This is a genomic window from Acinetobacter sp. TY2 (genome assembly GCF_046269225.1).
Lineage (GTDB): Bacteria > Pseudomonadota > Gammaproteobacteria > Pseudomonadales > Moraxellaceae > Acinetobacter.
The window spans coordinates 115,344-212,532 of record NZ_JBJZOR010000002.1 but is presented as its reverse complement, the minus strand read 5'-3'; the positions used below and the strand labels follow the sequence as shown (position 1 = coordinate 212,532).

Genomic DNA, 97,189 nt, shown 5'->3' with positions numbered 1-97,189 from the left:
TTCTTGCTCATGGTAAACTCCTGATGAGTGTGTTTAGTTTACCAAGTTAAAACCTCCTGTTTTTTCAGCACACATCATACGGTGTAGCTGGTATGGCTGTAGGTGTAATTTATAATGGTAAAAATTATGAAAATTATTATGGTGTCCGATCTAAAGATACAAATGGAAGCGTAAATAGTCAGACAATTTTTGAGTTAGGTTCTTTAAGTAAGACTTTTACAGCTATTTCAGGTACATATGCTAAGAACCAAGGTAAAATATCGTTCGATGACCAGCCTGGTAAATACGTACCTGCTCTAAAAAATTCAGAAATTAATAAGGTGAATTTATTAGAATTATTAACCTTTACAAGTGGTAATTTACCATTACAATTTCCCGATAATATCAAAACTGATAAGCAAATATTAGAGTATTTCAAAAAATGGAAAGTTAAGAATCCTCCTGGCACTTATCGTGAATACTCAAACCCAAGTATAGGTCTATTTGGGTACTTAACTGCAAAATCGATGGATGTACCTTTCTCTTCATTATTAGAGGAAATTATTTTTCCTCAACTTAATTTGAAACATACATACGTTAATGTTCCAGAAGCGCAAAAAACGAACTATGCTTTTGGCTATGATGAAAATAATAAGCCAGTTCGAGTTAATCCTGGTCCATTGTCGGACGAGGCATATGGCGTTAAATCAACACTCCCAGATATGCTTAAGTTTGTAAATTCAAATCTTAATATAGATACAAATAGTCCTGCTATGAAAAAAGCTATACTAGATACACATAAAGGATATTTTAAAGTTGCTGATAGCGGAATGACACAAGCACTAGGATGGGAAATGTTTTCTTATCCTACTACTTCCGAAATTCTGCAGGCTAGTAATTCCAAACAAATCTTAATGGGCTCAAATCCTGTTGTAAAAGTGTTATCGCAACCAAAATCTAAAGTTTTTCATAAAACAGGATCTACTAATGGCTTTGGTGCGTATGTTTTATTTATTCCAGAAGAAGGCTTTGGATTGGTTATGTTAATGAATAAAAAGATACCAAATGTAGATCGTATTAAGGCAGCATATAATGTTTTTGAAACATTGAAAAATAATTAACTTTCTCTTAAATTAACATAATACGTCTTATGCGAAATGCTTGAGGTTTACCCTTAAGCATCAATATCTTATATAAAACCATGATAGGGTTCAGCGCACTATCATGGTTTCTTTAATTTAAAACTTATATCTGTGAGCAGATGTATATATTGGTTCCCTATGAAAATAGATGTTCACCATCAATGGCTATGAATTATAAGATCAGGATCGTGATTGGCTTTGCACAAATATTGGCATGGAGTCTATATTCTATTTACCAATAGTAATTACTTCATTCGTTTTAAGCCATTATTTTATTCGTTTTAAATTCTCATCAATAATAACTTCACCATCTTCCTTTACAAAAGGTTTTAACCCTAGTGTAGAAAGTAGGTCTAAAACTATTTCCGATGGACGACAAAGTTTTACTCCCAGTTCGGTTACAACAAATGGACGATTAATTAAGATTGGATATTCAAGCATGAAATTTACTAACTGATCATCACTCCAATCGGATTGCCCCAATTTTAAATTTTCATACGGCTCTACATTTTTACGTATAGCATCCCTGACTGATAAATTTGATTTTTCAATTAAATCAATTAATTCAGCCTTGCTTGGTGGATCTGTAAGGTATTCGATGACTTCAGGTTCTTGCCCTGTATTACGAATTAAAGCCAAGGTATTTCTAGAGGTTTCACAAGCAGGGTTGTGGTAAATTTTAATTTTTTGTGACATGAGAGTGATTCAACAGAAAAGAATATTGCGTGGTATTTTAAAACCATACTCATTATATTTCACTCAAATTTTAAATATCAAAAGTATTGAAAATATATTGAATTTATCTCCGACTTTTTATTGGCAGATTCAACGAGTACACAATTTAAACCACCATTTATTGATTAGCCAAAAGCGGACAGGAGTCCGCTTTTGGCTTTTTACACTTGGGAAAGTTAGATTAGAAGAAGCCCATAGCCTTTGTTGAATAGCTGACCAATAAATTTTTAGTTTGTTGATAGTGATCAAGCATCATTTTGTGATTTTCACGACCAATTCCTGATTTTTTATAACCACCAAATGCTGCATGTGCAGGATAAATATGATAACAGTTTGTCCATACACGACCAGCTTCAATCGCACGACCTGCACGGTATGAAGTATGTGCAGAACGTGACCATACACCTGCACCTAAGCCATACATTGTGTCATTGGCAATTTTGATTGCATCGTCATAATCTTTAAATGTAGTGACTGCCAATACAGGGCCGAAAATCTCCTCTTGGAAAATTTTCATGCTGTTATTTCCTTGGAAAATGGTTGGTTCAATATAAAAACCATTGCCAACTTCTTGACGATCATGACCACCTGTTAAGATTTGAGCACCTTCTTCACGACCTGTAGCAATACAACCTAAAATTTTATTTTGCTGTTCTAATGAAGCTTGAGCACCAATCATGGTATCGGTATCTAGTGGATGACCAGTCTTGATGCGTTTTACACGAGCTACAGCCATTTCAAGGAATTTATCAGCAATACTTTCTTGTACTAAAGCACGAGATGGGCACGTGCAGACTTCACCTTGATTGAGTGCAAACATAGCAAAACCTTCAAGGGCTTTATCTAAATAGTCATCATCTTGATCCATAACATCTTCAAAGAAAATATTAGGAGATTTGCCACCTAGCTCAAGTGTCACAGGAATGATGTTTTCAGTTGCATATTGCATGATCTTTTGACCAACAGCCGTAGAACCCGTAAATGCAATTTTGGCAATACGTGGATTGGTTGCAAGAGGACGACCGACTTCAACACCGTAGCCATTGACAATATTGAGTACGCCGGGCGGTAAAATATCTTGAATGAGTTCAGCTAAGACTAAAATGCTTGAAGGCGTTTGTTCAGCAGGTTTTAAAACAATACAGTTACCTGCAGCAAGTGCAGGAGCAAGTTTCCATGCCGCCATTAAAATAGGGAAGTTCCATGGAATGATTTGTCCCACAACACCTAAAGGCTCATGGAAATGATAGGCAATAGTATCTTCATCAATTTCAGAAATACTTCCTTCTTGTGCACGTAAACAGCCAGCAAAATAACGGAAGTGATCAATACATAGCGGAATATCTGCTGCTAAGGTTTCACGAATAGGTTTGCCATTTTCCCAAGTTTCAGCAACGGCAAGAAGCTCTAAATTTGCTTCTAAACGATCTGCAATTTTAAGCAATATATTTGATCGAGTCGTTGGAGATGATTTACCCCAAGCTGCTTTGGCTTTGTGTGCTGCATCAAGAGCAAGTTCAATATCTTCAGCAGAAGAGCGTGGAACTTTCGTAAAAGCTTTACCATCTACAGGAGAAATATTATCAAAATATTCACCTTTAATTGGTGCAACCCATTTTCCATCAATAAAGTTTTCATATTGAGCTTTAAACTGAACTTTTGATTCGGGTTGGTTAGGATCGATGTAGCGCATAAGAATTTCCCTTTACTTATTTTAACTGTTTGGTGATGCGACACAGTGGTGAACTATTGTCGTTGTGCATTGAGCATATAAAGCCGAAGGTAGGAGAAAGGTTGGCTGAAAAAGCAGACTGAAATGGTCTATATTCTAATTTTTGTTAGTGTTTTTTTATTGATGTATATAATAGGTATTTTTCTATATTAAATGGGCTGTAAATAATCACTATATACAATTAGATTTGAAGCAGATACAAATACTAACGCTTTGGTCTTAGGTCTGTTGACTGAGTATAAGGAGAATGTGTTAGTGTTAAACTGAAAGCGATGAATCATGCCATATAGAACAGTGCCACATGTGACAAAAAGAAAAAAGACGGTGGATAAACATCAGCAGAATACATAGGAATGTAGCAAATGTTGAGTCAACAATCGTTATTACAGAAACGGGATCAGATTGAATTACTACGTCAACGTAGTAGTTTATCATTAAAGCATGCCGATCAACTTGGGCAAAGTATTGCCAGTTCTTGGCAACGTTCGCATTCAGCAGCGATCCCTAAAGATCGTGATGCTGCACCACTGATTCATTTGAAACAAGACAGGAAAAGCTTACTGGAAAGAGCACTTGAATTGTGTGGTGATGAACTTCAACACATTGCAGAGCAATCATCAATGGTCGCTGCGGTGGGTGATGTGGGCAGTACGATTGTATGGACAGCAGCGAGTGGGCAAATGCGTCGTGCTGCAGAAAAAGTTCATTTTGTTGAAGGCGGACAATGGCGTGAAGAGTTGGTGGGAACTAATGCACTTGCATTATCGCTAAAAACGCAACAATCGAGTTGTGTATTTTCAAATGAACATTATATGAGTTCAATCCATGATTGGGTCTGTTATGCTGCACCCATTATCGACCCATTCTCCAAGCAGGTTTTGGGCGTGATTGATTTATCCACCACGTGGGATCATCACAATAGTTTAGGTGTGCTTGCCGCAGAGCGTTGTGCTGCGATTATTCAATCGGCATTGCAGGGTGATCAGCAACAACAATTGTTTATACGTGCTTTTTCAGTGCCACAAGTGATGTTTAATGGCAAAATTATTGTTATGACGCCACGACAAATTGAAATTTTGACCATTTTGGCACTTTGCCCGCAAGGCATGAATTTAGAAAGTTTGCATCAGGCTTTATATGGTGAGCGTAAAGTCAGTATGGGTACACTCAAAGCTGAAATGTCACAATTGCGTGAAATTTTAGGTGGCTTATTGGGTTCACGACCTTATCGCTTATTGGCTCATGTAGAAGCAGATTTTCTACAAATGGAAAATGCACTCGATTCAGGCTATACCGAATCTGCAATGAAGTTATGTCAGGGCGTATTTTTGTCCAAAACAGAAAGTCCATTTTTAACGGCTTGGCGAGATTGCTTAGAATCTAGACTCAGTGACGCAATTTTTAAAGCCAGTGAGCCTGATCACTTACTGAAACATTTAGCGCATTCGCCGGAAGCGATTGATGCTGTTGAGCGTTTAATTGAGCTTACACCTGTCGGACATCCTGCACATAAGCTTTTATTAAAATATAAAGATGAGCGTTAAGATGTCATCCTTACTTTTTCTAAACTGCTTTGAGTTCAAGACAGTTTAGAAAAAGGGTGCTTATAACGATTGATCATGAATGACTATTTATAAGAATGCGTAGATTCCATCAAAAGCGTATAAGTAAAATCATGTATTGGTTTCTAACCAATGAAATAATTTCTCGTACACTTCTGCACGTACAGGTGGGGAAGAAAGTACTAAGTCATGTAAACCATTTTGTATTGTAATAACGGTAACGGGACCTTGTATCTTATTTGCATATTTCAAAATATCTTTGACGTCTAAAATTACATCTGAAGTTTGTGCATCAATATTGAACTTTTTCGGGTTCTTGGTTTGGTGTGAGCGCATCACTAATGTTGGTACAGATACTTTTACGCCTTGATGAATTTCTTTTTGCGCTTCAAAGATGGCATGTACAAAACTGATATAGACCAATGGATAGTTGGGCTTTTTCCATTCTAAATTGAAATCCCATTCACCTTCGAAATCTTTATGTATGCTGATGCCATAATATTTACTGAGTTCACTAGGAAAGCGTAAGTTTGGAAATCTTTTACCTAAAGCACTTAAACGAGGTAATGCCAATTTTTTCTTCCATAATGGCATATTGAAGTCATAAAAAGGGCTGTTACACCATAAAGCTTTAATTAAAGGATGATTTGGATGATGTGCTACATAAAGTGTTGAGGTTAAGCCACCTGTAGAATGTCCTGCAAGTAAGACATGATCGTGACCTTCATTACCAATAATCTCTAATGCCTCGGTCATTTCGGCATAATATTCTTGAATATTGCGAAGATTATAAAATTTTTGATGAGGTAAGTGTGAGCGTCCATATTTACGTAAATCGAGTGCGTAAAAGTCGTAACCCTGTTGATTGAATTTTTCAGCCATTTCGGTTTGAAAAAAATAATCGAGAAAACCATGAATATAAAGTACAGCTTTCTGCGTACTTTTTTCTGCTTTTTTACGGACTAAGGTTGCAACAACTTTACCTTCAAAATCGTCAGGGTAATGTAGGGTAAGTTGCTCATAGCCTGCGCCAAGAATATCGCTTTGATAGGTTTTGTTGTGCATCTTTTATACTCATCATTATTACAATGGTTGTGTGGATGATTCATTTGAGAATAAGGCATCCATGCGCTTATAACAGCTTATCGTGCGAGAGAGATGCTGTCTTTGTAATCTATCTCTTTGACTTTAACCTGATTATTATAAAGTTCAAGGACTATTTTCTAGAGTGATAGCATTTATTCGATATCGATTGTTGATAGATCATAAATAAAAAAAGCCTGTATCGAAGAGTAAATACAGGCTTTTAATATTTTAGAGTGCTTTTTATAAATATTGATGCACCAATTGTATTGTTTGATCAAATAGATATTGACCAAGTTCACGATCTTTGGCTTTACGAGATTTCAAAGCAGGTGTTTGTAGACTTGCATAATCGCCATTGCGCTGAGACCATTCTGTAGTAAATGCCATTTTTTTAATCAGCTCGGCAGGTTTCGATGTCGGAATTAAAAATAATTTCAAAGCATTGTATTGGTATTTTGGTAATTCTCGATAAATTTCAGAATCCACACCGCCTGGGTGTAGTGCATTGCTGGTCACTGAACTACCTTGTAATTGTTGTGCGAGGGTATTGCTAAATAGTAAGTTGGCAAGTTTACTATTGGCATAGCTTCGTACGCCATTGTATTTTTTGATCTGATCAGCCTTGAATTGACCGACATCAATCTGCCCAAGTAAATGCATCATAGACGCAAGATGAATAATTCGCCCTTGTTCTGCTTTTTTAATTAAAGGCAGAAGCTTCATGGTTAATAGAAAGGGACCGATATAGTTCACACCAATCTGTTTTTCAAAACCATCTGCTGTGCTTTCAAGCTGTGGGGTCATCATACCTGCATTGTTGACAAGGACATCAATTTTTTCGAATTGACTGATTAATGTATCTGCTGTTTGTGCAATTTGAGCTAAGTCATTTAAGTCGAGTGTAACAGTGTCAACTTTTCCCGTACCAATTGCATCCAATTGTTTTTTTGCTTGACTCGCTTTGTCTGGATTTCGACAAGCCAAGATAACGTGATGCCCATCTTTTACAAAAGTCTCGGCTGTTGCGAGTCCAATGCCTGTATTTGCACCTGTAATCAGAATTGTTTTCATAAGCTGTTCTTAAAATTGTGGGTGAGTGGATAGATCATAATTATACTTAAAATTTAAAACAATCGTTTTCACGTGAACTGAATTTTTAGGGTGTTGAAAACAAATAATTTAAAAAATAAGTGACTAGGAACGTGATAAGCGTCATAAAAAATTAAGCATTGATATATTGGACTTAATAATAAATTATTTTAATTTAAATATTATTTGATTGGTTTAATTTAGTCATGTTTGTTGATTTTATATGTGACTTTTTTATTAATTTTAAAAGCGTAATATCGAAACATCAAAACGTTCTGATTTTTTATCGAGCCACCCAGATATTGCAGATCGTAAAAAAACTTTACAAGCCAATATGGCATCTGCTCAACAACAGTATTTACTTGCGACTCAACATCAAAAAACTGCTCATCAACATGTAGATGAAAATGTAACGACTACCGTTATGACATTTAATGAAAATGACATGACGGATGCTACTAGATATAGTGATGAAAGCTTTGTGGCATTAGTAAAATAAGTACGATCTGAAACCGTCTTGTTTGATGAGGTTTAAGCTTGAGTGATTAAAAAAGGAATAGTTAGAAACTATTCCTTTTTTTTATTATTTAAATAATATTTAAATTTTTTTAGCAGAGTGTCATTGAATTACATTGCTGCTTCAAAAATGGCAATCACTTGAGCATCAGTGGCTTTACGTGGGTTAGTCAACATACACGCATCTTTTTGTGCATTAGAAGTCATCACTGCATGATCTTCTGCTTTTACACCAAGTTCAGCTAACCCTGCTGGAATACCAATTGATGCTGATAATTCACGAATAGCATCAATTGCAGCAAAAGCAGCTTCAGTAACAGTTAAACCATGCGTATTTACACCCATGAGCTGTGCAATTTTGGCATAGCGGTCAGGGCAAGCAATAAGGTTAAATTCGCAAACATGCGGGAGCAAAATGGCATTACAAACACCGTGAGGTAGGTTATAAAAACCGCCTAACTGGTGTGCCATCGCATGAACATAACCTAATGATGCATTATTAAATGCCATACCTGCCAAATACTGTGCATAAGCCATCGCATCACGTGCTTCTAAGTTTTCACCATTAGCAACAGCAGGGCTGAGCCATTCGCTGATCATGGTAATAGCTTTCTCAGCACACGCATCGGTAATTGGATTTGCCGCAGTCGATACATACGCTTCAACTGCATGTGTTAATGCATCCATACCTGTCGCAGCTGTAAGTGCAGCAGGTTTTGCAATCATGAGTTTAGGGTCATCAATTGCAACAAGTGGTGTACAGCGCCAGTCGACAATCGCCATTTTGACATGCGTATCAGTATTGGTAATAATACAAAAACGAGTCATTTCCGAAGCTGTACCTGCGGTGGTATTGATTGCCACAAGTGGAGTCATAGGAACTTTACTTTGATCAATCCCTTCATAGTCACGAATATGACCACCACCAGCAGTAACAAGTCCAATGCCTTTTGCACAGTCGTGTGATGAACCACCACCAAGCGAAACAATGAAATCACAACCATTATCGTTATATGCGGTCACGCCATTATGCACGTTAATGTCTGTTGGGTTTGGTTCTGCACCTGCGAAAATATGACTCGCCACACCTGCTTCTGTGAGATAACCCGCGATTAAATCGGCTACGCCAAATTTATATAAACCTGCATCGGTAACAATCAGTGCTTTTTTCGCACCTAAATTTTGTGCTTTAGCACCAACTTCTTTGGCACAACCTGGACCAAAAAGTGAAACACATGGGATGTAAAAGCCGTTTGTTTGATCTGCAATATTTTTAAAAGCCATGGTGCGATTCCTTCTACCATTGTTATTTCGTCCAACGGGTGATTTTCACCCTTAAACCGAGTATCAGGATTTAGACGGTAAATATGCACCTACTTAATACCTACCAATATTTTTATATTGATTTTGAGCTTTTTCACGATTTGAAATATAAATGATCAGCAGTTTTCGAGTCAGCACCGTATACTGTGCTGACTGTAAGTATGTTGGTTGGATTTATAAAATTTAAATTTATAATTTAATTAAATTTTTTTATACATACTATCTTACAGCAGATTATTTGAGAACGATTGATACTTTGAGCAGGAACATGCATGCAACCCAGCATTTATGAAAACATCTATCATCCACATCAGAAAACAGCACGTGCATTGTTGCAAGTGTCTGATGTGCTGAATCAGATTTATCTTGATCAATGGCGTTATCTCGAACATGTCACTGCACAAAATATGCTGGAAAAAGACACCAATTTACATACTTTATCGTTTGCAAATGGCTTGTTGAAATTGCATTTTTCGACTGAAGATGTCTTATTACGCATTGAATATGCTTATCCTGAACATAATTACGATAAATTGACACAATTTTTATTGATTGAAATGCCTTTTTTTACAGGTAATCAAGCAACACAACATCCAACAACGGTGCGTTCTCGAGTACAAGTTTTACGTCAAACTTTAATCGAGCAAGTTTTTGAGTGGATACATGGTGAAGATCGAATTGAGCAGTTTATTTATAATATTTCTGAGCAAGATGCGACTGCTATTGATGAACTGCTAATGGGTGAAAACTACTATCATGAGCCGCATTTGACTCGTTTTGCACGTTCAGGGCTTCAGATTCCGCTTGAAGTTGAGTTGAATCTAAAACACCTTTGTTTAGTTAATTCAATACAGGGCGAATTTTTCATTCAGGTCAATGCTTTAGTACAACACTATGATCGAATGTGCTATGCCGCAAACCGTTTTATGCCTCATGCATTGTATCGGATTATGGAAACGACATTTAGTGAACAGTTCCATTTGACGAGCTTACTTGAACAGCAAAATGAATTGAAAATTTTAATTCCGCATGCGATTGAGCATCCAAATTTACTTGGTTTTGCCCGATTAATGCATCGTGGCTATTGGCAACAGCAAGATTTATTTGCAAGAAAATCATTTTTACTTGATCAATCTCAATATTGGGATGATTTATTGATACGACATTTCCCTGTGTTTAATTATTCACGAACAGTCAATTTATTGTTCAAACAAGATGCATTGGTGAATGATTGGCTAAGTCAACAGATTAATCATCCAAGCGTACGTATTGGTATGACTGCACTTAGTTTGGTGGATTGTTCATCTATTCATCCTCAAGTCATGTTGTTAACTTTACGCTATTTTAAAGGGATTGCAGCACGCTTATTTTTACGTGAATGCCATGATTATGCGATCCGTCATGATTGGTTTAATCCTGCCAATAATTCAGTGAGTGTTATGGTTAAGCATGAAGATGGAGAAACAACCTATATTGCTCCGCCAGTACAAGTGCCCATTACTCACTCAATGCTCTACATTGAAGAGTATTTGAAACTCTTATCTTATAAATCAATAGATAAACCGCAGGTGCTGAAGCAGGTTTATGTGCGCTTGAGTCGGGTCATGCAAGCCTATATGCGTTTTTTACAGCAGATTACCACACAAATTCCGCATGATTTAATTGCATATATTGATCCTGAAAGTCAGCAAAGACCTGAATTTTTTTATTTATTAAAAGAACACAAATTAAAGGTAGAAGATTTTAGAGCATTATTTCGACATCCAACTGTTCCTTTAGTCGGTAGCATCAGTGTATTTTCGAGTGATGTATCGGACTATTTGCTAGAACATTTTCAGCAACGCCGTGAAATGAGTAAGAATGTCACATGGCAAGGCTTATTTACTCAGGCATGTCGATGGCATATGCATTTAAGACGACAGAAAACCTATGATCAACTACGTATGCGTATACAAGTTGAATCATGGGAGCCGATTAGCCCAATGACCACTATGTATTTTAATGGTTGGCGTTATAGTGAGTTAAATAGCATTGATGATTTAGTTGAAGAGTCGATCTATTTTAAGCATTGTTTAGCGATTAGTTATACTGAACGTATTGTCGATCATGAATATGTGGCTTTTCATATGCAGCATTTACAAGAAACGCATTTGAACTTGACGCTCGGTTGTCATTATCAATATGGTCGATTGGTCTATGATCAAGTGCGTTTGCAAAATAATCTTATCCCTGATGCGACTATTATTGTTTCAGCACAATCCTTTGTCGATGAGTTTAATGACTATTTACGCCTTGAAAGCTATAATCCTGAAGCATTGAGCCTTGATCGGTTTAAATAAGCGATTTCTGTCTATATAGAGCTATATAGAGATAGGTAAATCATCAGCTATTGAATATTCACCTTAACATTTCACTTAAAAGTCGTTAGGCTATAGGCGTTCAATTCCGTATAGGCACCATAGGTTGTTATGAAACAAGAAACTGCACTGAAACTCATGAAAGCAGGCGAGAGTGTCTTTTTGACAGGTTCCGCAGGTGCAGGAAAAACCTATACGCTAAATCAGTACATTAACTATTTGAAAGCACGCAAAGTTCCTGTTGCTATTACGGCATCGACAGGAATTGCTGCCACGCATATGAATGGCATGACCATTCATACATGGGCAGGCATTGGCATTAAAGATGTCTTGTCTGAAGAAGATTTAAAGCGCATGAAAGAGCGCAAATATTTAAAAGAGCATTTAGAAAATGCCCAAGTGTTAATTATTGACGAAATTTCAATGTTGCATGCCAAACAATTGAATTTGGTGAATCAAGTTTTAAAATATTTTAAAGAAAGTGATGAGGCATTTGGCGGTATTCAAGTCATTGCTGCAGGTGATTTTTTTCAGTTACCGCCTGTGGGACGTAATGATGAAAAAAACCGTGATAAATTCTGTTTTATGTCCAATGCTTGGGTCGAAGCCAAATTTCGTGTGTGCTATTTGACTGAGCAACATCGTCAGGATGATTCAGCGTTAAATGATATTTTAAATGCCATTCGTGCCCAAGAAATTCGTCCTGAACATATTCGTGCATTACAACAAACCAAACAACAAGACATTGGTGAGACCTTTACCCGTTTATATACTCATAATATGGATGTCGATAATATTAATTATCAACATTTAAATGAAATTAAAGGGGATGGTCACCAATTTGTTGCAGTGACGGGTGGCAATGACAAACTGATTGAAACCTTAAAATCTTCTGTACGTGCGCCTGAAGAATTGACTTTGAAACTGCATGCTAAAGTGATGTTTGTTAAGAATAACTTCGACATGGGCTATATCAATGGCAGCATGGGTGAAGTGATTGGTTTTGAAGAAGATGGCAATATTGGTGGCATGTTGCCTAAAGTTAAACTGACTGATGGCACAGTACTTGTCGTTGAGCCTGAAACATGGTCTGTCGACAACGAGGCTGGTAAAACCATTGCAAGTTTAGAGCAAGTGCCACTGCGTTTGGCTTGGGCAATTACCATTCATAAATCTCAAGGTATGACACTAGAGGCTGCGGAAATTAATCTCAGCCATACTTTTGAAAAAGGGCAAGGCTATGTTGCACTTTCCCGATTAAAATCGATTAATGGCTTACGTTTATTGGGTTTTAATGATCAGGCATTAGAGTTGGATAGTTTGGCAATTAAAGCGGATCGCCGTTTTCAAGAATTATCGACAGAGGCCGAAGTTCATTATGCCGATATTGATTTAACACAACAACATCATGCCTTTATTCGTCACTGTGGTGGGACACTCAATACCACTGAAATTGAGCGCAATGAGAAAAAAATAGCTAAATCGGGTGCTAAAGCCAATTATGCCAATGCCACACTTGATGAAACACGTGAACTTTTTGTTAATGGTTATGAAATTCAGGATATTGCGGTAGAGCGTAGCTTAACACCTGCAACGATTATTAATCATTTGGCAAAATTGCAACGAGAACAAGGTTTAGATATTTCCGTTGCCAATCCAGGTGAAGAAGTTGTTGAGCAAGTGCGTAAGATTTATAAAAAATTACTCAAACGTCAAGATGCTCAAAATTTCAGTGAAGATGGTAATATTAAATTGCGTCCCATTGTTGAAATGACGAGCCCGAAGATGGGATATGATCAAGTACGTTTAGCGCTTTTATTTATTGAATAAGCGTTATTGAATAGTTTTTACGTTGTATCGCGCAACTTTTTTGATTTTTCTGAAGTGTAAAATGTAGGTAAAGCTATGCCACAAATGTTCATTGATTATTCTGATAATATCAAGAATTTAGACAAAAAAAAGCTGATGCTTGGTTTAAATCATGCTTTATTTGATACAGGTTTGGTTGCTGAATCCAAAGATATTAAAACCCGCATTCATGCTGTTACTGACTATATGGTCGGTTTTGGTGAAGAAAATGATGATGATCAACAAGCCTTTTTTTTTATACGATTACAAGGTTTAAGCGGTCGTACAGAAACGCAGAAAAACTTAATGACGGATAGCTTATCTAAATATTTACAGTCATTTCAAGATTATACTGCTGTAGGTTTGGAGATGCAGTTATGCGTTGAATTTGCTGAAATGCCAAGAGATATTTATCGTAAAGTTTTAATTCAAAAATAATTGTTGTGTAAGGTCGTTCAATGAACGACCTTTTTGAAGTTGGTTACATTAAAATTTTAAAACTTCAATATTGGCATAATTTGAAATTTTATCTACATTTAGACTATAAATTTCGTCCAGAAATGCCACATTAAAATGACCAACCGTTTGGTTCTTTTCAAAAGCCAATTTCCCTGCAATCGCAAAATGAATATGTGCTGAAATCGTGGCAATTGTTGGTGTTGTAACAGCGCAATATGCTGCAATGAGAGCACCTAGAGCACAACCTGTTGCCGTAATTTTAGGTTGAAGAAAACTGCCACCATTGACTTGAATCACGGCATTGAGTTCTTTTGATAAAATAAAATCTGACTCACCTGAAATTGCGACACATTCACAATTTTGAAGTAAGGGGAGAGCTTGCTTATAAACTTCATGACTTGCAACAGTACTATCTACGCCTTTAGATTGAACCTGATTACCCGCCAAAGCTGAAATTTCAGAAGCATTGCCACGTATAACCGTTGGTTTTAAGCTGACTAAAGTGTCTGCCATATCGCTACGCCATTTTAAAATTGCACCGTAGCCGACAGGATCAAGCACCCATGGAATAGATTTTTTAGAGACGGTTTCTGCTGAAATTTTCATGGCTTGCATTTGATCGGGTGTTGGTGTACCTAAATTAATACTGAGAGCCGAAGTAATGTTAGCAAAGCTTTCAGCTTCAAAAGGATTATCAATCATTGCAGGTGATGCACCTGCTGCAAGTAAAACATTCGCTGCATAATTCGCCGCAACACTATTGGTAATACACTGAACAAGCGGTTGTTGTTTTTGTAAATTTTGCCAAGCTTCAATGACCATTTGAATAATCCATGTCGTACTTGGATGTTGTAAAATTTGTTCAGTGGTTGCAGTCATGTGTTGTTTAGAATCCTAAGTCAAAGATAAAACTGAAAAAAAGAGTAAGTATTTTATCTTAGTTTTATCCAATTTTTTTAGGTTATTGCGTAAAATAATGATCTTGATGTTTGCAATGACGACAGGTCATGGTGATATAACTTTCAGCGTCATATTCAATATTTAATTCATTAGAACCACAATACATACAGCGTTTAACAGAATAAAAATTTAGTCGTGGTTCAATCCGTTTCCACATTTTCCAAACGGGTTGATAAAAAATATGTTCATCAAACTTTAGAAAACGAGTCAATAGAATATGACTCATTTTGCTAAGTGGAATGGTCATTGGGCGGGGTAAAGTTGGTGTTTCCCATTTTTCATTGACAGAGCGGTCACGGTATTGTTCCAATGTTTTTCTTAGAATATTGGTATTAATAAATTTATCATTACGTGCTTGCAGTGCTTTTTGTTTATATAAATACTCAAGTGCTGTTTGAATCATATAGAAAATTTGACCAGGTGCAAGCGTATCCATTAAGCGGTAGCAAAAAGTTTGAAACCGAGTATTCCCTGCAATTAAAATGCCCCATGTTTTGCAGTAATATTGCATGAATTGTACAATTTCTTGATATAAAACAGCATATAAAGTATTTTTGACTTCTTCCGCCGATTTAAACGGAACACCTAATGATAAATTTTCGTAGAACCAATATCTTAACTGTTGTGTAATACTAAATAGACTCGGTTCGGAATAACCATCTAAACGAATATTGATGTAATACTGTTGACAATCATCACTCAATTCTTTTGCAACAAGGACATTGTCTTTAATAAGTTGATTGAGCAATTGAGTTTGAAAATAAGCATTGGGCGTAATTGTTTGATATTTGAATTGATTGAGATCAATAAACTCAGCATAGCTCGATCCTTCACGAACATGTTCATCAAGTAAACTGAGTAAAAATAGCTTATGCATAAAATTCAGTTGATCTAAACTTTTTTCAATTACATCGGTTTTTTTTTGAAGTTTACGTTGTTCTTGTAATTTGGTTTGTGCCATTAATTTTTTACGTTGCGTCATACAGCGTTGACAATGACAATTTCGAGCATTATTTTGATAGTTTTGATGCTCACAATGACTACATTGGTGATAATAAAGCTCTTGATCAAACTCTTCAGCTTCAATAAAAAACATTGATGCCTGACATAATGGACAGAATGTACTTTCATCAAGTTTTTTTTGTAAAATTTGAAGCGCCATGCAGAGTGTAAGTCCAAGATGATTGTGAAAACATTATACACTTTGAAGGATAAATAGGGATGTTCAATCTTTTATGTTTGTATTTGAATTATTTTTAGAAAATATTATGCAATTAAAATTGAATGTCTTTTTACAATATTTTAAATATGTTTATATGATTTAAGAATAATGTTTGATAGGTAATGTACAGACACAACGTTTAAGGTTGTGTTACTTTTAATAAAGTATACTGTTAACCGTAAGAATCGGCAGTGGGAAATGATTAAAAAGGAATACTGTGCTGTCCATAATATTCCTAATGTATTTCTTTCTGAGTTTTTAAAAGCCGATCATCAAGTGGGGTTTAAAACAAATAAATACACAACGAGTGTGATTAAGGCTAAAAATGAAACTATAAGGTAGCTATTAACTGTATTGAAACTTTTGATAAATTTAAGAATGTCCATGAACTTAATTTTATAGATTGTAAGTAAACGTTAATTTTACCTGAAAACTTTTATTCTGAGTAGGGATTTGGTCTAGGTTGTTTAAAAAACCCAGAGATAGTCTCTGGGTTTTTAGTTTTAGTTGGTCTTTAATCTGACTGAGTTGGCGATATTGATTATATAGTCAACATGCTATTGAGTGTTTCAGAAACATTTTTAGATTTTACCAATGGTTTTAATGCCTCAAGTTGTGCTTGTACTTCACTACGCTGTGGTTCTGCTAGCGTATACCAACGTGATAAAACCTGTAATAGCCGAGAACCAATAATTGGGTTTTTCTCATCTAAATACTTCGCTAAATCAATAAAGTGCTGAACACCAAAACTCCATGTGTTGACAGGATTAGCATTTAAACCGCCTGAAACTGAACGAATACGGTTGGGTACAGCTAAATCATAATCAGGATGTGAGGTTAGGTATGCAATTGTATCGGCATCTGCTTTAGGATGTGCTGCTTGAATCATAAACCACTGATCCATTGACAATGCTTCATCTTTAAAACGTAAATAAAAGTCAATAAGTGCTGACTCTGCTTGTGGTGCATCATTCCACACTAAAACTTTGAGTGCACCCAAACGTAAAGACATATTCTTTGTTGTTCGATATTGTGCTTCTGCTAAAGTAAAGACTTCATCATCCCCCTGACGTGCCATCATACTTAATGCAATATTTTTAACTGCACGCACACCCATTGCTTGACTGAAATCTTCAGGTTCATCTAAAACTTGGTATACATTTTTCCAAAAACCTTTAAAGATTGTTGCAACAGCATTTAAAAGTGCTTCACGTTTTTCTTTAATTACCAATGGATTGTAATTTTGATCAATACGGCTTGCCAAATAACCTTCTGTTGGCACATCAAATAAGCGTGACACCAATAATGGGTCTGTGCTGATTAATTTGCCAAGGAAGTCCGGCGCACTGATCGCATCAAGATAAACTTGTGCATTGTGATCTTTAAGTAGAATATTTTCCAATAAGGTCTGTGATGCTTGCCATTGGTTAAAACCATTGGTTTCGTAACGTAATAAGAATGCAAGCTGTTCATCTGAATAATTAAATTCTAAATTTACAGGTGCTGAGAAGTTACGTAACAATGACACCACAGGTTGAGTAGCTACATTTGTGAACGTAATACTTGCTGTATCCGTATCAAATAGATACATACCATCTTTGACGTTATCTTCAAACAAGGCATCAGAGCTAAGTACAAGTTGTTCACCTGTTGTTGCATCAAAAAGTGCTAAAGCCACAGGAATTGGTACGGCTTTTAAATTTGGATATTTCGGATGTGCTTTTAGGCTTTGTTTAAAGCTTAATGTATAGGTTTGTGCGGTTGCATCATATTGATCTTGCACTTCTAACTTTGGTGTACCAGGTTGATTGTACCATGTTAAAAATGTAGATAAATCAACACCTGAACCTGCAGTCAATGTTGCAATCCAATCTTCAACTGTTACAGCTTGACCATCATGGCGTTTGAAGTATTCATCTGTTCCTGCACGGAATTTTTCTTTACCGAGTAATGTTGCCATCATACGGTTAATTTCAGCACCTTTTTCATAAACCGTTGCCGTATAGAAATTATTGATTTCAACAAAATGATCAGGACGTGGCGGATGTGAAAGTGGACCTGAATCTTCAGGGAATTGATGGGCTTTAAGTACAGCAACATCATCGATACGTTGAACCGCAGCCGATTGTAAATCTTCCGAGAAGGATTGATCACGGAAAACCGTTAAGCCTTCTTTTAAGCAGAGTTGGAACCAATCACGGCAGGTAATACGGTTTCCTGTCCAGTTATGGAAATATTCATGGGCGATGACAGATTGCACACGCATAATTGATGCATCGGTGGTAAATTCTTCATCTGCAAGTACGCATGAGGTATTAAAGATATTTAAACCTTTATTTTCCATTGCACCCATATTGAATGCGCTGGTTGCTACAATCATATAGTTGTCTAAATCGTATGGGCGACCATAATGCTCTTCATCCCAACGCATAGAATGTTTCAGTGCTTCCATCGCAATGTGACATTTTGGAATGTCTTTTTCTTCGGCATAAATTTCAAGTGCAACGTCACGACCTTCTGAAGTCGTATAGCGATCTTTCAGTACTGCCAAATCGCCAATCACACAGGCAAATAAATAGGCTGGTTTTTTAGTTGGATCTTTCCAAATGGTATAATGACGGTTTTCACCAGTTTCACCTGCTTCAATCAAGTTGCCATTCGCAAGTAAAACAGGGAATTTTTTGTCTGCTTCAACACGTGTGGTAAAAACCGATAAAACATCAGGACGGTCAGGGTAAAAAGTAATTTTACGGAAACCTTCAGGCTCATTTTGCGTGACAAATAAATCGCCAGCAGCTTGATATAAACCTTCAAGCTGAGTATTTGATTCAGGATGAATAATGACTGTAATTTCAACAAGCGCATCAGCAGGGGCATTTTGAATGATCAATTGCTCAGTATTGAGTTGATATTCATTTTCAGACAGTAATTGACCATTAACAGCAATAGATTTGAGTTCAAGATCACGACCCAATAGCACCAAGTCACCTTCAGCCTGACGCTGCATTACCAATTTACTGTCGACTTGTGTATGGTCTGCATAGACTTGGATATTTAGGTCAATAGAATCAACCATAAAAGCAGGTTTTTGATAATCTTTTAAATAAATGGTTTGATCTGCTTCAACCAATGGGTTTGCTGCAATATTCATATAATGCCTTCATCCTTATCTATATTTGTCGTCATCAATGTGGTGTGTGAAGTATCGTTAAATTTGATGATACTCCAGCATTGGGTGACTGTCTTGAATATTTGAGTTGCCTTATGTATGGGTGTGGTGGACTGATTTTTCAATCTATTTTCAGCTTTTAAAGGCATCTTTATTGCCTTTGAGTGATAAATAGACGTTGAGATGTATTAAATAATTGGTTGAAATTGCAAAATGAGATCAATTTAGATAACATACCTACCGATCGGTATCTTTTATAGGTTTATAATGAACAGTTTTCTTTTTGCTTATTCATTGCTTGGCTTGGCGATTATTTCAGAAGTGACAGGCTCTACGTTTTTGGTGAAATCGGAGGGATTTACCAAATTATGGCCATCCCTTGCCGTTATCGTATTATTTAGCATCGCATTTTACTTGCTATCACAAGTCATTAAAGTAATTCCGTTGGGTATTGCTTATGCAATTTGGGCAGGTGTGGGGATTGTCCTCACTGCAATGATTGGATTTTTTGTCTTTCAGCAGCGTTTAGATGCAGCAGCTATGATTGGCATCGGTCTAATTGTATCGGGTGTGGTGGTGATTAATTTATTTTCACATTCTGCTGGACATTAAGTTAATAATTTATCAAAAGTGAAACATAGAGATTGGAGCCGAGTATTTAATGGAATCTGTCATACAAAATGCATATCAGCGCAAGAAACAACCAAATTTGGTTCGGCAACGTATTTTGGATGGCGCAATGCAGCTTGCAGCAGAAAAAGGTGTAGCAAGTGTTTCAATTCAAGCCGTTGCGGCATTTGCAGGCGTGACCAAAGGGGGCGTGTTTCATCATTTTGCCAATAAGCAAATTTTAATTGAAACCATGTTACATGAGGTTTTACACAAATTTGATCAGGAAATTGACCGATTTATTGAACAAGATACGGTGCAATATGGCTGTTTTACACGTGCGTATATTGAAGTGACCTTAACCCATCAATCTTTTGGGGTAAGTTCATTATGGGCAACCTTATCAATGACTTTAGTTTCTGATCAGACTTTTAGTCTGCTTTGGAATAGGTGGTTAGCGGATCGTTTAAAGCAACATCAACACACTGATGCTGATTTGAATTTACGTATATTGCGTTATGCCGCAGATGGTGCATGGTTTATTGAACGCTTTGATCCCGGAAATGTGCAAGATTTGATGGTGCTTAAACAAGAATTAATTCAACGCTCTTATCCTACTATTACTTAAGATGAATACTTAGTGATTGTTATTCTCATAAAAACGCCTATTTCAATATTGAAATAGGCGAGGAAAATTTAATTTTTAAGCCTTAAATATCGATAAAATAACTGCTATTGCGGCTAACTTTGTAGCGTCATCAAACTTGCATTACCACCTGCAGCAGCGGTATTGATGCTGACGGCTCTTTCAATCACTAAACGGTCTAGGGGTATAGATTGCCCAATCTGTACATGGGTAATACCAATAATCGCTCCTTGACGTTGTGCAATGCTTTGTTGTAATCGCATCAATTTTTGTTCCGAACCTTGATACAGTACAGCATCAAAATGATCTGTTTCAATATTTTGAATGATTTGAATACTTTTACGTAATGTTTCAGGCATACTCGAAAAATATTTTAAAATCACAACATCATCATGTAAGACAGCTGGTGTACTTCCAATTGCATAAACACTCGTAAGTTGCTGAATCAACGATTGTTCTTGCTCAGCCATACACAAAATGGCTTTACGTGGCACAATCGTATAATGATTACTTTCACCTGTTGGTCCTGGCAGGGTATATAAACCAATCAAATTTTCTTCGATACTTAAGTTCAGATCAATTCTAAATTGTTGCTTTGCCCATGTTTTAAACGCTACAAATTGTGCTAATTCTGTTTTGGTTGTGAGTGATTCTATTGTACCAAAGAGTTGATTTTGTTTATAAGATTGGTGTTGCATGAGTTTATGCATATAAATTGGCCCACCTGCTTTCGGCCCTGTACCTGATAAACCTTCGCCACCAAAGGGTTGCACGCCAACCACTGCACCAACAATATTACGGTTAATGTAGAGATTACCCACTTCGGCATGTTGTATAACCGTATCAATGGTTTCATCAATACGAGTATGTAAGCCCATGGTCAGACCATAACCTTTATCATTGATATGTTGAAGTAACTTTTCAAGCTCACCATATTTATAGGTGATGACATGCAACACAGGACCAAATACTTCACGTTTAAGCTCATTTAAATTAGGTAGTTCAATGAGCGTTGGCGATACAAATGTACCTTGTGTCTTGTATGAATGATCATACTTATCTTGTGATGTTTTAAATTGTAATTGATGAACGGGATAACCTTGTTGACGCATTTGTTCAATATGATTTTCAATATTTTGCTGTGCATCAAGATCAATAACAGGACCGACATCGATATCTAATTGTTGAGGATTACCACAGTTAAGTTGTTGCATTGCACCTTTGAGCATTTTGATGAGGGTAGGCGCGTTGTCTTGTTGCACACATAAAACACGTAGGGCAGAACAGCGTTGACCTGCACTGTCGAATGCTGAATTGACTGCATCAAGCACCACTTGTTCAGTCAATGCTGATGAGTCAACAATCATCGCATTTTGTCCACCTGTTTCAGCAATTAACGGAATAGGGCAACCTTGTGGACTTAAACGTTTAGCTAAAGTTCGTTGTAAAATTTTGGCAACTTCGGTTGAGCCTGTAAACATTACCGCATGAATACGATCATCTTGGCTTAGTTGTGAGCCGACAATTTCACCACGTCCTGGTAAAAGTTGTACGACAGATTTTGGAATGCCAGCTTGCCATAAAATTTTCACGGCTTCGGCTGCAATAAGAGGTGTTTGTTCGGCAGGTTTAGCAATCACACAATTTCCGGTTGCAAGTGCCGCAGCAATTTGCCCACTAAAAATTGCAAGTGGAAAATTCCATGGACTAATACACAATACCGTTCCTAAGGCATCTATTTTGCCTTGTATATCTTGTGATTGCGTTGCATAGTAACGTAGGAAGTCAACTGCTTCACGTACTTCAGCAATACCATTTGACCATGTTTTACCACTTTCACGGCACAGTAAAACCATCAGTTCTTGCATCCGACCTTCCATCAGATCGGCTGCTTTGAATAGACATTCCGCCCGTTGTTGTGAAGGGGTATTTTGCCAAAGTGCATTGCTTTGCGTGGCATTATTCAGTGCAAGATTGACCTGATCGCTTTCAGCTTCATAGACAAAACCGACAATATCTAGATGATGCGCAGGATTGATAATGGGCTGAGGCTGTAAATTGGATTGTTGAAGATCAAAATTTTCTAATAATGGGGAGCTTGACCATTGTTGATTCGAAAATTGCTCAGCATATTGATTTAACTGCTGTAATTCAGCATCGTTGTTTAAATCTAAACCAATTGAATTTTGACGAATGGGTTGTAATACATCATGAGGTAAAGGAATGGCAGGGTGCTTCGTTCCAACAATACCGACTTGTTGCGCCGTGTGCTGAATTTCATGAATTGGGTCTTCAATTAGTGATTCAATTTGCACAGTTTGATCGGCAATACGGTTGACGAAAGAGGTATTTGCACCATTTTCGAGTAAACGACGAACCAAATAAGCGAGTAAGGTTTCATGATTACCAACAGGTGCATAAATACGACAAGGAACTCCTAATTTTTGATCAGTAATTGAGCCAACCACTTGATCATATAAGGGTTCTCCCATGCCATGTAAGCATTGGAACTCATATTGTCCTGCATAATATTTTTCAGGTTGTGCAAGTTGATAAATGGTCGCTAAGGTCTGGGCATTGTGCGTAGCAAATTGTGGGTAAATCAAATCAGGCGCAGCTAATAGTTTTTTGGCACAAGCAATATAAGACAAATCTGTATGCACTTTTCGGGTAAAAACAGGATAGTCTGACATACCATCAATTTGAGCTTTCTTAATTTCGCTGTCCCAATAGGCACCTTTGACAAGACGAATCATCAAGCGTTTTTGGCTACGTTTTGCAAGGTCAATAATATAATCAACCACATAGAAACAACGTTTTTGGTATGCTTGTATGACAAAACCAATGCCTTTCCAGTTTTTCAAAGCGGGCTCAAAACATAAACGCTCAAGAAGCTCTAAAGAAAGTTCAAGGCGTTCCGATTCTTCTGCATCAATATTCAGCCCAATATCATAACTTTTTGCTAATAAAGCTAAATTGAGAATTTTAGGATAAAGCTCATCATGCACACGGGCGATTTGGCTACGCTGATAACGTGGATGCAATGCGGATAATTTGATAGAAATTCCTGGGCCACTATAAACATCTTTATCGGCAGAGGCTTTACCAATAGCATGAATGGCTTGGGTATAATCAGCCAAATAACGATCTGCATCATATTCGGTCAGTGCGGCTTCACCGAGCATATCGTATGAATAGCGGAAGCCTTTTTCTTCAAGCGGTTTCGCGTGATCAAGTGCTTCTTCAATGGTTTCACCAGTGACAAATTGCTCGCCCATCATCCGCATTGCTGCATCAACCGCTTTACGAATAATGCCACGCCCACTGCGTGCTAAAAGGGAAGTGAGCATGCCTGATAAACTTTGATGTTTTGGTGTTTCCATCAGTTTACCAGTGAGCATTAAGCCCCATGCAGCAGCATTGACAAACATCAAGTTACTTTGCCCCAAATGATCTTTCCAATTGCCTTGATTAATCTTGTCTTTGATCAGTAGGTCACGTGTGGCATTGTCTGGAATACGCAGTAAGGCTTCGGCCAAACACATCAAAGCAATGCCTTCTTGTGATGACAGGGAAAATTCTTGTAATAAGCCTTGTACGATGCCTGCTTTGCCCGATGAGCTTTTACGCTCGCGTAAGCTATGTGCCAAATTGAATGCAAGATCATGAATATGTTGATTAAGGTCATCATCAATTTGAGTATGCTCAAGTAGATTTTCGATGCATTCAGGTTCAGCACGGCGCCATGCCGTATTGATAGCATGTTGAAACTCAGTATGAGGATGAAATGGGGTAATACTTTCAAAAGCAGGTGTATTAAGTGCTTCTGTGCTTGCAGATGAAATCGTATTCATGGTCAACATCCTGTGACTGAACAATATATTTTTGTTGAGTTGGCTACCTTATTTAATTTATCATCACAGAAATAAAGCCGAATAACTCACTATAATTTGATTAATATTTAGAGAATAATTCAAATGACAGCCTCAATTTCTACTCTAGACCGCATAGATCTAAAAATCCTCGATATTCTGCAAGATGATGGAAAAATATCTAATATTAAATTGGCAGAAGCAGTTAATTTATCCGCCACCGCCGTACTTGCTCGGGTACAAAAGTTAATGGTAGATGGCTTTATTTTGGGTTATGAAGCCAAGCTTAATCCTGATTTACTTGGTGCGAGTTTTGTCGTATTTGTCGAAATTTTACTTGATAAAACTACACCTAACGCACTCGATGAATTTTCCGAAGCGGTGGTATTACATCCTGAAATTATTGCTTGTCATATGATTAGTGGTGGTTTTGATTTTTTAGTGAAAATTCGCTGTAAAGATATGAGCGAGTTTCGACACATTTCAGGACAAGTGCTGTGGCAGTTACCAGGCGTTAAGGAGACACGGAGTTATCCAGTGATGGAAGTCATCAAAGATAGTCAGCATATTCATTTAAAAAGTACGCTGAAAATTGCATCAAAAAAGTAGATTTAAAAACAACAAAAAAGGGCATGAAGCCCTTTTTTAAAACATGTTTAAACGATTTTAGTTTTTCATGTCTTGCATTTCACGATTGTAGATATTTTCAGCACTTTCAAAACGTTCAATCACATCTTGAGTCGGTTCTTTATCCATTAAACTCACCACAATGATGCTGATGAAAGATAGAATGAAGCCAGGTACAATCTCATATAGACCCAAATCGCCCATACAATTTTTCCATGCAATTACGGTAACTGCACCCACAATCATACCAACTAAAGCACCATTGAGCGTCATGCGTTTCCACATGAGAGACAAAATGACCAACGGACCAAATGCAGCACCAAAACCTGCCCATGCATAAGCGACAAGACCGAGTACTTTACTTGCAGGATTCATGGCAATTACAATGGCAAGAACTGAAATGGCTAAAACCATTAAACGACCAACCCAGACCAATTCATTTTGTGAAGCATTTTTACGTAAAAATGCTTTATATAGATCTTCAGTTAATGTGGTTGAACACACCAATAATTGTGCGCTGAGGGTACTCATTACAGCGGCTAAAATAGCTGCCAAAATAACGCCTGCAATCCAAGGATTAAATAGAAGTTTGGTTACTTCCATAAACACAGTTTCAGGGTTGGCTTTGACAACAGCAGCAAGTTCAGGGTGTACGTGGAAATAAGCAATACCAACATAACCTACAGCAACTGCACCCCCTAAACATAAAATCATCCAAGCCATACCAATTCTACGGGCAGCTGGAATAGAGCGTACTGAGTCAGCAGCCATGAAACGAATGAGAATATGTGGTTGACCAAAATAGCCTAAGCCCCATGCCATTGAGGAAATGATGGCGATGCCACTAATGCCAGTAAATAAATTACTTGCATGTGGTCGAGCAGTTTCAATTAATTGTGTCGCAGATGTTGTATCACCTAAGGCTAAATAGGTCATGATTGGTGCAAGGAGTAATGCAAAAATCATCAGGCCTGCTTGGAAAGTATCCGTCCAACTAATTGCTAAGAAACCACCAATACATACATAACTTATGGTCGCAAGTGCACTGAGCCAAAGTGCTGTGGTGTAACTGAGCCCAAAAATACTTTCAAATAAACGTGCACCTGCAACCATGCCTGAAGCACAGTAAATGGCAAAAAAGACTAAAATCACCATTGCAGAAATGATGCGTAAAATCTTTTTCTTGTCACCAAAACGGCTTGTGAAATAATCGGGTAGAGTCAATGCATTACCTTGAATTTCTGTATGTACACGTAAGCGTCCTGCTACCAAAAACCAGTTGATCCATGCGCCAATAATCAAACCAATGGCAATCCATGATTCAGACAAGCCTGAAAGATAAATTGCACCAGGTAGTCCCATGAGTAACCAACCACTCATGTCGGAAGCACCTGCCGATAATGCCGTGACAAAACTTCCGAGGCTACGTCCTCCCAAAATATAATCGGAGAAATCTGTCGTCTTTTTATATGCATACAGCCCAATGCATACCATGACGATAATATAAAAAACAAATGTTACGACTGTGGGGTTGAGATAATCCATAAAGTTTCCTTTTATCACAGAGGATAAATCCGTCCAGTATTGTTGTTATGTCCGGTCCTTGAATGAGCAGATTCAACCACGGATTTAAATTTACGCTCTGTTACAATAAGGTGTAATTTACTAGAATTTTGTGCAAACAAGTGTAATTTTGCTTACAAATATAAAAAACACTTTAAAATCAATTGTATATTGTTAAATTTTGTTTTGTGATGATCTGTTTTGATTTGCTTGGAGGCTTTAAGTGTTGGTGTCTCGCAAAAAAAGTAAGTTATTCTATAGAAAAAATAATCAGTTCTTTTGTTGGGATGCTTTTGAAACATACCAATTTTTTACTCAAAGTATGAACTTTGTTTACTTTAGTTCGAATGATGGGCTTTAAATCAAAAGAGCTTTTAGGGAGATAATCTGCATAGAATTAAGGAAGAACCGAATTTTGAGATAAAAGTTGTAGTTAAAAGAAAGCCAACATGCATGTTGGCTTTCTTGTTTGTCAAGAACAAAGGTCTTAATGGTCATGATGTAAGTATTTAGGCTCTTTCGGTAGGCGCATACTACAAAATAAACAAATAATCAGCATGATTACGACATAAACGAAAAATGTATTTTCATGTCCAACATCTTTAAGTTTAAGTGCAACAGCAGGTGCAGACCCACCAAAAATTGCATTTCCAACAGCATAGGCAAAACCGACACCTAATGCACGAATATGAGAGGGGAACATTTCAGCTTTAACCAAACCACTAATTGATGTGTAAAAACTTAGGCATAGCATAAGAAAAATTAGTAGCAGTGTTACCATTATTGCTGAGTTGTGGAAGTAAGGCATTGCCAAAACCATTACAGGATAAATAAAGACAGCACAACAAATACTAAACAGCATCATTGATGTACGGCGCCCAATCCGATCTGCAAGCATGCCGAATAAGGGCTGTACACACATAAAGATAAAGAGAGCAAAGGTCATCATATAACCGACGGTTTTGTCAGTGAAACCAAGGCTAGTAATATATGTTTTTGAGTACACCGTAATAAGGTAAAAGCACAGTGAGCCTGCAGATGTGTAACCAACAACCAATAGAAAAGTACGCCAATTATTTTTGAATAACTCTCTTAAACTGCCTGAACCTTCTTTGCTCGCCTCATCTTTAGATAAGGTTTCTTTAAGATGACGACGTGCAAATAAAGATAAAATAGCGACAATACCACCAATCACAAAAGGAATGCGCCAACCGCCATCCATGAGTTGTTCTTTACTCATCAGTGCAAGCAATAGAACACCAAGCGCACTTGCTAAAAGTTGACCGCCTGCAAGCGTGACATATTGAAAAGATGAATAAAAACCACGCTGACCTTTTAGTGCGATTTCACTCATATAAGTTGCAACGGTACCGTATTCGCCACCGACTGAAAGACCTTGTAAGAGTCGAACTGCCAAAAGGCAAAATGGAGCTGCCATACCTACTTGCTCATAAGTGGGTAAGGCTGCAAATAAAAATGAGCTGAATGCCATAAGAGAAATTGAGATCACCATGGAGTTTTTGCGCCCATAAGTATCACCAATCCATCCAAAGAGCCAACTTCCAATAGGACGCATAAAAAAGCTTGCGGCAAATACGCCCCATACATAAATGGCTTTGGTTGAGTCTGACATATCAGGGGCGGTAAGTGCATGGGTAAAATAGATAGCAAAGGCGGCATAAATATAAAAATCAAACCATTCGACTAAATTTCCCGAAGCAGCACCGACAATAGACATAATACGGTTGCGCTTTTCATGTGGATGATATTGAGGGGTTTCAATTTGTTGGCTCATAGATAGTCCTGATCTACTGTTTTTATAATCAATAGATTCAGTCTATGTGTAGAATATTTTTGAAGTTTAAAATGTATAAAAAAACTACAAAACAACGGACTAAAATTATGAAAAACTGCTCATAATCAAATTGTATTTTGAAAATAAGTATGAGAAATTAAGAAAGATATAGGTCAATATTTATTTAAAAATCACAAATTTTCTCATAATTAGGATATTTTTTTTAAATGCGTACAGAGTGAAAAATCAGCTATTGCTAGGTATATAAGAAATAGATAACTCAATAAGTTCAAGTATTCTCTTTTAGAAACTGATGAATTTGCTGTGTAAATTTGACAGGCTCGGTGATGAGGGGCGTATGCCCTGAGCGTTTAAAAATGATGTTTTTCGCGTTCATAAGAGTATTTGACACATGCAGTTGCCCTTCAATCGGATAGAGTGAAGATTTTTCACCGATGAAAAAAGTAGTTGGAGATTGAAGCTCTGAAATTGCATCACGATAATTTTCAGTATGATTTAAATAGTTGTCGATATACCACGTCATGTAATCTAAACGACGGATCGGTAAGAGATGTTTTTGTAATTGTGGGTGTTGTAGAGCCAATTTAAATAAAAAAGGACTAATTTTATTACTGTTTTGTAGTTGAATGAAATTAAGCCAAATTTGTACAAGCTCAGCTCTTGGTTTATTAGGTAAATCATCGATATAACGATATTGTTCATATTGATGTAAAAACTGTGATAGTTCTGCAAGTAAGCGTTTAAATTGATCATGTTTTTGCCCAAACAAGCCATAAGACCAATGTTCATCAGTGGTAATTTGCGGGGTTTGATCAATATGTAAATAGCCTTTTAACTGGTCTTTTAAATTGCCATATTGCATACCATGCATGGTCGTTGTCGCACCCATTGAGTAGGCAATCAGTAGGAAATTATTCAAGTTTAATTGCGTAATCAGTGATTCAATATCTCGCCAATGGTTTTGAATGGCATCTAAATTTTGTGGAATAGCACAATTTTTCGAACCGCCAAAACCACGCCAGTCTGGGATATAAAATTTGTATTTTTTAATGTTTGGCAATAAAAAAGGAAGCCATTGCCAACTGTGCATGCCTAAACCTGATAGCACAAGGACAGGTTCACCTTGCCCTATTTCACGGACAAAGAGATTTTCACCATCAGGCATTATGTACATTGGCATGTATATTTCCTTTCTTTTTTGTTCTAGATGAGTTTTATAGCGTTTTTACAGGTCAATGTCAGTGACTGAATCTATATTTTGATTGAGATTATGACAGGGCACTTTGACATTTCGATGTTAGTTTTTCTTGAGCATAGTATTTAGTTTTGAGACTCGTTAAAATTTTTAAGTTGAGGAATAAGTTTTTCAAACCATTGGATCCAACCTATTTCAGAATCTATACCGAGTTGTAAAATCATTTTATGAATAAATAGCGTTCGATCTTGATCAGTATCTTTGGCAAAATCTCGGGCAAAAATCACTTGATACAGTGCGAGCTTTTCTTTGTGAATTTGTAAATGGCGTTCTAGTTCGGGCAGGATGGCATTACCCCCAAATTGTGCTTCAATACGTAGGCGAACCATAATTTCTTCACGTAACTGAGCAGGTTCAGCTTGTTTAAGCATCCAATCGGTAAGTTCCACACGACCGAGTTGTTCAACTTGATAGGTTTTTTTACGACCTGTATCCGATTCATCTTCGAGCGTGGAAATCCAACCTTTCTGCAACATGCCATTGAGTTCACGATAAATTTGCTGATGTGTTGCATTCCAAAAAAAGCCCATAGAGCGATCAAAACGACGAGCAAGCTCAATGCCTGTGCTTGGTTTTTCGACTAGACTTGTGAGTAAAACATGAGCTAAAGACATTTTTGTTACAAATCTCGAAAAAATGATTGCAAAGTTATTATGCAACATGTTGCATAAAAATCAATTCTCGCTTATAAATAAATCATAAATTAATGCAACAAGTTGCACTAAATATTCATCAGGATAATTTCGCCAGCCAAATTTATTAAAATCGGCAAGCCAAGGAGCATACATGTCTAACTATCCACATTTACTCGCACCCTTAGATTTGGGTTTTACCACATTAAAAAATCGTGTATTGATGGGATCGATGCATGTTGGTCTTGAAGAAGTAGATGGTGGTTACGAACGCATGGCTGCCTTTTATGCAGAGCGTGCTGCGGGAGGTGTAGGCTTAATCGTGACAGGTGGCATTTCACCGAATGATCATGGTGTAACATTCTTTGGCGGTTCTAAATTGGATCATTTAGAAGAAGCTGAGAAACATAAAGTGATTACTCAAGCCGTGCATGAAGCAGGCGGAAAAATTGCTTTACAGATTTTGCATACAGGGCGCTATTCTTATCAGTCTGAAAATGTTGCACCATCGGCGATACAAGCACCGATCAATCCAACAAAACCGCATGCTTTAACATCAGCAGAAGTAGAACAGACGATTGTAGACTTTGCTCACTGTGCAAAATTGTCGCAAATTGCTGGTTATGATGGCGTGGAAATTATGGGGTCGGAAGGCTACTTAATTAACGAATTTATTGCTGCACGTACCAACCATCGTGATGATGAATGGGGCGGTAGCTACGAAAACCGTATCCGTTTTCCAATTGAAATCGTAAAACGTACCCGCCAAGAAGTGGGCGAAAACTTCATTATTATCTATCGTTTATCAATGTTGGATTTGGTTGAAGGTGGTTCTACACTTGAAGAAGTAATTCAACTTGCGAAGGAAATTGAAAAAGCAGGCGCAACCATTATTAACACGGGTATTGGCTGGCATGAAGCACGTATTCCGACCATTGCAACAAAAGTACCACGTGCAGCATTTACATGGGTGACTAAGAAATTAAAAGGTATTGTGAATGTGCCTTTGATCACTTCAAACCGTATCAATACACCTGAAATGGCTGAACATGTATTGGCACAAGGTGATGCAGATATGATTTCAATGGCTCGTCCAATGCTGGCAGACTCACATTTTGTCATGAAAGCTGAACAAGGTCGTGCAGATGAAATTAATACCTGTATTGGTTGTAACCAAGCCTGCTTAGATCATATTTTCTCAATGAAAATAGCAACATGCTTAGTCAATCCACGAGCATGTTATGAAACTGAACTGATTTTCAAAGATTCGGCAAAAGTTAAAAATATTGCGGTGATTGGAGCAGGTCCTGCGGGATTAAGTTTTGCGACTTATGCTGCGGATCGTGGTCATAACGTTACACTGTTTGAAGCATCCAATCAGATTGGCGGTCAATTTAATATTGCTAAAACCATTCCGGGCAAAGAAGAATTCTATGAAACTTTACGTTATTTCAAACGTAAAATTGAATTGCAGCCGAACATTAAGCTCGTACTAAATCATACAGCAACGTATGAAGAACTCAGTTCTGAAAATTTCGATGACATCGTAGTGGCAACAGGTGTAACACCACGTCATTTAGATATAGAAGGTATTGATCATCCTAAGGTATTGTCTTATATCGAGGTTTTACGTGATCGTAAGCCTGTTGGTAAAAAAGTGGCAATTATTGGTGCAGGCGGTATTGGTTTTGATACAGCGGAATACTTATCGCATGAAGGCGAAAGTGGCAGTCTAAACCCACAGAAGTTTTATGATGAATGGGGTATTGATACATCTTATGCGAATGTAGGTGGTTTGAAACAACCTGAAGTTGAACAATCGCCACGTGAAATTTATTTATTACAACGTAAAGCCAACTCAGTTGGTGCTGGTTTGGGTAAAACCACAGGCTGGATTCACCGTACAGGTTTGAAACATCGTCATGTCAATATGATTCCAGGCGCAAGTTACAACAAAATTGATGATCAAGGCTTACATATTACGGTTGGCGATAAAACCATGCTTTTAGAGGTCGATAATGTTGTGATTTGTGCAGGACAAGAACCTTTCACTGCAATGTTCAATCAGTTACAGGCTGATGGGAAGTCTGTACATTTGATTGGTGGTGCGAAAGAAGCAGGTGAGTTGGATGCCAAGCGTGCAATTCGTCAGGGCGCTGAATTGGCAATGGTGATTTAGTCGTTACTTTTTATATAGATGAAAGTTTTAATTTATTGAAATACATCTAACTTAATTCAAAGAAATCCCCCCAATCTCCCTTTTAAAGCGAGGAGTATTACGAATCTAATGATTTGTAACAACGTAGATTTTGCCCTCTTTAAAAAAAGGGGGGGAGATTATTTTTAAAAATTTTAAAAGGACATTAAGATGAGCTATATAAATACGAAACCTGCCATTCAAAAATGGCACGATATGATTGCAACACGAGATATGAGTATTCTGAGTGAATTACTTGCAGATGATGTGGTGTTCCGTTCACCTGTTGCATTTAAGCCTTATGAAGGTAAGCAAGTCGTTTTCTTTATTTTAAATAATGTTATTCAGGTCTTTGAAAACTTTACATATCACCGAGAGTTTTTCACCGAAGATGAACAAAGTGTAGTACTTGAATTCTCAGCTGTGGTTTCGGAAAAACAACTGAAAGGTATTGATATGATTCGCTTTAATGAGCAAGGTCAAATTGTTGAATTTGAAGTGATGATTCGTTCACTCAGTGGTTTACAAGCCCTTGCAGCTCAAATGGGTGAGCGTATTAAGTTGTTTCAACCAGCTTAGTATATAAATTGACTTAAAATTTGAAAATTATGCAGTTTCAGGATTCAGTGATGTTCGCATCACTGAATCTATTTTATTTTAAAAATGTTAATGCTTAGGAAATTTGATGTCTATTTTGAAGAAAATCCGTTTGAAAAAAACCAATTTAAACAATGTTCGTCAGCTGACACAAAATGTACTTGATCAACTGACGGGTGCAGAACAGCCTAAAATGTATTTTAATCCAGAAGGTGAATTGACAGAAGTTTTACAAAAGTTGCCACAATTACAGCAAAAGTACCGTCCAACACCGTGGTTGAGTAATGCCCATGCACATTTATTATATTTTGATTTAATTCAGAAAAAAACCATTCAACTTCAATATGATCGAATGGATCAATTGACCATGCACGATGGTGGTGTAACTGCTATTTCATGGTATGGCTATGATTTACCTAAAGATACACCAACTATTGTAATCATGCATACCATCACAGGCTCACCGACCAGTATGCGTGAATTGGTTAAAGATTTAAATGAATATACGGGATGGCGTATTGCACTGTGCTTGCGCCGTGGCCATGCAAATTTACCCATGCCTGTACCAAAAATGTCGATTTTTGGCTCAACGGAAGATTTAAAAGAACAACTTGAATATATTCAAAAAAAATTCCAACAGTCTGATCTCTATGCTGTCGGTTCTTCTGCAGGGACAGGTTTATTGGTGCGTTATTTAGGTGAGCAGGGAGCAGATACTCCTTTTAAAGCTGCATTTGCGATGTGTCCAGGTTATGACACAGATATTGGCTTTGAAAATGTTCATCCTTTTTATAGCAAAGTTATGACTAAAAAATTATTCAAGGCTTTTATTCAGCCTTATACGCAAACTTGGCAACAAGTTAAATCTGTAAAAAATGTTTTAAAAACCAAAACACTGCAAGAGTTCCAGTATAAATATTATGAAATGGCGGGTTATGCCAATTATCAAAGCTATAATCAGGCCGTCAATCCTATTTATGTATTTGAAAATGTGACCATTCCATTGATGGTTCTCAATGCTGAAGATGATCCAGTCTGTTCAATTAAGAACTTTGAACCTTTTAAATCCGTGGTACAACAAATGCCAAATGTGGTTGTGGTCACCACGAAAAAGGGCAGTCATTGTGGTTTTTATGAAGGCTTACAGAGTAAATCGTGGGCATCTCGTTTAATTGCCGATTTTTTAAAACAATATTGCTAATTATAGATGTAAGTGCTTGTGAAATTATTAGCGTTTGGTTTCACAAGTTATTTTATATTTTTCAATCAATTGTTTTAAAATTTTCAAATCATCTTCGAAAATTACAGTATTGCCATACGCATAAATTTGATGGTCAATATTTTGAGTTTGATAGTGCTGAAAGCGTTGTAATTCGTTTAAATAGTCACAAGCTGTATAGTTGAGGCTCACTAGATTTTCAGAAGTAATAAAATTAAGTAATGATGATTTATATTTGCTAGATATGCTCATTTGAGCTTTAGATTTTGCTTCAAACACATCCTCATTTTTTTCGAAAGAATTTGCAAATGTAGGGTATGAAGTAAGTAAAAGCGTAAAATAAAATAAGATTTTATAAAAGTACTTCATTTAAATTATTGTTCTTAGTTGTAAAAGATAAAAATGTGAACTCAGTAAAATATCTGAGTTCACATTTTTCAGCATTAATTTTTCAAAGCAGGTGTTGCTGCTGCAATTGCTGCTGCAACTGCATCATCTTCAGACTGTGCAGTTGCAGTATTTGTTTTTACAGGTGCTTTTGGTTCATTCTGAACTTTTTGCTCGTTTGGCTGAGATTCAGCTTTTAAAGATTCGGCTTTTGCAGGTTTTGTAGCAGGAGGTGGAGTCGTTGATTCTGTTGTGCGACGAATTTCTGTTGTTGTATGTGCAGTTTCAGTACGCTCAATTTCAACATGCGGTGCAGCAGGTACATCTGTTGTATTTGTTGTTTGAGTATTTACTTGCTCAGGATTTTGAGTTTCAGAACTTTCGAGGTTCTCAAACTGAGCAGGTTGTTCTGCGGCTGTTGCTGTTGAAGCGGTTGTTTGCTCAGTAGATTCGTTCTTCGGCTCTTCTTTTTTTACACAAGCCGTAATTAAAATTGCAGTGGCAATTGCCCCGCAAACTAAAAATTTCTTATTCATAATTGCTCGAAACAAAACATCATATTGGGTGAAGTAAGTATAACAGCAAAATCAAAGATAAAAATCATCTGTTGAAGTGTTAATTTTTTATTGGAAATGCTGATAGAATAGCCGATTGTGTATTGTTCTATGAATTGGTGTGAATTGACTTTGCTTTCTTGGTGCAAGGTAAAGTAAAATCGCACAACATTGTAGGCCAATTTAGGCTCCATTGTATGAGAAACTTAATGACCCATTTTATTTTCGTTACCGGTGGTGTTGTATCCTCACTGGGTAAAGGTATTTCAGCTGCTTCAGTTGCTGCACTTTTAGAAGCCCGTGGTTTAAAAGTCACCATGGTCAAAATGGATCCATACATTAATGTCGATCCTGGGACGATGAGCCCATTCCAGCACGGTGAAGTCTTTGTAACAGAAGATGGTGCTGAAACTGACCTTGACTTGGGTTATTACGAGCGTTTCTTACGCCGTGCTAAAATGACCAAGTTAAATAATTTTACTTCTGGTCGAGTATACCAAGACGTTCTAAATAACGAACGCCGTGGGGATTACTTAGGCGGAACAGTACAAGTTATTCCACATATTACGGATAATATTAAAGAACGTGTTCTTCGCGCAGGTGAAGGCTATGACGTTGCCATCGTAGAAATCGGTGGTACTGTCGGTGACATCGAATCTCTCCCATTCATGGAATCGGTACGTCAACTTATGGTTGAACTGGGTCATAAGCGTACAATGCTCATGCACTTGACGCTTTTACCATACATCAAATCTGCTGCAGAATTGAAAACAAAACCGACTCAGCATTCTGTAAAAGAATTACTGTCTATTGGTATTCAGCCAGATATTCTGATTTGTCGTACAGAATATGATGTTGATGCAGATACCATTCGTAAAATTGCATTGTTTACTAACGTAGAAGCACGTGCAGTTGTCGTATGTAAAGATGCACGTTCAATCTATCAAATTCCACGTACATTCTATGAACAGAATGTTGATGATTTGATTTGTGAGCGTTTTGGCTATAACGATCTTCCTGAAGCTGATTTAACAGATTGGGATAACGTTGTAGAAGCATTGCTTAACCCTGAATATACCGTTCGTGTTGCAATGGTCGGTAAATATGTTGAACTTCCAGATGCGTATAAGTCTGTAAATGAAGCGCTTTTACATGCAGGTATTCAAAACCGCGTTAAAGTTGAAATTGATTATGTCAATGCAGAAGAACTTGAAAGCTTAAATGAAGCTGAAGTGTTGAAAAATGCTGATGCAATTTTAGTTCCAGGTGGTTTCGGTGAACGTGGTACTGAAGGTAAAATGAAAGCCATTCAGTTCGCTCGTGAAAATGGTGTGCCATTTTTAGGTATTTGTTTGGGTATGCAATTGGCTGTGATTGAATATGCACGCCATGTTGTCGGTATTGCAGATGCGACATCTACAGAATTTAATCGTTCAACTAAATCGCCATTAATTGGTTTGATCACTGAATGGTTAGATGAACGTGGTGAAGTACAACAACGTAATGCTGATTCTAACCTTGGCGGTACAATGCGCCTAGGTGCTCAAAAATCTGAATTGGTTGCTGGAACAAAAACAGCTCAAGTGTACGGTTCTGAAGATATCATTGAACGTCACCGTCATCGTTATGAGATGAACAACCGTTATATTCCAGTGCTTGAAGATAAAGGCATGAAAATTTCAGGTTATTCACCAATTCAACGCTTAGTGGAAACTGTTGAAATTCCTGCACATCCATGGTTTGTTGCTGTACAATTCCACCCAGAATTTACAAGTTCACCACGTGATGGTCATCCATTATTTGCTAGCTTTATTGATGCTGCTAAAAAACAGCACCAAAACAGTAAATAAGTGTGCAAGAACATAACTAGGAAGTTTAAATGTCACAATTAAAACCACAGGAAATTGTACGTTTAGGCGATATACAAATGGCAAATCATTTGCCATTTGTACTATTCGGCGGCATGAATGTACTTGAGTCAAAAGACTTAGCATTTGAAATTGCAGAATCGTATGTCGATATCTGTACGCGATTAGGTATCCCTTACGTTTTTAAAGCAAGTTTTGATAAGGCAAACCGTTCAAGCCTACATTCTTACCGTGGTCCAGGTTTAGAGAAAGGTTTGGAATGGCTTGCGGACATTAAAAAGCATTTTAATGTGCCGATTATTACAGATGTGCATGAACCTTATCAGGCGGCACCTGTGGCGGAAGTGGCAGACATTATTCAGCTTCCTGCTTTTTTAAGTCGTCAGACCGATTTGGTTGAAGCGATGGCGAAAACAGATGCCATTATCAACATCAAAAAAGCACAATTTCTTGCACCGCATGAAATGCGTCATATTTTGAATAAGTGTCTTGAAGCGGGTAATGATAAGTTGATTTTGTGTGAGCGTGGCTCAGCATTTGGCTACAACAATCTTGTAGTTGATATGCTTGGTTTCGATACCATGAAAGAAATGAATGTGCCAGTATTCTTTGATGTGACACATGCTTTGCAAACACCAGGTGGTCGTGAAGATTCTGCTGGTGGTCGTCGTGCGCAAATTACTACACTGGCTCGTGCAGGTATGGCTACAGGTATTGCAGGTTTATTTTTGGAAGGGCATCCTGATCCTGAAAAGGCGAAGTGTGATGGTCCATGCGCATTGCGTATGTCGCAGTTGGAACCATTCCTTGCACAATTGAAAGAATTAGATACCTTGGTAAAAGGCTTTAAAAAGCTCGATACCCACTAAATTATGTTTACTTTGATGCGTCATTTTTAGTGGCGCATCGTTTTATTAATCAACTGAGGAATTGTTCATGAGTCAAATCGTTGACATTCGTGCACGTGAAATTTTAGACTCTCGTGGTAACCCAACCATCGAAGCAGACGTAATCTTAGAATCTGGCGTTGTTGGCCGTGCATGTGCACCATCTGGTGCTTCAACTGGTTCTCGTGAAGCTTTGGAACTTCGTGACGGTGATAAATCACGTTACTTAGGTAAAGGCGTTAAAACAGCTGTAAACAATGTAAACACACTTATTCGTGATGCTTTAATTGGTAAATCAGTATTTGAGCAAAAAGACATCGACAATACGATGATCGCTCTTGATGGTACTGAAAATAAAGAAAAATTAGGTGCGAACGCAACTTTAGCGGTGTCTTTAGCTGCGGCACGTGCTGCTGCTGAGGAAAAGAAAACTCCACTTTTCCAATACATTGCAGACTTACGTGGTCAATCAATCTTGACTATGCCTGTACCAATGATGAACATCATCAACGGTGGTTCACATGCAGACAATAACGTAGATATTCAAGAGTTTATGATTGAGCCAGTAGGCTTTACATCATTCTCTGAAGCTTTGCGTGCAGGCGCAGAAATTTTCCATTCTTTAAAATCAGTATTAAACAAAAAAGGTTTAAATACTGCTGTTGGTGATGAAGGTGGTTTTGCACCAAACCTTCGTTCTAACGAAGAAGCAATTACGGTTATTCTTGAAGCTATTGGTCAAACAGGCTACAAAGCAGGTTCTGATATTATGCTTGCGCTTGACTGTGCATCTTCAGAATTCTACAAAAATGGTCAATATATTCTTGCAGGTGAAGGTAATAAAGCATTCACAAGCAATCAATTCTCTGACTATTTAGCAGGTCTTGTAAATCAATATCCAATTATTTCTATCGAAGATGGTTTGGATGAGTCGGATTGGGAAGGTTGGTCATACTTAACTTCAATTCTTGGCGACAAAATTCAGTTGGTTGGTGATGATTTATTTGTTACTAATCCTAAAATTCTACAACGTGGTATTAATGAGAAAGTAGGTAACTCTATTCTTATTAAATATAACCAAATTGGTACGTTGACTGAAACTTTAGATGCAATCTATCTTGCGAAGGCAAATGGTTACTCTACTGTTATTTCACACCGTTCAGGTGAAACAGAAGATTCTACGATTGCAGATCTTGCTGTTGGTACTGCTGCTGGTCAAATCAAGACAGGTTCATTGTGCCGTTCTGATCGTGTTGCAAAATATAACCAATTACTTCGTATTGAAGAATTAACAAATGCTGCTTACCGTGGCAAAGCGGAATTTAAAGGTTTAAATTAATTTTTATAAATTGATTTAGCTTTAAAAAACCACTCCCTTGTTTGAGGTGAGTGGTTTTTTATACTCACTATTAGAGCGTGGGAGGATTGTTTAATGAAAATGTGTAATGTAATACTCACATTTTGTGAGTAATCTCATATGAACTTGGTTGTAGTGATGTGTATCGGAATTACATGAGACTTCCACAAAAGATTTAAGCCGATTAATTTTAAGTGAATTTCTATCGGTTTTCGGTCACTTGAGGAGTAATGATATTATTTATTCGTAAGACTTTAGAGGGCATTGAATAATACTGAATTTGAATTTTTGTGACTATTTTTTTGGAATATTTTATAGGATTGAAAATATTCAAATATCTATGCTTTAATATATTTACAGACAAACAAAGCATCGTATATAAATATCAAAAAAGTTTTGTTCAACTTTTGCAGTTTTACCACAGTAAAACGTTCTCCACACAAAATATTTAAGGTATATTAGTACCTTAATTTAATGCTGTTACATAAGACAAAAATTCATGTTAGAAGTCTTTAAAACTACTTCAAGTAAAGTCATTCTGATAGTTGCAGTTCTGATCACTATTGTACTTCAGTATCACTTTTGGTTAGGTGAGGGCGGTTATTTTCCTCATCAAGCTTTACTTCAGCAAGTGAAACAACAATCTGAGGTCAATGACGAACTCAAAGAGAGAAACAGAATTCTCGCTGCAGAAGTGTATGATTTAAAAAATGGTGCAGAAGCGATTGAAGAGCATGCTCGTTTGGATTTAGGTCTGATTAAGCCCCATGAAACATTTGTACAAATGAGTACCATTAGTACCCATTACAAACCTATTTATTCTGATAATACTGACGTAGATCTAAGAACCAATGAAGATGAGCTTCCACCTGAACAACCGTAAATTATGGGCGGTGATTCCTGCTGCGGGTTCAGGTAGCCGCTTTTCAAAAACAGAATTAAAACAATATCAAGTGATTGGAGGGAAAACAATCCTTGAGCATACGATTTCTCGTTTGGCACAATTGCCTTTAGCTGGTTATGTTTTGGTGATTGGTGCTGATGATCACTTTGCTGCAACACTTTCTTTTAATCAGCCTGAAAAGGCACATTTTTGTCAGGGTGGAAAAGAACGTGTTCATTCAGTCTTGAATGCTTTGCACTATTTAAAAGCTTTTGCTGCGCCGGATGATTTGATTTTTGTTCATGATGCTGCACGTCCTTGCGTCACATTGGAGTGTCTGGAAAATTTGGTTGAAACAGCATTAGTTGAAAACTGTAGCGCTATTTTAGCCATTCCTGTCCGAGATACATTAAAACGTGTATATTCATCATCACAACAAATTGAGCACACAGTCAATCGTGAACAGTTATGGCAAGCACAAACACCACAAATATCGACCTTTGCTACATTGACACAAGCCATTGAGCAAGCCATGTATGCTGACATTGTCATTACAGATGAAGCGAGTGCACTTGAATTTATGAGTGAAAAAGTGATAGTAGTTGCAGGTCGTTCCGACAATTTGAAAATAACCTATCCAGATGATTTAGAGTTAGCAAAACTCATTTTAGCGGTGCAACAAAAAGTTAAATAATTCACCATTACACTATGTTTTCACTTCTGATTTAACTCTATAATTTCGCATTCGAATGACAAAGTAAAAGATGTATAAATGATACCTACTCAGCAGTATCGTTTTTTAAGACGATCTTTGCGTGATGGACGCAGTCTTAATGAACAAACCTCCCGATGGGATAAATTGCATCTCGATCCATGGTTGCTGTTGTTTTTGATTGTTAATGCGGCGCTTGGTTTGCTAATGGTTTATAGCGCATCCAATGAAGATATGTCGATGGTGATGCGCCAAGGCATTAGCTTTGCTGTGGGTTTTGCCCTGATGTTTGCTTGTGCACAAGTTCCGCCTAAGGTCTATCAGGCAGTGAGCCCTTGGTTTTATTTTATTGCTATTTTATTGCTCATTTTGGTTCTATTGGTCGGTGACGTCCGCTTGGGTGCAAAACGTTGGTTGACTATTCCAGGTATTGGCAGTATGCAACCGAGTGAGTTTATGAAGTTTGCCATGCCTTTGATGATGGCTTGGTATTTCTCTCGTCAACCGCTGCCGCCTAAATTTAAGCATATTGTTGTTGCATTGATTATCATGGTCGTACCATTTGTTTTGGCATTACTGCAACCTGACCTTGCGATTGGGATTATCATTGGCGGTATTTTTGCACTATTCCTCAGTGGAATGTCATGGAAACTGATTGGTGGAGCAATGGCTGCTTTAGCAGTATCATTTCCGATTATCTGGACATTTGTACTCCAAGCTTATCAAAAGAAACGTATTTTGACTTTATTCGATCCTGAATCAGATGCATTGGGTGCAGGTTGGAATATTATTCAGTCTAAAATTGCTATTGGCTCAGGTGGTATTTTTGGTAAAGGCTTTTTAGGGGGGACGCAGTCACAATTGGGCTATCTACCTGAACATCATACAGACTTTATTATGTCGACCTTTGCTGAAGAGTTTGGATTTATTGGGGTATTTTTCCTCTTTAGTTTATATGCAGCCATTATTTTTCGTTGCATGATGATTAGCTTGAACTGCTTTCATAATTATGGTCGACTTCTAGCAGGAACCATTGGTCTATCATTATTCTTCTTTGTTTTTGTCAATTCGGGAATGGTTGCAGGGATTCTACCTGTCACGGGTGATCCATTGCCACTGATGAGTTATGGTGGTACCGCTGTAATTGCATTGCTTGCAAGTTTCGGCATAGTAATGTCGATTCATACCCATAAATAAAATAATAATATTTAAAATATTAAAAAGGGTAATTCTAAAAATGAATTACCCTTTTTTTATGCAGTTTAGATACATTATTTTTATAGAAAATCACAGCAGACTTTGAGTGTAGTTCAGATGTATCTCAGTTGTGATGCTTTGTACTTTGATGATTTAAGCGCTTGAAAAGTCATTTTTTTCGTCATACATTAAATTAACTATAAATAAATTTATTAAAATTCATGCTATTTATTTATATATTAAAAGCTCATTATCACGATAACAATTAGGTTGAATTATTATGCATATTGTCATTCTCGGAGCTGGTGTTATTGGTACAACCTCAGCTTATTATCTTAGACAAGCTGGGCATGAGGTAACTGTCATTGACCGACAGCCTAATGTTGCACTCGAAACAAGTTTTGCTAATGCAGGGCAAATATCACCAGGTTATGCATCACCATGGGCAGCACCAGGTATTCCACTAAAAGCTTTTAAATGGATGTTTCAACCACACTCACCTTTAGCAATTAAACTCACGGGTGATATGTATCAATATCAGTGGATGATTCGTATGTTGGCGGAATGTAATAGCAATCGTTATCACATCAATAAAGAACGAATGGTGCGTTTGTCTGAATATAGCCGTGATTGTTTAGATGAGTTACGTGCAGAAACGGGTATTCATTTCGATGAACGTCAGTTGGGAACGCTGCAATTATTTCGTAAACAAGAGCAACTTGATGTTGCAGGTAAAGACACAGAAGTCTTAAAAGAAGAAGGTGTACCTTATGAGTTGTTGGATAAGCAAGGTGTGATTGGTGTGGAACCTGCACTTGCAGATGCGACAGTCGATTTTGTTGGGGGGCTTAGATTGCCTAATGATCAAACGGGAGATTGTCAAAAATTCACCACGGAACTTGCTGAATTGGCGATTAATCAAGGTGTAGACTTTTTATTTAACACGGTGATTGAAAGTATTGAAAAAGATGCCGATCAAATTTCTGCAATTGTGCTCCGTGATGGTTCGAAAATTAAAGGTGATGCTTATGTAATGGCATTGGGTAGTTATAGTCATGATATGTTGCAATATTTAGATATTGAAGCGCCAGTATATCCACTAAAAGGCTATTCAATTACCACCAAAATTATTGATCCTGCAATGTCGCCTGTATCTACGATTTTGGATGAGTCTTATAAAATTGCAGTGACCCGTTTTGATGATCGTATTCGTGTTGGAGGAATGGCAGAGTTAAATGGTTTTGATCGTTCTTTGAAATCGAGTCGTGAAAATACCTTGTTGATGGTGTTACAGCAATTATTTCCGAAAGCAAGCGATGTATCCGATGCACATTTTTGGACAGGCTTAAGACCTGCTACACCTGATGGTACGCCTATTGTTGGTAAGACCAAGTATAAAAACTTATATACCAATACAGGACATGGCACTTTAGGTTGGACGATGTCATGTGGTTCTGCAAAATTACTCTCTGATATTATTTCGGGTAAAACACCTCAAATTGAATACGATGATTTGAACGTATTCCGTTATGATTCGGTGAAGCATTGATGCTTATGCGACTTTAGTCGAGTCAGTTGTATTTACCATGGGATAGTATTTGATCTATGGATGAAAATGGCATATACATTGCTTATAAGGATATGTAATAAAAATAGATGATTGCAGGAGAGAAGTCTTTTAGACTCGCCGAAGGAGCAACGACCCCGGAAACTCTCAGGCAAAAGGACTGTAATCATTGAAAAACTCTGGAGAGAAGTTGCTGTCAATTAAAAAAACAAGTAACTCACCGAAGGGGATGGTAAATTTCTGAATAATTTGGTTATTTATCGAAGCTCTCAGGTACAAATGACAGATGGGGCATACATTGAAAATGCAAAATCATGCATTTCAAAGGAGTGTGCGTATGTGTCATATCGTAATTATTGGTTCAGGGATCACGGGCGTAACTTCTGCCTACGAACTTTCTCAACTGGGTTATAAAGTAACTGTTATAGATAAGCATTTATTCCCTGCAATGGAAACCTCATTTGCCAATGGTGGGCAACTTTCAGCTTGTAATGCCGAAGTATGGAATCAAAAATCCACAGTACTGAAAGGTATAAAGTGGATGGCAAATAAAAATGCACCACTTTTGCTCAATCCTTCTTTCGACTTGCACAAATATGCATGGTTAGTCGAATTTCTCGGTAATATTAAGCATTATGAATCGAATACCCAAGATACTGTAAAAATGGCATTGTTGGCACGACAACGATTATTCAATATTGCAGAACAAGAAGGTATTGATTTTGATCTCGAAAAACGTGGGATTTTACATTTTTACCATTCTGAATATGATTATAAAATTGCGACTGATGTGAATAATCTTTTATGTAAAGGTGGATTAGAGCGTCATGCAGTAACATCCGAAGAAATTAAAAAAATCGAGCCATCATTAACAGGTGAATATTACGGTGGTTTTTACTGTCCTGGTGATGCGACAGGTGATATTCATAAATTTACCACAGGACTTGCCAAAGCCACTGAGAAATACGGTGTGAAGTATCTTTTTGGTATGGAAGTGGTCAATGTCGAACACACAGCAAATGGAGTGAATATTCAATATCATCCAAGCATTGAAAATGTCGTAGGTGCTGATGGGCAATCTGTCACACTCGAAAGCTTACAAGCCGATGCGGTAGTGGTATGCGGTGGTGTCGGAAGCTATCACTTGGCGAATCAATTGGGTGATCGAGTCAATGTCTATCCTGTAAAAGGTTATTCAATTACGGTACAACTTGATGATGAAAAAAGTGTTAATGGTGCACCGTGGGTCAGTCTGCTCGATGAGAGTGCAAAAATTGTCACTTCACGTTTGGGAGCCGACCGCTTACGTATTGCAGGAACAGCGGAGTTTAATGGCTATAACCGTGACATTCGTTCAGATCGCATTCAGCCTTTAACCGATTGGGTCAATAAAAACTTCGATATTTCAACTGAACATTGTGTGCCTTGGGCAGGACTTCGTCCAATGATGCCGAATATGATGCCTGTGGTCAGACGAGGAAAACGTGAGCGTGTTTATTATAATACTGGACATGGTCATTTGGGTTGGACATTGTCTGCTGCTACTGCGGTAATGATTAGTAAAGAAATTGCCACAGCGCACCCTGTGTAAATTTCAAATTCACTTTCAGTACATCAGCATGAATTAATTTTATGCTGATGATTTTAACCTTTGTAAAGATTATAACCTTCAAATTTTTTATTGATTTACATATCTTTCTATATTTCAATCTTTTTTTGAATTGTGGTCTGAGTGGGTGCAAAATTTACATTATGTCGTTCTAAATACTACTTTATGCTTTTGCATTGTTTAGGGTGTTGTTTTTGATCGTTTAAATAATCTTGCGTATATTGATTCAGCCATTGTTTAAATGTTGTATTTTCTCGAATACGATCAAAAATCTTATTTTTTTTAAACTCTTCAGGTTTAATGGTTTCAGCGGTATCAAAATTTAATTGTCGTAGATATTGAAGCGCTTTTTCAGGTTGATTGTAAAGTGCATAAATTTTGGCATGAAAATTTAGATCACGTTGCGGTGTTGTTGATAAATTGTCAAAATAGAGTTTAAAAATAGTTTCTTTATTTTGATCTAAAAAATCTTGTGCCTTTTGTGGATCTTGTTGATATAAATACTGATAGTGGAGTTGTACTAAAACAATAAAATTACCACCTTCATAAACTTCTTCTGAATATTCTAAGTATTCATTCAAGGGTTCTTGCAGTATTTGGGCAATCTTTAACTGCTGGGAGGGTTCAATATTTTCTTGGCTAAAGGTAATTTGTAATTCACTCAAAATATCGTAATACGCCCGACGATTTTTAGGTGTGGATGAATCTTGTTCATACAATAGCGTTGCATAGTGACGTGCTTTTTTCAGATCATTTATGCTTAATTTAGAATGTGGGTCATCACGTTCAAAGGTTGATTGTCGAGCGTAAAAAATGGCTAAATTATATAGTAGATTATTGTAATCACTAGAGTTTGCTTCTAATAACCTGAGATAAGACTGTTCTGCTTGATTGCTTTGTATTTGTGATAATGCAGGGCAACCTTGCTGTGATAAATATTCGGCATAGGCTGCATGTAAATTGGCAGAATTGGTATAAAAAGCAGCTTCTTTTTGATTGAAACTTTTTTTATGTGATAGTTGAATCATTTGTGAATGTACAGATTGAAAACCATCTAAAACCTTTTGCTCATTATTGAGAGTAATTGTTTGAGGGTTGATAAATTGCTGACTTAACTGTGCAAATTTTTGGTATTTATGCTGATTGATCCAAGAGGTACAGCCTGAAAGTGAAAGTGTTAAAATCAAAATAGAGCCGATAATATTATTATTTTTCATTCTGTATTTCACTTTAGATTAGCACTTAAAAATACGATGAGAATGTTCAATCCGTTTGTGATTGATACATAATTATCATAAAAACAACAGAGGTTTTAAGCAAGGGGGGAATTGTACAATCAGAATATTTTAAAATGAGAACAAAAAATAAGAAATCTTTCGTTCCCAGTATTTTTATATTTTCAAAATTTTAAAGACGTGTGAAGATTTCTTCTTTATTCAAACGAGATTTAGGCAGTTTAGCATTGAAATCTGCATCACTACGATAACCCAAAGTCATAATTACAGATGGAATTAAACCTTTTGCAATCAGGTCTAATTCTTCAGTAATGATGTCTTCATCAAAACCGCCAATCGGTGTGGCATCAATACCTTCAATTCCTGCTGCTAGCAGCATTTGTCCTAAAGCAATAAAGGTTTGATTCTCTGCCCAACGCTGAATATCACCTTTTTCATTACGATAATAATCGACATAACCTGTACGACCATCTTTTTGCCCCTGCTTGGCTGTGGCATCTTTAAAACGGCCGCTTTTATCATCTTGATTCAATAAGTTATCTAAATGATCTTCGGTAATATCAGCTTTAGTGCAAAACAAAATAGTATGTGAAGAATCCAATACTTTGGGAGCATTATAGGCATATTTACCCACCAATGATTTTGCAATACGTTGCTTAGCCGCATCATTTTCAATAATAAAAAAATGCCAAGGTTGAATATTGATGGATGATGGTGCTAAGCGAAGGATTTCAAGTAGGCGTTCAAATTGTTCTTGCGGGATTCTTTTTGAAGCATCATAGGCTTTTGTGGTATAGCGATTTTTTGATACGGTTAATACATCCATGCGACACTCTTATATCGAAAATTTTCGATATTATAAACTGAATTTGAATAAATTAGATCAACCGAATCGTAAATAAACGTGAAAATGATCATTCTTAGAAAGCTCTGTATAAAAAGCAGAACCTGAAGGATGACGAACAATATAATTTCCTAATGTGTCCTTAGCAAATATGTTTATGGTTTAACTTTGATACCAATCTAATGAAATTTGTTTCCAATAATAGTTCTTTGAAGCTTGATGAGGATATATCTTTGAACGACTATTTCAAAACCGTTCGCCAAATTTTTATAAATATTTTTATGATCAAGTTTGTTTATGGTTCTCTGAACAGCCTCATTTAAATAATTTACTGACATTTTAACCTTTTAAATGATGACATAATATCCAAAAGTTGTAATGAGTATTACAGTAGATTAAATGTGCAAACATTTGTTTATTTTAAATTGCAAAACTACTTATTTTACTTCGATTATGAAAAGACTCCTAAACTTTGTTCAAGAGCCAAATTTCTGAAACGCAATAATGATTATAAATTAATAAGCATAATTTAAATCGGTATATTTATCTAAAGACATTGCAACATGGTTGTTAATGAATTCACGAATGTCTTGTGGAGTCATTGCTTGACCTTGTTTTGTAATGACATGCTCAGCAGGTGCTTGACCTTCTGCTGTAATACGATAAACAAAATTACGTGCGATACTGTAGTTTGAATTATTTAAAACAATACTTGTGGTATAAATATAGCGATGATCAAAGTTAAGATCGGTATTCGAAAAGATAAATTGTTCGAAGAGTTTAAGTGCAGCGCCTTCTTCGATCGCCTGAATTTCATCAATAATCGTTTTGTCTAAATGAATGTCGTAGCGTTCGGAAATCGCTTGTCCATCTATTAGTAAGGATACTTTGTCATTTTCATGGTGATTGACAGTAATATTGCTAAAATTAGACATTAGAAAATTCACACTCATAAATTATTCAATAAATGATAGCAAAAAATGTAGATAAACCGTGAGAAAGTCGTATGAAGCCTGAACAATTACGCCATTAACAACAGGATTGAATTAATTGAGAAAATTAAAAAATGCCAAAAAATTTTCGATTAAACAATTTTCCATTGAATTAGCTGATAATTTGCATTTCTATCCACTTCTAAAATCATCGCTTCAGAGGTTTTTTCACGCCAATCACCTAAGACAATTCTAGGTTTTCCATTTACATCGTGAATCATTGGTTTATGCGTATGCCCATGAATAAGGACATCAACTTGGCTTAAAGCCTTTTCAACAGCTTGTTGATTCACATCCATGATTTCATAGGTTTTATTTTGCTGAGAAGCATGGCTTTTTTTACGAAAACCATTAGCCAATTTTTGTCTAAAAGAAAGTGGTGTGCTTTTTAAAATACCCAAAAGAATTGGATTGCGAATGATTTTTCTAAACCTTTGATAAGATACGTCATCGGTACACAATGCATCGCCGTGTTCAATTCTAAATTTTTTATTGGCAATGTTCAGTGTAAATTCATCAGGTAATAATTGACCATTAAACTGATTTAAGAATTTTTGTCCTAAAGCAAAATCACGATTTCCAACTTGAAAATAAACTTTATTTCCTGCTTGGGTAAATTGTTTTAAATGTTCGACGATTTCAGAAAGCCATGGGGCAGTATAGTCATCACCAATCCATGCATTAAACCAATCACCGAGAATATAAAGTTGGGTTGGTTTTGTGAAATTATTATCTTTATATTGTTCAAGCAAATCTAAAAACCCCCGAACGAGTCGAGGGTGATCAGGTGATAAATGTAAATCAGCGATAAACAGATGGGTCACTTATTGTCCTTTATTAAAATCTCCCTAAGTCCCTTTTTACGAAAGAGGGACTTTTCTTCCTTTTATAAATTGGAAGTTCCTCCCTTTATCAAAGGGAGGTTAGGAGGGATTCTATTACTCAGAAATAATCTTAGCAGATTCAATCACAACGTTTTCTAAAGGAACGTCAGCATGATAACCACGGTTACCTGTACGAACGCCTTTAATTTCGTTGACGATGTCTAGACCTTCAGTCACTTTACCAAATACTGCATAACCCCAACCCTGAGCAGTTTTGCCTGAGTGGTTAAGGAAACCGTTATTGCCAACGTTAATGAAGAATTGAGCAGAAGCAGAGTGAGGCGCTTGAGTACGTGCCATTGCAATTGTACCCAAATCATTGGTTAAGCCATTATCAGCTTCGTTTTCAATAGAATCACGTGTTGATTTTTCTTTGAAGTTTTCGTCCATGCCACCGCCTTGGATCATGAAACCATCAATAACACGGTGAAAAATAACGCCATCATAAAAACCATCACGAACGTATTCTAAGAAGTTAGCAACAGTTTTAGGTGCTTTTTCAGAATTTAGTTCAAGGACAATACGTCCTTTATTGGTGTTTAATTCGACTTGAGGAAAACTCATTCTATAATCTCCTGATCATGACTGAAAAAGCCATGGGTTTTTGGTTGAGAGAAGCATAAGCAAACTGTAAACTACAAGGCAAGCAAAAATGCAGATTTCTTTTGTCTATAGATTCAGAAATGCATTTTTATTATCCTATTTTATCTTAAAGAAGTGATTTATCAACTATGAAGCCAAATGATGTTGTTTCAGACCTGCCAAAGAACCCGACAACCAATACCGCACCTGTCGATGCTGCGCAGCAAGAACAACAGGCAGGCTTGGACTTTATTCGTCAGGTAATCACTGAAGATATTGGTGCAGGACGCGTATCATCTGTGGTGACACGTTTTCCACCAGAGCCGAATGGTTATCTACATATTGGTCACGTAAAAGCTATCTGCCTGAATTTTGGTATTGCAGATGAGTTTCAAGGTTTATGTAACCTTCGTTTTGACGATACTAACCCTGATGCAGAAGAACAGGAATATGTTGATGGTATTGCCAACGATGTAAAATGGTTAGGTTTTGAGTGGGAAGGTGAGCCACGCTATGCATCAAGCTATTTTGATCAATTACATGCTTGGGCAATCCAATTGATTAAACAAGGTGATGCTTATGTCGATTTACAATCTGCAGAAGAAATTCGTTTAAACCGCGGTAATTTTGTTGAACTCGGTAAAAACTCTCCATATCGTGATACCTCGGTTGAAGAAAACCTTGAACGTTTTGAAAAAATGAACAATGGTGGCTTTGGTGAAGGTCAAGCGGTATTGCGTGCCAAAGTGGATATGGCATCACCAAACGTTCATATGCGTGATCCCATTTTGTATCGTGTACTCCATTCTGAACATCACCAAACAGGTGATAAATGGAAAATGTACCCGATGTACGATTATGCGCATCCATTATCAGATGCGATTGAAGGTATCACACACTCGCTCTGTACGTTAGAATTCCAAGATCACCGTCCGTTCTATGATTGGATCGTGGAAAAAGTTAAATCGCCTACAGTTCCACATCAATATGAGTCTAGCCGTTTAAATATTGATTATACGATTACCTCTAAACGTAAATTACGTAAATTGGTAGAAGGTGGTCATGTTAATGGATGGGATGACCCACGTATGCCAACAGTTGTTGGTATGCGCCGCCGTGGCTTTACTCCTGAAGGTTTACGTGATTTCTGTAAACGTGTTGGCGTATCGAAAACAGATGGTATTGTTGATGTAGCTATGCTTGAGTTCTGTATTCGTCAATCTCTTGAAAATACTGCAGCACGTGGTATGGCGGTTTTAAACCCACTGAAAGTAACATTAACGAACTTACCTGAAGCGATGGACTTGGTTCATGCTCGTCATCCAAATGTTGATATGGGGGATCGAGTTATTCCCTTGACTTCAGAAATTTATATTGATCGTAAAGATTTTGAAGAAGTAGCACCAAAGGGTTTTAAACGTTTGATTCCTGAGGGTGAAGTGCGTTTACGTCATGCTTATGTTATTAAATGCGATGAAGTGATCAAAGATGCCAATGGTGACGTAGTTGAGTTGAAATGCTCAATTGATCCTGAAACTTTAGGTAAAAATCCTGAAGGGCGTAAGGTGAAAGGCGTTGTGCATTGGGTTTCTGCGACAAAGGGTCTTCCTGCGGAAGTTCGTATTTATGATCGTTTGTTCACTGAAGCAGCGCCTGATGTAGATGATGATTTCCTTGCTCATTTAAATCCTGATTCATTACAAATTGTTCAAGCTATCATTGAGCCTGCTTTGGCACAAGCGCAACCTGAAGATCGTTTCCAATTTGAACGTGAAGGTTATTTTGTGGCAGATCAATATGATCATACGAGTGACAAGCCTGTGTTTAACCGTATCTTAGATTTAAAAGATAGTTTTAAACCGGGTAAATAATCTGAGTTTTAATTTGATTCAGTTTTAAAATTAATAAAAAACCTCATTCTTGGATGGGGTTTTTTTATATTTAGTCGTTAGTATGCAGTAGGTTGATAAATAGCCTAAGCAGATTGTTGTGTTTATTCAATCAAAATATTTACATTAAGTTACATTTGAAAAAATCTATTAAATCAGTGAATGGATATTATTTTTTTTGTTCTTGTTTTTTAAGCATAATATAGGCAGGTAAATGCATTTTACGTTGGGTGCGTAATTTAAGTTTAATATACCAAACTAGGGCGAAAGCAGTCGTTGCAATGGTGAGGAATAAACCATTCATATAACTCATAATTGAACTGACATAGCCAATTGTAGTGAGTCGATTCATCATCTTGACAACTTGAGGACTACTTTCGATTCCTGTAATTGCCCAACTACATAAATGTTCACAGTTATTAATAATCAGGTGATAGTGGTTTTCATTCATTCGAGAACGCATACGGCGTACCACAGCACGACCTCTAAATTTAGGTTGATTATAGGTATGAATGAGGATGGGTTTGCCCCGAGAAAATTTTTCGATAGTAGTGATTTCTATAGGCTTTTTTTTGAATAAATGCGCAAATCCTGAATAGTGGATGACACGACCCCGTCCGGCATAAATTCCGTGATGGCTATAGCCAAAATTTTTGACAATGAGATGACTGCCAAGCTTGTATTTGTCTGAACGTTTTTGCATAAGTCCTATAGATTCCAATAAAGGTACATCTGTATTTTATTGAAAGGGTGATTTGATTATACCTAAAAACCGAGTGGTGAGTAGACTAAAAAAGTAGGTTTGTCTATTTAACTGCAAAATTATGTGACAAACTTTGAATTAAATAAAGTCACTTTTCGAATTATTAAATCTGAGTATATTGAGATGATTATTCATGGTTTTATAACAAAAAACTTAATATTGATGGGGTTGGTGGTTAGCTTGTTGGGGTGTCCTTCAGGTTCTGCTGAAGTGATTTATCAGAATGCACAGTATAAAAATATGCATCTAGATATTTTTAAGATCAGTGATTTTAGGCAATTAAAACTTTTTTTAAATGATCAAAATAAACAGCCTTATGGTTATTTTAAAAATGTGCAAAAAGATCTTAATGCATGTCAAAGCTTAGTATTTGCAATGAATGCTGGAATGTATCATCCAAATTATCAACCTGTCGGTTTATATATTGAAAATGCTCAGCAGTTAAAAGCGCTTAATACAGAAAAAGGTTTTGGTAACTTTTTTATGCAGCCCAATGGGGTGCTTGCTTGGAATTCAAAAAATGCTGTGATTGCAACAACAAATGAACTCCAAAGTTCGAAAGAATTTAAAAATTTAAATCCACTCTATGCGACTCAGTCAGGTCCCATGCTTGTCAGTCATGGGCAAGTGAATGCCACATTTCAGAAAAATGCTCAATCACGTAAAATTCGTAATGGTGTTGGCATTAAAAATCAGACACTGTATTTTTTGATCAGCCGTGAGCCAATCAATTTTTATGATTTTGCACAAGTCTTTAAAACACAATTAAAAATTGATAATGCACTTTATTTGGATGGGACTATATCAAGTGCTTATCATCCTAAGCTAGATAGTCCTAAACAACATTTCAAACTGGGTCCAATGGTGGGATGGGTCAACAATGAAAACTGTGCTCATTAATACGTGCGATGGTTTGTAGTTATATTATATAAAAGTATTTTTATTATGAAAAAAGGTCATCTAAAGTTGGATGACCCTTTACTTTTTGATTGTAAAGACTCTTATATTAAAAATGAAAAATGCTTAGTTTGTTTCACTTTCAAGTAAAACCGAACCAAACTGCTCACGTAAATCTTTTTTCAGCATTTTTCCTGTGCCTGTCAGTGGAATAGAGTCCACAAAAATTACACGGTCAGGAATTTGCCATTTAGCAATTTTATCTGAGAAATAATCGAGTAATTCAGCTTCGGTAATATCGCTATCTTGTGCCTTAATAGCAATAATAATTGGGCGCTCATCCCATTTACGATGAATAGCAGCAATAGCGGCAGCCATTGCAATTTTAGGATGTCCCATCGCTATATTTTCAAGCTCAACAGATGAAATCCATTCACCACCCGATTTGATTAAATCTTTTGCGCGGTCTTGCAAATTAATAAATCCATCAGCATCTATGGTTGCAATATCACCTGTGTCGAACCAGCCATCTTCAGTTAATGCACTTTCATTTTTACCATAATAAGCGTTAATGATCCAATGACCTCGAATTTGTAGATTACCTGAGGTATTGCCATCATTCGGTTGTTCAACCATACCTTTTTCTTGTTCAGTAATACGAACTTCTACGCCAAACGGTGGACGACCTTGAGACAGGCGAATTTGTAATTTTTCATCATCAGATAAAGCATTGTGCTTCGATTTTAATTGGTTCAATGATCCAAGTGGGCTTGTTTCGGTCATTCCCCATGCGTGAATTGTTTCGCAGTCATACACATCACGGAACGTTTTCATCATCGCAGGTGGGCAGGCAGAACCACCTATGACATTGCGTTTTAATGTTGGAAGTGAGCTATTTACAGCTTTTGCTGCAAGCAATAAACCTTGCCAAATGGTCGGAACACCAAGAGCAATAGTGACTTTATATTCATCAATCAGCGCAGTTAAACTAGCGCCGTCAAGACCTGGTCCAGGCAATACCAGTGTACAGCCGACCATTGCAGCAATGTAAGGTGTACCCCATGCGTTGACATGGAACATTGGAACAACAGGGAGCATGATATCACGAGCCGAAAGGTTTAAAGAGTCAGGCATTGCACCTGCATAACTCTGTAAAACGGTTGATCGATGAGAGTAGAGAGCTCCTTTTGGATTGCCTGTTGTACCTGAGGTATAACATAGTGAACTTGCTGTATTTTCATCAAATTCAGGCCATTCGTATTCTGCAGATTGTTCTGCAATGACGACATCATAGAATTTAACATCTGGAATGGCATCGGCAACGTCTTGGTCAAATGCACTTAAGCAAATGAAGTGTTCAACATTAGGTACATGGGGTTTAACGGCTTTGATGAGCGGTAAAAAGGTTTTATCGAATAAAATGACACGGTCATTGGCATCGTTAATAATGAAAACCAATTGTTCTGGAAATAAACGTGGATTGATGGTGTGACAGACTAGCCCACTGCCTGAAATAGCGTACCAAGACTCAAGATGACGATGGTTATTCCAAGCGATCGTTGCAACTCGATCACCTTGTTGCATGCCTAAAGCATTAAGTGCATTGGCAAAGCGTTTTGAGTTTTCAGAGATATGTGTCCAATCTGTTTTCGTAATGGTGCCGTCTGTATTTTTAGAAATGATCTCGGTATCACTGTGATAGCGTGCTGCATGTTTTAACAGGCTGCTGATCAACAGCGATTGAAACATCATACGTCCTTGCATTTTTTATATCCTTTACATGTACTTGAATTTTAGATTCTGTTTTTATATCTTTCCTGACTCATTTTCCTATAAATGGAAAAAAAGAGCTTGCTTTCATCCTAACCGAATCACAGGGTTAATCAAGTTAATTTAAGCAAGTTTTTATTTTATTTTTCAAATTAAATATGGCAAAACAATAGCTTGTATTATTCTCATTATATGAAAATGAAAGCGAACAAATACAAAAAATATTTTAATTTTTATTAAAATGAATACTTGAATAATCATGGGAATATGATAAATATAATAGGGTAGCAAATTTTGATATTGATATTTCAGGATGGAATATCGTCAGTTGCTTTAGCCAAGGATAGAGAGGTAAATCTATAATGTTAAAACTATTAAGGGAATTTTTGTGTATTCACATTTACGAATACGAGCATCAAGCAGGGGATGTTGAGCATATAGAGTGTCGTAAATGCGGAGTTCATAAAGCGCATTAATTTAAGTTAAAAATACATGATCCACTACAAAATCGAAGTGCATAAACACTTCGATTTTTATATTTGCAGTTAAATTTTTCATTATTACGTTGAAGCCGTTACACTGCATCTATATTCAAATTGAAATGATGTGCTATGCCAAAAGACTTTTCTAAGCAAACCTATGTTGTAGATGATGTACTTGCTGATACTTTAACGTGGCTTTGTCATCATCAAGATATTTTTGATGCATTTGAATATGATGCGCTTACTCAAATTTTAAAAGTGCATCATGCCAATGGTACAGATCAGATCCGAGAAGGTATGTTTCTGAATGCCAAATACGGTATTTTAATTACTTCGTTATAACTTTATGTTGTAATCAAAATGTATAAAAATGGCATAAAATTAGATTTCATTTTATGCCATTTTACTTTTAAAGTTTAGAACTAGGTATTAGGTTTTAACCTGCCATCGCATCAACAGATAGTTCAGCAACTGTCTGTTTGGCTTTCTCGGCTTGTAAGCCGAGTTTTTGGAAGAGTTGTTTGTCTTTACCATCGCCTGCATTTGGCGTAGTTAAGAGCTTTTCACCACTAAACAAGGAATTTGCACCTGCCAAAAATGCCAACGCCTGATCAGAGTCAGATAATGCTTCACGACCTGCAGATAAACGTATATAACTTTTTGGCATAATAATACGAGCAACTGCGATGGTGCGAATCCATTCAGTAACATCTAATTTTTCGACATCGGCAAGTGGTGTACCTTCAATAGGAACTAACATATTGATTGGTACAGATTCAGGGTGCATAGGCAATGTTGCTAATTCTTGGAGTAAACCTACACGGTCATTACGGTTTTCACCTAAACCGACAATCCCACCACTACATACTTTCATACCTGCACTACGAACATGATCAAGCGTATCTAAGCGGTCATCAAAAGTACGTGTGCTAATAATATGTGAATAATATTCACGAGAAGTGTCAAGATTGTGATTGTAGTAATCAAGTCCAGCTTCGTGTAATCGTTCAGCTTGAGATTGATTGAGCATACCCAATGTCATACAAGTTTCTAAGCCTAATGCCTTTACTTCACGTACCATTTCTAAAACATAAGGCATATCACGCTCATGTGGATTACGCCAAGCAGCTCCCATACAAAAACGTGATGAACCTGATTCAAGAGCGTCTTTTGCCTCGCTAATCACTTTGTCTACAGCAATGCGCTTTTCGGCTTCTAGTTTTGAATCATAATGTGCTGATTGTGAACAATATTTACAATCTTCAGGACATTTCCCCGTTTTAATAGATAGTAAAGTACTGACTTGAATGACATTGGCATCAAAATATTCACGGTGAATTTGCTGAGCCTTAAAAACAAGATCCATAAAAGGTTGTTCATAAAGATGTTGAATTTCTTCACGCGTCCAATCGTTGCGGGTGGTCATGGGTCAAATCCGTGATATATACGTTATTTATGTTTTATCATACAGTGTTTGTGCAAAATCCAAAGGGCAAAAATGTACAAAGTTGATGGGATCTGTCGATAAAAAATAAGTAATTTATAAAAAATAAATGTTCAATTTAGTTGCAAAGATTGCCTAATTTTTGCAGATATAGTGACATAATTTTAAAAGAGAAGAGTTTTAATGTTGTGTTGAATTGGCGACTAAGTTGATAATTTTAAGCCAACTTTGTTAGTAACGTGTATAAGTAAAAAAAATTAAAAACTGTGGTTAATATACAAATTTTATGGCTTTTTTTTACTCAATTGTTCCTCAATAGCCCAATCAATATGGACTTGCACAATATTATCTTGTTGATGTGGTGGTTGTTGAAGTTTCCTTAAAATTTCTTCAGAAAATGGTGCATTACCCAAGCCAATGGCGATATTACGCATAAAGCTCTGATAACCTGTACGTCGTATTGGACTACCTTCGGTACAATTAAGGAATGTTTGTTCATCCCATTGCCATAGGTCTAATAAATTAACATCATCCAAACCGTGACGAGGGTTAAAGTCGTCAATGGTGGCTTTTTTTGCAAAGCTGTTCCAAGGGCAGATCAGTTGGCAATCATCACAGCCAAAAACTCGATTACCGATACCACGGCGTAATTCTTCAGAAATAATACCTTTATATTCAATGGTTAAGTATGCAATACATTTACGAGCATCAAGCATGTACGGTTCAACAATTGCTTGAGTTGGACAAATGTCGATACATGCTGTACATGAACCGCAATGTTTCGTTGTTGCTTCATCAAAAGGCAATTCTAATGAAGTAAATAATTCACCTAAAACAAAGAAAGAACCTGATTTTTTATGAATAAGTAAAGTATGTTTGCCAGTCCAGCCCATGCCTGCATTTTCAGCCAAAGATTTCTCAAAAACAGGGGCTGAATCGGCAAAAGGGCGAGATTCAAACTCACCAACTTTTTCACGAATAATATTCGATAGAGTTTTTAAACGCCCACGCATGACTTTGTGATAATCACGCCCACGCGCATAACGGGCAATGATGGCTGAGTTTGGTTCATCAGGCACATAACGTGGTTTTGGTGTTTCTACCAAATAATTCATTCGCACACAGATAATGCTTTTTGTACCTGGGACGAGCAGGGTTGGGTCTGCACGTTTTTCTAAATTTTCTTCTAAAAATTTCATATCGCCATGATAGCCACGTTTTAAATATTCTTTGAAACGTGGTAATTCAGCTTGAGCATCGGGGCGAGCAATGACACAATCAGCAAAGCCCAATTGCAAAGCCTGATCTTTAATCCATGCTTTTAATTCATGTGGATCAATCTGTTGCAGTGGAATAGAGGGTGTAACTGAAGTTGCCGACATAGTAAATTAATGCGCTATTTAAAAATGAGAAGAAAAGGACAGAATCATGCCTAAGCAAGTTTATCATAGCCATGAAATTCAAGCATGGGAGCATCGTTGGTTTGAGCAACAAAATAGTTCGTTTGGCTTGATGCAACAGGTTGCTTGGATAGTTTCACAGCGTTTAGATAACTTGTTTCAAAATGAATATTCACACATTCAAAAAATAGCCGTGTGGTGTGGTACAGGCAATAACGCTGGTGATGGTTATTGCATCGCAAGTTATTTAAAACAAAAAGGTTATTTGGTTGAGATATTTGCAAGCGATACTAGTCATTCGGTTGACCTACAATCTGCAATCAGAATCGCCAAGCAAAATCATGTGATGATTCATCAGAATTTTAATCTTTTATCTGCCTTTGATTGTCATATTGATGCTTTATTTGGTATTGGTTTAAATCGTGAGTTAGGTGAGCCTTGGCAAGCCATTATTCAAAAATTTAATGCTCAAAAGGGTTTGAAAATAGCAATTGATCTTCCAAGTGGTTTAAATGCTAATTCAGGACAGCCTTTACCTCTTGCTATTAAAGCAGATTATACCTACACCGTTTTAGGGCTAAAAGCAGGGTTATTTACAGGACAGGGCAAGGAGTATTCAGGCATTGTCGATGTGATTTCAGTGATTCCTATAGATTTAGAGTTAAACACTTTAGCGAATTTATCACCTTTAAATATTCAGCTACCACAACGGCAAGCCTTTGGTCATAAAGGCAGTTATGGACATGTTTTGGTGGTTGGTGGTCATGCGGAAATGGGCGGTGCTGTAATGATGGCAGGCGAGTCAGCGTTTAGTGCAGGCGCGGGCAAAGTCACCATTGTCTGTGATGCTAAACATCACACAGCCATTCTTTCTCGTTCACCCAATATCATGCTTCGTGATATTAACCTATTATCTGAGCAAGACATTCAAAACCTACTCGATCATGTCGATGCGGTGAGTTTTGGTATGGGCTTAGGACGTGATGATTGGGCAAAACAGCAATTTTTAAAATGGTTTACACCCATTCAAAAAAGTGAACACTTACAAATCGTTTTGGATGCAGACGCTCTATGGTTTTTGGCTGAACAGTCGACCAAATTGAATGAAAAAACTTATTTAACGCCACATCCTGGTGAGGCATCTAAATTGTTGAATTGTTCAGTCGCAGAGATTGAACATGATCGAGTGAAAGCCATTCAAAAACTTCAAGAAAAATATGCAGGGCAATGGGTACTTAAAGGTGCAGGCAGTTTGATTTTAGAAGATCAACTTTGGATTTGCACAGCAGGCAATGCAGGTATGGGTACAGGTGGTATGGGGGATGTACTCGCAGGCATGATTGCAAGTTTAAAAGCACAATTTTCTGAGCAAATTCATTTGCATGAAATCGTGACTTTACATGCGTTGGCAGGTGATTATTTAGCGAAAAAAGGTATGCGTGGTTTACAAGCACAGCATATGAATGAAGCGGTGTATGCTGTTGTCAATATATGAATGAAGCGGTGTATGCTGTTGTCAATCTTAGTTAATTCGAGTTATTTAGAATGCAAGTAATCAAATTATTGATCAGCGGAAAAGTTCAAGGAGTTGGTTATCGCCGTTGGTTTGAGAAACTGGCTATAGCGCTAAAACTGAATGGCTATGTGAAAAACTGACCAACAGGTGAGGTAGAGGCCGTGGTTGTTGGGAATGAAACTGTGATTTCAAGGTTAATTACACATTGTTATACAGGTTCTACATGTGCGCATGTAACACAGATTGCTGTAACGCAGATTGAGCAAAAAAAATTGGAGCAGATATCTGAATATACCGATTTTAAAATATTACGATGATTTTATTTTCAAGAGAAAAAAGCGAGTTTTAAAATCTTTAAATGATGGTTTGTATGATGTTGAAATCAAATTTTCAGGGACAAAAAAGATAAAAGTTCTGATAAAATTGTGTCAGTAAATAGAAAGGCTTTATTTGTATAATGATCAACAGGAAACATTTATTCGAGTGAAATAACATGATAGAAAAGTATTTGGTGGTGGGGGTTGTGGTGGCTTTATGTCTTGCACTTATTGCCTATACCCAATTTTCAGGTCGAAATACCGAAGATAAAAGTTTGAGCTTTAAAGATAAACTACAGAAAGCTTTTGCTGAGTTTAAAATAGTTGAGCGTAATCAAAATTTAATTATTTGCCGTGAAATTGAAAACCAACGTATTCTCGATGAATTGGTTTTGATTCGTATTGATCCAAATCAACAGAAAAATTTGCGTACATCGGGGAAAATGCTGATAGCGACCTATTCAAAACAGCCAAGTATTCGTGAAGTGACAAAAGATGCTGTAGCGTATTTGGTGTAACTAGATTTAAAACATCTATCTAAAAATGTTGAGTTATTTGAGTAAGGCGAAATGATAAATATTTCGCCTTATCTTTTTATAAGTCTAATCTTCTTGATTTAGCGACGACGACTGCTGGTACGGCTACGCCCACGTGCCATTCCACCGAGTGCATTGAGTACAGCAAGCTTACTCATACTGCCAGAAGCATGTGCATGACAAATAGCAGCAGCAAGAGCATCGGCAGCATCTTGCTGCGGCTTAATCGAAAGATTCAGTAATCTCATCACCATCATTTGCACCTGTTCTTTATCTGCCGCTCCATAGCCCACAACAGATTGCTTGATTTGTCGTGCAGAATATTCGGCAACTTGTAAGTCTAAATTGACTAATGCCGCAATAGCAGCGCCACGAGCTTGACCAAGTTTTAATGCGGAATCTGGATTTTTTGCCATAAAGACTTGCTCTACAGCAGCCTCCGTTGGACCATGAAATTTTACAATACGTTCAATCCCTGCAAAAATTCGTTTGAGTCGTTCAGGCATTTCAGTTGTTTCTGTGCGAATTGTCCCTGCATCGATAAATTTTAGTTTTTGACCATCTTTTTCGATGATGCCATAACCTGTAAGACGTGAGCCTGGATCAATTCCAATAATTAAAGACATAAAAAGACGAAGTTAAAAGATTGAGACAATTATATGATTTGGCGAGGAAAATGTAAGTATAATTTTAATGATGATAACTCGATTCAAGAATGAGTGATTTTATAGATGATTATGATAAGTGCTGATTTGGTCTTTGTAGGAAAGTAATGGGTTTAAATATTCAGTCCTTTTGTTTAAAACAGGGCGTGGTCAAAAATAAAGAAGTGTATTGGATTCATCGCATACTCGCCATTTTCTATGCTTTAGTTTGTGGTTTCATGGCTATTGGGCTAATCAGTACATTTGAGATGATGAATAGTGTTTTTGTACTTTTAGTTGTATTACTACCTTTGGGGTGGATCAGTTATTTACATTGGCTCGCATCGCTTGAATCTATGCAAGGAACAGAGCGAGGACGTCGTATGACTTTATTTATTGCTCTGATTTTATTGATGGCTTTTCCTTTGGGAACACTCATTTCAATATGTTTACTTTATAAAAGTAGCCAAAATTTATGGCATTTTGAGTAGAAAGCTAAAATTTACCCTTTAAAATTTTAGAAATGCCCATATAGTATTTTAACAACGATGTAAATATTGATCACGTATGTGTGCAATGTTGTATCAAAATTTATTGAATTATTTGAGATTAGATTAATTTTCATGAAAATTGCATTGGTGGTTCTTATCGGTTTGGTCCTCGAAATCCTCGTTTGGATTGGTGTGGGCGATCTTGTTGGCAGTATGTGGTATGTCTTTTTTTGGTTTATTGCTGCATTTTTTATTGGTGGAAGTATTATCCGTAAAAACTCGCAAGGTTTAATGCCTCAGATGCAACAAATGCAGATGGGACAAATGGCAGATCCATCATTGGCAGGGAATTTACCTAAATTGATTGCAGGTTTTCTGTTGTTAATTCCAGGTTTGATCACGGATGTACTTGCTGTTTTATTACTAATCCCTGCTGTTCAAAATGCACTAAAAGCAGCCATGATGAAAGTAATGATGAAAAAACAACAAGACATGATGAACAATATGATGGGTGGCATGATGGGCGATTTAAATGGTATGGGCGGTGCAGGCGCACAAGGTCAAAATCCATTTGCAGACATGATGCGCCAAATGCAAGATATGCAGAATCAACAAAGTGGTGGTGCAGGGCGTTATAACGATTCTTCAGTGATTGATGGTGAAGCACATGAAGTTCAACCTCAACATCAACAGATTGAATTAAAGGATGTGAAGAAAAATTAATCTTTAATCAGTACTGTAGATATACTGTATTGAACAAGTATTCATAAAAAATCAAAGTCGGATCACAGATCCGATTTTTTGTTTTTTAAATATTTATATTTAAAATAAAAGCGTTTAATTTGAAGGTTTATTTTTTAATATTTGATACATTTTTAAGTATAATTTAGGACTCTGCGATTCAGATTTTTGATCCATGTCTTTGTTAATCACCATTTGTTTATTACATTTCATTGCACAATTAAGCCCAGGTCCAGACGTTTTACTTGTTGCTAAAAGTGCAGCATCCAATAGTAGAGCGAATACATTAAAAATAGTTTTGGGCATTAGTGTCGGTATTGTGGTATGGGTAGTGCTGACTTTATTGGGTTTTACGGTGTTGATTGAACAATGGCCGTGGATTCAACAAGCCCTGATGTTAATTGGTGGATTTTTTCTTGCCAAAATGGGTTATGGCATGTTGAAGGGTGGCTTGTTAAGTTTAAAACAACAGGCTTCACTTGATGGTGTTATGGAACAAAAGCCACAAAATTATTTTATGTTGGGTTTGTTCACCAATTTATCCAATCCTAAAACGTTAATTTATTTTAGTAGTGTATTTTCTTTAGCGCTGAGTTCGAGTGCAGGGGCAAGCTTGAAACCGCAACTTGCTGTCATTATTCCGATACAGACGTTTGTGGTCTTTTCATTGCTGACTTTAATTATGTCTATGCCCAAAATGAAAGCCATGTATCAACGCGCTGGAAGCTATATTGATATTATTTCAGGTGTTTTTTTCCTCATTTTCGCCGTATTTTTATGGGTAGATGCCGTGCATTTGTTCGGCTGATCACTGTTTAAAGATTGTGGGGATTTAGGCTTAGGTTCTTTTTCTATATGTAGGCATGCTGAGTTAGTTGTATGCTCAGCTCGGTATTGTGTAGGCTCGAGTACTGTTTGTTGGTTTTCAGAGTTTTGATATTTACGACTACGGTTAGCGCGTTCCCGAAAACCACCTTTATTGATGAGTTGTACCATGTTAAAGCTCATTGTGCGAATCATGCTCATTTTAACATAGAGAAGTATTTTGTAATATTCAGATAGGTTCTTGATGTTGATAATTTACACTTCCAAAAAATTTATACACATAAATAGATAATCTGTTACATTCAAGTTCTATGTTTTAACGAATTGAAATATATTTAAATTTTATTTTTTGACACAAATATCTATTAATTTAAGGGAACTGAAACATTTTTCATTTAATTTAGGCTTGAAATTATTGATTGTGTTCCTTAGTATGAATTTTATAAATATAAAACAAAGTATATGCAAATGGATGGCATGTACCAAAAATGAAGGAGTTTAAAATGTATACTTATAACTGCGCATGTTGTAATTCTGTTCTGACGTATCATGCGAAAGAATGTAATCACTGTGGTTCACATCATATTCGTAGTCCAATAAATAGTTGGATTTTCTGTATTTTCGCTTGTCTTGCAGTTGTCATTACATTGAAACTCGTACACATCTATACGCAAAGCCACCATGAAGTCCCTGTACAACAATCATTATTGGAAATTCTAAATAAAAATAAATAACGTAGATTTTTGTAGAGAATAGTTGATTGAATAAAAAACCCACATGATGTGGGTTTTTTAAATACTCGATGAGAAAGTTAACAGATTGGCTTATAGACCTGCAGAAGCTTTTAATGCTTCAACTTTGTCTGTTTTTTCCCATGTAAATGCAGTGTCAGAACCTTCACGACCAAAGTGACCGTAAGCAGCCGTTTGTTGGTACATCGGCTGAATGAGATCAAGCATACGAGTAATACCGTATGGACGTAGATCAAAGTGTTCACGAACTAAAGCAATAATCAAATCTTCAGACACTTTTGCAGTGTTAAATGTATTAATTGAAATTGAAGTTGGCTCTGCAACACCAATAGCATAAGACACTTGAATTTCACATTTGTCTGCAAGACCTGCGGCAACAATGTTTTTCGCCACATAACGACCTGCATAAGCGGCAGAACGGTCAACTTTAGATGGATCTTTACCAGAAAAAGCTCCACCGCCGTGACGAGCCATACCGCCGTAAGTATCGACAATAATTTTACGACCTGTTAAACCACAGTCACCTACAGGGCCGCCAATGACGAACATACCTGTTGGATTAATGTGAAATTGAGTGCCAGCATGGAACATATCAGCAGGAATAACTTTTTTCACGATTTCTTCAATAATAGCTTCTTTGAGCTGTGATTGAGAAATAGAAGGATCATGTTGTGTAGACAAAACTACAGCATCAAGGCGAACAGGCTTACCATTTTCATAAGCAAAAGTGACCTGACTTTTTGCATCTGGGCGTAACCAAGCAAGTGTACCTTTTTTGCGAAGTTCAGCTTGTTTTTCCATTAAGCGGTGTGCATAAGAAATTGGTGCAGGCATTAATACATCAGTTTCACGGCTTGCATAGCCAAACATTAAACCTTGGTCACCAGCACCTTGATCTTCGGGTTTCTGGCGATCTACACCTTGTGCAATCTCAGGTGACTGTTTACCAATCATATTGAGAACAGCACAAGTCGAGCCATCAAAACCCAGATCAGAATGGTGATAACCAATACCATTTACGGTATTACGAACAATTGCTTCGAAGTCCACATTTGCAGTTGTAGTAATTTCACCCGCAAGAACAACAACCCCTGTTTTTACAAGCGTTTCACAAGCAACCCGTGCATATGGGTCTTCTTTTAAAATAGCATCCAAAATCGCGTCACTGATTTGATCCGCCATTTTGTCTGGGTGGCCTTCGCTTACTGATTCAGAAGTAAAAACACTGTACTCGCGCATGAATATCCTACGGGCATTATTTTTTCGATGCGTTATGTTACATCCACTTGCCAATAATCACTAGGCTATTGTTATGAAAAAATCAAATTAAACATACAATTTAATCTGATTCATTGTGATCATGGCATTTTTTGTCCTTATTTTTTAGCTTTCTGTGGATACATAACAAACAGGTACGAGTTCTTCACGGCGGACATCATCTACAGCAAGGGGATTATCTTTTTGGCTATCCCAAATATAAAGTTGATAGTGTTCAGGAAACATTTTTGAAGAATATAAATCAACTTTTGGGAAAAACTGACGATAACGATTGTAATAGTCTAAACCTGACATATGTGTCCAACGTGCATTGCCACTATAGTCATCTACGGTTTTTTCAGCAAAAACAGGCATAGGAATAATTGCGATCCCGTTGGGTTTTAATATTCTCCGCATTTCTGAAATGGCTTTAATATCATCAAATGGATAAAGCAAAATATGTGATGCGAAAACAATATCAAAACTTGCATCAGGAAAAGGAATATCGACATTGGTACGGAATTTATCCGCCGAAGTATAGTTTTTAAATTTACTTTGAAAGTATTTTTGCAATGCTCGTTCACGAGCAATATGTAATATTTGAGCGTCAATATTTTCATATGAGTCAAAAAATTGTTTGATAACAATATACTGTAGTCGAGCACGTTCATTTTCACCACATTTTGGGCATTTGGCATTCAATCTGCGTTTTTTATCCTTAAATGGACCTGTGTATAAACAGATTGGGCAGGTGAATTTTTGCTTGTTCGGGTATAAAATTTTATAAAATGGTGCTCTTAAGCTTTTAATTTGTTGCTTCACTGACATGATTATTTTAGATTTTCCCTGTTGCAGCAGTTTTTCCAAATCATATATGAAATATTTTTAACTTACATTTAAAAAAAATCATGAATGCAAAAAAACAACAAAGCGATAAAAATTGGGAAAATGATATTAATGTGCTTAATTTTCCATTTTTTTGAAACCTGAATGCATAAATATGTAGTTATGCCTTTACCCCGTCAGCTTTTTTTAAGACAATAGCACTAGCTTTTGAATTTTTATTCATCTTCCTCATATTTTCAAACTTATTGGACTCTGATCTATGACAACCCCGCTAAATGAACGTCGTGTTGCAAATGCAATTCGTGTATTGGCTATGGATGCTGTGCAAAAAGCAAACTCTGGACATCCAGGTGCTCCAATGGGGATGGCTGATATCGCTGATGTGGTATGGCGTGAGTTTATGAACCATAACCCGAACAATCCACAATGGGCAAACCGTGACCGTTTTGTATTGTCAAATGGTCATGGTTCAATGTTGCAATATGCGTTGTTACATTTGACAGGTTATGATCTTTCAATTGAGGATATTAAACAATTCCGTCAATTACATTCTAAAACACCAGGTCACCCAGAATTGGGTTATGCACCAGGTATTGAAACCACGACTGGTCCATTGGGTCAGGGTGTTGCAAACGCTGTTGGTTTTGCACTTGCTGAAAAAACTTTAGCTGCGCAATTCAACAAAGAAGATATTAAAGTTGTAGATCACTTCACTTACTGTTTCTTGGGTGATGGTTGTTTGATGGAAGGTATTTCCCATGAAGCATGTTCACTTGCAGGCACTTTAAATTTAGGGAAGCTTGTTGTTTATTATGATGATAACGGCATCTCAATTGATGGTGAAGTAGAAGGTTGGTTCTCTGACGATACAGAAGCTCGTTTCCATGCTTACGGTTGGCAAGTGCTTAAAGTTGATGGTCACGATGCTGATGCAATTCGTACCGCAACGGTTGTTGCACAAGCTGAAACAGCGAAACCAACACTGATTATGTGTAAAACCATTATCGGTTTAGGTTCACCAAACAAACAAGGCAAAGAAGATTGCCACGGTGCACCACTGGGTAATGATGAAATTGCATTGACTCGTCAAGCTTTGGGTTGGACAGATGAGCCATTCGTTATTCCTGCTGATATCTATGCAGCTTGGGATGCTAAAGCGAAAGGTACAGCTTCAGAAACAGCGTGGAATGAAACTTTTGCTGCCTATGCTGCAAAATATCCTACAGAAGCAGCTGAACTTAAACGCCGTTCTTCAGGTGATTTACCTGCGGACTTCGTAGCAAAAGCAGATGCGTATATTGCTGAAGTAAATGCTAAAGCTGAAACCATTGCAAGCCGTAAAGCAAGCCAAAATGCGATTCAAGCATTTGCTCCACAGCTTTCTGAAATTTTGGGTGGTTCTGCGGATCTTGCGGGTTCTAACCTAACACTTTGGAAAGGTGCAAAAGGCGTTGAATCTGATCCTGCGGGTAACTATGTTCACTATGGTGTGCGTGAGTTCGGTATGACTGCAATTGCCAATGGCGTTGCACTTCACGGTGGTTTCATTCCTTACGTTGCAACATTCCTGATGTTTATGGAATATGCGCGTAATGCGGTACGTATGTCTGCGTTGATGAAGCAACGTGTGATTCATGTATATACACATGACTCAATCGGTCTAGGTGAAGATGGTCCTACGCATCAGCCAATTGAACAAATTGCATCTTTACGTGGTACACCAAACTTAAACACTTGGCGTCCATGTGACACTGTAGAAGCATCTATTTCTTGGAAATCTGCATTGTTACGTTCAGAAGGTCCAACAGCGTTGATCTTCTCTCGTCAAAACTTACCATTCCAAACGCGTACAGATGCACAAATTGCTGATGTTGCTAAAGGTGGTTATGTTTTAGCGAAAGAAAAAGGTGAGTTAAAAGCCATTATTATTGCAACTGGTTCAGAAGTGTCATTGGCAATGGAAGCACATGCACAACTTGATGGTGTGCGTGTTGTGTCTATGCCATGTGCTGAAGAATTTGTTAAGCAAGATGTTGCATATCGTGAAGCTGTTCTTCCTGCACATATTCGTGCACGTGTTGCGGTTGAAGCTGCACATGTAGATTATTGGTGGAAGTTCGTTGGTTTAGACGGTAAAGTGATCGGTATGACTACTTATGGTGAGTCTGCACCTGCGAAAGATTTATATCAACACTTCGGTATTACCACTGAAGCGGTGATTGAAGCAGTTAAAGAAGTTACAGCTTAATAATGATATTTAGTTGAAATAAAGAACGCTCCTGAAAATGGGGCGTTTTTTATTATTCTTTTTAGTGAAAAGGAAAGGGTAATTTATATATACAAATTAGATATACAAAACATTACGGCTGAATCGTCATCGTATATTTAAAATAAAGACTGTATGTATTTAAAACTATAAAAGGAAACAATAATGAAATTATTTTCTAAAATTTGTGTTTTAGTACTATGTGTGGCTAATGGTGTAAATACCCAAGCTCAACAAAATAAAATGGATGAGCCTATTCGTGTAGATTGGGATGCGCAGGGTAAATTCGAAAATAAAATTAAGGAATTAACAGGTTTAGGCGAGTGGAGTTATTTGGAACTCTATATTGATCAGAATAATCGACAAGAAAGTATAAAGTTTTTGAGTAATAAGAATGTAAAAAACGATAGATTGATGATGAAATTTAATTGTATAGAACCTAATGCAAAGCCAAGTTTTTTGATTGAGGATAAGCGAGGACTAGATCGGTTGAGTTCAAATGACGAAAAAGAAATTGATATTCTACTTGATGGAAAAAGCTATAAAAATCCATTTATTCAAACATCAGACCAATTGGAGAAGTTTCAACAGGCTTTAATGACAGCGAAAATAATTCAATTTAATGCAGATACTTTTGGTTCGCCTTTTAAGTTTTCAAATCAAAATGCTGAAATAACGAATAAAAAAGTAAATTGTGAAACTTAATGCGCTAGGTCATCGAGAGGAATAAACATGATTTTAATGAACGATAGGTTGATTCATTCATATATCGAACGCATCAACAATAAAATGTATTGTCAAAAATGGACGGAAAAGGCTAGCAGTTTTTATTAAAAGGTATATAGTGTGCTCCTTAATTTGGTTTTGATTCCATATGGTTATTCATAAGCCATAAGTGAGGTAAATATGAGTCTTTATGAACAAGTGAGTGAAGAAATCATTTTGATGGATGTTGGTGAGCAAAAATGGATTGGGCAGGATTTGCCGATAGAATCTATGGTTGCTGTTGAATTGTTACTTCAGGATATGGCTGACGACAAGCAAATTAAAATTCGCCGTAAGAATCACGAAAAGCAAACTGGTTTAAAGCAAATAGATCGAATTTTGGTTGAAAAGCTATAATTTTTAAAGTATTAAAAAGCCCCGAAAGGGGCTTTAATCGTTTTAGTGTATTAAAATAGTATATGTATTCACTATTTTAAAATGTTCCTACATGTTGTCAAAGGCGATTGATCATAGTTTGAATACGATTTTTTTGCTTCTACAACCTTATATTTTTTAGACATTATTTTATGCTTAATTCAGTTTGAATCTGAATGTTTGATGTCAATAATTTATGCACAGGGCAACTTTCTGCAACTTTAAGTAAGCGCTTATACTGTTCCTCGGTAAAATCACCTTTTAAAGTAATTGTACGCACAATATTATTTTGACCTGCCTCAGGATCACCTGCAGGATTGAGTGCTAAATCGACCTGAATATGTTCAATTTTAATATCTTTATGATCTGCATACATTTCCAAAGTGACTGTGGTACATGCACCTAAAGCAGAAAGTAAAATTTGCATTGGATTTGGTGCCGTATCTGAGCCTCCTTTTTCAGCAGGTTCATCGGCATACCAAGTGTGACCTTGAGGATTGGTCAATGTAACACGGTAAGGCGTATGGTTACCTTCAACAAATGCACGATTGATCATAATATAATTTTCCCTTTTATTATCTGTGAGTGAGTCAAAATATTATGGCAGACTTCCACTGTTATTTTTTGTAGATTCTTTGTCGTTATGTTTGGCTTAATCGCTTTTTAATAGCTGTATAGAGATTATTTTTTGAAAATTATAATATAATAATCATATAGATAGGTATTTTATTGTTCTGTTGATTTTAAATAATAGAGTATTTTGTGTAATCGTTGCAATTATGCGACATATCGTTTTATGAATAAGAGTGCATTAAAATCATGAATGTATAAACTAAACATTATTCTAAGTGAGATAACAACATGAACTTCAAGTCTTTAGCATTAGGTTTAGCAGTCGCTTCTATCGCAACAATCAGTGTTGCAAAACCTGTAGATTACACCATTGACCCAACACATACTGCAACTGTATTTACTTGGAATCATTTTGGTTTCTCTACACCCTCTGCAAATTTTAGTGACATTCAAGGAACAATTTCAGTAGATAATGCAAGACCTGTAAACTCTGCTGTAAATGTAACAATTCCATTGTCTAGTTTGAATACAAATGTTAAAGCACTTGATGATCACTTGAAAAATGCTGATTTCTTTGATGCTGAAAAATATCCAAATATCACATTCAAAAGTACAAAAGTACAAGCGCTAGGTCAAAACAAATACAAAATTACGGGTGATTTAACTGTAAAAAATGTGACTAAACCTGTCGTATTGGATGCTGTGTTAAACAAACAAGGTGTTCATCCTATGACTAAAGCTGAATCAATTGGCTTTAATGCAACGACTTCTTTTGATCGTTCAGCATTTGGTGTTGGTGCATATGTGCCTAATGTAGGTGATAAGATTACTGTAAATATTACAACTGAGGCTTCTGTAGCGAAGTAATATTGCAATATATCAAAGGCTTATAAGGTGAATATGAATTACTTTATAGGCCTTTTTTATCGCCTATTACTTTTAAAAAGGTGTTAATTTTTACTATTTTCTCTACAATATTACTAAAATAATAAGGAATTTACTCCGAGATTACGCCAAAAATACGATAAAACTATCTAATCCTATTAAGCGTGGCTCTAGATAGCGTATCACACCGTTAATTTTCAAAATCAAAGATAAATATCAACAAAATCATTGTTTGATAATATAGTTAGTTGTTAATAATTTTAAGTTATTGATTGTATTTAAAAAACTACCATCTGGTAGTTTTTTAAATACAATCAATTAAAAATAATATAAATCACAAATGAGAGAAAAAATAAACCAATTAATATTAAAATATATACAGGTATCCTTCGGTTTGTTTTAACTTGCTCAGACCTTTCTTGATAGTGCTTCCCGTTTTTAAGGGTAATCATATTAACCTCCAAAATTTAATGAAGCTTTTATATATAATGCGCTTATATTTTAACCATATTGTGTATAAATGTAGTTAAATGGTTAAATTAATAGATTTTATAGTTTTAATTATTAACATAAAATTATAAACCATTGATATATAATTCTTAACCTATCAAATATTTACATATTGAACCAGTGTAAATTAAAAATTGGAAGTAACTATAAATAAAAATTAATTCGATTTTCTGTTTTTTAAACTTATAGATAAGTTATTTTAAAAAATTAAATATCAATACAACCTAAGTGCTTAATTTGAATTAATTTAATTAATATGCTGAATGTAGGTGATACAAAATAAGTATTTGTTGCTAATGCAAAATAATATCTACGTAGGCAGAAAGAGAAGCCAATTTATCTTTAAAAATAAAAAGCACCGTTAATCGGGTGCTTTTTTATGGCATTTGTTTTATAAATTGAACCTGTTTACTCACGACCTAAAATAAGATAACAACCAAAACTAATAAAAATTCCACCTGTAACACCATCAATCCATTTTGCAAATTGTTGATAATATTGAGTCATTTTATGCCATGAGAAAAATACAGCAACTAAAGAAAACCACAATAAACTTTCAATCCAAATTAGACCCAATAGGGAGGTTTGTGCACTGAGTGGTGCATCCGATTGAATAGCTAAAGCAAATACACTACTAAAATAAACCAAGGCTTTTGGATTTGCCATATTGGTAAAAAAGCCTTGGAATAATAACGATAAATGTGATTTATCCGAGTGTACTTCGGTTTGTATTTGGCTACCTGTGTTGTTCTTTGTTTTCAAGGATGACTTGAGCATTTGCCAACCTAAATAAAGCAAATATAGACCACCACAAACCATAAGTACGTGTTGTAACCATGCAATTTTTTGAAATAGAAAATGTAGACCACTAATGGCTAAAATTGCCCAAACTAAAATACTCAGGGAAATACCTAAAGCAGCAAAAAGTGCATGAGTGCGAGATTGACGGATTGCACTTTGGGTAACGAAGAAAAAGTCAGGACCCGGACTGATAAGTGCAAAAAAATGAATCAGTGCAATACTGAGTAAAGCGGTCATAATCTTTCCTTTATAAGAGATATAAGCAATTGATTAAATTAAAAAATATTTTTATAAAATACTATTTAAATCAATTTTTGCATGAAATTTTGTAGGACTTCTGAAGCAACTTGTTCAAGTGTAGGTGCAAATTTTTGATTATTTTCACGTAAAACAGGGATATCAATTTTAGCTTTGCGTAATTCAGCTGTATGTCCAATCAGCCATTTTTCTAAGCTATCATTGAGTACTTCTGGGTGAAATTGAACTGCTAAAACATGAGTACCAATACTAAAAGCTTGATGCGGGTAAATGTCTGAACTTGCAAGTAATGTTGCTTGATTAGGAAGATCAAAAGTATCACCATGCCAATGTAGTACTTCAATGTCATTTAAAGGTTGTAATGGATTATTATCAACATCAGCTAATTGTAATTTAGACCAACCAATTTCTTTTTGATGCCCAGGATAAACTTTAGCGCCACTTGCATGGGCAATCAGTTGAGCGCCTAAACAAATGCCTAAAGTAGGTAGTTTTTTTTCTAAACGTTGCTGCAGATGAATAATTTCATCTTTTAGAAAAAGATAATCTTCTGTTTCATAGACACCAATCGGTCCACCTAAAATAATAACTAAACCTGTATATTCAAAAGCTTGTTTTAAGTCATCGACACCTGCTTCAAAATAACGAACTCGAAACCCCGCTTGGTATAGCGTATCTTCAAAACTGCCTAGATCTTCAAAAGCCAAATGTTGAATCGCGTAAACGGTTTTAGGGAAATCTGTTGGAAGGGAGATCATGGTTTTGAACGCATTAGGCTAAATTTGACGCTTTAATGTAGCTTAATTATGCTGAAATTTAAATCTAAAAAACGTGGAAAATGCATGATTTTAAGCAATTCTAGGTCAGGCCGTGAAAAAGATTGAATACCTGCATTAAGCAACAGATTTAAGACAAGATAAAATTAATGCTTTACTTGAGGTTAAAATCGTCTGTTTAAGATTCTCATCGGCAATACTTCGAGCCATTATAATTGCCCCAATCAATTGACACAAAACAGCCCATGCTTTTTCTTCACTGCCTAAATGATGCTTAAAAATTTGCTGACCACGCATTAATTCAGCTTGATACGTTTGTTTCAGTTGCAGGTCTGAACGGGCAACTTCACTTGCAAGCGCAGGTAATACACAGCCATAGTCAGGACGTTCAACATGGGAAAGCGATAAATAGCGATTCAGCTCAAATTCAATCCATTGTTCAGCATCTTCAAAAGGGTTGTCTTGCCACATTTGAATACTGTTTTGTAGTTCATTTTCAAGTAAGGCTTTAAATAGGTCATTTTTGGATGAAAAATGTGAATAGAATGCGCCACTTGTAACACCAGATGCTTTCATAAAAGCATCGACACCAGTAGCAGCAAAGCCATTTTTTTTGGCAATTTGCCCACTAATATGCAGTAATTCTTTTCTTCTTTGTTCTTTATAGCCTGTTTTATAGCGCATAAAGTATTCGCCTTTGAAAATATGATGACAATTATGGTGATTCTTTAGACTTGACCTCTTGTCAAAATTATAACATAGTCATCGTTATAGTAATGATCGTTATCCAATAAGCATTCAAAAAGGAAGAATAATGAGTGATATAAATGATCTGTCATCATCAGAAGATACATTACTGAAAAATTTTGAATTTAAGACCAGTAATTCTGAAGGAAAGAAAGTGGCTTTAGTGATTGGCGCAGGAGATGCGACAGGTGGTGCAATTGCCAAACGCTTTGCTCAAGGAGGGTATATCAGTTGTATGACACGGCGAAGTGTAGAAAAGCTACAACCTTTAATTGCTGAAATTAAGCAAGCTGGTGGACAGGCATATGGTTTCGCATCTGATGCACGTAAAGAAGAAGATGTGATGGCATTGATTGAAAACATAGAAGCGAATATTGGTGAAATTGATGTTTTAGTTTTCAATATTGGTGCGAACGTGCCCTGTAGTATTTTAGAAGAAACTGCGCGTAAGTATTTTAAAATTTGGGAAATGGCATGCTTTGCGGCTTTTCTAACGGGTCGCGAAGTTGCGAAGCGGATGGTTACTCGTGAACGAGGCACCATTATTTTTACAGGTGCGACAGCAGGAATACGTGGTAGTGCTTATTTTGCTTCATTTGCGGGTGCAAAACATGCACTACGCGCATTGGCACAAAGTATGGCACGTGAATTGGGTCCTCGAAATATTCATGTAGCGCATGTGGTAGTCGATGGTGCGATTGATACTGATTTTATTAAAAATACTTTTCCTACAATGTATGAGAAAAAAGATCAAGACGGTATTTTGAACCCTGAACATATTGCGGAAAACTATTGGCATTTGGCGCAACAGCCGCGTGATGCATGGACACATGAATTAGATTTACGTCCTTGGATGGAAAAGTGGTAATTGTAAAAGGTAAATTGTTTAAATACTTAAAATATAGTTACTAATTAAAAGTAAGTTTTATAATATTTAAAACAATTCGGCAAATATTAATCACACAAGGAATGTATAAAGAATGAAACAGGTTGAATTTTATTTTGATTTAGGCAGCCCTTATAGCTATTTAGGATTTTTTCAAATTCAAAAAATTGCACAACAGCATCAGGCAGAAGTAATTTGGAAACCGATGTTATTGGGCGGTGTATTCAAAGCCACAGGGAATAATAGCCCGATGATGGTACCTGCGAAAGCAGCATATTCAATAAAAGATATGGCACGTTGGGCGAAGTATTGGCATATTCCCGTACAAATGAACCCATATTTCCCGATCAATACATTACAGTTAATGCGCTTAATTACTGCTGTACAATTACATCAACCTGAAGATTTTGTGCGTATTTTGGCGGGTTTATTTAATGCGATGTTTGGGGAGCCAAAAAACTTAAATGATATGAATGAATTGATACAAGTCGTGACTTTGTTGGGTTTGAATGTGGAACAGGTTCAGGCATGGCTTAATGATGAAGGTGTAAAAGCACAGCTTAAAAAAGTTACGGAAGAAGCCATTCAACGTGGTGTATTTGGTGCGCCAACATGGTTTGTTGGTGATGAGATGTTTTGGGGTGTCGACCATTTACACTTTATTGAAACAGCATTGAGTGAATAATTTAATGTTGTGTATAGTGTATTAATTTAAAAACTCTGATTTATTCAGGGTTTTTAAATACTAAATGTATAGCGTGCTTCTGATGATAGAAATTTTTTTATATTTAAAATATGATTTGCTTATTTGTCCTATACTTCATTCAAAATGGCAAAGCAAAAATACCAATATAATTTTTCATTTTTCTTGATGATGATTTCTAGTTTTTTAATAAATATTTATTTTCTTATTATGAGTCATGTTCTTGGTTTAAATTTCGGTATTTCAATATTTTTTCTGATCTTGTTTAATGTTTTTGTTCCTTTTTTTGCGGTTAGAAAAGCGTATTATGTAAGTAAAAATGATTGCTGATAATATCAGATAAAAAAGGATATTAAGGCTGATGTAATAATGACAAAATGAGTGCCAAACTAAAAATAGATAGAATCGTTTGCAAGCTAATCACAGATGCCATGAGTTGATAATTACCTTTTAATAGCTTTGTTAGAATATAAGCTGAAGAGGCTGTGGGAATAGCAAAGAAAATCATAATGGCAACAATGGCTTCATAATTTAAATTAAAAAATTGAATCAATAACCATACGATACATGGAATGAGAAGGAGTCTTAAAACACTAATCATCAGTGATTGAGCTAAATACTCCTTCATGCCTTTAAGCTGAATTGCAGTTCCGACACAAAGTAAACCAAGCATCAAACTACTATTTGAAAAGGCATTGAGTAAACTTGTAAATCCATTCCAAATTGGAATATTTAGAACATTAAATGTAATACCGAGTAAACATGAACTAATCAGCGGATTTTTGATTAAAGATAAAAAGATATTTTTAATCTTAAGTTGGTTTTTAGGTGTTAATGATAATATTGAAACCACGTTGACGAATGGAATGGCAATTGCCAAGATATTGACTAAAATACTTTTAATTTCAGGGTTATTTAAAGTAACAGCTATCGATAAACCAATATAAGTATTGAAACGAATCAAACTTTGAATATATACGCCTATTTCTGCAACAGGGCTTTTCTTGATGAATGCAAATGCATAAACACTACCAATCACAATAGCCATCACTGAAAAAATAACGATGAATATGGAGTCGAGATGCCCCATATTGATATCGGCATGTGCAAGAGAGCTAAATAATAACGATGGAAATAAAATATAGTAATTGAGCTTTTCTGCACCATTCCAAAATTTTTCATCGAGCATACGTGAATGAAATAAATAAAATCCTAGACCAATCAAGGCAATTGATGGAAATAGGATGTTGATCATTTCTAGCATTGTTGACTCAATATTTAACTTTATTATCAAGGTTGAACAGAAGCATACATTAAATTGTGTTTAAGGGATAAATTTAAGCGCTGAAAGATACAGATTGTGAAAGTTACAGACTATTGTTCTATGATATTTTTGCATAGAATGGACAGACGTAAAAACTCAGTTTCTTGATCTTAAATGGATTTAAAGAAACAGCGTAAAATTTAGAAATGATTTAAAGCATAAAAATTGGGGATGAAATGAACGTACAAATTTTGGGGAAATTTAAAGCACTCGCCGTGTTGGGAGCGATCTGTATATTACCCATGCAAATTCAAGCAGTGGGGTATAGCGCTAATTATGCTGCATGTATGAATAGTGCAGGCATTGCAACAAGTGCTGTTGCGAGTTGTATGAATGCTGAATATCGTTATCAACATAAGCGCGCTCAAGATAATTTTAAGGCCTCTTTAACACTTTATGGTGATGCGGAAAAGAAAAGTCAAAAAGCAGCAAATAAACAATGGAAAAAATTACGCGCAACCAATTGTCGTAAAGAAACTAGTTCAGACTCGATTGAACGAAAGACTTATTTTTTAAATTGTGCAATTAAAATGACTGTGACTCGAGCAGATTTACTTGAAAAACAATTGTACCGATTGAAATAATTTCTAAATTGAGCATGGGCAAAGCATTATAAAAGTCATCAAAACAAGGTATCATAAGGCGTTTAAAAATTTACCCTTGGAGACGCCTTAAGTGGATCGACCGACTATTAGCCCTGAACATTTACAGGAAGCTGCTGAAAATTTAACAACCATTCGTGACTTTATTCGCTTTGGTGTGACAGCACTACGTCAATACGATGCACACTTGGGTCAGGGGACTGAAGATTATTTTGCAGAAAGTTCAGCCTTGGTTTTACAGACCTTGTCGCTTGAATGGAAGGCAGATGCTGAAATTTTTGATGCTAAATTATTACCAAGTGAAAAATCTGAATTTCTTGCGTTACTTGAACGCCGTGTCAATGAAAAAGTACCAACCTCATACTTGTTGAACTTGGCTTATTTCTGTGACAAACCTTATTATGTCGATGAGCGTGTGCTAATTCCTCGTTCACCAATTGCAGAGTTGATCAATCAACGTTTCGCGCCATATTGCTTAGATGAAAATGATCAAGTGCGTGAAGCCTTAAACAACTTACCTGAAAATCCACAACCTAAGAAACCACAGCGTATTTTAGATATGTGTACGGGTTCAGGTTGTATTGCGATTGCTTTGGCGTATGCATACCCAGATGCTGATGTTGATGCAACCGATATTTCTAAAGATGCTTTAGAAGTTGCTTCAATCAATGCAGAACATCACGACAAACAGTATCAAGTGGCTTTGCTTGAATCAGACTTATTTGACAAAATTCCTGCTGAAAATCAATATGATTTGATCGTATCAAATCCACCGTATGTAGATGCGGAAGATATGGCAGACCTACCTGAAGAATTTCATCATGAGCCTGAGCTTGCTTTAGCAGCGGGTCAAGATGGTTTAGATCTTGTGCGTAAAATGTTAGCTCAAGCAGCAGACTACCTAACAGAAGATGGCTTAATTGTCATTGAGGTTGGTAATTCTGAATGGGCAATGAAACAGAACTTCAATACCATTGATTTCCATTGGTTGAAATTTCAAAACGGTGGTTCAGGTATTTTTGCACTGACCGCAGCACAATGTCGTCAATACCGAGATTTATTTATTCAATCTATACAAGCATAAGGAATTGTAGGCATGGCAGGTAACAGTATTGGGCAACTTTTCCGTGTTACGACTTGTGGAGAATCTCACGGCGTTGGTTTAATGGCAATCGTTGATGGTGTTCCACCGGGCATGGCTTTGTCTGCTGAAGACTTACAGATTGATTTAGATCGCCGAAAACCAGGTACATCAAAATTTGCCACGCAACGCAAAGAGCCTGATGAAGTCGAAATTATTTCAGGTGTATTTGAAGGTAAAACAACAGGTACATCGATTGGTTTATTGATTCGTAATACAGATCAAAAATCGAAAGATTACGGCAACATTGCTCAGACTTTCCGTCCAGGTCATGCCGACTATACCTATACACAGAAGTATGGTTTCCGTGATTACCGTGGTGGTGGTCGCTCAAGCGCACGTGAAACAGCGATGCGTGTGGCTGCTGGTGCCATTGCGAAAAAATACTTAGCTGAAAAGTTTGGTATTTTAATTCGTGGTCATGTGACACAGATTGGTACAGAGAAAGCTAAAGTTTTGGATTGGAATGAAGTTTCCAATAATCCATTTTTCTGTGGTGATGCCGATGCTGTTCCTCGTTTTGAAGCACTAGTGACTTCGTTGCGCGAACAGGGCACAAGCTGTGGTGCAAAACTTGAAATCTTAGCTGAACAAGTTCCTGTGGGTTGGGGCGAGCCAGTATTTGATCGTTTAGATGCCGATATTGCCCATGCCATGATGTCAATTAATGCGGTGAAAGGTATTGAAATTGGCGATGGTTTTGCGGTTGCGGAGCAGTTTGGTCATGAAACACGTGATGAACTTACGACAGATGGATTCCTTGCCAATCATGCAGGTGGTATTTTAGGTGGGATTTCTTCGGGGCAGACCATTCGTATTGCCATTGCGCTGAAACCAACCGCAAGTATTACTACGCCAGGTAAAACCATTAACATGAATCGGGAAGATACTGATGTATTGACCAAAGGTCGTCATGATCCATGTGTGGGGGTGCGTGCAACGCCAATTGCTGAAGCGATGCTTGCGATTGTGTTGATGGATCATTTTATGCGTCATCGTGCGCAAAATTCCGATGTAGTTGCACCATTTACTCCGATTTAACACAATTTGTATTTGATTAAAAAACCAAACGCTATGTTTGGTTTTTTTTTGAGATTTTAACGGATTTATGGTTGTGTAATGTGTTGAGAATAACCTTTGATAAAGGTTAAATAAGCAGAAGATTGTTGACCATCAGCTTTTAGAATTGGACGCTCTATATCACCTTTATCTGTAATAAGTTTCAATGAAATTTCTTTACCACTACGGAAAGAGTTTAAGAAACTGACTGGGACAATAATATAATTTGAAGATAGTTTCGTACCATTTTCAAGTGTACTATTCTCTGTTGCAGCAATCGTTGAATAAGCATAAGGCTGACCATCGACATTAAATACAAACTGTTGAATATTATATTGCTCAGTATTTTTAATATCGGCAGTAATTTTAAAACCATCGCGTTTTTCTTCATTCCAACGCATTGCAAGTTCAGGACAAACCTCGTTGGTTTCACAGATTAAAGGGCCTTTTGTCACAACTTTGAGAGAATTTGGAGTAGCACATGCCGTTAATAAAAGTACAGATGAAAGAAATGCGAGCTGAATTTTCATAAATTTTCCTGAGTAACATGGATCTTACTGTTATTGATTGTTATAACAATGCACTGAACTTGTTAAATTTACCGTTTAATGCATAAAAATGGAATAACCAATCTTATTTTAGTGGTCGAATTATGAATAAAAGTCAACATTTAGATAGGTAGGAAATAGAAAAGCAGCATTCTGACGAATACTACTTTTTATTTTCTTATTAATGAGAAATAAATAGTATCAATTATTGTTTATAACCACGCATAAAGACTTTATAACCACCAGACTCACGGTTACTATCTAAAAGTGCACCACTCACATCACCTTGATTTGTATTAACGGTCATGGTGATAGTTTTACCTCTTGCTAAAATAGTTAAAAAACTACGAGGAACTGTGACGTAATTAGTTGAGTCAATCAGGCTAGAGTTTTGAAGCTTACGATAATTTGAAGGTGTTGTTGGAGTATAGCTATAGTTTTGACCATCGATATTAAAGTTAATTTTTTGAATATCATACTGATTAATATGAAAAATATCTGAATACAAGTTGTATTGTCCCTCTGAGCTTCTCCAATCTACAGAAAATTCTGGGCAAACAGCATTAGAATCACAAAGTGGTGATCCTGATGTTTCAGTGCGTCGAACCGTATCTGAAGGATTCATTGAGTTACTTAAGGCGTTGGTTGTTGGTTTAAACCATTTACCAGGGAGTACCACACATCCTGTAAGTGTTAAGCTGCTTAGTGACAAAGTTGTTAGCATAAGTATGCTTGAATATTTCATTGTTATGACCATTTAGTTTTTATTCACAATAATTTATCATAAAAATAATAAAGTGAGAACTGGTTATCTTTAATTTGTGTTAAAAATATCCATTTATGTTTGTATTGTTTAAATTGTTTTTCGTTAAATTATTGAAATTAAGCTATAAATTATATTTATCATGTTTTTTGATTCGATTCCTAATATTTTTAATTTTTTAATTAAGTGTGACACTTGATTAAGTTTTTATTAAATTTGGCTAATTATTTATGTTAAGTGATAGAGAAAATGGTTCATTTATGATTTGTACGAAACTAAATTATTAGATATTAAATAGTGTTGGTTGATGCCTTTTAAAGACTAATTGCGGAAAATCTATACGAAATCAGTAAATCAGGGATTTTTTATCAGTAAAATAATGCTATAAATGAAAATAAAGCGGATATGAAAAGGAGTTAAATTGATGAAAACAACAGTGAAGTATGTTGTGCTGAAAAGTCGAGAATATCAATTGGGGACTCCACTCTTTGAAGAAAGTCTAGATGTTGATCAGCACTATTTTGATCAAATTCCTGATGTTATTCACTATCAGCAGCATGATTTTAAGGTCAAATCTAAAGAGTTAGTGCGTAAGCAAATTTTTGATGATTTCGAAGAGTCACAAAGTATTTTGGTCAAAGTGATTGCGTTAAACTAAGTTACTCTAATTCATCACAAAGCAATGATTTTGAATTGTTTGTGAAAATTAAAAAACCCCATCAAATGTGGGGTTTTTATTTTTAAACGATTATTTTACTTTTTAACAATAAATACAGGTAATGTCGTTTGGCTTAATACATCTTGTGCAAAACTACCAAGTAACCATTTTTGGAAGCCTTTACGACCATGTGAACCCATGACAATCAGGTCTACATTTAATTCTTCAGCTGTATCAATAATAGTTTCTGCAGACACCATGCCTTTTTTTATTGAAGTTTCAATGTTGACACCTTCAACTGTAGCAATTTCATTCACTTTTTCGAGTGCTTGCTGTGCATTATTATAGGCTTCTTTGAAGTAGTCTTGAAGCATACCAGCTGTATAGTAAAAATCTGCACCTGAAAATGGATCTTCAGCAATGACGCTAATTGCCGTAATTTTACAATTGAAGGCTTTAGCAAGTCCAACGGCATGTTTTACTGCCGAAAATGAGATGTCTGAGCCGTCTACAGGGACTAAAATATGCTGATAAGTCATAATGATTTCACCTCTTTGTTTATTGTTCCCTATATTCATAACATATAAAAAGATATGATTAAAGTAGCTAAATAGAGTACAAAATTTATTTGAAAATTAATGTGAAGTAGTTGGATAAATTTTCAAAAAATGATTCATTTCGATATTCATTTTTCAAGAATGATTTTAACTAAAAAGTATGAATCAACCAAAATATAGTTGATGATATTTAACAGCAGCGGATTAACGTCTAAAAAGCTTTCTACGCTTATTTTAGGGTTGATAAATTTAAGAGAAAATAACTCATTGTTTAACAATCATCACAGGTAAAGGGCAGATGCTGAGAACTTCTTGAGCAACACTTCCTAAAACAAGTTTTTTAAGCCCTGTACGACCATGAGAACCCATCACAATCAAATCTGTATTTATTTCATCTGCAATATTGAGAATAGCCGTTGCCGTTGAAACATCTCGTGCAATGCGAGTCGTTACATGAATGCCATGTCCCAATAATGTTTGTTGCAGATCCTCTAAGCGACCTTTAGCATTTCTTTCAGCAGCAAGAATATACTCAGTAATAGATGGTGCAACTTTATAAAAATCTACGCCAATCATAGGATCTACAGCCAACACACTCAAGATCGTGATATGACTTCCAAAGGCTTGAGCAATTTTTTCGGCATGCTCAACAGCGGCATAGGAAATAGGAGAATCATCTATTGGAACAAGGATATTTTGATAACTCATATATATTCTCCATCATTGTTATTTCATTAGTCATAACATGGAATAAGAATATAGTGGGGAGTTGATTTGTTAAATTTTAATTGGTTTAAAATAGATCATAAAAATAGTGTGATTTATGTAACACAAATAAAAATATAATTGTTTTTTATCACAAATAAACTAGAATATATTTATCAAGTAGCTCGTTGAAAAGAGAGGTTATTATGATTCTTTATGATGGAGAACAAGTATTCCCTGAACAGGCAAATAAATTTAAAGTATTCCTAAAAGATTATCTTGCTAAACGTGGCGCAGCTTACATTTTAGAAGAAAAGTTTTTTATTTATGATAATGATAATGATGAATTTTTAGAACCAAAGATTCAAGAATTTTATGTACTTTGGTCTGTCGTTCCACATTAATAAATATAACCGCCAAATTGGCGGTTCTAAATTTTTGAAAGTGCTAAAATAACTTAAAATAGATGCATATAAAATAACAAAAATGAAAATATGAGGTATATACTCAGGCTAAGCCTTTGATCCTGAGTGAGAAGATAATGCCGAAAAATTTTGTCATCCGTTTTGCAGTTCTACTGTTTATGACTTTGTTGGTGATTGCATTGGGTATCCATTTTATGCTTTCGAAAGAAGTTACAGTTGTTGCATGGATTTTGATGTTCCCTATAATTATGGCTGTACCAATTTTAGCATCTGTACTTATGGCGAAAGATGAAGAACTAGAGATTTCAATGCATTAAGTTCGTGTTGAATTTGAAGTTGTTATAAAAGCCTACAGATGTAGGCTTTTAATTTAGTTATTCGTATAACACCTACTCTTATTTTTTTGGTTGTTTATTGATCCATGGCGATCATTTTAAATACAATAAGTAATGTGAAACTCTATCTATATTTACTCAAATCGTTTATTCTATCTGCATCATATTAGAATTATAAATTTTATCGTGTTTACTGATTTTGTTTCGTTGTTGATTTTCTCCATCGTTCTATAAGACGTTTATATTTTAAAAGTTATTTTCTACTATTATTTAATTTTTTTGAGAGAAATGTATGTCAGATATCACTACTGGTACTGTTAAATGGTTTAATGAAACTAAAGGTTTTGGTTTTATCGCTGCAGATAGCGGTGAAGACGTTTTTGCACACTTCAGCGAAATCCAGTCATCTGGTTTCAAAGTTTTAAATGAAGGTCAACGTGTTCAATTTACCGTTACAGCTGGTAAAAAAGGCCCTCAAGCAAGTGGTATTACAGTTATCTAAGTCTCTCTAGATTTAGAAGCTAGGCTCATCGTAAGATGGGCTTTTTTATTACTTATCGATTATTCAAAGTGATTGGGGCTTTATCTAAATCTAAAAATTATGGTTCATGTAAAATGAAGGCGTGTTAAATGAAATCAATTTTACAATTGTTAGAAGTATTTAGTGATACTTTCTTGGGACGAAAACAACGAGATGTGATGCACTCTTCGGTTGCGACTGCTTCTGACTCAGATCGTAATATTGGGATTGCCAGAGATACGATGATGATTAGTCCTAAAGGGATTGAAATGATTTGTCGATTTGAAGGCTTACAGTTATCTGCTTATGATGATGGCGTAGGCGTGTGGAGTATTGGTTTCGGTACGATAGTTTATCCAAGTGGTACAAGGGTTAGAAAAGGTGATATTTGTACACTTGAGCAAGCAAAATTTTATATGTCACATGATTTAAAAAAATTTGAACATGCTGTTGATCAAGCTGTAAAAGTTTCAATTGATCAGAATCAGTTTGATGCATTGGTTTCGCTGACTTATAACATTGGTGCAGGCGCATTTCGAAATTCTACTTTACTTAAAAAGTTGAATGTTGGTGATTATCATGGTGCATCTGCACAATTTGATGTTTGGAATAAGGCGAGTGGGCGTGTTTTACAAGGGCTTGTGAATAGACGTTCTGTTGAGCGTACGTTGTTTGATAAAACCTAGTGTTTATATGTTGAATCATTTTTAAAGATATAAAAATTATTTCTATACCAATAGGCCCAAGTGGTATAAGTTACATTTTTTAGAATCAAGATTTGTTGTGGTTGTGATGGAAGCATTTGAAGCAAAGAAAAATGTATATTTTAATTATGAATTTGATGAACTCACTTTGGATGAAGATGATTTTCCTGATGTGATTTATAAATCTTTGGTTGGTTTGCTTTATAAACATGTTATTGAATATCCTGATACTACGTATTGTATTTATTATCACGAAGAATTAGCTGGAGATGAATTACAAAAGATTAAAAATGATTGGATGCGTTATTGCCCATTGGATTAATCTCAGTTTCTTTAGGATATTTTAATTGGGTTTTAAACCGCGCTTTATTTTTAAAAAAATTAAAAGCCCTCATTGAGGGCTTTATTATTTATTTATGTTTTGTGTGAATCAAATCGCTTAAGTTATAACCTTGGTTTTTAGCATGATCTAAGAACTCGGTAGCAATGGCTGGATCAAGTGTTGGGGATCTGCTCAATAACCATAAGTATTTTTTGTTTGGTGTGCCCACTAATGCAACTTGATAGTCTTCATCTAATTTTAAAATCCAATAATCACCTCGTCCGACAGGTAACCAACGAAGCGCTTTTGGTAAAAAACTCACTTTTAGTTTAGAATTTTCTGGGCTATTTTGTACTGATGCTTCACCAATCGATTGCTGAAGTTTTCCATCTTTGTTAAAGCATTTATTATCAACTTTAACTGTTCCATTTTCATTTAACGAGTAATTTGCAGTTACGTTGTAATCACATTTTTTTTGAAAATATAGCGGTTTACGCGCAATTTCATGCCATGTTCCTAAATATTTATTAAGATCAACTTTTGCTACAGTTTGTACTTTTTCATCACTAGCATATGCTAATGTAGCCATGCTCAGGAATGCTATTCCAGAAATAAGGGTAAAAATCTTAAATGTATTGTTCATCATATAGCTCGCATATTTAAGTACTTAATAAATATATCGAGTTTGAATAACGATAGGGATGATGTATTGTAAATTTGTTTACAAATCATGTAATTTTCTCATTAAAGAATTTACTTTATGATTTTTATATAATGTCTACAACTAATCTATTGGATTTATTTTTGATCTGCTAAATAAACAAATGACTACAATCTTATGTAACCTTTAATTTTTATAAGATATTGAAAATGCAACCATATTCAACCGATGCCAATCCATCAAAGACTAAGTAGATTTTGCTTTTTTATAATACAAGCATGAATTAACATTGATTAATAAATTTATATAAAACAATATATTGTGTTGTATTTTGACTCATTATCTAATTGGTTTCAGACCTCATGTATATTCTTGAGAAATTCTTTTAAATAGATTTTCTTAAAATATACTGAGTTTTTATAAAGATGAGAATTAATAAGTAAAATATAGATGATTTAGATTTTGGCGAAAAAGGGCAGAGTATTTATCGTGACGCTGTCTTAATTGGTTTTATTATACGAGTCAGACCTATAAGTAAAACATTCTTTGTCGATAGGAAATATAACAATGAACTTTTCCGTACCCTAAACTGTTTGATCGACCTTCACATTAATATTTCAATTGCATATATAAACCATATCAATATCAATAGGGCGAAGTGGTGTAAGTTACGTGTTTTTAAGATCGAGATATGTTGACTGTGATGAAAGAATTTATCATCAACTTCAACTATTCTATCTTCATTTAACGATAAATTAGATCCTCAAAATGTAAATCTAAAATTATTTCCATTGATGTGCTAGGTTATATGGTGCTTAGCATCTACAATTCACGTTTTATCCAATGAGATTCTGTTTTGAGTAGCGAGACGCCTAAACTTCAGCGCCGTTTAAAGAACCGTCATATTCAATTGATTGCTATGGGCGGTGCAATTGGCACAGGCTTATTCTTAGGTTCAGCACATATTATTCAATCCGCTGGTCCATCTATCATTTTAGGTTACATGATTGGTGGCTTAATTGCATTTTTGATTATGCGCCAACTTGGTGAAATGATTGTACATGAACCCGTTACAGGTTCGTTCAGTTATTTTGCTTTTAAATATTGGGGACGTTTTTCTGGCTTTTTGACGGGTTGGAATTATTGGGTTTTATATATTTTGGTAGTAATGACCGAGCTGACGGCTATTGGGAAATATGTCAGTTATTGGTGGCCTCATATTCCTGCTTGGACATCTGTATTGTTCTTTTTTATTGTGATGACCTTTGCTAATTTAGCCAATGTAAAGCTGTATGCGGAGTCTGAATTTTGGCTATCAATGATTAAAGTCCTCGCAATTATTGCAATGATTATTTTTGGTATCTATTTGCTAATGACGGCAGATGTTGGCTCAACGGCTTCTATTAGCAACTTATGGGCACATGGTGGATTTTTCCCGCATGGCTTTGAAGGCCTATTTTATATGTTGGCTTTTATGATGTTTGCTTTTGGCGGAATTGAGCTGATTGGGATGGCTGTTGCTGAAACAGAAGATCCCGAAAAAAATATTCCTAAAGCGGTGAATCAGACAGTTATTCGGATCTTTTTGTTTTACATCTGTTCATTGGCTATTCTTTTGTCTTTGGTACCTTGGAATCAATTAGATTTAGGTGGTCTAGATAAAAGTCCATTTGTACTTATTTTTAAGCAAATGGGCATTGATTGGGCTGCACATTTACTTAATTTTATTATTTTGACAGCATCAGTATCTGTTTGTAATAGTGGTATGTATGCCAATAGTCGTATGCTACTAGGCTTGGCAGAGCAAGGTAATGCACCGCAAATTTTTAAGTACGTTACTAAACAAGGAACTCCTGTTCCTGCTGTTTTATTTTCAGCATTGCTTATTTTTGGTTGTGTTCTGCTTAATTACTTTGTACCTGAAAAAGCATTAAGTTACCTGATTTATATTGTAGTAGCAGCAGCAGTATTGAATTGGATGATGATCAGTTTAATTCATTTAAAATTCAAAAAAGCGATGAAACATCAGGGCATCAAGACCAAATTTCCAGCGTTATTTGCGCCATTCACCAATTATGTGGTTTTGGCTTTTATGTTAATCATTCTTTATATTATGTGGAGTCAGGGTTTTATGCTGTCGGTATTGATGCTACCCGTATGGATTTCACTATTATTTGTTATATTTAAGTTGTATCAAAAAGCCCTCAACTGAGGGCTATTTCGAGCACCATTATGTTAAATGGAGCTTTTTACTTAGATTGTTGCTCATCTATAATGATAATTTGTCACAAGCTGAAAATTTAGTTGGAGTTACAAGAAATCATTCCATACCCATTGTTATAACAAGTAGTATTAGTCGATCTAGGTTGACTATTTAACATCTGTAGCTCTAGTTGCCTATTCTGTTGATACATGTATAGCTGTTGGTCAGTCATCGCATCTCTGTATCCAGTATCTTGGCCTTTTTTATTTACACACATGATGCGAGTCTTAGAGATTTGTCTGCCTGCTTTACAAGATGAGTCTCCTGCTAAGTAGTAGTTCCCATTTATATAATTTGGGGTAGCACTCATACATCCACTAAGACCAATAGCCAATAATCCCATTAAAATAAAATTTTTCATATTATTTAATCCATTAAGTTTAATAAATATTATTCTCTAATTTTACTAATTTTTTATTGCTATACAAAGGTAATCAAATATAAATAAATGCTAAAGCAAAGCGATTTTAAATTTGTCAATTTATATTGAGGTTTAAGCAATTTATCTAAAATTAGCACAATACGCTTTATGGGAAATACTCGATATTTCCTCATAAGCATCAATATTTTATATGAGACCATGATAGGGTTCAGCGCACTATCATGGTTTGTTTGTGACTATTCATGGTTGTGATTCGATTAATAGAACAAAAGCTGTTTGAGAAAGCCCTCAGTTGAGGGCTCATTTTTTAATGATGAGAATGCTGAATTTTGGGTGTGTCTCCTGCGAAAGGTCTAGCTTTACACATCTCTAAGCTTTCATTTGGATCACAAATACGTACATCTTGCATCATTCCTTGGTCTTCATGATCAAGAATGTGACAATGCAGAACAAAATCGCCAAGAAGATTATTGTCATATTGGGTACGTGTTATGACGGTATATCCTTTAGGGACAAAAATAGTGTCTTTCCATACATGCTTCAGGTTATTAAATTGAACATCATATTGACCTCCATTAGAGGGATTGCCGGAAACATCTTCATTTTTCTCATTTAATATTTTTTGGATTTGGAATGGATTTACATGAATATGAAAAGGGTGTCCACCTAGAGTAGATGTTAAATTCCACTCGTCGATGTAACTGCTCTCATCAGTAGTTTTAAAATTTAGATAACGTACATCTTCTTGTTTACCTGTGTATGCTTTACTATTTTTATCATCATTGATTTTATTGCTAATTTCAAAAGTAGGTTTAGAGCTAGTATTAATATTAAAATTCAATTCTTGCTTATCATTTTTTACTTGTTCATTTTCTAGGGATTTGTATGGTGCAAAAGCTGATAAGTCATTTTTTGCAATTTGATTTATGATTTGAGTAGGTAATTTCTTCAGTTTTGCTTGATTCGCTAAATAAGCTTGAATATTTATTTCACGTTCTGTGGATTTTTTAACATCAACCCAACTAATCAGTTTTGCATATAGTTCATGATTTTCAGATAGTTGCGCTTTCAACTTATTATAAATATTTTTATTAATTTCATTTTTATCATTCAGTTTTGTATCAAAAACACAATATTTATTTACTGTTGGGAAAGAGATTAAAGCATCTTGGCGATAACCAGGTTGTAATACTGATAGCTTAGTTGGTTGAGTCTCTGCCATAGTAATTCCGTCATGGGCAAAGGTGTTAAAATTAATAGATTTGAGTTGGTTAAATCTCGTTATTTTTTCAATGTCCTTATTTTCTTTGTTATCAATAAATTCACCATATTCACGGCATTGTTGAATAACTTTATCATCACTAAAATCGGCTGAATTTGGTAGCTCTTTGATAATTAAACCAAGAGTATCTCTAATTCCTCCATGAATCATTCTCCAACGAGAAAATTTATTTTGGGTCATTTCTAATTTACCCAAGACTAATCCATTAATTGATGTATAACGTGATGATTTAGCCCAAGATGATGGATCTTTTAATTCATTATAATCATCAATTTTGCCATTCTCATTATATTGAATCTGTTGAAACATTAGGATTTTTTCATCTGCGTCTTTCAAGAGAATATCAATATCACCGACTTGGACAATATTATTATTTTCGAATTTTGGAAATCTATTGCCTTCAACTATAAGTGTGCCAGCCATACCACTAGATACTTGTAGTGCTGTTGAACCATGTAGATGCGGATGATACCAAAATGTGCCTGCAGGATGGTTTTTAGGAATTTCAAATTGAAATGGTTGTGACGTATTCGGCTTTATATTAATAAAGACGTTATCACTTGCAATACCGGTATCTTTGGAGTCAGGTTTTTTAAAATAACCCGGATTTACAGCTAAACCGTGAGTATGTAGGTTTGTATTATTAAAACAATGAGGGGTGTTGTGATCATCTTGTTTTTTGCATTCGTCATTATCTAATTTATTATTTAGTAGAACTTTTAAAGATGCTCCCGGTTGGATTCGAATAGTGGGACCAACTAGAGAATTATTTTCTGTATTTTGACTGCTCCCGTCAATATATTGTCGAAGCTCAACTTCATCAATTTTTTTAAGACTTGGATTAAAAATTGTGCTTTTTTTCATTTGAACATTGAGTTCTAGTGGCTTTCCATTGGGACTTTGTTGGAACTCATTTGGATTAATAATAACCACTGATTTTGCATAAACTGTGGGTGAAATACTTATTGAAAGTGCTAGCATGTTAAAAAGCAAGATTGTTAATTTTGGCTTCATGAAAACTCCACTTTGATCTAAATTATTGAAATAAATATAAAATTTATAATATCTGTGTTTTAATTATTATTCAATTTTTACAGTGGAAATAATAATGAAAAAAATTATGATGGGATTTGGTGTCGGAAGTCTTCTTTTTTTTATGCAAGGAACAACTTTCGCGAATATTCAAAGTTATGAAAATTTTTCAAAAAATCCAAAAAATATACAGATCTTAGATAAAGCATTTGACGAGATGAAAAAGCGTAATAATGCTGCTCATGATTCAAAGGATTTTAGGACGAGTTTACAATATTGGGCAAATATACATGGTTATTTTGCTGAAGATCTATCAACTGATCCAAATGCAAAAGCATTAAAAGATACTATTAAAAATAAAGTAGGGAGTTGTTTTAGTGAAGCTTTCAAAAATAAAGCGAAAGAAGAAATAGAACTCTGTATAACGTATACGACATACTATACGGCTATTCGTAATCAAACCGTTTTAGATGATAAAATTGCACAAGATGTTTGGGGGACTTGCCCACATAGCTCTAAGGATGTAGCTAATGATATGTTTTTACCTTGGCATCGACTCTATCTACATTTCTTTAATAAAACACTGAAAAAAGCGAGTGGAAGTGCTGAGTTCGTATTGCCATATTGGAAGTATGAAGATAATTATGATGAAGAAAGTCTTTCTGTAGCTTTGCCAACACAATTTACTGAGCAAGATAAGTCAATATATAGTCAATATCGCACTAAGGGCTTAAATAAAGGACAGCAAAGCATTAATGCTTACATGAATGGAAAAGGGGAAGGTGTTGATATATTAGGTTCAGAGGCATTGAAAGCTGAAAAGTTTTTTTCAAATGAAAGAAATGGTTTTTCAAATTTAATTGAGCAAGATCCGCATGGAATGATGCATTGTGGAGTTGGTGCTAATTGTATTGCTCCTTATATGGGAGTTGTTCCTGCAGCAGGGAATGATCCAATCTTTTATTTACATCATCGGAATATTGACCGATTATGGCAAAAATGGATGGAAACAAAAAGTAAAGGAAAAGAAATTACACTTGAATGGGCTAAGAAAAATTTAGGGATGGATCCTGCATGGTTTGAAAAAGAAATGAGTTTTGTGGATGAAAATGGCAATAAAGTTACTGTAAAAGTAGCCGATGCATTTAGCTCTGAATATATGCCTAAATATGAAGAACTCGATTTGAAAAATACAGAACACTCACTCGGTGCGCTTAAAGCAATTTCAAGTCCGTTGGGTAGTCATGAGAGTTTTGATTTAAAATCAACAGCGATATTGGGTCAAATGCCCGATAAAATTAACCTTGCAATACCTGCAAAAAATTTAAAATCTAATCTCAATAATAAACCTGCAGAAAGTTTTTTAAAGCTTGAAAATATAGAATTGAAGAATAATCCTCTATTAACCTATGGTGTTTATTTGGTTAATAAAGAGAACTCTAAAAAGAGTTATTTAATGACATTCTCATATTTCGGCGTTGATGAAGGAGGTCACGGCCATCATTCAGGGGCAAAGCTCAATGATGTTGAATTAAATATTTCAGATAATTTGCAAGAAATTGGAGCGACTAATTTTGATCAACTTCAACTTATTTTCAGGCCTACAGATTTAACAACAAAACCAGTATTCACACAACAAAATGATGCTGGAATAACCATTGGGAAAATCTCTTTTTATTCTAAGCCTTTAAAAGAGTAACGACCTATATAGTTCTAAACTTAATATTATAAGCACAAGCTAGAGTTTTTTTGCTTGTGCTTTTTTGTCTCTTATAAGAATTTTAAAAAATTGATTTATACAAATCAAATATTAGAAAGTGAATCAAGATGCTCTATAAAACTATTTTCTTTACCAACAGCATTAACATGATCAAAATAGTTATACCAACCACTGGCTTTAATACCATTAAGTAAGACATCACAAGCTTCTTTATTAGGGAAATGCCAAACTGCTAAAAACTGATGCTCGCTGCTTTGATCAACTTTAGATTCGATTTCTGTTAGTGTCAGAGCCTGAACTCCTAAGTCGGAAAGTCCACTCATTGCAGTTCCTACATTATTTAAAAATTGTTTCCTTTCTTCTAGTGACAAAGCTTTCCACTCTGCATTTGGAGTATATAGTTCAATAAGATAGTGCTTCATAATGATTCCTTGTTAGTCAGGTTGATAGATACTTTTTCTAGCAATGTGCTTAATTGATTTCTTTCTTGTAATGAGAGGTTGCCAAATAGGTTGGCAATCCAACGACTATGTTGGTCAAAGACTTTTTTAGCTATCAATTTGCCTTTTGATGTGAGCTGAATAGTTAATGCACGACGATCTTCTATGTTTGCATGTCGCTCTACTAATCCATCACGCTCTAAGCCATCGAGCAAACCTGTTACAGTTGCACGAGTGATTCCTGCTTGTTCTGCTAAAATTTTAGGTGCAACTCCTACTTCTGCTGCATCTAATAAGAATAAAAGAACAAATCTGCCTTCAGATAAATCATGGATGGCAAGTTGACTTGCACAATCTCTATCTATGTTTGAAGCAAGTGAAAGTGTTTTAAAACACAATTGTATACCTTCAATATCCGGTAAATTTCTCTTTTGAGCCTCACACAAAAGTGCTTTATATTTTTGATCGAGCTTCATTTGATTAGGTGTAATATAATAAGGTGGCTAACTATAATAACTAGTGCTTGAAGTTGTCAACTTATATAGTTTTAAATTTTGAAAATATCCTTGTGAAATACTTACTATCTAAAACTCAATTAAGCGCTATTTAATAATGACAATTAAGATTAAAAAACAATTACAATGATGAGAAAAATATTGGTATTCGTTGATTTAACTGGTGTTTGGGTGGGCATAATTCTATTTTTGTCATTCATTATTTTGGGTTTCAAGTGCTAGAACATGAGCAAATCGTCACTAGAGAGACTTTGTCGCAGCTTACTGAGTTAAAGCTCTCCGTCATTCATGATCATTTATGTTATTTGGTCGATAGTAGTCAGTAGTCAGATTATACGTGTACAGCGTGCTGTATTCATTCCGACATCTAAACATCGTGTTTCACGAATCATGTCTAAAATGGTAGTTCCTGACGGTACCGCTAAAATAGAAATTGGTGATGATGAAATTTGAATGCTTACACCACGTGAAGCACGTAACCATGGTAATTTAATGGTTGCTGAAGCGGTATAAAAGCTCATTACAGAGCTTTTTATTTGACCTCGTTTATGGACCATCGGTTTCGGTACCACAATTTATCCCAATGGTATCAAAGTAAAAAAAGGGGATACTTGCACTGAAGCACAAGCCAAAGCGTATATGGCACATGATTTAAAGAAATTTGAATCTTGGTGATTATAAAGCTGCAGCTGCTCAGTTCAATGTTTGGAATAAAGGTGGTGGCAAGGTGATTCAGGGTCTTATGAATAGACGTGCTGTGGAACGGAAGTTGTTTGAGAAAGCCCTCAATTGACGGCTTTCAGTAGAAATTTAGAAGCTATTTTTGTGAAGATAGATGATGATTTTCTAATGGTAAAACTTCGCTTAGATGCTCATTAAAAATATCCGTCAGCATGCTGTCATAGCGTATTGCATTGTATTCAAGTAAACGATTTGCTTCGGCTTGAGTAATAAAATTGATTTGAATTGCATCATGTATATGCTCTTCAAAAGTTAAACCTTTAAATAAATCCTTTGATTCCGACTTTTTAAATTTATCCCAAAGGTCTTTAATTTGAAGTAGGCTTTGGAATGCACACTCCATTCGACCTGTTACGTCTTGAGGATTAGTATTGTAATAGACATGTTGCTTTAATAAGTTACGAAAGGCGTTGTCTTCCATAATTAAATCACCAACCTGTTGCTTTAATTTATCACTTGGTTGCACTATTGGTCGACCGAATGGAAAACAAATAAACTTTACTAAACTAGCAGCTAATGGATAAGGGAAGTTATCAAATAACCCTATAAATGCTTCTTGTGCCTGAAATAAGATTTTTTCTAAGGCCAATTGAGCGTGACTTTGCTCTGCTTGGGTATGTTCTCCATGTTCATAAAACTTGAGGATAGACGTTGCAATAAACATATATGAGTGAATGTCTGCTAATCGACCTGATAGCATTTCTTTACGTTTGATTTCACCTGCTAATAAGCCTAAACACATATCGGCGGTGAGGGCGAAATTTGTACTGAAACGATTTATGATTTTGTAATAAGGAGCAGTAAAATCATCTACACTATTTGGTGCATGATTTGAGCCACCTGTAAAACCATAAGCTAAAGCACGAGCAGTTCGATTAAAGGTGTAACCTAAATGTTGATAAAGGATTGTATTCATTTCTTTGTGTGCAGTTTTTTTATAATCCATTTGAAGTAGTTGAAGCTCTTCAAATAAATAGGGGTGACAGCGCATTGAGCCTTGACCAAAAATCATCAATGAACGAGTAAGAATATTAGCACCTTCCACCGTAATCGAAATTGGAATGGCTTGATATAACAAAGCTATGAAGTTACGAGGCCCTTGTTGAATTGCACGTCCTCCGACAACATCCATACCGTGGTTAACTAACTTACGCATAGTTTCAGTGGCGTAGTATTTTGCCATAGCCGTCATGACTGCAGGTTTACCGCCTTGGTTTAATCCGCATGTGACCAAGTATCGGAAAGCTTCTAACATATAGGTATCACTAGCAATCTCACTAGTGGCTTCTTGAACACCAGTGAATTTACCAACAGAAATTGAGAATTGTTGACGAATTTTGGCAAATGCACCTACAGTTAAATAAGTCATTTCACCTGCCGCTGTAGAGAGTGCAGGAAGAGAAATACCGCGACCTACAGCCAAGCATTCCATTAACATACGCCATCCTTTACCTGCATTTTCAGCACCACCAATAATCCAATCAATAGGAATGAAGACATCTTTCCCCTCAACGGTACCATTCATAAATGGAGAACCACCAGGGTGATGGCGTGGCCCAACGATAACACCTTCATGAGAGGCTGGAATTAATGCACATGTAATACCATAGTCACTTTTAGTACTATCACCTAGTAAGCCTTCAGGATCATGAAGTTTAAATGCAAGTCCGACTACCGTTGCGATTGGAGCAAGAGTAATCCAACGCTTAGAAAAATTCATGTTTAAGCCAAGTACATTTTTTCCTTCAAACTCACCGTAGCAGACAATTCCAGTATCAGGAATTGCGCCCGCATCAGAACCAGCTTCAGGACCAGTTAAGCCAAAACAGGGAATTTCAGTACCTTTAGCTAAGCCTGGAAGATACCGATTTTTCTGTTCATCAGTACCATAATTAAGTAATAACTCGCCAGGCCCAAGTGAATTTGGAACCATACAGCTGACTGCAGCAGTGAGTGAGCGAGATGCAACTTTGCTCATAATTCGACTTTGTGCAAAAGCACTAAATTCTCGACCACCGTACGTTTTAGGAATAATTAAGCCCAAGAAACCTTTATCTTTAATAAATTGCCATGTTTCAGGGGAGAGATCCTGATTTGTGTGAATATCCCATTCATTTAGCATGGCACAGAGTTGTTCGACTTCGTTATCAATAAAGGATTGTTCTTGTTCGGATAGTTCAGGATAAGGATAAGTATCAAATTTAGACCAATCTGGTGCACCCATAAATAATTCTTTTTCCCACCAACTTGTACCTGCATCTAAAGCTTCACGTTCCGTTGTACTCATACTAGGCATTGAATTAGCTAACATTTTATAAGCGGGTTGAGTAATGAAAAACATTCTGAGTGGATCAATTATTAGTATCAGACTAATTAGAACTAATGGAATCCCTAAAATGAGCGACCATGGTGTAATAAATGCGGTAAATAAAGTGATAAAGATGATAGTTATTGAGCCCATTTTTCGTGAAAAAGAAAAATAGAAGACCGCCCATAAAGTTAAAAATTGAATTAATATGGCAAGGAAAAATAATATAATCAAGATCATACCCCCTTGATTGAGCTGAAGTTTAGTTCAGCATGAGAAAGTAGATTGTTAAGTTTT

At 36.1% G+C, this 97,189-nt stretch carries 87 protein-coding genes, 4 pseudogenes and 1 riboswitch; of the genes and pseudogenes, 48 read left to right on the top strand and 43 right to left on the bottom strand.

Annotated elements, in window-relative coordinates; all coding sequences use genetic code 11:
• Positions 1-77: 77 nt before the first annotated feature.
• Positions 78-1,100, top strand: a pseudogene (blaMCA, locus tag ACK1JC_RS02160) (MCA family class C beta-lactamase); the annotation flags it as partial.
• A 288-nt stretch (positions 1,101-1,388) separates the two neighbouring features.
• Here the strand turns inward: blaMCA and arsC are convergent.
• Together arsC and ACK1JC_RS02150 are read right to left on the bottom strand one after the other, a co-directional pair.
• Positions 1,389-1,817 (bottom strand): arsenate reductase (glutaredoxin), encoded by a 429-nt coding sequence (arsC, locus tag ACK1JC_RS02155; RefSeq protein WP_409510202.1) that lies wholly within the window; start codon positions 1,815-1,817, stop codon positions 1,389-1,391.
• 220 nt (positions 1,818-2,037) lie between these two features.
• Complete coding sequence (locus tag ACK1JC_RS02150; protein ID WP_409510201.1) at positions 2,038-3,549, bottom strand: aldehyde dehydrogenase family protein; 1,512 nt, start codon at positions 3,547-3,549, stop codon at positions 2,038-2,040.
• Positions 3,550-3,950: 401 nt separating this feature from the next.
• Between ACK1JC_RS02150 and ACK1JC_RS02145 the strand changes: the two genes are divergently transcribed.
• Positions 3,951-5,132, top strand: a complete 1,182-nt coding sequence (locus ACK1JC_RS02145) for a transcriptional regulator (RefSeq protein ID WP_409510200.1) — start codon at positions 3,951-3,953, stop codon at positions 5,130-5,132.
• Between the two features lie 129 nt (positions 5,133-5,261).
• On the opposite strand, the gene ACK1JC_RS02140 is transcribed toward ACK1JC_RS02145, so the two are convergent.
• Together ACK1JC_RS02140 and ACK1JC_RS02135 are read right to left on the bottom strand one after the other, a co-directional pair.
• On the bottom strand, positions 5,262-6,215 hold the full coding sequence (locus ACK1JC_RS02140) for an alpha/beta hydrolase (protein WP_409510199.1): 954 nt from the start codon (positions 6,213-6,215) through the stop codon (positions 5,262-5,264).
• Positions 6,216-6,476: 261 nt separating this feature from the next.
• A complete protein-coding gene (locus ACK1JC_RS02135) occupies positions 6,477-7,307 on the bottom strand; it encodes an SDR family NAD(P)-dependent oxidoreductase (protein WP_409510198.1) in 831 nt (276 codons plus the stop codon).
• 352 nt (positions 7,308-7,659) lie between these two features.
• Here ACK1JC_RS02135 and ACK1JC_RS02130 point away from each other — a divergent pair, with 352 nt between their 5' ends.
• Positions 7,660-7,824: a hypothetical protein gene (locus ACK1JC_RS02130; RefSeq protein ID WP_409510197.1), complete on the top strand. Its 165-nt coding sequence runs from the start codon at positions 7,660-7,662 to the stop codon at positions 7,822-7,824.
• A gap of 128 nt (positions 7,825-7,952) precedes the next feature.
• Here ACK1JC_RS02130 and ACK1JC_RS02125 read toward each other — a convergent pair whose 3' ends face one another.
• Positions 7,953-9,125, bottom strand: coding sequence for an iron-containing alcohol dehydrogenase (locus tag ACK1JC_RS02125; RefSeq protein WP_409510196.1), 1,173 nt, complete (start codon positions 9,123-9,125; stop codon positions 7,953-7,955).
• A 311-nt stretch (positions 9,126-9,436) separates the two neighbouring features.
• Here ACK1JC_RS02125 and ACK1JC_RS02120 point away from each other — a divergent pair, with 311 nt between their 5' ends.
• From ACK1JC_RS02120 to ACK1JC_RS02110, 3 genes are all read left to right on the top strand, one after another.
• Entirely contained in the window at positions 9,437-11,503 is a 2,067-nt protein-coding gene (locus tag ACK1JC_RS02120) for a hypothetical protein (RefSeq protein ID WP_409510195.1), read from the top strand.
• Positions 11,504-11,632: 129 nt separating this feature from the next.
• The gene (locus tag ACK1JC_RS02115; protein WP_409510194.1) at positions 11,633-13,351 is read left to right on the top strand and encodes an AAA family ATPase; all 1,719 of its coding nucleotides are present in this window, start codon (positions 11,633-11,635) and stop codon (positions 13,349-13,351) included.
• A gap of 75 nt (positions 13,352-13,426) precedes the next feature.
• Entirely contained in the window at positions 13,427-13,807 is a 381-nt protein-coding gene (locus ACK1JC_RS02110) for a 5-carboxymethyl-2-hydroxymuconate Delta-isomerase (RefSeq protein WP_409510193.1), read from the top strand.
• Between the two features lie 48 nt (positions 13,808-13,855).
• Here ACK1JC_RS02110 and thiM read toward each other — a convergent pair whose 3' ends face one another.
• From thiM to pepN, 3 genes are all read right to left on the bottom strand, one after another.
• Positions 13,856-14,707, bottom strand: a complete 852-nt coding sequence (thiM, locus tag ACK1JC_RS02105; protein ID WP_409510192.1) for a hydroxyethylthiazole kinase — start codon at positions 14,705-14,707, stop codon at positions 13,856-13,858.
• A gap of 82 nt (positions 14,708-14,789) precedes the next feature.
• Positions 14,790-15,950, bottom strand: a complete 1,161-nt coding sequence (locus ACK1JC_RS02100; protein ID WP_409510191.1) for a hypothetical protein — start codon at positions 15,948-15,950, stop codon at positions 14,790-14,792.
• A gap of 601 nt (positions 15,951-16,551) precedes the next feature.
• Complete coding sequence (gene pepN, locus ACK1JC_RS02095; RefSeq protein ID WP_409510190.1) at positions 16,552-19,161, bottom strand: aminopeptidase N; 2,610 nt, start codon at positions 19,159-19,161, stop codon at positions 16,552-16,554.
• A 285-nt stretch (positions 19,162-19,446) separates the two neighbouring features.
• On the opposite strand from pepN, the gene ACK1JC_RS02090 reads away from it, so the two are divergent.
• Both ACK1JC_RS02090 and ACK1JC_RS02085 read left to right on the top strand, forming a co-directional pair.
• Complete coding sequence (locus tag ACK1JC_RS02090; protein WP_409510189.1) at positions 19,447-19,791, top strand: SMR family transporter; 345 nt, start codon at positions 19,447-19,449, stop codon at positions 19,789-19,791.
• Between the two features lie 49 nt (positions 19,792-19,840).
• Positions 19,841-20,416, top strand: coding sequence for a TetR/AcrR family transcriptional regulator (locus ACK1JC_RS02085; protein WP_409510188.1), 576 nt, complete (start codon positions 19,841-19,843; stop codon positions 20,414-20,416).
• 113 nt (positions 20,417-20,529) lie between these two features.
• On the opposite strand, the gene putA is transcribed toward ACK1JC_RS02085, so the two are convergent.
• Complete coding sequence (gene putA / locus ACK1JC_RS02080; protein WP_409510187.1) at positions 20,530-24,288, bottom strand: trifunctional transcriptional regulator/proline dehydrogenase/L-glutamate gamma-semialdehyde dehydrogenase; 3,759 nt, start codon at positions 24,286-24,288, stop codon at positions 20,530-20,532.
• A gap of 123 nt (positions 24,289-24,411) precedes the next feature.
• Between putA and ACK1JC_RS02075 the strand changes: the two genes are divergently transcribed.
• A complete protein-coding gene (locus ACK1JC_RS02075; protein WP_409510186.1) occupies positions 24,412-24,915 on the top strand; it encodes an Lrp/AsnC ligand binding domain-containing protein in 504 nt (167 codons plus the stop codon).
• A 57-nt stretch (positions 24,916-24,972) separates the two neighbouring features.
• On the opposite strand, the gene putP is transcribed toward ACK1JC_RS02075, so the two are convergent.
• From putP to ACK1JC_RS02055, 4 genes are all read right to left on the bottom strand, one after another.
• Positions 24,973-26,478: a sodium/proline symporter PutP gene (putP, locus tag ACK1JC_RS02070; RefSeq protein WP_409510185.1), complete on the bottom strand. Its 1,506-nt coding sequence runs from the start codon at positions 26,476-26,478 to the stop codon at positions 24,973-24,975.
• Positions 26,479-26,983: 505 nt separating this feature from the next.
• On the bottom strand, positions 26,984-28,291 hold the full coding sequence (locus tag ACK1JC_RS02065; protein WP_409510184.1) for an MFS transporter: 1,308 nt from the start codon (positions 28,289-28,291) through the stop codon (positions 26,984-26,986).
• A gap of 289 nt (positions 28,292-28,580) precedes the next feature.
• Positions 28,581-29,492, bottom strand: coding sequence for an alpha/beta fold hydrolase (locus ACK1JC_RS02060; RefSeq protein WP_409510183.1), 912 nt, complete (start codon positions 29,490-29,492; stop codon positions 28,581-28,583).
• Between the two features lie 140 nt (positions 29,493-29,632).
• A complete protein-coding gene (locus ACK1JC_RS02055) occupies positions 29,633-30,181 on the bottom strand; it encodes a PadR family transcriptional regulator (RefSeq protein WP_409510182.1) in 549 nt (182 codons plus the stop codon).
• A gap of 172 nt (positions 30,182-30,353) precedes the next feature.
• On the opposite strand from ACK1JC_RS02055, the gene ACK1JC_RS02050 reads away from it, so the two are divergent.
• The 3 genes from ACK1JC_RS02050 to ACK1JC_RS02040 all read left to right on the top strand — a co-directional run bounded on the left by ACK1JC_RS02050 (position 30,354) and on the right by ACK1JC_RS02040 (position 34,194).
• The gene (locus ACK1JC_RS02050) at positions 30,354-32,378 is read left to right on the top strand and encodes an FAD-dependent oxidoreductase (RefSeq protein WP_409510181.1); all 2,025 of its coding nucleotides are present in this window, start codon (positions 30,354-30,356) and stop codon (positions 32,376-32,378) included.
• 189 nt (positions 32,379-32,567) lie between these two features.
• Positions 32,568-32,975 (top strand): nuclear transport factor 2 family protein, encoded by a 408-nt coding sequence (locus ACK1JC_RS02045; protein WP_409510180.1) that lies wholly within the window; start codon positions 32,568-32,570, stop codon positions 32,973-32,975.
• A 106-nt stretch (positions 32,976-33,081) separates the two neighbouring features.
• Positions 33,082-34,194, top strand: a complete 1,113-nt coding sequence (locus tag ACK1JC_RS02040) for a YheT family hydrolase (protein WP_409510179.1) — start codon at positions 33,082-33,084, stop codon at positions 34,192-34,194.
• A gap of 27 nt (positions 34,195-34,221) precedes the next feature.
• On the opposite strand, the gene ACK1JC_RS02035 is transcribed toward ACK1JC_RS02040, so the two are convergent.
• Complete coding sequence (locus ACK1JC_RS02035; protein WP_409510178.1) at positions 34,222-34,581, bottom strand: hypothetical protein; 360 nt, start codon at positions 34,579-34,581, stop codon at positions 34,222-34,224.
• Between the two features lie 74 nt (positions 34,582-34,655).
• A complete protein-coding gene (locus tag ACK1JC_RS02030) occupies positions 34,656-35,135 on the bottom strand; it encodes an internalin (protein WP_409510177.1) in 480 nt (159 codons plus the stop codon).
• A gap of 227 nt (positions 35,136-35,362) precedes the next feature.
• Between ACK1JC_RS02030 and ACK1JC_RS02025 the strand changes: the two genes are divergently transcribed.
• The 8 genes from ACK1JC_RS02025 to ACK1JC_RS01990 all read left to right on the top strand — a co-directional run bounded on the left by ACK1JC_RS02025 (position 35,363) and on the right by ACK1JC_RS01990 (position 45,215).
• Positions 35,363-37,003, top strand: a complete 1,641-nt coding sequence (locus ACK1JC_RS02025; RefSeq protein ID WP_409510176.1) for a CTP synthase — start codon at positions 35,363-35,365, stop codon at positions 37,001-37,003.
• Positions 37,004-37,032: 29 nt separating this feature from the next.
• Positions 37,033-37,890 (top strand): 3-deoxy-8-phosphooctulonate synthase, encoded by an 858-nt coding sequence (gene kdsA / locus ACK1JC_RS02020; protein WP_409510175.1) that lies wholly within the window; start codon positions 37,033-37,035, stop codon positions 37,888-37,890.
• 67 nt (positions 37,891-37,957) lie between these two features.
• A complete protein-coding gene (eno, locus tag ACK1JC_RS02015; protein ID WP_409510174.1) occupies positions 37,958-39,247 on the top strand; it encodes a phosphopyruvate hydratase in 1,290 nt (429 codons plus the stop codon).
• A gap of 517 nt (positions 39,248-39,764) precedes the next feature.
• Positions 39,765-40,148, top strand: a complete 384-nt coding sequence (locus tag ACK1JC_RS02010; protein ID WP_409510173.1) for a septum formation initiator family protein — start codon at positions 39,765-39,767, stop codon at positions 40,146-40,148.
• A complete protein-coding gene (gene ispD / locus ACK1JC_RS02005) occupies positions 40,117-40,842 on the top strand; it encodes a 2-C-methyl-D-erythritol 4-phosphate cytidylyltransferase (protein WP_409510172.1) in 726 nt (241 codons plus the stop codon). Before ACK1JC_RS02010 ends, ispD begins: the two co-directional genes overlap by 32 nt.
• A 78-nt stretch (positions 40,843-40,920) precedes the next feature.
• Positions 40,921-42,057 (top strand): rod shape-determining protein RodA, encoded by a 1,137-nt coding sequence (rodA, locus tag ACK1JC_RS02000; RefSeq protein WP_409510171.1) that lies wholly within the window; start codon positions 40,921-40,923, stop codon positions 42,055-42,057.
• Between the two features lie 280 nt (positions 42,058-42,337).
• Positions 42,338-43,606: a D-amino acid dehydrogenase gene (locus ACK1JC_RS01995; RefSeq protein ID WP_409510170.1), complete on the top strand. Its 1,269-nt coding sequence runs from the start codon at positions 42,338-42,340 to the stop codon at positions 43,604-43,606.
• 104 nt (positions 43,607-43,710) lie between these two features.
• Positions 43,711-43,797: riboswitch (glycine riboswitch) on the top strand.
• A 164-nt stretch (positions 43,798-43,961) separates the two neighbouring features.
• Positions 43,962-45,215 (top strand): D-amino acid dehydrogenase, encoded by a 1,254-nt coding sequence (locus ACK1JC_RS01990; RefSeq protein ID WP_409510169.1) that lies wholly within the window; start codon positions 43,962-43,964, stop codon positions 45,213-45,215.
• Positions 45,216-45,391: 176 nt separating this feature from the next.
• Here the strand turns inward: ACK1JC_RS01990 and ACK1JC_RS01985 are convergent, their stop codons facing one another.
• The 5 genes from ACK1JC_RS01985 to ACK1JC_RS01965 form a co-directional block, all read right to left on the bottom strand.
• The gene (locus ACK1JC_RS01985; RefSeq protein ID WP_409510168.1) at positions 45,392-46,450 is read right to left on the bottom strand and encodes a hypothetical protein; all 1,059 of its coding nucleotides are present in this window, start codon (positions 46,448-46,450) and stop codon (positions 45,392-45,394) included.
• 190 nt (positions 46,451-46,640) lie between these two features.
• On the bottom strand, positions 46,641-47,294 hold the full coding sequence (gene nfsB / locus ACK1JC_RS01980) for an oxygen-insensitive NAD(P)H nitroreductase (RefSeq protein WP_409510167.1): 654 nt from the start codon (positions 47,292-47,294) through the stop codon (positions 46,641-46,643).
• 533 nt (positions 47,295-47,827) lie between these two features.
• A complete protein-coding gene (locus tag ACK1JC_RS01975; protein ID WP_409510166.1) occupies positions 47,828-48,247 on the bottom strand; it encodes a hypothetical protein in 420 nt (139 codons plus the stop codon).
• A 149-nt stretch (positions 48,248-48,396) separates the two neighbouring features.
• A complete protein-coding gene (locus ACK1JC_RS01970) occupies positions 48,397-49,128 on the bottom strand; it encodes a UDP-2,3-diacylglucosamine diphosphatase (protein ID WP_409510165.1) in 732 nt (243 codons plus the stop codon).
• A gap of 114 nt (positions 49,129-49,242) precedes the next feature.
• Complete coding sequence (locus tag ACK1JC_RS01965) at positions 49,243-49,752, bottom strand: peptidylprolyl isomerase (protein ID WP_409510164.1); 510 nt, start codon at positions 49,750-49,752, stop codon at positions 49,243-49,245.
• A gap of 167 nt (positions 49,753-49,919) precedes the next feature.
• Between ACK1JC_RS01965 and ACK1JC_RS01960 the strand changes: the two genes are divergently transcribed.
• A complete protein-coding gene (locus ACK1JC_RS01960; protein ID WP_409510163.1) occupies positions 49,920-51,641 on the top strand; it encodes a glutamine--tRNA ligase/YqeY domain fusion protein in 1,722 nt (573 codons plus the stop codon).
• Positions 51,642-51,828: 187 nt separating this feature from the next.
• Here ACK1JC_RS01960 and ACK1JC_RS01955 read toward each other — a convergent pair whose 3' ends face one another.
• Entirely contained in the window at positions 51,829-52,362 is a 534-nt protein-coding gene (locus ACK1JC_RS01955; protein ID WP_409510162.1) for a lecithin retinol acyltransferase family protein, read from the bottom strand.
• A 123-nt stretch (positions 52,363-52,485) separates the two neighbouring features.
• Here ACK1JC_RS01955 and ACK1JC_RS01950 point away from each other — a divergent pair, with 123 nt between their 5' ends.
• Positions 52,486-53,322, top strand: coding sequence for a phosphodiester glycosidase family protein (locus ACK1JC_RS01950; RefSeq protein ID WP_409510161.1), 837 nt, complete (start codon positions 52,486-52,488; stop codon positions 53,320-53,322).
• A 123-nt stretch (positions 53,323-53,445) separates the two neighbouring features.
• Here the strand turns inward: ACK1JC_RS01950 and ACK1JC_RS01945 are convergent, their stop codons facing one another.
• The gene (locus ACK1JC_RS01945) at positions 53,446-55,083 is read right to left on the bottom strand and encodes a long-chain-fatty-acid--CoA ligase (RefSeq protein WP_409510160.1); all 1,638 of its coding nucleotides are present in this window, start codon (positions 55,081-55,083) and stop codon (positions 53,446-53,448) included.
• Between the two features lie 617 nt (positions 55,084-55,700).
• Here ACK1JC_RS01945 and ACK1JC_RS01940 point away from each other — a divergent pair.
• Positions 55,701-55,913, top strand: a complete 213-nt coding sequence (locus ACK1JC_RS01940; protein WP_409510159.1) for a hypothetical protein — start codon at positions 55,701-55,703, stop codon at positions 55,911-55,913.
• 94 nt (positions 55,914-56,007) lie between these two features.
• Here ACK1JC_RS01940 and bioB read toward each other — a convergent pair whose 3' ends face one another.
• Both bioB and queG read right to left on the bottom strand, forming a co-directional pair.
• On the bottom strand, positions 56,008-56,997 hold the full coding sequence (bioB, locus tag ACK1JC_RS01935; protein ID WP_409510158.1) for a biotin synthase BioB: 990 nt from the start codon (positions 56,995-56,997) through the stop codon (positions 56,008-56,010).
• A 302-nt stretch (positions 56,998-57,299) separates the two neighbouring features.
• Positions 57,300-58,397 carry a tRNA epoxyqueuosine(34) reductase QueG gene (gene queG / locus ACK1JC_RS01930; RefSeq protein WP_409510157.1) on the bottom strand — a complete coding sequence of 366 codons (1,098 nt, stop codon included), beginning with the start codon at positions 58,395-58,397 and terminating at the stop codon, positions 57,300-57,302.
• A gap of 46 nt (positions 58,398-58,443) precedes the next feature.
• Between queG and ACK1JC_RS01925 the strand changes: the two genes are divergently transcribed.
• The 3 genes and pseudogenes from ACK1JC_RS01925 to ACK1JC_RS01915 all read left to right on the top strand — a co-directional run bounded on the left by ACK1JC_RS01925 (position 58,444) and on the right by ACK1JC_RS01915 (position 60,766).
• Positions 58,444-59,910 carry an NAD(P)H-hydrate dehydratase gene (locus ACK1JC_RS01925; protein WP_409510156.1) on the top strand — a complete coding sequence of 489 codons (1,467 nt, stop codon included), beginning with the start codon at positions 58,444-58,446 and terminating at the stop codon, positions 59,908-59,910.
• 50 nt (positions 59,911-59,960) lie between these two features.
• A pseudogene (locus ACK1JC_RS01920) lies at positions 59,961-60,248 on the top strand (acylphosphatase).
• 176 nt (positions 60,249-60,424) lie between these two features.
• Complete coding sequence (locus ACK1JC_RS01915) at positions 60,425-60,766, top strand: hypothetical protein (protein WP_409510155.1); 342 nt, start codon at positions 60,425-60,427, stop codon at positions 60,764-60,766.
• A 98-nt stretch (positions 60,767-60,864) separates the two neighbouring features.
• On the opposite strand, the gene ruvC is transcribed toward ACK1JC_RS01915, so the two are convergent.
• Positions 60,865-61,410, bottom strand: a complete 546-nt coding sequence (gene ruvC / locus ACK1JC_RS01910; protein WP_409510154.1) for a crossover junction endodeoxyribonuclease RuvC — start codon at positions 61,408-61,410, stop codon at positions 60,865-60,867.
• A 146-nt stretch (positions 61,411-61,556) separates the two neighbouring features.
• Between ruvC and ACK1JC_RS01905 the strand changes: the two genes are divergently transcribed.
• The 3 genes from ACK1JC_RS01905 (at position 61,557) to ACK1JC_RS01895 (ending at position 63,468) form a co-directional block, all read left to right on the top strand.
• Positions 61,557-61,919 (top strand): hypothetical protein, encoded by a 363-nt coding sequence (locus ACK1JC_RS01905; RefSeq protein WP_409510153.1) that lies wholly within the window; start codon positions 61,557-61,559, stop codon positions 61,917-61,919.
• Between the two features lie 132 nt (positions 61,920-62,051).
• Positions 62,052-62,642, top strand: a complete 591-nt coding sequence (locus ACK1JC_RS01900; protein ID WP_409510152.1) for an FxsA family protein — start codon at positions 62,052-62,054, stop codon at positions 62,640-62,642.
• Between the two features lie 193 nt (positions 62,643-62,835).
• Entirely contained in the window at positions 62,836-63,468 is a 633-nt protein-coding gene (locus ACK1JC_RS01895; protein WP_409510151.1) for a LysE family transporter, read from the top strand.
• A gap of 88 nt (positions 63,469-63,556) precedes the next feature.
• Here ACK1JC_RS01895 and ACK1JC_RS01890 read toward each other — a convergent pair.
• Positions 63,557-63,656 (bottom strand): annotated as a pseudogene (locus tag ACK1JC_RS01890) (hypothetical protein); the annotation flags it as partial.
• 332 nt (positions 63,657-63,988) lie between these two features.
• On the opposite strand from ACK1JC_RS01890, the gene ACK1JC_RS01885 reads away from it, so the two are divergent.
• Complete coding sequence (locus ACK1JC_RS01885; protein ID WP_409510150.1) at positions 63,989-64,219, top strand: hypothetical protein; 231 nt, start codon at positions 63,989-63,991, stop codon at positions 64,217-64,219.
• 90 nt (positions 64,220-64,309) lie between these two features.
• Here ACK1JC_RS01885 and metK read toward each other — a convergent pair whose 3' ends face one another.
• On the bottom strand, positions 64,310-65,476 hold the full coding sequence (metK, locus tag ACK1JC_RS01880; protein ID WP_409510149.1) for a methionine adenosyltransferase: 1,167 nt from the start codon (positions 65,474-65,476) through the stop codon (positions 64,310-64,312).
• A gap of 144 nt (positions 65,477-65,620) precedes the next feature.
• Entirely contained in the window at positions 65,621-66,322 is a 702-nt protein-coding gene (locus ACK1JC_RS01875) for a class I SAM-dependent methyltransferase (RefSeq protein WP_409510148.1), read from the bottom strand.
• 277 nt (positions 66,323-66,599) lie between these two features.
• Between ACK1JC_RS01875 and tkt the strand changes: the two genes are divergently transcribed.
• The 3 genes from tkt to ACK1JC_RS01860 all read left to right on the top strand — a co-directional run bounded on the left by tkt (position 66,600) and on the right by ACK1JC_RS01860 (position 69,728).
• Positions 66,600-68,588: a transketolase gene (tkt, locus tag ACK1JC_RS01870; protein ID WP_409510147.1), complete on the top strand. Its 1,989-nt coding sequence runs from the start codon at positions 66,600-66,602 to the stop codon at positions 68,586-68,588.
• A 183-nt stretch (positions 68,589-68,771) separates the two neighbouring features.
• Positions 68,772-69,311, top strand: coding sequence for a hypothetical protein (locus ACK1JC_RS01865; protein WP_409510146.1), 540 nt, complete (start codon positions 68,772-68,774; stop codon positions 69,309-69,311).
• A gap of 201 nt (positions 69,312-69,512) precedes the next feature.
• Entirely contained in the window at positions 69,513-69,728 is a 216-nt protein-coding gene (locus ACK1JC_RS01860; RefSeq protein WP_409510145.1) for a hypothetical protein, read from the top strand.
• A 163-nt stretch (positions 69,729-69,891) separates the two neighbouring features.
• Here the strand turns inward: ACK1JC_RS01860 and ACK1JC_RS01855 are convergent, their stop codons facing one another.
• Complete coding sequence (locus tag ACK1JC_RS01855; RefSeq protein WP_409510144.1) at positions 69,892-70,302, bottom strand: OsmC family protein; 411 nt, start codon at positions 70,300-70,302, stop codon at positions 69,892-69,894.
• Positions 70,303-70,607: 305 nt separating this feature from the next.
• On the opposite strand from ACK1JC_RS01855, the gene ACK1JC_RS01850 reads away from it, so the two are divergent.
• On the top strand, positions 70,608-71,186 hold the full coding sequence (locus ACK1JC_RS01850; protein ID WP_409510143.1) for a YceI family protein: 579 nt from the start codon (positions 70,608-70,610) through the stop codon (positions 71,184-71,186).
• 936 nt (positions 71,187-72,122) lie between these two features.
• Here the strand turns inward: ACK1JC_RS01850 and ACK1JC_RS01845 are convergent.
• From ACK1JC_RS01845 to ACK1JC_RS01835, 3 genes are all read right to left on the bottom strand, one after another.
• Positions 72,123-72,752: a LysE family transporter gene (locus ACK1JC_RS01845; protein ID WP_409510142.1), complete on the bottom strand. Its 630-nt coding sequence runs from the start codon at positions 72,750-72,752 to the stop codon at positions 72,123-72,125.
• Between the two features lie 65 nt (positions 72,753-72,817).
• Positions 72,818-73,531: a glutamine amidotransferase gene (locus ACK1JC_RS01840; protein WP_409510141.1), complete on the bottom strand. Its 714-nt coding sequence runs from the start codon at positions 73,529-73,531 to the stop codon at positions 72,818-72,820.
• A 135-nt stretch (positions 73,532-73,666) separates the two neighbouring features.
• Positions 73,667-74,233 carry a TetR/AcrR family transcriptional regulator gene (locus tag ACK1JC_RS01835; protein WP_409510140.1) on the bottom strand — a complete coding sequence of 189 codons (567 nt, stop codon included), beginning with the start codon at positions 74,231-74,233 and terminating at the stop codon, positions 73,667-73,669.
• Between the two features lie 130 nt (positions 74,234-74,363).
• On the opposite strand from ACK1JC_RS01835, the gene ACK1JC_RS01830 reads away from it, so the two are divergent.
• Together ACK1JC_RS01830 and ACK1JC_RS01825 are read left to right on the top strand one after the other, a co-directional pair.
• Positions 74,364-75,164, top strand: a complete 801-nt coding sequence (locus tag ACK1JC_RS01830; protein WP_409510139.1) for an SDR family oxidoreductase — start codon at positions 74,364-74,366, stop codon at positions 75,162-75,164.
• Between the two features lie 112 nt (positions 75,165-75,276).
• A complete protein-coding gene (locus ACK1JC_RS01825) occupies positions 75,277-75,867 on the top strand; it encodes a 2-hydroxychromene-2-carboxylate isomerase (RefSeq protein ID WP_409510138.1) in 591 nt (196 codons plus the stop codon).
• A gap of 370 nt (positions 75,868-76,237) precedes the next feature.
• Here the strand turns inward: ACK1JC_RS01825 and ACK1JC_RS01820 are convergent, their stop codons facing one another.
• Complete coding sequence (locus ACK1JC_RS01820; protein ID WP_409510137.1) at positions 76,238-77,149, bottom strand: AEC family transporter; 912 nt, start codon at positions 77,147-77,149, stop codon at positions 76,238-76,240.
• Positions 77,150-77,385: 236 nt separating this feature from the next.
• On the opposite strand from ACK1JC_RS01820, the gene ACK1JC_RS01815 reads away from it, so the two are divergent.
• The 3 genes from ACK1JC_RS01815 (at position 77,386) to aroC (ending at position 79,993) form a co-directional block, all read left to right on the top strand.
• On the top strand, positions 77,386-77,793 hold the full coding sequence (locus ACK1JC_RS01815) for a lysozyme inhibitor LprI family protein (protein WP_409510136.1): 408 nt from the start codon (positions 77,386-77,388) through the stop codon (positions 77,791-77,793).
• 91 nt (positions 77,794-77,884) lie between these two features.
• Positions 77,885-78,895: a 50S ribosomal protein L3 N(5)-glutamine methyltransferase gene (gene prmB, locus ACK1JC_RS01810; RefSeq protein WP_409510135.1), complete on the top strand. Its 1,011-nt coding sequence runs from the start codon at positions 77,885-77,887 to the stop codon at positions 78,893-78,895.
• A 12-nt stretch (positions 78,896-78,907) separates the two neighbouring features.
• The gene (gene aroC / locus ACK1JC_RS01805) at positions 78,908-79,993 is read left to right on the top strand and encodes a chorismate synthase (RefSeq protein ID WP_409510134.1); all 1,086 of its coding nucleotides are present in this window, start codon (positions 78,908-78,910) and stop codon (positions 79,991-79,993) included.
• A gap of 65 nt (positions 79,994-80,058) precedes the next feature.
• Here the strand turns inward: aroC and ACK1JC_RS01800 are convergent, their stop codons facing one another.
• Positions 80,059-80,541, bottom strand: a complete 483-nt coding sequence (locus ACK1JC_RS01800) for a hypothetical protein (RefSeq protein ID WP_409510133.1) — start codon at positions 80,539-80,541, stop codon at positions 80,059-80,061.
• A 223-nt stretch (positions 80,542-80,764) separates the two neighbouring features.
• Positions 80,765-81,304: a hypothetical protein gene (locus ACK1JC_RS01795; RefSeq protein WP_409510132.1), complete on the bottom strand. Its 540-nt coding sequence runs from the start codon at positions 81,302-81,304 to the stop codon at positions 80,765-80,767.
• Between the two features lie 442 nt (positions 81,305-81,746).
• Here ACK1JC_RS01795 and ACK1JC_RS01790 point away from each other — a divergent pair, with 442 nt between their 5' ends.
• The gene (locus ACK1JC_RS01790; RefSeq protein WP_409510131.1) at positions 81,747-81,980 is read left to right on the top strand and encodes a hypothetical protein; all 234 of its coding nucleotides are present in this window, start codon (positions 81,747-81,749) and stop codon (positions 81,978-81,980) included.
• Positions 81,981-82,075: 95 nt separating this feature from the next.
• On the opposite strand, the gene ACK1JC_RS01785 is transcribed toward ACK1JC_RS01790, so the two are convergent.
• Entirely contained in the window at positions 82,076-82,519 is a 444-nt protein-coding gene (locus tag ACK1JC_RS01785) for a universal stress protein (protein WP_409510130.1), read from the bottom strand.
• Positions 82,520-82,801: 282 nt separating this feature from the next.
• Positions 82,802-83,245, bottom strand: a complete 444-nt coding sequence (locus tag ACK1JC_RS01780) for a universal stress protein (RefSeq protein WP_409510129.1) — start codon at positions 83,243-83,245, stop codon at positions 82,802-82,804.
• A 203-nt stretch (positions 83,246-83,448) separates the two neighbouring features.
• On the opposite strand from ACK1JC_RS01780, the gene ACK1JC_RS01775 reads away from it, so the two are divergent.
• The 5 genes from ACK1JC_RS01775 to ACK1JC_RS01755 all read left to right on the top strand — a co-directional run bounded on the left by ACK1JC_RS01775 (position 83,449) and on the right by ACK1JC_RS01755 (position 85,548).
• Positions 83,449-83,646, top strand: a complete 198-nt coding sequence (locus tag ACK1JC_RS01775; RefSeq protein ID WP_409510128.1) for a hypothetical protein — start codon at positions 83,449-83,451, stop codon at positions 83,644-83,646.
• Between the two features lie 137 nt (positions 83,647-83,783).
• On the top strand, positions 83,784-83,984 hold the full coding sequence (locus ACK1JC_RS01770; protein WP_409510127.1) for a hypothetical protein: 201 nt from the start codon (positions 83,784-83,786) through the stop codon (positions 83,982-83,984).
• Between the two features lie 310 nt (positions 83,985-84,294).
• The gene (locus ACK1JC_RS01765) at positions 84,295-84,504 is read left to right on the top strand and encodes a cold-shock protein (protein WP_409510126.1); all 210 of its coding nucleotides are present in this window, start codon (positions 84,295-84,297) and stop codon (positions 84,502-84,504) included.
• A 128-nt stretch (positions 84,505-84,632) separates the two neighbouring features.
• On the top strand, positions 84,633-85,208 hold the full coding sequence (locus tag ACK1JC_RS01760; protein WP_409510125.1) for a lysozyme: 576 nt from the start codon (positions 84,633-84,635) through the stop codon (positions 85,206-85,208).
• Between the two features lie 106 nt (positions 85,209-85,314).
• Entirely contained in the window at positions 85,315-85,548 is a 234-nt protein-coding gene (locus ACK1JC_RS01755; RefSeq protein WP_409510124.1) for a hypothetical protein, read from the top strand.
• An 88-nt stretch (positions 85,549-85,636) separates the two neighbouring features.
• Here the strand turns inward: ACK1JC_RS01755 and ACK1JC_RS01750 are convergent, their stop codons facing one another.
• Positions 85,637-86,191, bottom strand: a complete 555-nt coding sequence (locus ACK1JC_RS01750; RefSeq protein WP_409510209.1) for a lipocalin family protein — start codon at positions 86,189-86,191, stop codon at positions 85,637-85,639.
• Between the two features lie 874 nt (positions 86,192-87,065).
• On the opposite strand from ACK1JC_RS01750, the gene ACK1JC_RS01745 reads away from it, so the two are divergent.
• Positions 87,066-88,421: an amino acid permease gene (locus ACK1JC_RS01745; RefSeq protein ID WP_409510123.1), complete on the top strand. Its 1,356-nt coding sequence runs from the start codon at positions 87,066-87,068 to the stop codon at positions 88,419-88,421.
• A gap of 740 nt (positions 88,422-89,161) precedes the next feature.
• Here ACK1JC_RS01745 and ACK1JC_RS01740 read toward each other — a convergent pair.
• Positions 89,162-91,150, bottom strand: coding sequence for a multicopper oxidase family protein (locus tag ACK1JC_RS01740; RefSeq protein ID WP_409510122.1), 1,989 nt, complete (start codon positions 91,148-91,150; stop codon positions 89,162-89,164).
• A 94-nt stretch (positions 91,151-91,244) separates the two neighbouring features.
• On the opposite strand from ACK1JC_RS01740, the gene ACK1JC_RS01735 reads away from it, so the two are divergent.
• Entirely contained in the window at positions 91,245-92,867 is a 1,623-nt protein-coding gene (locus tag ACK1JC_RS01735; RefSeq protein WP_409510121.1) for a tyrosinase family protein, read from the top strand.
• A 104-nt stretch (positions 92,868-92,971) separates the two neighbouring features.
• Here ACK1JC_RS01735 and ACK1JC_RS01730 read toward each other — a convergent pair whose 3' ends face one another.
• The 3 genes from ACK1JC_RS01730 to ACK1JC_RS01720 form a co-directional block, all read right to left on the bottom strand.
• Positions 92,972-93,310, bottom strand: a complete 339-nt coding sequence (locus ACK1JC_RS01730) for a DUF6616 family protein (protein WP_409510120.1) — start codon at positions 93,308-93,310, stop codon at positions 92,972-92,974.
• Positions 93,307-93,804 (bottom strand): MarR family winged helix-turn-helix transcriptional regulator, encoded by a 498-nt coding sequence (locus ACK1JC_RS01725; RefSeq protein ID WP_409510119.1) that lies wholly within the window; start codon positions 93,802-93,804, stop codon positions 93,307-93,309. The genes ACK1JC_RS01730 and ACK1JC_RS01725 overlap by 4 nt, the downstream gene beginning before the upstream one ends.
• A 365-nt stretch (positions 93,805-94,169) precedes the next feature.
• Positions 94,170-94,364: a hypothetical protein gene (locus ACK1JC_RS01720; protein WP_409510118.1), complete on the bottom strand. Its 195-nt coding sequence runs from the start codon at positions 94,362-94,364 to the stop codon at positions 94,170-94,172.
• A gap of 25 nt (positions 94,365-94,389) precedes the next feature.
• On the opposite strand from ACK1JC_RS01720, the pseudogene ACK1JC_RS01715 reads away from it, so the two are divergent.
• A pseudogene (locus ACK1JC_RS01715) lies at positions 94,390-94,636 on the top strand (lysozyme); the annotation flags it as partial.
• Positions 94,637-94,660: 24 nt separating this feature from the next.
• Here ACK1JC_RS01715 and ACK1JC_RS01710 read toward each other — a convergent pair.
• Positions 94,661-97,132, bottom strand: coding sequence for an acyl-CoA dehydrogenase (locus ACK1JC_RS01710; protein WP_409510117.1), 2,472 nt, complete (start codon positions 97,130-97,132; stop codon positions 94,661-94,663).
• Positions 97,133-97,189: the final 57 nt, after the last annotated feature.

Excerpts from the sequence above, each read along its gene's own strand:
- arsC (WP_409510202.1), bottom strand. The coding sequence starts at position 1,817 with ATGTCACAAAAAATTAAAATTTACCACAACCCTGCTTGTGAAACCTCT.
- ACK1JC_RS02150 (WP_409510201.1), bottom strand. The coding sequence starts at position 3,549 with ATGCGCTACATCGATCCTAACCAACCCGAATCAAAAGTTCAGTTTAAA.
- ACK1JC_RS02145 (WP_409510200.1), top strand. The coding sequence starts at position 3,951 with ATGTTGAGTCAACAATCGTTATTACAGAAACGGGATCAGATTGAATTA.
- ACK1JC_RS02140 (WP_409510199.1), bottom strand. The coding sequence starts at position 6,215 with ATGCACAACAAAACCTATCAAAGCGATATTCTTGGCGCAGGCTATGAG.
- ACK1JC_RS02135 (WP_409510198.1), bottom strand. The coding sequence starts at position 7,307 with ATGAAAACAATTCTGATTACAGGTGCAAATACAGGCATTGGACTCGCA.
- ACK1JC_RS02130 (WP_409510197.1), top strand. The coding sequence starts at position 7,660 with ATGGCATCTGCTCAACAACAGTATTTACTTGCGACTCAACATCAAAAA.
- ACK1JC_RS02125 (WP_409510196.1), bottom strand. The coding sequence starts at position 9,125 with ATGGCTTTTAAAAATATTGCAGATCAAACAAACGGCTTTTACATCCCA.
- ACK1JC_RS02120 (WP_409510195.1), top strand. The coding sequence starts at position 9,437 with ATGCAACCCAGCATTTATGAAAACATCTATCATCCACATCAGAAAACA.
- ACK1JC_RS02115 (WP_409510194.1), top strand. The coding sequence starts at position 11,633 with ATGAAACAAGAAACTGCACTGAAACTCATGAAAGCAGGCGAGAGTGTC.
- ACK1JC_RS02110 (WP_409510193.1), top strand. The coding sequence starts at position 13,427 with ATGCCACAAATGTTCATTGATTATTCTGATAATATCAAGAATTTAGAC.
- thiM (WP_409510192.1), bottom strand. The coding sequence starts at position 14,707 with ATGACTGCAACCACTGAACAAATTTTACAACATCCAAGTACGACATGG.
- ACK1JC_RS02100 (WP_409510191.1), bottom strand. The coding sequence starts at position 15,950 with ATGGCGCTTCAAATTTTACAAAAAAAACTTGATGAAAGTACATTCTGT.
- pepN (WP_409510190.1), bottom strand. The coding sequence starts at position 19,161 with ATGAATATTGCAGCAAACCCATTGGTTGAAGCAGATCAAACCATTTAT.
- ACK1JC_RS02090 (WP_409510189.1), top strand. The coding sequence starts at position 19,447 with ATGAACAGTTTTCTTTTTGCTTATTCATTGCTTGGCTTGGCGATTATT.
- ACK1JC_RS02085 (WP_409510188.1), top strand. The coding sequence starts at position 19,841 with ATGGAATCTGTCATACAAAATGCATATCAGCGCAAGAAACAACCAAAT.
- putA (WP_409510187.1), bottom strand. The coding sequence starts at position 24,288 with ATGAATACGATTTCATCTGCAAGCACAGAAGCACTTAATACACCTGCT.
- ACK1JC_RS02075 (WP_409510186.1), top strand. The coding sequence starts at position 24,412 with ATGACAGCCTCAATTTCTACTCTAGACCGCATAGATCTAAAAATCCTC.
- putP (WP_409510185.1), bottom strand. The coding sequence starts at position 26,478 with ATGGATTATCTCAACCCCACAGTCGTAACATTTGTTTTTTATATTATC.
- ACK1JC_RS02065 (WP_409510184.1), bottom strand. The coding sequence starts at position 28,291 with ATGAGCCAACAAATTGAAACCCCTCAATATCATCCACATGAAAAGCGC.
- ACK1JC_RS02060 (WP_409510183.1), bottom strand. The coding sequence starts at position 29,492 with ATGCCAATGTACATAATGCCTGATGGTGAAAATCTCTTTGTCCGTGAA.
- ACK1JC_RS02055 (WP_409510182.1), bottom strand. The coding sequence starts at position 30,181 with ATGTCTTTAGCTCATGTTTTACTCACAAGTCTAGTCGAAAAACCAAGC.
- ACK1JC_RS02050 (WP_409510181.1), top strand. The coding sequence starts at position 30,354 with ATGTCTAACTATCCACATTTACTCGCACCCTTAGATTTGGGTTTTACC.
- ACK1JC_RS02045 (WP_409510180.1), top strand. The coding sequence starts at position 32,568 with ATGAGCTATATAAATACGAAACCTGCCATTCAAAAATGGCACGATATG.
- ACK1JC_RS02040 (WP_409510179.1), top strand. The coding sequence starts at position 33,082 with ATGTCTATTTTGAAGAAAATCCGTTTGAAAAAAACCAATTTAAACAAT.
- ACK1JC_RS02035 (WP_409510178.1), bottom strand. The coding sequence starts at position 34,581 with ATGAAGTACTTTTATAAAATCTTATTTTATTTTACGCTTTTACTTACT.
- ACK1JC_RS02030 (WP_409510177.1), bottom strand. The coding sequence starts at position 35,135 with ATGAATAAGAAATTTTTAGTTTGCGGGGCAATTGCCACTGCAATTTTA.
- ACK1JC_RS02025 (WP_409510176.1), top strand. The coding sequence starts at position 35,363 with ATGACCCATTTTATTTTCGTTACCGGTGGTGTTGTATCCTCACTGGGT.
- kdsA (WP_409510175.1), top strand. The coding sequence starts at position 37,033 with ATGTCACAATTAAAACCACAGGAAATTGTACGTTTAGGCGATATACAA.
- eno (WP_409510174.1), top strand. The coding sequence starts at position 37,958 with ATGAGTCAAATCGTTGACATTCGTGCACGTGAAATTTTAGACTCTCGT.
- ACK1JC_RS02010 (WP_409510173.1), top strand. The coding sequence starts at position 39,765 with ATGTTAGAAGTCTTTAAAACTACTTCAAGTAAAGTCATTCTGATAGTT.
- ispD (WP_409510172.1), top strand. The coding sequence starts at position 40,117 with ATGAAGATGAGCTTCCACCTGAACAACCGTAAATTATGGGCGGTGATT.
- rodA (WP_409510171.1), top strand. The coding sequence starts at position 40,921 with ATGATACCTACTCAGCAGTATCGTTTTTTAAGACGATCTTTGCGTGAT.
- ACK1JC_RS01995 (WP_409510170.1), top strand. The coding sequence starts at position 42,338 with ATGCATATTGTCATTCTCGGAGCTGGTGTTATTGGTACAACCTCAGCT.
- ACK1JC_RS01990 (WP_409510169.1), top strand. The coding sequence starts at position 43,962 with ATGTGTCATATCGTAATTATTGGTTCAGGGATCACGGGCGTAACTTCT.
- ACK1JC_RS01985 (WP_409510168.1), bottom strand. The coding sequence starts at position 46,450 with ATGAAAAATAATAATATTATCGGCTCTATTTTGATTTTAACACTTTCA.
- nfsB (WP_409510167.1), bottom strand. The coding sequence starts at position 47,294 with ATGGATGTATTAACCGTATCAAAAAATCGCTATACCACAAAAGCCTAT.
- ACK1JC_RS01975 (WP_409510166.1), bottom strand. The coding sequence starts at position 48,247 with ATGTCTAATTTTAGCAATATTACTGTCAATCACCATGAAAATGACAAA.
- ACK1JC_RS01965 (WP_409510164.1), bottom strand. The coding sequence starts at position 49,752 with ATGAGTTTTCCTCAAGTCGAATTAAACACCAATAAAGGACGTATTGTC.
- ACK1JC_RS01960 (WP_409510163.1), top strand. The coding sequence starts at position 49,920 with ATGAAGCCAAATGATGTTGTTTCAGACCTGCCAAAGAACCCGACAACC.
- ACK1JC_RS01955 (WP_409510162.1), bottom strand. The coding sequence starts at position 52,362 with ATGCAAAAACGTTCAGACAAATACAAGCTTGGCAGTCATCTCATTGTC.
- ACK1JC_RS01945 (WP_409510160.1), bottom strand. The coding sequence starts at position 55,083 with ATGCAAGGACGTATGATGTTTCAATCGCTGTTGATCAGCAGCCTGTTA.
- ACK1JC_RS01940 (WP_409510159.1), top strand. The coding sequence starts at position 55,701 with ATGCCAAAAGACTTTTCTAAGCAAACCTATGTTGTAGATGATGTACTT.
- bioB (WP_409510158.1), bottom strand. The coding sequence starts at position 56,997 with ATGACCACCCGCAACGATTGGACGCGTGAAGAAATTCAACATCTTTAT.
- queG (WP_409510157.1), bottom strand. The coding sequence starts at position 58,397 with ATGTCGGCAACTTCAGTTACACCCTCTATTCCACTGCAACAGATTGAT.
- ACK1JC_RS01925 (WP_409510156.1), top strand. The coding sequence starts at position 58,444 with ATGCCTAAGCAAGTTTATCATAGCCATGAAATTCAAGCATGGGAGCAT.
- ACK1JC_RS01915 (WP_409510155.1), top strand. The coding sequence starts at position 60,425 with ATGATAGAAAAGTATTTGGTGGTGGGGGTTGTGGTGGCTTTATGTCTT.
- ruvC (WP_409510154.1), bottom strand. The coding sequence starts at position 61,410 with ATGTCTTTAATTATTGGAATTGATCCAGGCTCACGTCTTACAGGTTAT.
- ACK1JC_RS01905 (WP_409510153.1), top strand. The coding sequence starts at position 61,557 with ATGGGTTTAAATATTCAGTCCTTTTGTTTAAAACAGGGCGTGGTCAAA.
- ACK1JC_RS01900 (WP_409510152.1), top strand. The coding sequence starts at position 62,052 with ATGAAAATTGCATTGGTGGTTCTTATCGGTTTGGTCCTCGAAATCCTC.
- ACK1JC_RS01895 (WP_409510151.1), top strand. The coding sequence starts at position 62,836 with ATGTCTTTGTTAATCACCATTTGTTTATTACATTTCATTGCACAATTA.
- ACK1JC_RS01885 (WP_409510150.1), top strand. The coding sequence starts at position 63,989 with ATGTATACTTATAACTGCGCATGTTGTAATTCTGTTCTGACGTATCAT.
- metK (WP_409510149.1), bottom strand. The coding sequence starts at position 65,476 with ATGCGCGAGTACAGTGTTTTTACTTCTGAATCAGTAAGCGAAGGCCAC.
- ACK1JC_RS01875 (WP_409510148.1), bottom strand. The coding sequence starts at position 66,322 with ATGTCAGTGAAGCAACAAATTAAAAGCTTAAGAGCACCATTTTATAAA.
- tkt (WP_409510147.1), top strand. The coding sequence starts at position 66,600 with ATGACAACCCCGCTAAATGAACGTCGTGTTGCAAATGCAATTCGTGTA.
- ACK1JC_RS01865 (WP_409510146.1), top strand. The coding sequence starts at position 68,772 with ATGAAATTATTTTCTAAAATTTGTGTTTTAGTACTATGTGTGGCTAAT.
- ACK1JC_RS01860 (WP_409510145.1), top strand. The coding sequence starts at position 69,513 with ATGAGTCTTTATGAACAAGTGAGTGAAGAAATCATTTTGATGGATGTT.
- ACK1JC_RS01855 (WP_409510144.1), bottom strand. The coding sequence starts at position 70,302 with ATGATCAATCGTGCATTTGTTGAAGGTAACCATACGCCTTACCGTGTT.
- ACK1JC_RS01850 (WP_409510143.1), top strand. The coding sequence starts at position 70,608 with ATGAACTTCAAGTCTTTAGCATTAGGTTTAGCAGTCGCTTCTATCGCA.
- ACK1JC_RS01845 (WP_409510142.1), bottom strand. The coding sequence starts at position 72,752 with ATGACCGCTTTACTCAGTATTGCACTGATTCATTTTTTTGCACTTATC.
- ACK1JC_RS01840 (WP_409510141.1), bottom strand. The coding sequence starts at position 73,531 with ATGATCTCCCTTCCAACAGATTTCCCTAAAACCGTTTACGCGATTCAA.
- ACK1JC_RS01835 (WP_409510140.1), bottom strand. The coding sequence starts at position 74,233 with ATGCGCTATAAAACAGGCTATAAAGAACAAAGAAGAAAAGAATTACTG.
- ACK1JC_RS01830 (WP_409510139.1), top strand. The coding sequence starts at position 74,364 with ATGAGTGATATAAATGATCTGTCATCATCAGAAGATACATTACTGAAA.
- ACK1JC_RS01825 (WP_409510138.1), top strand. The coding sequence starts at position 75,277 with ATGAAACAGGTTGAATTTTATTTTGATTTAGGCAGCCCTTATAGCTAT.
- ACK1JC_RS01820 (WP_409510137.1), bottom strand. The coding sequence starts at position 77,149 with ATGCTAGAAATGATCAACATCCTATTTCCATCAATTGCCTTGATTGGT.
- ACK1JC_RS01815 (WP_409510136.1), top strand. The coding sequence starts at position 77,386 with ATGAACGTACAAATTTTGGGGAAATTTAAAGCACTCGCCGTGTTGGGA.
- aroC (WP_409510134.1), top strand. The coding sequence starts at position 78,908 with ATGGCAGGTAACAGTATTGGGCAACTTTTCCGTGTTACGACTTGTGGA.
- ACK1JC_RS01800 (WP_409510133.1), bottom strand. The coding sequence starts at position 80,541 with ATGAAAATTCAGCTCGCATTTCTTTCATCTGTACTTTTATTAACGGCA.
- ACK1JC_RS01795 (WP_409510132.1), bottom strand. The coding sequence starts at position 81,304 with ATGAAATATTCAAGCATACTTATGCTAACAACTTTGTCACTAAGCAGC.
- ACK1JC_RS01790 (WP_409510131.1), top strand. The coding sequence starts at position 81,747 with ATGAAAACAACAGTGAAGTATGTTGTGCTGAAAAGTCGAGAATATCAA.
- ACK1JC_RS01785 (WP_409510130.1), bottom strand. The coding sequence starts at position 82,519 with ATGACTTATCAGCATATTTTAGTCCCTGTAGACGGCTCAGACATCTCA.
- ACK1JC_RS01780 (WP_409510129.1), bottom strand. The coding sequence starts at position 83,245 with ATGAGTTATCAAAATATCCTTGTTCCAATAGATGATTCTCCTATTTCC.
- ACK1JC_RS01775 (WP_409510128.1), top strand. The coding sequence starts at position 83,449 with ATGATTCTTTATGATGGAGAACAAGTATTCCCTGAACAGGCAAATAAA.
- ACK1JC_RS01770 (WP_409510127.1), top strand. The coding sequence starts at position 83,784 with ATGCCGAAAAATTTTGTCATCCGTTTTGCAGTTCTACTGTTTATGACT.
- ACK1JC_RS01765 (WP_409510126.1), top strand. The coding sequence starts at position 84,295 with ATGTCAGATATCACTACTGGTACTGTTAAATGGTTTAATGAAACTAAA.
- ACK1JC_RS01760 (WP_409510125.1), top strand. The coding sequence starts at position 84,633 with ATGAAATCAATTTTACAATTGTTAGAAGTATTTAGTGATACTTTCTTG.
- ACK1JC_RS01755 (WP_409510124.1), top strand. The coding sequence starts at position 85,315 with ATGGAAGCATTTGAAGCAAAGAAAAATGTATATTTTAATTATGAATTT.
- ACK1JC_RS01750 (WP_409510209.1), bottom strand. The coding sequence starts at position 86,191 with ATGAACAATACATTTAAGATTTTTACCCTTATTTCTGGAATAGCATTC.
- ACK1JC_RS01740 (WP_409510122.1), bottom strand. The coding sequence starts at position 91,150 with ATGAAGCCAAAATTAACAATCTTGCTTTTTAACATGCTAGCACTTTCA.
- ACK1JC_RS01735 (WP_409510121.1), top strand. The coding sequence starts at position 91,245 with ATGAAAAAAATTATGATGGGATTTGGTGTCGGAAGTCTTCTTTTTTTT.
- ACK1JC_RS01730 (WP_409510120.1), bottom strand. The coding sequence starts at position 93,310 with ATGAAGCACTATCTTATTGAACTATATACTCCAAATGCAGAGTGGAAA.
- ACK1JC_RS01725 (WP_409510119.1), bottom strand. The coding sequence starts at position 93,804 with ATGAAGCTCGATCAAAAATATAAAGCACTTTTGTGTGAGGCTCAAAAG.
- ACK1JC_RS01720 (WP_409510118.1), bottom strand. The coding sequence starts at position 94,364 with ATGAGCTTTTATACCGCTTCAGCAACCATTAAATTACCATGGTTACGT.
- ACK1JC_RS01710 (WP_409510117.1), bottom strand. The coding sequence starts at position 97,132 with ATGATCTTGATTATATTATTTTTCCTTGCCATATTAATTCAATTTTTA.